Annotated in this window: 106 protein-coding genes, 1 rRNA gene, 4 pseudogenes and 1 riboswitch (2 of these 112 only partly in view); of the genes and pseudogenes, 80 read left to right on the top strand and 31 right to left on the bottom strand. The window is 43.5% G+C overall.

Translation table 11 applies throughout. The annotated features are described in order from the left end of the window. The 3 genes from IGI76_RS15970 to citG all read left to right on the top strand — a co-directional run. Positions 1-795, top strand: the 3' portion of a protein-coding gene (locus IGI76_RS15970) for a CitMHS family transporter (RefSeq protein ID WP_010748906.1). 552 nt of this gene lie to the left of the window's left edge; 795 of the gene's 1,347 nt are visible here — the last part of the coding sequence; its start codon lies beyond the left edge, outside the window; the stop codon is at positions 793-795. A 116-nt stretch (positions 796-911) separates the two neighbouring features. Next, positions 912-1,607: a GntR family transcriptional regulator gene (locus tag IGI76_RS15965; protein WP_005230494.1), complete on the top strand. Its 696-nt coding sequence runs from the start codon at positions 912-914 to the stop codon at positions 1,605-1,607. Continuing rightward, on the top strand, positions 1,600-2,463 hold the full coding sequence (citG, locus tag IGI76_RS15960; RefSeq protein ID WP_010748907.1) for a triphosphoribosyl-dephospho-CoA synthase CitG: 864 nt from the start codon (positions 1,600-1,602) through the stop codon (positions 2,461-2,463). Before IGI76_RS15965 ends, citG begins: the two co-directional genes overlap by 8 nt. On the opposite strand, the gene IGI76_RS15955 is transcribed toward citG, so the two are convergent. Further along, positions 2,440-3,156, bottom strand: a complete 717-nt coding sequence (locus tag IGI76_RS15955; RefSeq protein WP_005230498.1) for a response regulator transcription factor — start codon at positions 3,154-3,156, stop codon at positions 2,440-2,442. The genes citG and IGI76_RS15955 overlap by 24 nt on opposite strands. 53 nt (positions 3,157-3,209) lie before the next feature. Here IGI76_RS15955 and IGI76_RS15950 point away from each other — a divergent pair, with 53 nt between their 5' ends. Beyond that, positions 3,210-5,015, top strand: coding sequence for an ATP-binding protein (locus IGI76_RS15950; protein ID WP_438781713.1), 1,806 nt, complete (start codon positions 3,210-3,212; stop codon positions 5,013-5,015). Positions 5,016-5,030: 15 nt separating this feature from the next. On the opposite strand, the gene IGI76_RS15945 is transcribed toward IGI76_RS15950, so the two are convergent. Further along, positions 5,031-5,450: a phosphate-starvation-inducible PsiE family protein gene (locus IGI76_RS15945; RefSeq protein WP_074934197.1), complete on the bottom strand. Its 420-nt coding sequence runs from the start codon at positions 5,448-5,450 to the stop codon at positions 5,031-5,033. 478 nt (positions 5,451-5,928) lie between these two features. Between IGI76_RS15945 and IGI76_RS15940 the strand changes: the two genes are divergently transcribed. Beyond that, positions 5,929-7,452 carry a flavocytochrome c gene (locus tag IGI76_RS15940; protein WP_081117099.1) on the top strand — a complete coding sequence of 508 codons (1,524 nt, stop codon included), beginning with the start codon at positions 5,929-5,931 and terminating at the stop codon, positions 7,450-7,452. A 277-nt stretch (positions 7,453-7,729) separates the two neighbouring features. Further along, complete coding sequence (locus tag IGI76_RS15935; protein WP_333718830.1) at positions 7,730-9,112, top strand: lytic polysaccharide monooxygenase; 1,383 nt, start codon at positions 7,730-7,732, stop codon at positions 9,110-9,112. Between the two features lie 180 nt (positions 9,113-9,292). Here IGI76_RS15935 and IGI76_RS15930 read toward each other — a convergent pair whose 3' ends face one another. Then, complete coding sequence (locus IGI76_RS15930) at positions 9,293-10,573, bottom strand: 2-hydroxycarboxylate transporter family protein (protein WP_005230514.1); 1,281 nt, start codon at positions 10,571-10,573, stop codon at positions 9,293-9,295. Positions 10,574-10,586: 13 nt separating this feature from the next. After that, entirely contained in the window at positions 10,587-12,248 is a 1,662-nt protein-coding gene (locus IGI76_RS15925; RefSeq protein ID WP_280115278.1) for a malolactic enzyme, read from the bottom strand. Positions 12,249-12,364: 116 nt separating this feature from the next. On the opposite strand from IGI76_RS15925, the gene IGI76_RS15920 reads away from it, so the two are divergent. The 11 genes and pseudogenes from IGI76_RS15920 to IGI76_RS15870 all read left to right on the top strand — a co-directional run bounded on the left by IGI76_RS15920 (position 12,365) and on the right by IGI76_RS15870 (position 21,104). Beyond that, positions 12,365-13,261 carry a LysR family transcriptional regulator gene (locus tag IGI76_RS15920; protein WP_081117096.1) on the top strand — a complete coding sequence of 299 codons (897 nt, stop codon included), beginning with the start codon at positions 12,365-12,367 and terminating at the stop codon, positions 13,259-13,261. Positions 13,262-13,541: 280 nt separating this feature from the next. Beyond that, complete coding sequence (locus tag IGI76_RS15915) at positions 13,542-13,745, top strand: hypothetical protein (protein WP_081117095.1); 204 nt, start codon at positions 13,542-13,544, stop codon at positions 13,743-13,745. Positions 13,746-14,514: 769 nt separating this feature from the next. Continuing rightward, complete coding sequence (locus tag IGI76_RS15910) at positions 14,515-15,033, top strand: hypothetical protein (RefSeq protein ID WP_081117094.1); 519 nt, start codon at positions 14,515-14,517, stop codon at positions 15,031-15,033. Between the two features lie 82 nt (positions 15,034-15,115). Continuing rightward, positions 15,116-15,742 (top strand): helix-turn-helix domain-containing protein, encoded by a 627-nt coding sequence (locus IGI76_RS15905; protein ID WP_081117093.1) that lies wholly within the window; start codon positions 15,116-15,118, stop codon positions 15,740-15,742. 194 nt (positions 15,743-15,936) lie between these two features. Further along, positions 15,937-17,099 (top strand): annotated as a pseudogene (locus IGI76_RS15900) (IS3 family transposase). Between the two features lie 102 nt (positions 17,100-17,201). Continuing rightward, the gene (locus IGI76_RS15895; protein ID WP_270781411.1) at positions 17,202-17,327 is read left to right on the top strand and encodes a hypothetical protein; all 126 of its coding nucleotides are present in this window, start codon (positions 17,202-17,204) and stop codon (positions 17,325-17,327) included. A gap of 537 nt (positions 17,328-17,864) precedes the next feature. Further along, positions 17,865-18,113: a hypothetical protein gene (locus IGI76_RS15890; protein WP_015510558.1), complete on the top strand. Its 249-nt coding sequence runs from the start codon at positions 17,865-17,867 to the stop codon at positions 18,111-18,113. Between the two features lie 604 nt (positions 18,114-18,717). Beyond that, a complete protein-coding gene (locus tag IGI76_RS15885; protein WP_438781710.1) occupies positions 18,718-19,020 on the top strand; it encodes a hypothetical protein in 303 nt (100 codons plus the stop codon). Positions 19,021-19,051: 31 nt separating this feature from the next. Next, positions 19,052-19,309, top strand: a complete 258-nt coding sequence (locus tag IGI76_RS15880) for a hypothetical protein (RefSeq protein ID WP_081117146.1) — start codon at positions 19,052-19,054, stop codon at positions 19,307-19,309. A 354-nt stretch (positions 19,310-19,663) separates the two neighbouring features. After that, positions 19,664-20,014 (top strand): winged helix-turn-helix transcriptional regulator, encoded by a 351-nt coding sequence (locus tag IGI76_RS15875; protein WP_333718828.1) that lies wholly within the window; start codon positions 19,664-19,666, stop codon positions 20,012-20,014. 145 nt (positions 20,015-20,159) lie between these two features. Beyond that, the gene (locus IGI76_RS15870; protein WP_081117145.1) at positions 20,160-21,104 is read left to right on the top strand and encodes an NADP-dependent oxidoreductase; all 945 of its coding nucleotides are present in this window, start codon (positions 20,160-20,162) and stop codon (positions 21,102-21,104) included. Between the two features lie 266 nt (positions 21,105-21,370). On the opposite strand, the gene IGI76_RS15865 is transcribed toward IGI76_RS15870, so the two are convergent. Both IGI76_RS15865 and IGI76_RS15860 read right to left on the bottom strand, forming a co-directional pair. Beyond that, the gene (locus IGI76_RS15865) at positions 21,371-22,237 is read right to left on the bottom strand and encodes an aldo/keto reductase (protein ID WP_081117144.1); all 867 of its coding nucleotides are present in this window, start codon (positions 22,235-22,237) and stop codon (positions 21,371-21,373) included. A gap of 75 nt (positions 22,238-22,312) precedes the next feature. After that, entirely contained in the window at positions 22,313-22,732 is a 420-nt protein-coding gene (locus IGI76_RS15860; RefSeq protein WP_015510553.1) for a MerR family transcriptional regulator, read from the bottom strand. Positions 22,733-23,122: 390 nt separating this feature from the next. On the opposite strand from IGI76_RS15860, the gene IGI76_RS15855 reads away from it, so the two are divergent. Continuing rightward, on the top strand, positions 23,123-23,575 hold the full coding sequence (locus IGI76_RS15855; RefSeq protein WP_081117143.1) for a GNAT family N-acetyltransferase: 453 nt from the start codon (positions 23,123-23,125) through the stop codon (positions 23,573-23,575). Between the two features lie 611 nt (positions 23,576-24,186). Here the strand turns inward: IGI76_RS15855 and IGI76_RS15850 are convergent. After that, positions 24,187-24,615 (bottom strand): hypothetical protein, encoded by a 429-nt coding sequence (locus IGI76_RS15850; protein WP_179135480.1) that lies wholly within the window; start codon positions 24,613-24,615, stop codon positions 24,187-24,189. Positions 24,616-24,767: 152 nt separating this feature from the next. Here IGI76_RS15850 and IGI76_RS15845 point away from each other — a divergent pair, with 152 nt between their 5' ends. The 5 genes from IGI76_RS15845 to IGI76_RS15825 all read left to right on the top strand — a co-directional run bounded on the left by IGI76_RS15845 (position 24,768) and on the right by IGI76_RS15825 (position 31,543). Beyond that, positions 24,768-25,409, top strand: a complete 642-nt coding sequence (locus tag IGI76_RS15845) for a hypothetical protein (protein WP_015510550.1) — start codon at positions 24,768-24,770, stop codon at positions 25,407-25,409. Positions 25,410-25,435: 26 nt separating this feature from the next. After that, complete coding sequence (locus IGI76_RS15840) at positions 25,436-26,845, top strand: amino acid permease (protein ID WP_010748933.1); 1,410 nt, start codon at positions 25,436-25,438, stop codon at positions 26,843-26,845. A 29-nt stretch (positions 26,846-26,874) separates the two neighbouring features. After that, positions 26,875-28,269, top strand: coding sequence for a glutamate decarboxylase (locus IGI76_RS15835; protein WP_208773353.1), 1,395 nt, complete (start codon positions 26,875-26,877; stop codon positions 28,267-28,269). A gap of 537 nt (positions 28,270-28,806) precedes the next feature. After that, a complete protein-coding gene (locus IGI76_RS15830; RefSeq protein WP_081117141.1) occupies positions 28,807-30,255 on the top strand; it encodes a helix-turn-helix domain-containing protein in 1,449 nt (482 codons plus the stop codon). A gap of 658 nt (positions 30,256-30,913) precedes the next feature. Next, entirely contained in the window at positions 30,914-31,543 is a 630-nt protein-coding gene (locus tag IGI76_RS15825) for a helix-turn-helix domain-containing protein (protein ID WP_081117140.1), read from the top strand. A 345-nt stretch (positions 31,544-31,888) separates the two neighbouring features. Here IGI76_RS15825 and IGI76_RS15820 read toward each other — a convergent pair whose 3' ends face one another. The 4 genes and pseudogenes from IGI76_RS15820 to IGI76_RS15805 all read right to left on the bottom strand — a co-directional run bounded on the left by IGI76_RS15820 (position 31,889) and on the right by IGI76_RS15805 (position 35,564). Continuing rightward, entirely contained in the window at positions 31,889-32,287 is a 399-nt protein-coding gene (locus IGI76_RS15820; RefSeq protein ID WP_010748936.1) for a YxeA family protein, read from the bottom strand. A gap of 411 nt (positions 32,288-32,698) precedes the next feature. Next, on the bottom strand, positions 32,699-34,120 hold the full coding sequence (locus IGI76_RS15815; RefSeq protein WP_081117139.1) for a cryptochrome/photolyase family protein: 1,422 nt from the start codon (positions 34,118-34,120) through the stop codon (positions 32,699-32,701). Between the two features lie 241 nt (positions 34,121-34,361). Next, a pseudogene (locus IGI76_RS15810) lies at positions 34,362-34,727 on the bottom strand (DUF2512 family protein). 363 nt (positions 34,728-35,090) lie between these two features. After that, positions 35,091-35,564 (bottom strand): DUF3955 domain-containing protein, encoded by a 474-nt coding sequence (locus IGI76_RS15805; RefSeq protein WP_081117137.1) that lies wholly within the window; start codon positions 35,562-35,564, stop codon positions 35,091-35,093. A gap of 425 nt (positions 35,565-35,989) precedes the next feature. Between IGI76_RS15805 and IGI76_RS15800 the strand changes: the two genes are divergently transcribed. The 5 genes from IGI76_RS15800 (at position 35,990) to IGI76_RS15780 (ending at position 40,162) form a co-directional block, all read left to right on the top strand. Beyond that, the gene (locus tag IGI76_RS15800; protein ID WP_081117136.1) at positions 35,990-36,304 is read left to right on the top strand and encodes a rhodanese-like domain-containing protein; all 315 of its coding nucleotides are present in this window, start codon (positions 35,990-35,992) and stop codon (positions 36,302-36,304) included. A 2-nt stretch (positions 36,305-36,306) separates the two neighbouring features. Then, complete coding sequence (locus IGI76_RS15795) at positions 36,307-37,965, top strand: FAD-dependent oxidoreductase (protein ID WP_081117151.1); 1,659 nt, start codon at positions 36,307-36,309, stop codon at positions 37,963-37,965. Beyond that, complete coding sequence (locus tag IGI76_RS15790; protein ID WP_010748942.1) at positions 37,958-38,257, top strand: rhodanese-like domain-containing protein; 300 nt, start codon at positions 37,958-37,960, stop codon at positions 38,255-38,257. Before IGI76_RS15795 ends, IGI76_RS15790 begins: the two co-directional genes overlap by 8 nt. Beyond that, entirely contained in the window at positions 38,254-38,514 is a 261-nt protein-coding gene (locus IGI76_RS15785) for a metal-sensitive transcriptional regulator (RefSeq protein ID WP_005230585.1), read from the top strand. Before IGI76_RS15790 ends, IGI76_RS15785 begins: the two co-directional genes overlap by 4 nt. Positions 38,515-38,845: 331 nt before the next feature. Continuing rightward, positions 38,846-40,162 carry an MATE family efflux transporter gene (locus IGI76_RS15780; RefSeq protein ID WP_081117135.1) on the top strand — a complete coding sequence of 439 codons (1,317 nt, stop codon included), beginning with the start codon at positions 38,846-38,848 and terminating at the stop codon, positions 40,160-40,162. Positions 40,163-40,227: 65 nt separating this feature from the next. On the opposite strand, the gene IGI76_RS15775 is transcribed toward IGI76_RS15780, so the two are convergent. Then, entirely contained in the window at positions 40,228-40,434 is a 207-nt protein-coding gene (locus tag IGI76_RS15775) for a hypothetical protein (RefSeq protein ID WP_005230591.1), read from the bottom strand. Positions 40,435-40,801: 367 nt separating this feature from the next. Then, positions 40,802-41,542, bottom strand: coding sequence for an SDR family oxidoreductase (locus tag IGI76_RS15770; RefSeq protein ID WP_081117133.1), 741 nt, complete (start codon positions 41,540-41,542; stop codon positions 40,802-40,804). 165 nt (positions 41,543-41,707) lie between these two features. On the opposite strand from IGI76_RS15770, the gene IGI76_RS15765 reads away from it, so the two are divergent. Further along, on the top strand, positions 41,708-42,145 hold the full coding sequence (locus IGI76_RS15765) for a MerR family transcriptional regulator (protein ID WP_005230594.1): 438 nt from the start codon (positions 41,708-41,710) through the stop codon (positions 42,143-42,145). Positions 42,146-42,287: 142 nt separating this feature from the next. Here IGI76_RS15765 and IGI76_RS15760 read toward each other — a convergent pair whose 3' ends face one another. The 5 genes from IGI76_RS15760 to IGI76_RS15740 all read right to left on the bottom strand — a co-directional run bounded on the left by IGI76_RS15760 (position 42,288) and on the right by IGI76_RS15740 (position 47,482). Further along, positions 42,288-43,037: a SagB/ThcOx family dehydrogenase gene (locus IGI76_RS15760; RefSeq protein ID WP_010748947.1), complete on the bottom strand. Its 750-nt coding sequence runs from the start codon at positions 43,035-43,037 to the stop codon at positions 42,288-42,290. A 351-nt stretch (positions 43,038-43,388) separates the two neighbouring features. Beyond that, the gene (locus IGI76_RS15755; protein ID WP_438792266.1) at positions 43,389-43,856 is read right to left on the bottom strand and encodes a hypothetical protein; all 468 of its coding nucleotides are present in this window, start codon (positions 43,854-43,856) and stop codon (positions 43,389-43,391) included. Then, the gene (locus IGI76_RS15750; RefSeq protein WP_249850406.1) at positions 43,802-45,274 is read right to left on the bottom strand and encodes a glycosyltransferase family 2 protein; all 1,473 of its coding nucleotides are present in this window, start codon (positions 45,272-45,274) and stop codon (positions 43,802-43,804) included. Before IGI76_RS15750 ends, IGI76_RS15755 begins: the two co-directional genes overlap by 55 nt. Before the next feature lie 170 nt (positions 45,275-45,444). Beyond that, the gene (locus tag IGI76_RS15745; RefSeq protein WP_081117131.1) at positions 45,445-46,545 is read right to left on the bottom strand and encodes an iron-containing alcohol dehydrogenase family protein; all 1,101 of its coding nucleotides are present in this window, start codon (positions 46,543-46,545) and stop codon (positions 45,445-45,447) included. Beyond that, positions 46,481-47,482, bottom strand: coding sequence for a bile acid:sodium symporter family protein (locus IGI76_RS15740; RefSeq protein WP_333718825.1), 1,002 nt, complete (start codon positions 47,480-47,482; stop codon positions 46,481-46,483). Before IGI76_RS15740 ends, IGI76_RS15745 begins: the two co-directional genes overlap by 65 nt. Before the next feature lie 598 nt (positions 47,483-48,080). On the opposite strand from IGI76_RS15740, the gene IGI76_RS15735 reads away from it, so the two are divergent. The 9 genes from IGI76_RS15735 to IGI76_RS15695 all read left to right on the top strand — a co-directional run bounded on the left by IGI76_RS15735 (position 48,081) and on the right by IGI76_RS15695 (position 58,824). Continuing rightward, entirely contained in the window at positions 48,081-48,716 is a 636-nt protein-coding gene (locus tag IGI76_RS15735) for an NAD(P)H-binding protein (protein ID WP_333718824.1), read from the top strand. Positions 48,717-49,056: 340 nt separating this feature from the next. Then, positions 49,057-51,705: an HAD-IC family P-type ATPase gene (locus IGI76_RS15730; RefSeq protein ID WP_333718823.1), complete on the top strand. Its 2,649-nt coding sequence runs from the start codon at positions 49,057-49,059 to the stop codon at positions 51,703-51,705. A gap of 194 nt (positions 51,706-51,899) precedes the next feature. Next, positions 51,900-52,038: riboswitch (FMN riboswitch) on the top strand. A gap of 112 nt (positions 52,039-52,150) precedes the next feature. Then, on the top strand, positions 52,151-53,227 hold the full coding sequence (ribD, locus tag IGI76_RS15725) for a bifunctional diaminohydroxyphosphoribosylaminopyrimidine deaminase/5-amino-6-(5-phosphoribosylamino)uracil reductase RibD (RefSeq protein ID WP_438781705.1): 1,077 nt from the start codon (positions 52,151-52,153) through the stop codon (positions 53,225-53,227). Beyond that, positions 53,212-53,799, top strand: a complete 588-nt coding sequence (locus IGI76_RS15720; RefSeq protein WP_005230617.1) for a riboflavin synthase — start codon at positions 53,212-53,214, stop codon at positions 53,797-53,799. Before ribD ends, IGI76_RS15720 begins: the two co-directional genes overlap by 16 nt. Beyond that, positions 53,777-54,988 carry a 3,4-dihydroxy-2-butanone-4-phosphate synthase gene (ribB, locus tag IGI76_RS15715; protein ID WP_416337214.1) on the top strand — a complete coding sequence of 404 codons (1,212 nt, stop codon included), beginning with the start codon at positions 53,777-53,779 and terminating at the stop codon, positions 54,986-54,988. The genes IGI76_RS15720 and ribB overlap by 23 nt, the downstream gene beginning before the upstream one ends. Before the next feature lie 21 nt (positions 54,989-55,009). Next, positions 55,010-55,483, top strand: coding sequence for a 6,7-dimethyl-8-ribityllumazine synthase (gene ribH, locus IGI76_RS15710; RefSeq protein ID WP_016608482.1), 474 nt, complete (start codon positions 55,010-55,012; stop codon positions 55,481-55,483). 474 nt (positions 55,484-55,957) lie between these two features. Further along, a complete protein-coding gene (locus IGI76_RS15705; protein WP_325816822.1) occupies positions 55,958-57,031 on the top strand; it encodes a FecCD family ABC transporter permease in 1,074 nt (357 codons plus the stop codon). Between the two features lie 4 nt (positions 57,032-57,035). Continuing rightward, positions 57,036-57,818: an ABC transporter ATP-binding protein gene (locus tag IGI76_RS15700; protein ID WP_333718820.1), complete on the top strand. Its 783-nt coding sequence runs from the start codon at positions 57,036-57,038 to the stop codon at positions 57,816-57,818. Continuing rightward, a complete protein-coding gene (locus IGI76_RS15695) occupies positions 57,811-58,824 on the top strand; it encodes an ABC transporter substrate-binding protein (RefSeq protein WP_005233274.1) in 1,014 nt (337 codons plus the stop codon). The genes IGI76_RS15700 and IGI76_RS15695 overlap by 8 nt, the downstream gene beginning before the upstream one ends. A gap of 149 nt (positions 58,825-58,973) precedes the next feature. On the opposite strand, the gene IGI76_RS15690 is transcribed toward IGI76_RS15695, so the two are convergent. Then, the gene (locus tag IGI76_RS15690) at positions 58,974-59,315 is read right to left on the bottom strand and encodes a MazG nucleotide pyrophosphohydrolase domain-containing protein (RefSeq protein ID WP_167823290.1); all 342 of its coding nucleotides are present in this window, start codon (positions 59,313-59,315) and stop codon (positions 58,974-58,976) included. A gap of 86 nt (positions 59,316-59,401) precedes the next feature. On the opposite strand from IGI76_RS15690, the gene IGI76_RS15685 reads away from it, so the two are divergent. The 7 genes and pseudogenes from IGI76_RS15685 to IGI76_RS15655 all read left to right on the top strand — a co-directional run bounded on the left by IGI76_RS15685 (position 59,402) and on the right by IGI76_RS15655 (position 67,313). Continuing rightward, on the top strand, positions 59,402-59,962 hold the full coding sequence (locus IGI76_RS15685; protein WP_176257011.1) for a TIGR00730 family Rossman fold protein: 561 nt from the start codon (positions 59,402-59,404) through the stop codon (positions 59,960-59,962). Between the two features lie 146 nt (positions 59,963-60,108). Next, positions 60,109-61,095, top strand: coding sequence for a tRNA dihydrouridine synthase (locus IGI76_RS15680; protein WP_005230648.1), 987 nt, complete (start codon positions 60,109-60,111; stop codon positions 61,093-61,095). A 150-nt stretch (positions 61,096-61,245) separates the two neighbouring features. Then, positions 61,246-61,686: a MarR family winged helix-turn-helix transcriptional regulator gene (locus IGI76_RS15675; protein ID WP_005230651.1), complete on the top strand. Its 441-nt coding sequence runs from the start codon at positions 61,246-61,248 to the stop codon at positions 61,684-61,686. After that, positions 61,683-63,119, top strand: a complete 1,437-nt coding sequence (locus IGI76_RS15670) for an MDR family MFS transporter (protein ID WP_333718819.1) — start codon at positions 61,683-61,685, stop codon at positions 63,117-63,119. The genes IGI76_RS15675 and IGI76_RS15670 overlap by 4 nt, the downstream gene beginning before the upstream one ends. Positions 63,120-63,275: 156 nt before the next feature. Beyond that, positions 63,276-64,182, top strand: a pseudogene (gene rarD / locus IGI76_RS15665) (EamA family transporter RarD). A gap of 278 nt (positions 64,183-64,460) precedes the next feature. After that, entirely contained in the window at positions 64,461-65,303 is an 843-nt protein-coding gene (licT, locus tag IGI76_RS15660; protein WP_123833966.1) for a BglG family transcription antiterminator LicT, read from the top strand. Between the two features lie 138 nt (positions 65,304-65,441). Further along, the gene (locus IGI76_RS15655; RefSeq protein WP_015510524.1) at positions 65,442-67,313 is read left to right on the top strand and encodes a beta-glucoside-specific PTS transporter subunit IIABC; all 1,872 of its coding nucleotides are present in this window, start codon (positions 65,442-65,444) and stop codon (positions 67,311-67,313) included. A 187-nt stretch (positions 67,314-67,500) separates the two neighbouring features. Here IGI76_RS15655 and IGI76_RS15650 read toward each other — a convergent pair whose 3' ends face one another. Continuing rightward, positions 67,501-68,172, bottom strand: a complete 672-nt coding sequence (locus IGI76_RS15650; RefSeq protein WP_005230657.1) for a cyclic nucleotide-binding domain-containing protein — start codon at positions 68,170-68,172, stop codon at positions 67,501-67,503. Positions 68,173-68,368: 196 nt separating this feature from the next. Between IGI76_RS15650 and IGI76_RS15645 the strand changes: the two genes are divergently transcribed. The 5 genes from IGI76_RS15645 to IGI76_RS15625 all read left to right on the top strand — a co-directional run bounded on the left by IGI76_RS15645 (position 68,369) and on the right by IGI76_RS15625 (position 72,600). Further along, entirely contained in the window at positions 68,369-69,301 is a 933-nt protein-coding gene (locus IGI76_RS15645; protein ID WP_005230658.1) for a phosphate/phosphite/phosphonate ABC transporter substrate-binding protein, read from the top strand. 160 nt (positions 69,302-69,461) lie between these two features. Continuing rightward, positions 69,462-70,253: a phosphonate ABC transporter ATP-binding protein gene (phnC, locus tag IGI76_RS15640; RefSeq protein ID WP_010748970.1), complete on the top strand. Its 792-nt coding sequence runs from the start codon at positions 69,462-69,464 to the stop codon at positions 70,251-70,253. Further along, on the top strand, positions 70,225-71,004 hold the full coding sequence (gene phnE, locus IGI76_RS15635) for a phosphonate ABC transporter, permease protein PhnE (protein WP_333718818.1): 780 nt from the start codon (positions 70,225-70,227) through the stop codon (positions 71,002-71,004). Before phnC ends, phnE (IGI76_RS15635) begins: the two co-directional genes overlap by 29 nt. After that, entirely contained in the window at positions 71,001-71,783 is a 783-nt protein-coding gene (phnE, locus tag IGI76_RS15630) for a phosphonate ABC transporter, permease protein PhnE (RefSeq protein WP_005230666.1), read from the top strand. The genes phnE (IGI76_RS15635) and phnE (IGI76_RS15630) overlap by 4 nt, the downstream gene beginning before the upstream one ends. Before the next feature lie 4 nt (positions 71,784-71,787). Further along, a complete protein-coding gene (locus tag IGI76_RS15625; protein WP_010748973.1) occupies positions 71,788-72,600 on the top strand; it encodes a metallophosphoesterase family protein in 813 nt (270 codons plus the stop codon). A gap of 68 nt (positions 72,601-72,668) precedes the next feature. Here IGI76_RS15625 and IGI76_RS15620 read toward each other — a convergent pair whose 3' ends face one another. Continuing rightward, entirely contained in the window at positions 72,669-73,145 is a 477-nt protein-coding gene (locus IGI76_RS15620) for an ImmA/IrrE family metallo-endopeptidase (RefSeq protein ID WP_074536478.1), read from the bottom strand. A 5-nt stretch (positions 73,146-73,150) separates the two neighbouring features. Continuing rightward, positions 73,151-73,483, bottom strand: coding sequence for a helix-turn-helix domain-containing protein (locus IGI76_RS15615; RefSeq protein ID WP_005230670.1), 333 nt, complete (start codon positions 73,481-73,483; stop codon positions 73,151-73,153). 163 nt (positions 73,484-73,646) lie between these two features. On the opposite strand from IGI76_RS15615, the gene IGI76_RS15610 reads away from it, so the two are divergent. Beyond that, the gene (locus IGI76_RS15610; RefSeq protein WP_074536479.1) at positions 73,647-74,012 is read left to right on the top strand and encodes a hypothetical protein; all 366 of its coding nucleotides are present in this window, start codon (positions 73,647-73,649) and stop codon (positions 74,010-74,012) included. 42 nt (positions 74,013-74,054) lie between these two features. Here IGI76_RS15610 and IGI76_RS15605 read toward each other — a convergent pair whose 3' ends face one another. Continuing rightward, a complete protein-coding gene (locus tag IGI76_RS15605; protein ID WP_142965276.1) occupies positions 74,055-75,806 on the bottom strand; it encodes an ABC transporter ATP-binding protein in 1,752 nt (583 codons plus the stop codon). Between the two features lie 59 nt (positions 75,807-75,865). Next, a complete protein-coding gene (locus IGI76_RS15600; RefSeq protein WP_333718817.1) occupies positions 75,866-76,702 on the bottom strand; it encodes a MarR family transcriptional regulator in 837 nt (278 codons plus the stop codon). Between the two features lie 201 nt (positions 76,703-76,903). Here IGI76_RS15600 and IGI76_RS15595 point away from each other — a divergent pair. The 6 genes and pseudogenes from IGI76_RS15595 to IGI76_RS15570 all read left to right on the top strand — a co-directional run bounded on the left by IGI76_RS15595 (position 76,904) and on the right by IGI76_RS15570 (position 81,229). Continuing rightward, a pseudogene (locus tag IGI76_RS15595) lies at positions 76,904-77,509 on the top strand (NADPH-dependent FMN reductase). 36 nt (positions 77,510-77,545) lie between these two features. Beyond that, a complete protein-coding gene (locus IGI76_RS15590; RefSeq protein WP_201690511.1) occupies positions 77,546-78,067 on the top strand; it encodes an NADPH-dependent FMN reductase in 522 nt (173 codons plus the stop codon). Between the two features lie 55 nt (positions 78,068-78,122). Continuing rightward, on the top strand, positions 78,123-78,281 hold the full coding sequence (locus IGI76_RS15585; protein ID WP_438792265.1) for a hypothetical protein: 159 nt from the start codon (positions 78,123-78,125) through the stop codon (positions 78,279-78,281). An 8-nt stretch (positions 78,282-78,289) separates the two neighbouring features. Then, complete coding sequence (locus IGI76_RS15580) at positions 78,290-79,147, top strand: glycosyltransferase family 8 protein (protein ID WP_333718816.1); 858 nt, start codon at positions 78,290-78,292, stop codon at positions 79,145-79,147. Positions 79,148-79,431: 284 nt separating this feature from the next. Continuing rightward, positions 79,432-80,517, top strand: a complete 1,086-nt coding sequence (locus tag IGI76_RS15575; RefSeq protein WP_333718815.1) for a hypothetical protein — start codon at positions 79,432-79,434, stop codon at positions 80,515-80,517. 244 nt (positions 80,518-80,761) lie between these two features. Further along, on the top strand, positions 80,762-81,229 hold the full coding sequence (locus tag IGI76_RS15570; RefSeq protein ID WP_010748985.1) for a TspO/MBR family protein: 468 nt from the start codon (positions 80,762-80,764) through the stop codon (positions 81,227-81,229). A 47-nt stretch (positions 81,230-81,276) separates the two neighbouring features. On the opposite strand, the gene IGI76_RS15565 is transcribed toward IGI76_RS15570, so the two are convergent. Beyond that, positions 81,277-83,082: a M3 family oligoendopeptidase gene (locus IGI76_RS15565; RefSeq protein ID WP_010748984.1), complete on the bottom strand. Its 1,806-nt coding sequence runs from the start codon at positions 83,080-83,082 to the stop codon at positions 81,277-81,279. Between the two features lie 400 nt (positions 83,083-83,482). Between IGI76_RS15565 and arcA the strand changes: the two genes are divergently transcribed. The 8 genes from arcA to IGI76_RS15525 all read left to right on the top strand — a co-directional run bounded on the left by arcA (position 83,483) and on the right by IGI76_RS15525 (position 91,014). Continuing rightward, the gene (arcA, locus tag IGI76_RS15560) at positions 83,483-84,706 is read left to right on the top strand and encodes an arginine deiminase (RefSeq protein ID WP_010748983.1); all 1,224 of its coding nucleotides are present in this window, start codon (positions 83,483-83,485) and stop codon (positions 84,704-84,706) included. 19 nt (positions 84,707-84,725) lie between these two features. After that, positions 84,726-85,745, top strand: a complete 1,020-nt coding sequence (argF, locus tag IGI76_RS15555) for an ornithine carbamoyltransferase (protein ID WP_333718814.1) — start codon at positions 84,726-84,728, stop codon at positions 85,743-85,745. A gap of 17 nt (positions 85,746-85,762) precedes the next feature. Next, positions 85,763-86,698, top strand: a complete 936-nt coding sequence (gene arcC / locus IGI76_RS15550; protein WP_005230702.1) for a carbamate kinase — start codon at positions 85,763-85,765, stop codon at positions 86,696-86,698. 41 nt (positions 86,699-86,739) lie between these two features. Next, entirely contained in the window at positions 86,740-87,429 is a 690-nt protein-coding gene (locus tag IGI76_RS15545) for a Crp/Fnr family transcriptional regulator (protein WP_016608457.1), read from the top strand. 63 nt (positions 87,430-87,492) lie between these two features. Beyond that, positions 87,493-88,944 (top strand): YfcC family protein, encoded by a 1,452-nt coding sequence (locus tag IGI76_RS15540; RefSeq protein ID WP_333718813.1) that lies wholly within the window; start codon positions 87,493-87,495, stop codon positions 88,942-88,944. Between the two features lie 77 nt (positions 88,945-89,021). Continuing rightward, positions 89,022-89,528 carry an arginine repressor gene (locus IGI76_RS15535; protein ID WP_005230706.1) on the top strand — a complete coding sequence of 169 codons (507 nt, stop codon included), beginning with the start codon at positions 89,022-89,024 and terminating at the stop codon, positions 89,526-89,528. 214 nt (positions 89,529-89,742) lie between these two features. After that, positions 89,743-90,255 (top strand): VanZ family protein, encoded by a 513-nt coding sequence (locus tag IGI76_RS15530; protein WP_333718812.1) that lies wholly within the window; start codon positions 89,743-89,745, stop codon positions 90,253-90,255. A 63-nt stretch (positions 90,256-90,318) separates the two neighbouring features. Beyond that, a complete protein-coding gene (locus IGI76_RS15525) occupies positions 90,319-91,014 on the top strand; it encodes a YoaK family protein (protein WP_333718811.1) in 696 nt (231 codons plus the stop codon). A 33-nt stretch (positions 91,015-91,047) separates the two neighbouring features. On the opposite strand, the gene IGI76_RS15520 is transcribed toward IGI76_RS15525, so the two are convergent. From IGI76_RS15520 to IGI76_RS15510, 3 genes are all read right to left on the bottom strand, one after another. After that, on the bottom strand, positions 91,048-91,377 hold the full coding sequence (locus tag IGI76_RS15520) for an SdpI family protein (RefSeq protein ID WP_333718810.1): 330 nt from the start codon (positions 91,375-91,377) through the stop codon (positions 91,048-91,050). 160 nt (positions 91,378-91,537) lie between these two features. Beyond that, positions 91,538-91,993, bottom strand: a complete 456-nt coding sequence (locus tag IGI76_RS15515; protein ID WP_311903638.1) for a VOC family protein — start codon at positions 91,991-91,993, stop codon at positions 91,538-91,540. 66 nt (positions 91,994-92,059) lie between these two features. After that, entirely contained in the window at positions 92,060-92,938 is an 879-nt protein-coding gene (locus IGI76_RS15510; protein ID WP_375826770.1) for an aldo/keto reductase, read from the bottom strand. Between the two features lie 97 nt (positions 92,939-93,035). On the opposite strand from IGI76_RS15510, the gene IGI76_RS15505 reads away from it, so the two are divergent. Next, complete coding sequence (locus IGI76_RS15505) at positions 93,036-93,404, top strand: winged helix-turn-helix transcriptional regulator (RefSeq protein ID WP_016608452.1); 369 nt, start codon at positions 93,036-93,038, stop codon at positions 93,402-93,404. 63 nt (positions 93,405-93,467) lie between these two features. On the opposite strand, the gene IGI76_RS15500 is transcribed toward IGI76_RS15505, so the two are convergent. Further along, on the bottom strand, positions 93,468-93,767 hold the full coding sequence (locus tag IGI76_RS15500) for a hypothetical protein (protein WP_118214633.1): 300 nt from the start codon (positions 93,765-93,767) through the stop codon (positions 93,468-93,470). A gap of 292 nt (positions 93,768-94,059) precedes the next feature. Here IGI76_RS15500 and IGI76_RS15495 point away from each other — a divergent pair, with 292 nt between their 5' ends. Further along, positions 94,060-95,361 carry an ISL3 family transposase gene (locus tag IGI76_RS15495; RefSeq protein ID WP_201705159.1) on the top strand — a complete coding sequence of 434 codons (1,302 nt, stop codon included), beginning with the start codon at positions 94,060-94,062 and terminating at the stop codon, positions 95,359-95,361. Positions 95,362-95,433: 72 nt separating this feature from the next. On the opposite strand, the gene IGI76_RS15490 is transcribed toward IGI76_RS15495, so the two are convergent. Then, positions 95,434-96,831: a L,D-transpeptidase family protein gene (locus IGI76_RS15490; RefSeq protein ID WP_333718809.1), complete on the bottom strand. Its 1,398-nt coding sequence runs from the start codon at positions 96,829-96,831 to the stop codon at positions 95,434-95,436. A gap of 284 nt (positions 96,832-97,115) precedes the next feature. Further along, the gene (locus tag IGI76_RS15485; protein WP_005230720.1) at positions 97,116-98,099 is read right to left on the bottom strand and encodes an L-lactate dehydrogenase; all 984 of its coding nucleotides are present in this window, start codon (positions 98,097-98,099) and stop codon (positions 97,116-97,118) included. A gap of 355 nt (positions 98,100-98,454) precedes the next feature. Here IGI76_RS15485 and pth point away from each other — a divergent pair, with 355 nt between their 5' ends. From pth to IGI76_RS15420, 13 genes are all read left to right on the top strand, one after another. Then, a complete protein-coding gene (pth, locus tag IGI76_RS15480; RefSeq protein ID WP_005230721.1) occupies positions 98,455-99,015 on the top strand; it encodes an aminoacyl-tRNA hydrolase in 561 nt (186 codons plus the stop codon). A gap of 11 nt (positions 99,016-99,026) precedes the next feature. After that, positions 99,027-102,545, top strand: coding sequence for a transcription-repair coupling factor (gene mfd, locus IGI76_RS15475; RefSeq protein WP_333718808.1), 3,519 nt, complete (start codon positions 99,027-99,029; stop codon positions 102,543-102,545). A gap of 15 nt (positions 102,546-102,560) precedes the next feature. Continuing rightward, entirely contained in the window at positions 102,561-104,192 is a 1,632-nt protein-coding gene (locus IGI76_RS15470; RefSeq protein ID WP_333718807.1) for a polysaccharide biosynthesis protein, read from the top strand. Next, positions 104,179-104,445 (top strand): RNA-binding S4 domain-containing protein, encoded by a 267-nt coding sequence (locus IGI76_RS15465; RefSeq protein ID WP_333718806.1) that lies wholly within the window; start codon positions 104,179-104,181, stop codon positions 104,443-104,445. The genes IGI76_RS15470 and IGI76_RS15465 overlap by 14 nt, the downstream gene beginning before the upstream one ends. A gap of 83 nt (positions 104,446-104,528) precedes the next feature. Beyond that, positions 104,529-104,975, top strand: coding sequence for an FtsB family cell division protein (locus IGI76_RS15460; protein WP_005230746.1), 447 nt, complete (start codon positions 104,529-104,531; stop codon positions 104,973-104,975). Positions 104,976-105,049: 74 nt separating this feature from the next. Further along, entirely contained in the window at positions 105,050-105,493 is a 444-nt protein-coding gene (locus tag IGI76_RS15455) for a S1 domain-containing RNA-binding protein (RefSeq protein WP_010748998.1), read from the top strand. Between the two features lie 100 nt (positions 105,494-105,593). Next, positions 105,594-106,994: a tRNA lysidine(34) synthetase TilS gene (gene tilS / locus IGI76_RS15450; RefSeq protein WP_333718805.1), complete on the top strand. Its 1,401-nt coding sequence runs from the start codon at positions 105,594-105,596 to the stop codon at positions 106,992-106,994. A gap of 19 nt (positions 106,995-107,013) precedes the next feature. Further along, complete coding sequence (hpt, locus tag IGI76_RS15445; RefSeq protein ID WP_005230750.1) at positions 107,014-107,559, top strand: hypoxanthine phosphoribosyltransferase; 546 nt, start codon at positions 107,014-107,016, stop codon at positions 107,557-107,559. Positions 107,560-107,632: 73 nt separating this feature from the next. Next, complete coding sequence (gene ftsH / locus IGI76_RS15440; protein ID WP_010749000.1) at positions 107,633-109,741, top strand: ATP-dependent zinc metalloprotease FtsH; 2,109 nt, start codon at positions 107,633-107,635, stop codon at positions 109,739-109,741. Positions 109,742-109,883: 142 nt separating this feature from the next. Next, positions 109,884-110,765, top strand: a complete 882-nt coding sequence (gene hslO, locus IGI76_RS15435) for an Hsp33 family molecular chaperone HslO (protein WP_060791888.1) — start codon at positions 109,884-109,886, stop codon at positions 110,763-110,765. Further along, on the top strand, positions 110,766-111,779 hold the full coding sequence (dusB, locus tag IGI76_RS15430; protein WP_060791889.1) for a tRNA dihydrouridine synthase DusB: 1,014 nt from the start codon (positions 110,766-110,768) through the stop codon (positions 111,777-111,779). Positions 111,780-111,875: 96 nt separating this feature from the next. Next, positions 111,876-113,369 (top strand): lysine--tRNA ligase, encoded by a 1,494-nt coding sequence (gene lysS / locus IGI76_RS15425; protein WP_005230758.1) that lies wholly within the window; start codon positions 111,876-111,878, stop codon positions 113,367-113,369. 660 nt (positions 113,370-114,029) lie between these two features. Beyond that, positions 114,030-115,343 (top strand): 16S ribosomal RNA (locus tag IGI76_RS15420); it runs 246 nt beyond the window's last position.

Raw genomic sequence — 115,343 nt, 5'->3', positions numbered from 1 at the left:
GGAATGATCTTGTCTTTGCTCTATGTGGTTTTCTTTGTGGCTCGCAGAATGGGGATCCAAGAACGGAAACGTTTAGGGGTTACCGAGCTGACGAATGATGAGATTTTAGAAATGACAACTGTGACTGATCCTGATACATTAGCGATCCGCCGTCCGAAAAACTTTGTCTTCAACGGTATCTTAACAATCGTCTTGATTGGCTGGTTAGTAGCAAGCTCCTTTATCTCTAGTATCGCTTTACCGCCAATCTTGTTATTCCTTGTAGGTACGTGTATTGCATTGATGGTCAACTACCCAATCTTGAAAGACCAGTCGTCACGGATCGGTGCCAACGGCGGCGACGCTGTGCAAGTCGTAATTTTAGTTTTTGCAGCAGGCGTCTTCATGGGCTTGTTCCAAGGCTCAGGGATGGCAACGGCTTTGGCGAATAGCTTCACGCAAATCATCCCTAAACAATTGGCTGGTTTCTGGGGATTAGTCATTGCCCTGATTTCTGCACCTGGGACCTTCTTTATTTCCAATGACGGATTTTACTTTGGGGTCCTGCCAGTCTTAGCAGAAGCAGGTCGTTCGTATGGTTTTACCAATATGCAGATGGCCTTGGCGTCCTTAATGGGCCAAGCGTTCCACTTGTTAAGTCCATTGGTTGCCTTCATCTACTTGCTGTTGCGCTTGACGGGCTTAGATATGGGGCAATGGCAAAAAGAAGCGGCGAAATACGCACTGGGGATTTTCGTGATCTTCGTCGTTACGATCGTGCTATTAGGTCACATGCCGTTTTATATTCCACAGTAATTTCATACAGAAACTATCGAGCAGGCTGCCATTTTGCTCGGTAGTTTTCCTTGTTTATCGATAAACTTATTTTTTCCCAAAAATCTCATTTGTTTTTAGTATGATAGGAGTAAATCATGAATCCAATTATTGATGCAGTAAATAAAAATCTGGATCTGACCAAAAATAAACCATTAAAAGATTTGATCTATGAAGCATTCAAAAAAACCATCATTTTAGGAGATATTCCCGCAGGCTCTCGCATCAATGAGAAAGAATTTTCCGATACGCTAAATATCAGCCGAACCCCGATTCGTTACGCCATGACTCAGCTCGTGGCTGAAAAACTGGTGGAGCATGTGCCAAAAATCGGCATCGTCGTAAAAGGGATCAGTATCAAAGATGCTTATGAGATTTACGATATCCGCAAATCATTGGATACGTTAGCGACCATCAAAGCGATGGACTTGATGACTGAGGAAGATTTCCAGGAGATGCGCTGCTTGTTAGAACATGGCGAACAGCTGAATCGTGAGGATGATGTGGATGGGGTCTTGAAAAACTTTTCGGACTTCAATGCGTTTATTTACGAAAAAAGTCAAATGCTGCGGTTAAAAAGTATCGTGCTAGATCTGCAAGCGTACCTCGTGTATTTTCGTGACATTGCGATTCGCTCTTCTAGAAGAAGGGATGCGGCATTGGCGGAACATTGGCTGATTTATCGCGGCATGAGAACCAATGACACGGAACAGATCACGTTGTTGACCCATGAACATTTGGATCACTCCCTGCAATTTATTCTTGCTGAAATGGAGCGAAGAAAAATTGACTGATTCCCGTCTTTTTATCGCCAGCAGCTATGCAGTCAATGCGCTGCATTATGAGGTAGCGTTAGCACCCAAGCCTGGTTTAGTAGATCCTTGCTCCTCTGGTGCGCATCAGGACATGAATGTGTTTACCTTTATCAACAGTATCACTTGTTTGGCGCCTTTTTTTCAGCGCTATAGCCAAGCGGGCTTTGCCCATACAGGCTCGCTGATCCAGCTGTTTGACCAGTTACGTGGGATCGGTCAAGAAGCAGAAACAGCGATGCTTCGGGCAACCAAAGGCATCAATACCCACAAAGGGGCGAACTTTTCCTTTGCAGTTTTGTTGGGGGCGACAGGAGTCTATTATCAACAAAATGGCAAGGCGGAGCTGATGGCTGAAGATACCAATCAGATCCTGCAGCTTGCCGCTGATATCTGCCAGCATTTGGTCAAGCAAGACCTGCAGCAAATCACCCACAAAGACCAATTGTCTTATGGGGAAAAAAATTATTTGACCTACGGCACGATGGGGATTCGTGGAGAAGCTGCAGCTGGGTATCCAACGGTCAAAAAACTGCTGGAGTACTTGCGGCAGCAACCGCAAAAAACCTCCGTTTCCTTGTTGCGCGGGTTAGTCTATCTAATGAGTGAAACCGAAGACAGCAACCTCGTCCATCGAGGAGGTTACGAGGCGATGAAGACGGTACAGCAGGAGATGCAAAAAATTCACCAAGCCAATCTGTCAGATACAGACTTGCTTCGTGAATTAACGATCTATGATCAAGTATTGATTGCACGCCATTTGAGTCCCGGCGGCTCGGCGGATCTTTTAGCCTTGGCGCTTTATTTCTTGCAGCTAGAAGGCGTCTCCTTCTGGTAAAAAGGTATAGCCGATCCCCCAAACGGTTTTTAAAAAGCGGGCGTGCTTCGGCTCATCTTCAATTTTGTTTCGCAGATGATTGATAAAAACCATCACGGTATTGGCATCGAATTGGCCATCTTGCCAGACATTGCTGTAAATCTGTTCTTTCGAGAACACTTGATCTGGATTTTCCATGAAAAAGCGCATCAGCATGATTTCTTTTGAAGACAACTTGATGGGCTGATCATTTTTGAAAAACTGATAGCGTTTTTGGTCAAAACGAAACATGCCGCTGCACAGATCGCCTTCCGGTTTGGCGATCCCTTTTTCTCGCAGCACGTTGCGGCGATCAAGAATCGAAACGATTTGTGCTTTTAAGAGTGCCGGTGAAAAAGGCTTCGTAATGTAGTGATCGGCGCCAATCTCATAGCCGTTGATCATGTCTTTTTCGTCACTTTTTCCGCTCAAAAAAACGATCGGCACCGTGGGGTTTTCTTCCCGAATCAGTTGTGCCAAATGATAGCCGTCATTTTCATGCTCTAAACTGATATCCAGTAAAAAAAGATCAAAGCTGACACGAGAGTTGATCGCAATCGTTTTTTCAACGGAATCGGTCTGGTAGATCAAAATACCCGTCGACTGTAAAGATTTCCAAATCAGCCGCCGAATGGCAGGGTCATCATCAACGATTAAAATTTTTTCATCTCGCAAAATATCCGCCTCCTGTATCAATAGTATTATAGTAAATATGAAAGGGGTTTACAATGAAACCGCCATCAAAGTTTTGGCTGTATTTAAGTGTGGTCGCTACCTTATTCATTACACTGATTGGACTTATTTTTACCTTTACAAGTTATAAAAGCGCACAAAGACAAGCTGAAACCGTCGGGTTGCGGCAGTTGGAAACGGTCAATCAAGCGGCGATCAAGCTGATCAGCCGCAGTATCGAATCGTACCACGTGTCTCTTACCAATTATGCCGATGACCACCTCGAAGGCGCCGCCTTGGCTGATTTGCAGCGCCCCTTAACGTTACCAGTGATCAATTCTGCGAACAATGCCATGGTCGGATTGTTTTTGATCGACCAACAAGGTCAGGTCATCGCCCAAAATACCGCAACGGCGGTCAATAAACCAGAAGACCCGCCGGTGCAAGAATTGTTATTCAAAGACCCATCCTTAGACAAAGTATTGGCAGGACGGCAGGTACAAAATGGGCAAGTCTATTTTGATGGCAAGCAGGCCTATCTAAATGTGTATCAGTCCTTAACCCTTGACGACAAAGAAGCGATTCTTGTGATGCCTTTGAATCTACAGCGCATGTACCATCATGAATTTACCACCGATCGCAATGTCTCCGGCTATACGATGGTCAAAAACGCCGAGATGCGGATCGTTATGCACCCATCGGACGAACAAATTGGTTTTTCCATCGTTGAAAGCCGCAAAAAAGAATTTCCAGAGCTGGATTTCACCGATCTTGAGCGCTTGGAGCAAGAACAAATCGACAATGAAGCAGGCACCTCCGTCTATTATTCTTATTGGTGGAACGAAGAAACACTGCAAAAAGTGCTGAAATTGGCTGCTTATCAATGGATCACCATCGGCGACAGTCGGCTGATCGTCGCTAGCAATGCCGATTTTTTGGAGCAAAGCGGTCTCTTTTTACAAGACAACTTAATTTTGATCGGCCTACTAGGTTTGTTGTTTGTCATTATGATTTTATTGACGATCCTGATCAAAAACTACATGAAACGCAATCAAGCCTATGTCGAAAACCAAGCATTGAAAGAACGACAACGGCTGTTAAAAGAAAAGCACGAGATCGAAAAAAACATTTTGCAAGAATCAAAACTGGAAACCATTGGCTTATTAACGACCTCGATCGTCCATGACCTAAACAACTTTTTGACGCCCATGATTGGTCATCTACAATTACTGATCGAGGAAAACCAACACGATGAAGTCTTGGTGGAGGACTTGCAAGAAGTCTGCAAAGCAGCAGAAAAAGGCAAAGAGTTATCTAGCAATGTGCTGCGTTTTTCGAAACTCGAAAGTGCCGATAAAACTGTGCAGTCGATCGCTACTACCTTGACAGAAGCCATCGATACTATGCGTGCGCTGCTGCCAAAAGCCTTTTCCCTTACGTATGATATCCAAGAAGTAGGATATGCCGTCTACGAGAAGATCGATCTGCAAGTCATCATTTACAATTTGTTGATGAATGTGTACCAAGCAAATGCCGATTGCAGCATTCGCTTGAGCCGCACTTCGACAGAAAGCGCCACCTTTCTGTTTCGTAAGCAAGCTTTCTCCGCGCAACAGGAGTTTGCTTTGATCGAAATCGCCGACAACGGTCCCGGCATACCAGAAGCGATCCAAGAAAAAATCTTTACCCGCTTTTTCACGACCAAGAGTGCCACTGGCGGTACTGGTCTAGGACTCTTCACTGTCTCTTCGATCGTGGAAAAAAACGATTGGCTGATTGATGTTACAAGTACGCCTAAAGGAACCACCTTTTATATTGGTATCCCTCTAACTGATCCCGAAAAAGCCGCTGAAACCAACTGATCCAATGGGATGGTTTCAGTGGTCTTTTTCCTGGGTATGTTGGAAGGCATTGATTTTTTGCAGGACTAGCAAGACGAGTACCAAAACAAAGATCGCTAAAGCAAAAAATAGGGCATCGTTCGCCATACCTTGCGTCAACAATAACTCGCGCAAAATCGCAGTAATGCTGATCAGAATCAAGTAACGGACGGGAATGTGATGTCCATCCTTCATATACCGCAGCAACATCAAAATGATTTCTAATAAAATGAATAACGTGGCAATTTCTTCAATCAAAAAGGACAGGTGAGGCGCTTCACTTAAGGGAAAGAGCGTCGTGCTGATCATAAAAATCGCTTTTCCCATAAAAATCAAGACGACAACGACTAAGATCGCCAACATGCTATCAATGCAAATACTGATCACTCGCTCGAACATTCGGGTCAATTTTTCCATTCGCCACTCCATTTCTGCTTTTTCTTTTATTATACAAAAGAAGGCGTAGAACAAAGGGAAAAGAACAGAGAAAGAACAATCGCGGCCATATCTTTTTGACCGCAAGCTTAACGGTCCTTCTATGGGCATGTCTTTTGTGATAGCTTTCAATAGCAGAAAGTAGCGAGAAAAATATATTATCTTTTTTCGGAAAAATTAGAAAACAATGAGAATAAATAGTTAAAATATACACAAATTATTACGGGACACTTAGTTTCTTTTTTTGTTACAATGGTTAAATAAAATAGAACGCTGTTGAAATGTTGCTTAAACAATGTTTTTATCGCTATCGAATAGAAAAATAGTCCGATCGCAAGATGTTTATCGTTGTTAATAAAGTAACAAGTTGGGCGGAGTTCGCAAGAAAAATGCTGCTTTTCTTATCGTATATGACGGGGATCAGTGAGGAGAAAAGAGCAAGAAAAACGGAGGGAAACAAATGAAAAAAAGTGGATGGTCAAAATGGGTGATTGGGGCAGCCTCATTATTGTTGCTTAGTGCATGTGGCGCCGATGGCGGAACAAAAGCCAGCAGCAGTGCGGCAAGCTCTTCTTCAGAAAGTGAAGTCACTTCAGGTGCTTCCCAACAAGAGTATACCGATCCAGCAGAGTTAAAAGATCAATATGATATCGTCATCGTTGGTGCTGGCGGTGCAGGGATGGCAGCAGCCTTGTCGGCTAAAGATGCTGGAATGAATCCAGTCATTTTAGAAAAAATGCCGATCGCAGGCGGAAATACCTTGAAATCTTCTGGCGGAATGAACGCATCAGAAACCAAATTCCAAGAAGCCCAAGGCATTGAAGATTCCAATGAACTATTTTTTGAAGATACCCTAAAAGGCGGTAAAGGAACCAACGATCAAGAATTGCTGCATTATTTAGTGGATAACTCTGCTTCAGCGATTGATTGGTTGGATTCAATGGGGATCACTTTAGACAATATCAGCTATAGCGGCGGTGCCAGTGTGAAACGGATCCATCGTCCTCACGACGGTTCAGCAGTCGGTAGGTATTTGGTGGATGGCCTATTGAGAAACATTCATGAGCAAGAAATTCCTTTGTTTGTAAATGCTGATGTGACAAAAATCAATGAAACAGACGGCAAAGTCACTGGCGTCAACGTGAAAATCAATGGCGAAGAAAAAGAAATCGCTGGTGATGCGGTCGTTGTTACTACTGGTGGTTTTGGCTCAAACAAAGAACTGATCGAAAAATACCGTCCAGATCTGAAAGGCTATGTCAGCACGACTTCTGAAGGTAGTACAGGCGATGGTATCAAGATGATCGAAGAATTAGGCGGCGCAACGGTTGATATGGATCAAATCCAAGTCCATCCAACAGTAGTTCAAGATACAGGCATGTTGATCAGTGAAACCGTTCGTGGAGAAGGCGCCATCTTGGTGAACCAACAAGGGGAACGTTTCTACAATGAATTAGAAACCCGCGACAATGTTTCAGCTGCTATCACGGATCTGCCAGAAAGCTATGCCTACTTGATTTTTGACAATGCGTTAGCAGGTAGAGCCAAACAAGTCGATTACTACAAAGAACAAGGTGTAGTGGTAGAAGCCGACACCATCGAAGCCTTAGCTGAAAAAATCGATGTCGATCCAGCAACCTTGAAGAAAACCTTAGATACATGGAACCAAGCAGTGGCAGACAAAGCCGACAAAGATTTCGGTCGTGAAACGGCGATGGACTATGATCTGACGGAAGGGCCATTCTATGCGATTCAAATCGCACCTGGGATCCACCATACAATGGGCGGCGTCAAAATCAATACGAAGACCCAAGTATTGAAAGAAGATGGCACACCAATCACTGGCTTGTATGCAGCAGGTGAAGTGACCGGCGGTATCCACGGACAAAATCGAATCGGCGGCAATGCTGTAGCCGACATTATGGTCTTTGGTCGCCAAGCAGGCGCACAATCCTCTGACTATTTGAAAGAAAACGGGAAATAAGCGGCTGCTTTTTCCTAAAAAAGACCGTATATAAAGAAAGAAACTTGGAACGAATCCTCTTAAGCGATTAGGAGGAGATTCGTTTCAAGTTTTTTTGTATTTCTCACTGAAAGGACGGGAAACTAGTCATTATAATATTATAATGATTTGATAATTTATAATTCACATATAAACAGAATGTTTATGTCAGTAGGGTTTGCTTTTCAATGAATCGGAATCAAGGAATAAACGGATAGGATTGGTTTATTCGATGATAAAAAATTTTAGGAGGCAGAGTATGAAAAACGCATTGGTAAAATGGTCGGTCGGGGTGGCAATCTTACTTGGAGGGACCTTGTTCTTCACGGGGAAACAAGTATTTGCTCATGGTTATGTGGAATCACCGGTCAGTCGGGGCTATCAAGGGTCTTTGGATCGCAATACGTTAGGGTGGAGCGCTGCGTTTGAAAAATATGGCAATGTCATTTCAAACCCACAATCATTGGAAACCAAAAAAGGCTTTCCAGAAGCAGGACCAGTAGATGGTCGTATCGCTTCAGCAGATGGTGGACTCGGACAAATCGGGGACTTTGTTCTTGATGAACAAGGAACCAATCGTTGGACCAAACAAGACATCAATCAAGGACCATTGCGGGTCAATTGGCATTATACAGCGCCGCACAAGACCACAAAATGGCATTACTATATCACGAAACCAGGATGGGATCAAAACGCGCCACTTTCAAGAGATAGCTTGGAATTGATCGCTACTGTAAATCACGATGGTTCGGCTGCCAGCAATAGTCCAAGCCATACCAGTACCATTCCAGAAAATCGTCTCGGTTACCATGTCATTTTAGCGGTCTGGGATGTTGCCGATACGCCAAATGCCTTTTATAACGTAATCGATGTTAACGTTTCTGGTTCAACGGTCATTCCTGAAAAACCAGTAGTACCAGCAAATGTCCGCTCAGAAAGAGTGACTAGCAGCACGGTGGCTTTAGCATGGAACGGTCAAACCGATGCGAAAGAATACAACGTGTATCGTGATGGTGCCTTAGTGGCAACGACTACTGAGCCAACCTTTACCGACACGCAATTAAAAGCCAACACAACCTATAACTATCAAGTAGAGGCAGTCGGCTTTACGGCGTTAGTTTCAGAAAAAAGTGCTGCAGTGAAAGTGACTACCGCAGCAGACAATCAAGTCGAAACCCCTTCGACACCAGGCAACCTACACCAAATGAGCGTGACAGACAGCAGCGTGTCCTTAATGTGGCAAGCATCGACTCATACAAATGGGATCGCTGGATATGACGTTTACCGCAATGGCGTCAAAATCGCTACAGCCACAGGAACAACCTATGAAGACACGAATCTAGCAGCGGACACGACCTACAATTACCAAATCAAAGCAATCAGGAAAACGGGCGAACAATCTGCTTTTAGTAACCAGCTGAGCGTGAAAACCAATGCCAAAGAAGAAACGGAAACACCTGGAGGCGGGGAGTCAGAATACCGTGTGTGGAAACTAGGTACTTTCTCTGCACCAGAAGTGTATACAAGCGGTGAAATCGTGAGCCATAAAGGCAGCAACTATGTCGTGATCAACACCCACTCAAATTACGGGGACACCACTTGGTCTCCTGATCAAGCACCAACCTTGTTTCAGAAGCTGTAACCCCTGAATGAATCAGTAACGCAAGAGCAGTGCGGTGGCACTGCTCTTTTTGACTCTTTTATGAGGAAATGATTGAACCTTTGTTTGATTCGTGCAACCAATTGGACGAATTCGTTTGAGGAATGCAAAAACAGGTGCTGCTATGCATCATGCGTAGCAGCACCTGTTTTTTGCTTTAGATCAAGAATAGAAGAAACGGATCAAGATCCCACCTAAAATCAGCACGATTGCACCGCATAAACGGTTGGCCATTTGGGCAAAAGCAATCATTTCCATTCTATCAGAGGCAGACAATACAGCGATATTGCCTGTTCCCCCCATGGAGTTGTTGATCATACCGGCGCCAATTGCGGTTTCAACGGGATACATCCCCAATACCATCCCGAAGAACCAGCTGGCAGCCCCCATAGATACGACACTGGTTAGGCAAAGCACGACAAATTGCCAAGTAAAGGCAGAAGCCAATGTTGACAGATCGATCAATGCCAAACCAATCCCCGCCAAGACCGCGTGGGTCAAATTCGTCATCACAACATTGTTGAACATCACCACAGAATCTTCGAGTTTCTTAGGGACAATGTTCAAGGCTTTTAGAATAAAGACAATCACGATCATAAAGGCATACTCGTGAATTTTAGGGAAAAAGTCGCTTAAAATCGCACCAACGACCAACAGTGAGAAGGAAAAGAGCATCCCGACCCCGATTTGTTGGGCATCAAGTGTTATTTTTGGTTTTTCTAATTCTTCTTTCGTGGCATTGATCAGTGTACCATGGCCATTGTATTTGGTTTTAGCAAAGGCCTTTGCGATAAATAAAGCACCAATAATGGCAAGAATATTCCCGAAAGTAACAGCTGGCGCTAATTGAGAAAAGATGGCGGCTTGATTGCCGTTTGCCAAGCCATCGGCATAAATTTGTGAAAGTGGGGTGATTCCCGCTCCCATCCCGCCAGACATCATTGGTAGAGACACATACATCACCGAATCAGCGAATCCATTGCCTAGCAGCATACCGACAAGGCCGACGGAGAAAAAGCCTACTACCATAGTGATCAAAGCAACGGGAATGAATTTCGTAGAAGCTTTCACCAACAAATTACGGTTCATACCTAAAATCGAGCCGCAAATCAAAGCGGCAATATAGAAATCAAGAAAGCCAAAACCGCCCCCCATGAAGTCACTGACCGCGTCAATGACTTTCGTGGGTACGAGATGGAAGGAGGCTAAAAGGGTGGCACCAAGCAGGGTAAAAACTGACCCACCGCCAAGATAAGAATTCATGATCGGGAGTTTTTCCCCAATGAAATACAGCAGGTGTCCTAAGGCAACCAGTAAAATGGTGATCCCAACCATATTTAATGGCAATTTGTCTAAGGCAATCGCACTGAATATGACAACCATGAAAAAGAGATACAAGGGAAGACTAATTCCCGAAATCGTCATCGTTTTTAATTTATTCATTTTTCAGACCTTCCTAGTATGTTGGATACCATTTAAGATTTTGGACAGCTTTTGCCATATCGGTTTCTTGCGCTTGGGCTAACCCTTGTTCTTTGGCTTTGTTGGCAACTGCTTCAGCCACTTTGATAGAAACGTCCGCAACGTATTCAAATGGTGGAAGAACAGGTGCACCGGGTTGGCTCAAATCAACCAAACCACTTAATGAGTGAGCAGCGGCACCAATCATTTCATCGGTCAAGAGAGAGGCTTCTGAAGCCAACATACCTAACCCTAGACCAGGATAGATCAAGGCGTTGTTTGCTTGGCCGATTTGGTAGTCGACCCCTTTGTATTGGATCGTTCCTGAAGGGACACCGGTTGCCACAAAGGCTTTTCCATCAGACCATTCGATCACTTGTTCAGCTGTTGCTTCTAATTTTTTGGTTGGATTCGAGATAGGGAAAATCACTGGACGAGCAGTGTTTTCACACATCGCTTCCACAACTTCTTTGGTAAAGGCACCGGCATTGGTGGAGGTACCGACCAAAATCGTTGGTTTTGCGACTTTAATGACATTGATCAATTGCGTCATATCGCCAGCATTGGCAAAGTCAGCCCGTTTTTTGGCAAATGGTTTTTGTGCAGGAGTCAAATCGGACATATCATCAAACAAAAGCCCTTGTTTGTCAACCATAAAGAAATGATTGTAGGCTTCTTCTTCTGAAAGACCTTCGCTGACCATTTCCGCATGGACTCGACTGGCAATCCCAGCACCAGCGGAACCACCGCCATAACATAAGTAGATTTGATCCGTTAATTTTTCACCTGTAATATCCAGTGCACCGAAGATACCACCCAGCACAACGATTCCCGTTCCTTGGATGTCATCGTTAAAAGTTGGAATCGATTGTTTGTATTTGTCCAAAATCGTTGCAGCATTTGAACGGCCAAAGTCTTCCCAATGCAAGTAAAGTTTAGGGAACAATGATTCTGCCGTTTGAACAAATTGGTCGATGAATTGGTAGTAGGCGTCACCGTAAACACGTTCTTGCCGATTGCCTAGATACAAATGATCCTCTAACAATTCTTTACGGTTCGTGCCAGCATCGATCACGATTGGTAAAACAGAAGCAGGGTCGATCCCAGCAGCTGCGGTATAAATCATCAATTTACCGACAGAAATATCGACACCTTGGACACCCCAGTCACCAATCCCAAGAATCCCTTCAGCGTCAGTGGCTACGATCAAGCGAATGTCCCGATCGCCAGCGGCATTTTTCAACGTTTCTTCGATGTTTTCTGGATGATTGATATCTAAGTATGCTGCATATTGAGGATCAACGAATAGGCGGCTGTAATTTTCAATGGTATCAGCAATCGTTGGATCGTAGACGATCGGATTGAATTCAACGATATGTTGGTTGAACAAATAGTAGAACAATGTCCGATTGGTATTAAAGATTTCCATTAAAAAGTGACGTTTTTCTATGTCTGATTCTTTGGTGACATATTGCAAATAGGCTTGTTCTGCTTGTTCTTCGATCGTTTGCACGTGAGGGGGCAATAAACCGATCAACCCTAGTTCTTTTCGTTCTTCTTGTGTAAACGCGGTTCCTTTGTTTAAAAATGGGTTATTTAAAATGTCATGTGCTTTCATTATGTTCCTCCAATGGATATATTTTGAGTACTCGTTCATTTCCATTAGCTACTTTAATCCTTGCATGGAATTATAGTCAACTATCGGTGGTATAATAAAAATTATTTATAACAAAACCGATGCGAGCTTGAATCGGCTAAGGGAGAAATCAGACGATGAATATACGAGATTTAGAATACTTTAAAGCTTTGGCAGAGATGCTTTCTTTTACGCAAGTGGCGCATAAATTTGCTGTCAGTCAACCAACCGTCAGCTACGCTGTCAAACGCTTGGAAGAGCATTATGGCTGTGATTTGATCGCTCGAGAAGCCTCTCATCGCTCCATTTCATTGACCACGGAAGGAGAAATTTTGAAGGCTCATGCACAGTATATCTTAGATGAATTTTTGACCTTGGACCGAGCCATCGACCATGCCAAAAACAACCGGACCCACATCGGTTTGCCGCCGATCATTCGTTCCAAAGTCTTTTCAAAACTCTTAGACGAAAAAGAGATCATCCGCTTTATTTCGAATTTCCACTTAGTATCTGGGGGATCCAATGAATTGCTTTCGAAACTATTATCAGGAAAAATCGATTTTAGCTTGCTGGGCAGTGTCAATCCCCTCGTCCACCCGAATCTGCAGGTGAAGTTGCTGCACCAACAAGAGTTTTTTATCTTTGTGTCAAAAGAAAACCCATTGGCAGAAAAAAAGGAAATCTCATTCGAAGAAGCTGCCGAATATCCCTTTATCCTATTGGAAAAAGGCTATACCCATATGCGCGCCTTTCAGAATTTAAGTGAGAAATCAAAGAAGAAGCCAGAAGTTCCCTTTTATTTTTCAGACGTTCAGACAATTGGTCAGTTGGTCAGTTCCAATATCGGCATTACCTTGATGACGGAATTTCCCGTGTTTCAAGAAAAGGAAGGCTTAGTGAAAATACCATTGGTCCCTGAAGATAAGGAAATCTTTTATATTCAATATGCCTATTTAAAGAGTGCGATGTTGAATCAAGAAGTCCAGAAGTTGATTAGGATCTTGGATGAGCTGCCTTGGGAGGATGAAGGGTGAGGAATGGGGATCTCTTGAGGTAAGGTCAGAGAAAAATGGTGTCGGTATGTGTTCTTGAGCTGCTGAAATAAAAGGGATCTTTCAACGTGGAAAAAACAAATGGATGGTTCCTTTAAACGATGAAACGAGAAAAAAATCTCTTTACTTAGACCGTTCTTACCGCATGAAAAAAATGCTAAAAACCTTGATAAATCTCGGTTTTTAGCGTGGGTTTTTGGTATAATAAGGATACAGTAAAGTTTGTGACGGTGGCTATCTTTTGAAAGTGAGGTGGTGCATTATGAATGTACTATCGAAATCTGAAGAAAGGAGTAGCTTTTTGCAAGATGTGGATATAATCGGCATTTTGTTAGCAATAGCGCCTGTTTTGTTAGCCTTCATTGGTTTAATCGAAGCATGTGTGAAACTAGCAGATACGATTATAAACACTCGTTCTTCTAAGCATAGAAGCAAGAAGAAACGAAAAAAGAATGCAAAAAAATAACCGTCCTCTTTAGCCAGGCGACGATTATTTTTTAAAAAGTAATTAAATCTGGCCACCGTCTTAAACGGTGCTGTAGGGGAGTTGTTTGCGCAACTCCTCTTTACACAATAATTATAGCAAGATTTCGGTGAGATATCAATCATTGACGCTACAGACGTGCTATTGCACGTCTATTTTTTTGTCCTCCTAAGTGGTGGGTAGCAACGATTGGTCGCTTTGGTGTATCACTTGTTTACCAATCAAGATTTCTATGGGTTCGAAGATGGTAAGAGGTACAATATTTCTCCATTTGAAGTATTTTCTGGTGTTGATGAAGTTGGTTACCAGTTGATCAAGAAAGTGATCCATCGTAGACTACAGGTTTATTCATTCGTCTTAATTATTGTGTTCAGAAACACGTAACAAAATCTATGTTCAGTTATTCTGTCGGTATTAAGTTGTGGTAAAATTTACGATGAAATCGATCAGCCTATAAATCAAGAGGATTACCAGAATACTGACCTTTTATTTTCAAGGGATTACTAAAATAGTTAACCTTATCGTGCAAAAGCAAAAAAAGATAGATCGAAGATGTTGGTGTAAAAGTTGAATCTTTAGAAGAGTGGATCCCCCCATGAAAAGAAGAGGGGCAAAAAAATAGAAAGGTGAATACGGTAGAATAGCATGTTTTCAGGGATGTAACATGATAATTGCGTGCCTATTTTGTCGCACACAATGTATAATCCTACTTGACTGATATAGTAATCAGAAAAAATAGGAGATGATTATTGTGAGAAAAATTGTTTTAGGGATTGCAGCTGTTCTATCTTTGTTTATTGGGGGGATAGGAGCTTCAGCTGAAGAATCAGAGATTTGGGCTTCTGAAGGAATTGAAATTATTAGTGATGTTGAAACGGATGCCAATTTAAGCGATCAACCAATTGAAAATGTTGGTATAACTATCCCTGGGTTGACTAGAGGAGCTAATGTGCCAAGTAGCAATTGGAATATAGCCTCCAAAGGTAAATATTCCCTTAGTGGAAGTAGTGATCGAGGGGGATATGTGTATTCTTCTTATACATTCAAAGGAAAGACTTCTTATACTGTATCGATTAGTAATACAGGAAAAAATGTTATAGATATAAAGTGTAAAAATAGTAGTACAACGTATATTTCTTTTTCTGTTAAAGCAGGGAAAAGCCGAACAGTAACTTGGAATGGAATTAAATCTAGTACAACTTGGTATGCTCAATTTTACAATGGTAACTTGATAAACAATTCTTACTCGTTTACAGGTACAATAAAATAATTAGAGCAATTTATGTTTTACAAAATCAATTGTTAAATGGCAATTGCTAAACAAATGAACCCTTGGAGGATAAACTTTATTTATGGAAATCGGAAAAATGTTACGCCAAAAGAGAACTGATTTAAATTTAACACAAGAAGACATTGCGAAGCAGTTTAATGTTACACGTCAAACTGTTTCTCGTTGGGAAAATGAATTATCTTATCCCAATATAGATACTCTTGTAGAACTTAGCATTTTTTTTGAATTTTCCTTAGATGAAATTTTACGAGGTGATTCAGTAATGGTAAAGGATTTTGCACAAAAGGTTAATATGTCAAAAAAATACAAAGGATGGAAAATAGCGACACTTTGTTTAATCGTATTAATTTCTATATTTGTATTAAACTATTTTTCTCCCTCAATGGATATTGGTAACGGCGATGTAGATTCTGTTACTGTTACTAAATCAAAGGATCACACAAATGTTGAGGTTCAATTGAGTCTCAATGTATTTGAACAACCTGAAGTCTGGGAATATTATCCGGATCTAGAGGATGGAAAGGGGATTATTGAAGTTTCGAAAAGGATTCAGCTACAAGCTATTTTTAATCCAAAGAAGAGAGTGAATTTAGAAATTCCTAATGATTTTCTATCTGATAAGCAAACCATCAAAATTAAAAACACGAATTATATCATCGATTTAGAAACAGGAACTGTAACTAACTAATTCTCTCGTTGAGTATTACTTAACGAACATATAGTGCACGTGAGAGTATCCAGGTAATGTCAACCTAAGAAAATCTTCCCCTTATTTAATAGAGTGTATTGTAAACCCGAAGTTTGTTTTGGATAGGCTACAATTAACTAGACAGAAAAATTAAGGTGTGTAGACTAGAAGAAAACATACCAGGAGGAATTTTTATGTCTAAGAGAACACGAAGAACTTTTTCACAAGAATTCAAGCAACAAATCGTCAATCTTTACTTAGCTGGAAAGCCACGTGTAGAAATCATTCGAGAATATGAACTAACGGCTTCAGCATTTGACAAATGGGTAAAGCAATCTAAAACGAGTGGTTCATTCAAAGGAAAAGATAATCTTACGCCTGAACAAAAAGAATTGTTAGAACTACGTAAAAGAAACCAGCAATTAGAAATGGAAAATGGTATTTTAAAGCAAGCAGCGCTGATATTCGGACGAAGAGACAAGTAATCGATGCGAATAAGCATCTTTACCCTATATCAGCGATGTGCAGAATATTAGGTCTATCACGTCAGTCCTATTATTATCAATCAAAACCAAAGAAAGACGAATCAGAACTTGAAGAAGTAGTCGCTGAAGAATTTATCCGCAGCCGAAAGGCCTACGGCTCAAGAAAAATAAAAAAAGCCTTATCAAAACGAGGCATTCGGATCAGCCGACGATAAATTAGTAGAATCATGAAAAATAGAGGATTAAAATCGAGCTATACTGTTGCTTATTTTAAAGTACATCATTCTACTTGCAATGAAGCCAAAACGACAAACGTATTGAATCGTAAATTCTTAAGAGACAACCCATTAGAAGCGATCGTAACAGACTTGACTTATGTACGAGTCGGGAAAAAATGGAATTATATCTGTTTCATTTTGGATCTGTTCAATCGAGAAATTCTCGGCTATTCTTGTGGAGAACATAAAGATGCCGTTCTAGTAAAAAAAGCATTTAGCCGTATCAAACAACCTCTGACAGAGGTTGAGATTTTTCATACTGATCGTGGAAAAGAGTTTGATAACCAAGCTATTGATGAATTATTAACAACTTTTGACATCAATCGATCATTGAGTCATAAAGGCTGTCCTTTTGATAATGCCGTAGCTGAATCAACTTATAAGTCGTTGAAAGTAGAATTTGTCTATCAATACACATTTGAAACCTTACAACAATTGGATTTGGAGTTATTTGACTATGTCAATTGGTGGAACCACCTTCGGTTGCACGGTACACTTGGCTACGAGACACCGGTTGGTTACCGTAACCAGAGATTGGCGCAGCGAATCCTTGATAATGAGCTCGGATGTGCTAACGCTAGCGAGGCAGTCTAACTTTAACTGTTAGCTCCTGCCGAAGATCGTCACATCCGAGGAGGCTCATTGTCAAGGACAATCGGAATAGCATACGGAAGGAAGTTCTGCACCTTATAAAATTTGTCAAAAAAACTGTTGCCATTCCATCAACTCTACCAGCACATCAGCGGTTTCCTGTGGGTGGCTGATTGGAAAATGATGACCCAATGGCAGATCGACTATTTTAGTCGTTTCTCTTGGCGGTAAATAGCTTTTATCCTCAGTTCCCCATATGATCGGAATTGAAGGGTCATTTCTTTTAACAACCGATTTAGTTGAAGTGTTGTGTTGACTATCCGTGAAGAACGAACACTCTTCTTCACTCTTTTTAAATATTCACTAGAAGAGGCTGCTTCGTCTATCAGCAGTTTTTTTTTGTGAAATAGGCGAGTAATTGTCGTTCAGATGCATGTCTTAAAGCTAATTTACTGAGCCATGTTGCAGGGACCGAATCGGTTTTGTGAATAGGTGGTTGTAAAAGAATCAGTTGATCGTTCTCTGAAAAGAAGCGCTGTTCAGCGGCTGTTTCGATCACTTTGTTTTTATTTGAACGTTTATAATTTGCCATAATAGAACTACATAGTACTAATTGAGTCTTGTCAATTTTTTGTTGACCGATTGATTCATTTTCTTTTTATTGTTGTAAAATTAATGTTAAAAAATAATTTAAGGTTCTTTTTTTAATGGTCGGCATATATAATAAGAACATACAGTAAGAAAATGTATGCTAAAAAGAGGACTCTTATGAAAAAATTTGCAATTGGCTGTTTTGGGATCAGCCTTTTTATGACGATCGTTGGCCTTTTTTTACAGACGATTTTGATCCCTATTCAAGATTTTGACACAATCAGCAAAGAAGAACTTAAGAATATCCAACTTGATCTTGCTATTAATTATCCATTAGGAACTGGTATGCTCTATGTCGGGCTTCCTTTGTTAGTATGCTCGAGTGGTTATTTGGTTTTTTGTTATTTTAGAGATAGGAAGAACTGAAGCTTATCTTGAAAAAATGCTTAAGAGGAACGCAATATAATATGATGTACGTTTGTATTTAAATGAAAAGGTAACTATTGTTTGTTTGGATCTGTAATGTTTGAGGAAATACTAACTAATTAAGGAAGTGCTTTATGAAAATAAATGATGTTTTGCATAGACGCCAGTATACGATTAATTTATCTTCTAATACTCCACTGCTTGCTTTAGCTTCTTTAAGTAATATGGGGGTCTGGAGTAATCCAAAATAGAAACATTATATATTGACTTTGACACACAATGACGATCCCATTAACGATTCTTCTATGTTTGAGAAAATTTTTAAGGAGCGTACTGGATTACAGTCAAAAGATTTTATATATGAAGCAAAACATGGACCGATGACCCTACAACGTGCTGTTGATTCGACTTGGTTTTGAAAATATAGAGTTTTTTGAATAGATGCAATAGCACAATGCATGAAATCATGGTATTGAGATTATTTTGAAGGAATTGAAAATAATGAATTTTTTTAAGGAAGCAGGTCTGAATAGCTATGAACAATCACGAAAAGAATCGAAAACAACATTCAATTAGCAATCTATCTAGTAATTCCTTTAACGTAATGAATACAAAATCTGATCCTTCACTAACTGGATCACCAATACCTTTTCAAAATGGCGACTTTTCATCAGTTGATCGAAACGTTCATTCTTCAAAAACAGTCGCTGAACTGCTTTGTTTCTATTTAGCAGGTAGTATTATTGCGGCAATTGGATGTTATTTGTATATTAAGCTGCCCTTATTTGCTAATTTACTGGAGAATACGATTTTATCTTTTGCTATTACTTTTGGGATTATCATCCTAAGCTTTGTTTTGTCTCATTTTATAACGAAAGTACTTACTGCTCATAACAGAAATAAATGACCAATATGAAATGAATTGTGAGGATAAATAGATGTATTCAAATTACCAGAAGCTGCCGCACTATTTAAAAAAGTGGTATGCATTATTTTATATTTTACCATTGATGCTTCTCTTATTTGTTAATGCCCTGACAGCTTGGTTAACTTTTCCCATAAACATAGGAATTCTATTGATTCTTTATGGAGTAAGTTGTTTGATTGCTACCAAGGCGTCTCAAGGTAAAAAAGAATGGTTTGTTCTAGATGGCATCACTTTTGGGATTGCCTTGATCACTCTTTCTATCATTTAATTGAAATAAAGGGGTAGCCTTTGATGCAGAGATAATAGTGGAGAACCGATTATTGCGCATGTCGTCTCTTCTTTCGTTGTGATGGCAGCAGCCATCTTGATCTAAAAATTACTGTGCAGTGGCTGTTTATAAGCGTAAAGGAATTGAGGATAGCTTGGCTGTACGCTTAGAAGCTCTAAAATTAGGTTGATTGAAGCCGATTTGAGAGTTCAGATAAGCGTTACGGGCTTGCTATTTTTTGCAGTCGTTATATACTGATGTCTATACTTCATGGTTTCGTATGTCGTCATCATTTCGGTAGTATTGCTGATATGAAAGACCGCAGCAAAAGTGAGCGAATAGGAGGAAGTAGTGATGCAGCAAACAGAAGAAACTGAATTATTTATAGAATGCCCAGTGGCTAGCGTCCAGAAGGTCGTACGCGGCAAGTGGTCCATGGTCATCTTGTCCTTTTTACGGCACAAAACGCTTCGTTTCGGTGCGCTTAGTCGTAAAATGCCCATGGTGACCCAAGCAAATTTGACAAAGGAATTGCGCATGCTTGAAAGCTATGGCCTCATTCATCGTGAAGTCTATCCGCAAGTGCCGCCAAAAGTTGAATACTCACTGACCGAAATGGGGCATAAATTCATGCCAGTTTTGGATGCCTTAGAAACATTTGCTTCTACCTATGAGTCAGAAAACGAAAAAGTAGTCAATCCTTGAAGCGTTCAAGGATTTTTTTTGTACCTGAAATCCGTATGATTACACAAATCTATTGAAAACGATAGTTCCTATCAAAAAATATGGTACTTTTTATTATTGAGGTAACAGGTCATAATGAAATCATCTTAAGAAAGAAGGTTTTTTTATGAAAAAAATGATACTGAATCAATATGGCTCTGTAGATGTTATGCAAATGGTTGAAACTGCTATCCCTGAGCCAGCTGCTAAACAAATTGTGATCAAAACCGCAGCGATCGGCGTGAATGATCCTGATATTGTTATTCGTGCGAATGGACCATTTCCAACGATGCCAAAAGAATTGAAACCTGTGCTTCCACACTCTTTGGGACAAGACTTTTCTGGTATCGTAACAGCTGTCGGAGATGATGTGACCCGCTTTTCAGTAGGTGATCATGTGGTTGGGATGGCGTTTATGAGTACATATTCTGAATACATTTTGTTAGACGAGTCAGCAGTTGTTGCTGCTGTACCGAAGGAGCTGGACTTGGTGCCGTTAGGTGGATTTTTCCTTGGTGTGGCCACAGCCTACGGTGCAACCATTCGTGATGGTCAAGCAAAAGATGGACAAAAAGTACTGATTCATGGCGGTGCTGGCGGTGTCGGGTCTAAAGCTGTTCAGCTGGCAAAACATGCCGGAGCGTATGTCATAGCAACAGGCAGCGCTGAACAAGCTGACTATATGAAGGAGTTAGGGGCAGATGAAACGATCGATTATCAAACAGAAGATTTCACAAAATTGGTTTCTAATGCCGATTTAGTGGTTAATTTAACTGGTCCTAAAATATTGGAGAACAGTTATCAAGTAATCAAAAAAGGTGGACGCGTCATTTCTGTTAATGCGCCAATCGATCCTGTTGAAACGGAGCGTAGAGGAATTACTGGTATGTATTCTATGGGATTCATGACTGTTGAAGAGCTGAAAAAAGTCATTGATCTTTATGCGCAAGGAAAACTTGATGTCCTTGTAGACAAGACATATCCCTTTGAATTAGAAGCAATCAAGCAAGCTCACCTTGATTTCCAAGCAGGCGGAAATACTGGCAAAAAGATCATTGTCTTTGATAAATAGGGAGTAGTAAATAGAAATCGTACAATAGAGATTTTAAGAGCGAGCGTAACAGAACGCTATCCGTTGTTTAGCTACAAGCACAGTGCTCCAGAGAAATGAGTTTAATCGATGGATTCTTCAGTTACTTGATCAAGGCAGAATTTCCAAAAAATTTGTAAGAATTACCATGAAAAGAGACAAGATACAACTCAGTTAGAACCAATACAAGTCCGCTTCCTTTCGAAACGGAAGCGGACTTGTATTGGTTTCCTTCAATAAAAAACCTATTAGTTTTCAGTATCTAACATCCGGTTCATAAACCATTCCACTTGTTGCGGTGCATCGTGGTCAAAGAATGCGGACTCTTTTTTATCTAAAGCGGCTATTTTTTCAATGTCTTCCTGGGAAAGCTCAAAGTCAAAAATAGCAATGTTTTCAGCCATCCGTTCTGGACGAACTGTTTTTGCTAAAGCGACGATCCCTCTTTGCATCAACCAGCGAAGCACAACTTGGCCAACCGTTTTGCCATATTGCTTGCCAATTTCTGCTAATGTCGGATTGGTAAATAGGTCATGACGTCCTTCTGCAAAAGGTGCCCAAGCTTCAACTTGGACGTCATATTTTTCATGCCATTCCTGATCTTCCACTCGTTGATTCCAAGGGTTCACTTCGATTTGATTGATTTGAGGTTTCGCCTCATTCAAGCCGACAAACTCGATCATCTTAGCTGATTTGAAATTTGAAACGCCAATTGCACGTAATTTCCCTGTTTTTTGAGCAGCAACCATTGAGCGCCAAGCACCATAAACATCTCCATATGGTTGGTGAATAAGGTAGAGATCAAGGTAAGTTAATCCCATTGTTTCAAGCGAATGTTCAATCGTTTCCTTAGCTTTATCTTCGGAAGCTTGTAGAATAAATAATTTAGAGGTAACAAAAAGTTCTTCTCGAGTGACTAGACCATCACTGATGGCACGCTTGATTCCCTCGCCGGTTTCTTTTTCATTTCCATAAATAGAAGCAGTGTCGATCAAGCGATACCCAGCTTTGATTGCTTGGTAAACAGCTTCGGCTGTTTCTTCCAAAGGAATTTGATAAACGCCAAATCCTAGTTGCGGCATGGTGACACCATTATTGAGTGTGATTGTTTGCATAGTGTTTCCTCCTCTAATTTACATTACATGTTCTATCCTAAACCTTGGAGTTAGGTCTATAGCAAGTAAAAGATGTTACTTTTTTCGTTCCCATAATTTTTCCACTTTATCAGGGGTCATATTTCCTGCTTTGAATTTTGCGATATGCTCATCATACGTTTCTATCTTATAAATAAGCAGGTCTCGTACTTCCTGCATTTCTGCTAACTTTTTCTCTAATTCTTCGAGTTGATCGGATAAAATCTGTTTTTGAGCTTTTTCGACATTTTGACTTTCACGTACTTGTGCCAATTGGGCAAATTCAATTAGTGATTCGATGGACAATCCTGCATTTCGTAAATGTTTTGCTAAATAGATCCAGTTTAGATCATTCGTTGTGTACACCCGATAGCCACTCTCATTGCGTTGAACAGGTGGAATCACACCGACTCGTTCATAATAGCGCAATGTGTCTACGCTCAAATCAAACATTTCCGCTGCTTTTTTTATATTCATCGTTGGTTCTCCTTATCTTTTTCTATAAGTAATCATAAACCCTAAAGTGGACTCTAGGGCAAGTGGTTTAAAATTATTTATTTAAAAGAATATATTTTGTTCGTCAGGACGACTATATAGGAAGAAAAAGCTTCCAACACTTTTATTTCAACAGAATGATTTGAGAAATCATCAGTATTGAAAGCTCCTTTCTTAGTGTTTTTCAAAGCAAGTCATACTCTCTTAGAAATTATTGTTTCGTTATCTATATGAGAGAGGCATTTTTTTCTATAGATTTTAAATAAATCCATCTCATGTTATGATGATGATGAAAATTCTTAACTTGGATTAAGGAAACAATCGGTTCTTGTTATGAAAAACGAAAAAAAGCTGATGAGAGTGTGACTATCCATGAATATAAAAGAAGTAAATAATATGAATCAAAAGTTAGAGCAACAATTAATTGAAGTTTGGGAGAGTTCTGTTAAGGCGACGCACACCTTTTTGTCAGAGGCCGAAATCCAAGCCATTAAGCAATACATTCCAGAGGCATTGCATCATGTGCCACATTTGATTGTCGTAGAAAGTGAGCAAGGAGAGCCAGCTGGCTTCATGGGGATCTCGGATCGAAATCTTGAAATGCTGTTTATAGCAAATGAACAAAGAGGCAAGGGCCTAGGAAAGAAACTCTTGGCATATGGAATGGAAAACTATGCTGTAAATGAACTGGGAGTAAATGAACAGAATCCTCTAGCGAAAGGATTTTATGAACATATGGGATTTGAGGTATACAAAAGAAGCGAGTTGGACGAACAAGGAAACCTTTATCCAATTCTTTATATGAAGAAAGTTGATAAAAAGTAGCTGTTTTTTTCATTCTTTATTTTTGAGGATTGCTTGGCTGTATGCCTAGAAGCTCTAAAATTAGGTTGATTGAAGACGATTTTAGAAACAAGATAAGTGTCACAAGCTTTTTATTTTCAGCAGTCGTTATATACGACTGTCTATCATTCATCATTTTATAGGTCGTCATCATTTAGATTACGCTGGCAATGTGAAAGGCTGCTACTTAATCAAGTCAGCTTCATTTGCAATGCCTCCAAAAAACTTTCCAATTTGAATAAAAAGCTCACCCCAAGCAACCCCCGAAAAATAGTTTCGGGGGTTGCTTGGGATTTGGGGGGCTTAGCTTGCTAAGCAATGATCGATCACTAAAAAATGATCAAAACAGAATAGGCAATTTTTTGTTTTTAATCAAAAAATGTTGATCGTTTTATCAAGCAGAGGATGGCACAAGTAAGTGGAAAGTAGGTAGTGGCTATTTTTTGTGTTCAGGATGGGGAAGTAGATTTGTCTAGGATACACGTGAGGATAAACGTTTGAGGATCATTTGTTTTTGACTTACCTATGTGCCATCACTGCGAAAACCCTGTGGATGAAGGCGTCGTGTACGACACCAGATACTCGGATGAGAACTAAGGACGGTTGATTGCCCGTGCCTGACACGCTTTTTCTAACCGCAAAGTCGTAAGGGCTGAAGAGCTGCAACGCTGAGTAAGTTGGCTGCCCCGTGCGGTTTTTGGTGTTTTTTGAACCCTACAAGCTGCTATTGCTCCTCGCCTATTCGTCGCAAGCTTGGAAGGCTTTCTCAGAAAATGCCCGTCAGCTGTCAGCACGTTGTCTTTTGCATCAGGAAGCATCAGCGTTCCAACAAACCTTGGTGACCCAGAAGGAAACCACTCATTTTTGGCAACTTTTATCCCAGAAATCGTTGCGCTAGAAGTATGTCCGTCCGTACTTTCCAGAAAAAAGGCAGCTGAAAGTGGGCAGATACCCAACAAAAAGGCGGTTATGACGACCACAAGCGCTCTCAAAAAACTCAGTCCTTTCTTTTCAATGGTCATTGTTCTTATCTGCACTTCATGATAGCACCGAAACGCGAAGTATTTTTCGCGTTTTTTTGTTTTTAAAATAAAAAATTAGATATTCGCTTTTTTTAGATAAATGGTATACCTGAGATGGAATAAAAATAATAAAAGAAAGGACAGGATTTACAATGAAAAAAACATCATTAGTTGCAGGTTTCGTTTTAGGTGTAGGCGTTTTGTTCACTCTAGGTGCGTGCTCAACAGTGGAAGAGTCAGGGGAAGTGGTCTCTGGGTCAGGAACCGAAACGTTGATCAGTGATTCTTCAGATGAGGTGATCGTGGGAAGTGAAAAATTGAGTGATGACGGGTATTTTGAAGAAATCGTAACCAAGGGAATCGATCCGAAAGTCAAAGATGTTGTTTGGTATGAAACGAATTATGAAAATGCTGGTTGGGATCACATTCGCTTTTTAGTGAACCATGTAAAAATTGTGAATGTAGAAGCGTTCAAACACAAAGACAAAGAATACAAAACATTGCTTTCACTGAAATATCAATTGTTTAATGAAGATTCGAAAGACAAAAAAATCAAACCTGACAAAGCCTATTTGGTGTTGAATGATGGCAAGAAAATTGAAGCGGAAGTATTTGTGGACTATTTAGATGATGAAATTTTGACCCATGACAAACACAAAGATGGCTTTATTCACTTTAAAGTAGCACAAGAACAAAGTTTGCCAGCGATCAAAGCAATCGAAATCGAATTTAAAGCAGATGGCGATCTGACACATACGTACCATATTGATCTTTCTTCCGCTGCTGAAAAATAGTATCTAACGATAGGAGGTTGAAAAAAATGGATACTAGCAAGAAAAAACTATCATTGTTGAGTTTTTTTGCGATAACTGCTTCAATGGTGATGACGGTATATGAGTATCCAACCTTTGCGACATCGAAGATGAATCTAGTTTTTTATTTACTCGTCGGCGGTTTCCTCTGGTTTATCCCTGTAGCCCTTTGCTCTGCGGAGATGGCTACTGTAAAAGGATGGGAAAAAGGGGGACTCTATACCTGGGTCTCAAAAACATTAGGGAGAAAATGGGGCTTTGCTGCCATTTTCTTCCAATGGTTCCAAATCACGGTAGGCTTTATTACGATGATTTACTTTATTGTCGGGGCGCTTTCCTATGCCCTAAATTGGCCGGCTCTTAATACCAATGTTTGGCTGAAGCTGATTGCCACTTTAGTGATCTTTTGGTTGATTACGATCTCGCAATTTGGCGGAACAAAAAATACCGCGAAGATTGCCAAAGTAGGGTTCTTTGTGGGGATCGTCGCAACTGGGATCATACTTTTTATCCTAGGAATTGTCTACATTGCTCAAGGAAATCCCATCAAAGTTTCCTTTGGCTCAGGCGCATGGATTCCTGATTTTACAAAAATCAATACGCTGGTCGTTTTTGTTTCCTTTATTTTGGCCTATGCAGGGGTTGAATCTTCTGCCAGTCACGTAAAAGACATGGACAATCCTGGAAAGAATTACCCGAAAGCCATTTTGATTTTAGTCGTAGCGACTATTCTTTTGGATACGTTAGGTGGGGCAACGGTGGCTGCCACGATTCCCCAAAATCAATTGTCTCTTGATACTGGTGTGATCCAAGCTTATTCTTATTTGATCCATCATTTTGGCGGCGGGGAATGGCTGGTTCGTTTGATTGCCGTGGTCATCTGTTTAGGTGTCATTGCAGAAATTGCCGCTTGGGTAGTCGGCCCATCAACGGCGATGCTTGAAGCAGCTGAAAATGGCTTGCTGCCAAAACAAATGGCCAAAGTCAATCAACACAATGTTCCAATCAATATCGTTTTGGTGCAAGGCATCATTGTTTCTATTTGGGCGGTTGTCTTGACATTAGGCGGCGGGGGCGCCAATCTATCCTTCTTCGTTGCGATGGCTTTGACGGTCTGCATCTATCTGGTTGCTTATGTCCTCTTGTTTCTTTCGTATATTAAGTTAGTCAAAGAAAAAGACGACTTAACAAGAACGTATCATATTCCTGGGGGGAAAAATGTGAAAATTGGTGTTGCGATGGTTGGTTTGCTTGTTTCTATTTTTTCTTTCTTTATTTCCTTCTTTCCACCGAGCGATATCGGATCGGGAAAAGGCGGAACCTATTTAGCCATCTTGATCATCAGCTGGCTGATAATTGTCGTGATACCGTTTGTCATCTATAAATACGTAGGTGAAAAAGCAAGCGATAAAAAATAAAAAGCACAACCTATGAGGAGGAGAGCTGCATGTTATTTAGTAAAAAAAATCGAAAAGAAGCCCAATATTTGGAACCTATCTATGGGAATGAGGCAATGGATCGGGCGATCCCTATGTACAAATTGCCAAAAGAGCCCTTGGTACCGCGGGATGCCTATGAATTAGTCAAAGATCAATTGATCGATGAAGGGGTCTCAAGACAAAATTTGGCGACGTTTTGTCAAACCTACATGGAACCAGAAGCAGTCAAAATCATGAGTGAAACCCTTGATAAAAACGCCATCGATAAAACCGAGTACCCACGGACAGCAGAAATTGAAAACCGCTGTGTCAACATGATCGCTGATTTATGGCATGCACCAGAAGCGTCCGATTTTATCGGTACATCAACGGTAGGATCAAGTGAAGCGTGTATGCTAGGTGGATTGGCCTTAAAATTTGCTTGGCGCAATCGGGCAAAAAAACTTGGCTTAGATATCAATAAACAAAAACCAAACTTAGTGATTTCTTCTGCCTATCAAGTCGTTTGGGAAAAATTCTGTGTTTACTGGGACATTGAAATGCGGACGATCCCTATCGATGAAGAACATGGCAGCATCAATGTTGAAAAGGTCACAGACTATTTAGATGAATATACGATCGGGGTCGTCGGTATCTTAGGGATCACTTACACTGGACGATACGATGACATCAAAGCACTAGACAAGAAATTAGAGGAATACAACAAACACACCGACTACAAAGTCTACATCCACGTGGATGCGGCTAGTGGTGGATTGTACACGCCATTTATGGAACCAGAACTTGAATGGGATTTCCGTTTGAAAAATGTTCGTTCCATCAGTACGTCTGGACATAAATATGGGTTAGTCTATCCTGGTATCGGTTGGGTGCTTTGGAAAGAAAAAGATTTCCTTCCAGAAGAATTGGTCTTCAAAGTAAGTTATCTTGGCGGTGAAATGCCAACGATGGCCATCAACTTTTCAAGAAGTGCCAGCCAAATCATCGGACAATATTACACCTTTATCCGCAATGGGTTTGAAGGCTACCGCTTGATCCACAAAAAGACCAGTGATGTTGCCCAATATTTAGCAAAAGAGATCGAAAACATGGGCTACTTCGATATTTATAATGATGGGTCACGGTTGCCGATCGTCTGCTACAAATTAAAAGAAAATGCCGATATTTCTTGGAATTTGTATGATTTGACGGATGAATTTGCCATGAAAGGCTGGCAAGTCCCTACCTATCCATTACCTGATAATCTATCACATATCAATATCCAACGCTTTGTCTGCCGAGCAGATTTAAGTATGCAAATGGCAATGGATCTGGTGCAAGACATGAAAGAAGGAATCGAGCGCTTGAACAAGCGACCAAGCCGTCATGTTTCATCCGACCAAACCTATGGCTTTTCACATTAAGAAACGGTATCGTTAGAAACCCGTTCATTGCTTTTTTCAATGAATAAAAAGACCCTTTATGAAACGTTTTTTGCAAGACTGAATGAACAATGGTTTATAGAAAAATCAAAGGCGGTTGCATCGACTGCCTTTGATTTTTTTGTTTATAAGAACGGGTAAGCACTTGATAGTATTATTTTTTAAGAGAAAGTAAAAAAATGGCGCTTGATAATTTCATTTATTGACATTTCTAGCTTGTGATAGTATTAATTATTATGGTCTAAATATATTTTTTTAGAGAAGAACGTTTTACATAAACAAAAAGAAAATCCGAGAACATTGTCGCGAGGAAACTCTGAGGAAAGTTCGTCTGGCAGGGCGCATTTTTGTTCGTTCGTTTTGGTTTATTTGGGGAGTAAGTGAAGGAAAAGTATGTGTAGAAAGGGCCTGTTTTTACTACATTTGTTTGTTTCATAGGAAATGTACTGCTATCTTTTTCTGTAAATTGGTTGTAACTATTCGAAAAGAATAAGGATTTACACAGGAGGAAAAACAGTCATGTATAAAGAAGACTTACTGGATAAAGACTTGAAATTGGAGTATATCTTGCTCAAATTCTTGTATTTATCGACGGGTCATATCAAAAAAAGTGATGCGTGTCGGGAATTAGAGATTACGATGCCAACCTTGACGAAACTATCAGAAAATCTTCAGCAACAACTAAAAAATGAGAAGGTCTCTTTTGCAATCAACCGTTATACCCTTGATCTGCAAGTAAACGACAGCGTCTCATTGGATGATTTGACCGACACGTTATTGAAAAAATCTGTAAAATATCAAATCATCCATTATTTGTTTCAACATGCAGGCTATGATGCTTTCGTATTAGCCGATGAATTAAAAATAAGCGTGGGGACACTGAATCGTGTGATTGCAGAGTGCAATCAGCTGCTGCAGCATTTTGAATTAAAGATAAAGAACAAAAAGCTAGCGGGAACGATGACGCAACGCATTTATTTTTACTATAATTTTTTAAAAATGGGGGAAACAGCGATCGACTCTGTTTTGATCGATGAGCTGGTGGCGGAGCTAGCGAAAAAAATAACCCTCTCGATTGCGCAACAAAAGCAGTTGAAGATCTGGCTATTTGTGATCATGAAAAAAGTCACGCCTCACACAACCGTGGGAAGCTTAAGTCCAGAGGAACAAATCAAAATCAATCGCTGCCAAGAAATGCCGATTTGTCGCTTTATTCGACAGGCCTATGTGTCGAAAAAAAGCATCTGTTCAGTAGACGAAGCCAAGATCGTCCCCTTCTTTATCTGTCTTTTTCTCGTTACGGTAGGAGGAATTCCTTACGAGGAGCTTCGCTTAGGGTTGTATACCAATAAAAATCCTGTCTTTGAGATCACCGATGAAGTCATGGCAGCGATCCAGTCCATTTATTGTCTTGAAGCCTCCCATACGACGATCGATATTAAAGCCAGTGTCTTCTCCTTGATCGCACAAGTCTATTACTTTCATGGGGTAAATTACTCCATTGACCGAGTCACCTTGAATTATTACCACAAGCTATTTCACAATTCCTTGCGAGATCAAGTGATTACAGACATCCTGCAACACATTATTGCACCAACTAACTTGTTTACGCCCACGAAACTCAACTACCTCAAGAAACGTCTGGTCTTTTTAATCTATCTGTTATCACCGAAAGAGGAATATCGAGTACGGATCGGGGTCTTAAATATGGGCTCCAGTCTTTTGGCAGATGCTTCCATTTACTTGTTAAAAAATGAACTAAAAGGGAAACAAAATGTGACTATTTCTCCTTATAACAATGAGGAAGAATACGATTTGCTGATTTCAAACGCCCGTGTCCCTCAACTTGGCAACAATTATGGTCAATTTTATCAAGTGACTGCCATCGGTGCCGATTTAGATGTCAATCAGGTTTCTGCGATCGTCGATCAAATTGCTTACTCTAAGTACCATTCTTTTGTGGTGTGAGCCATTACTTGTTAGTTAAAAAGCAGTGAGTCAACAGATAGGTGATTCGCTGCTTTTTCAATTATCTGCAAAGGATGAGAAGGAAAAGGAGCTTGAATTGCTCTTATCATTGATGACGAAATAAGAATAGGGATCAGTCAAGCAGCTTTCTGCTAGATAAATGTGCCCAGTATCCTTGTATAACGTATCGCAACAGAGCAGAAGACATCAAGCGTGAAAATAATAGAAGGGATTCAAAATGCTGATTTTGGAAGGAGGTAAAAAAAGATCCCCATAGAGATGTGGGTCTGGCATCGTTAATTGGCTCTATCAATATCGACAAACCGACTAGCTATATTTTTCCAAAAACAGAAGTATGATAAAATAGAATTCAACTAATAGTTTAGTTCTGATTTCCTCTATTCCGCACTCCGTTCATTGAAAAGTTAATCTCAAGGAAGTTGTCTTAATGGTAGAGAGAAGAAAAAGTCAAAGAATTAAGGCAATCTAAAAAGATGACTCAAAAAAGCTTAACAGAAATTCTGAACGATAATTTTTTTAGTAACTAATGAAAGCGTTTAAACAAGCCCTGAGATAGAACTCAACCAATAGTTTAGTCCCCATTCCCTCTATTCAACGATCCGTTCATTGAAAAATTAATCTGAAGGGAGTTATATTAATGTTAGATTTAGGAAAAAATATCAAAGAATTAAGACAATCTAAAAAGATGACCCAAAAAAGCCTAGCAAAAATGTTGAACGTTACGCCACAAGCTGTATCTAAGTGGGAAAGAAACGAGAGTAATCCAGACATTCAGACGCTTATATCTTTGAGTAACTACTTCAATGTTTCTGTTGACGAGATTTTAGGAAGGAAAAGACCTACTTTTTTTGAGACTCTTTTTTCTAAAAAGAAAGGATATCAGCAAATGGAAAAAACAGGAGATTTAATTAAACCAAAAGATTCAGTAGAAGAAATGAAGTTGAAAAAAGTTATCATTTTTGATATCGTTTTTAGCTTCATTGCAGACCAAGGACTTTTACAAACGCAAGCTTTAAGTAGGAAACTGGAGATGCTTATGCAGAAAAGAGGACAGAAAGTTCTCATTGAGATTTATAATTCGAATCAGGTAAATCAATATGGCGGTGAAGCCGATCTTATTTTGCTGACTCCAACTTTCGGATATGCGAAAAACGAAATTGAACAGAATTTTCCTACAACACCAGTCATAGCTATTTCAAAAAAAGATTACGGGATGCTTAATGTTGAAAAATTGTACAAAGAGATAGAAAATGCATTCGATCAATAGCGGTTCTCAAAAGATTTGCTATTTTTGTTTTACGTTTCCCTTTGGGACTTTGGTTGGTTCAGCAACCTTATCCGCTATTTCGTTTGATTGAGTTTCTGATCGTAGACTCAAAGTTGTGCGGCACCACTTCCTGTTCCTTCTCCTTACTATATTCGGCTTGTGGTTCGCTGCACTTGCCAGTAACTATCTGCGAGTGGATTTGCACCAGCTAGAGAAGTGCCATCCATGTCCAGTAGACTCAAAAAAGATGAAAATCACTAACAAAAAATCTGAGCCAGAATGTGGTTTATTCTGACCCAGATTTGATATTGTAAAACTCATTAGTCCTTATTAACAAAGATTTCATTAGTTTTGATTTTCTAATTTCTCTAGAACCTTTTTGGGAATTGCGTCTTTTTCAACGCCATTCGGGCCTTTTATTGTACGCTTTTCACTGATCACCGCTTTTACATAAGAATTTGGTGTTAAGGGTTTTGCGTTATCTTCTGATAGTGAAACCTCAAGGGTTTGGGTGCTGCCATCTTCTTTTACAAAGTTTAATGTGTAATCGTAAGAATACCAAGGAGACTGGTCACCGATGCCGCTCTTACTTTCGTGTTGGACTTTAGGCGGAATCTCAGAGGGGACATACGCGTAAGCTGTTTGTCCTGAGTAGGTGGATTGATAATATTCATATCCTTTGTATCCAACGAATCCTAAAAGTACGACTAAGATGAATCCGATTATTTTTTTCATATAAACCATCCTTATCCTCAAATATGGAGCTATTATAACAGAATGGTTCTATAGATGACCTTTCATCAGACGAACAGTTTTGCAAGGAGAAACGTTGCTATCCAGTAGTGAAAAAGCAGGGAACGCCGCTAGTAAAGAGTTCGATCTATAAATCCTCAGGGGATTGGTGCTTAGAGCGACTAGAAATAAGAGGGGAAGTAGACGACAAGATCTTAATTAAAAAACACAGCATGGAAAATGCTTCTTTTATGTATGCCCAGCAGCAGACAGCTTGATGAGACGTGCCGTTTGTTTTTTCACTATAGAAAGGCGAAAGAGGGCGCACCAGTTTCATAAAAAACCAGCAAAGGCGCTCCGTAAGAGACCGTCTTTGCTGGTTTTTTCTACCGAAAATGCTTGTGAGCAGTCCATGGCAGCTTTTTATGGTTCGATTTTACTATACAAATCGAGGGCTCTTTTTCTGGCTTCGTTGTGGTCGACTATAGGCAACGGATAGTCGGTGCCTAAAACTACCTTTAGGTCGGCTTGTTCTTCGTCAGTCATCAAGTAAGGTTCATGGATGAATTTTAGCGGCAACTGGGCGAGTTCGGGGACAAATTGTTTGATAAACGTCCCATCCTTGTCGAATTTTTTCCCTTGTGTAATGGGGTTGAAAATTCGAAAGTAAGGAACCGCATCGGTGCCAGTCGAAGCTGCCCACTGCCAGCCGCCGATATTGCTGGCAGCGTCGTAGTCGATCAATTGTCGAGCAAAATAGGCTTCTCCTTGCCGCCAATCGATCAGTAAATCTTTGGTTAGAAAGGAAGCGACGATCATCCGTAGACGGTTATGCATCCAACCGGTCTGATTCAGCTGCCGCATCGCGGCATCAATGATCGGATAGCCGGTTTGCCCTGCTTGCCATTTGGTTAGCACCTCTTCATCCTTTCGCCAATCCATGTTTCGATATTTCTCAATGAGTTCATAGTTTTTTTGTTCAGGATGGCTGAAGTAGATCATATGATAAAAATCTCGCCAAGCCAGTTCTTTTAAAAAGGTCGCTTTGCCAGTGCTTGATGGCATTCCTTGGCAAGCGGCCCAAACCTTCCGAATGGAGATTTGTCCAAAAGACAAGAAAGGGGACAGGCGGCTGGTTCCTTTGATCGAAGGGATATCACGGTCTTTTTCATAGGTGGCCAAACGCTTTTGCACAAATGCTTGCAATTGCTTATGCGCATAGTCTTCCCCAACGATCGTTGAAAAATCGGTCTTTCTATTTTCTAGCAGCTTAGCAAGCAGCGCTGTCCCTGCTTTGAAGTGAGGGGCATCATCAAAATGAACGGCTTTTTCAAAATCGAGGGCCTGCTTTTGATACACCGGTTTGGGCAATTGAATCCATTTCTTATAGTAGGGGGTAAATTTTTTGTAGTACGTCCCATCCTCTTTGGTGACTTCTGTTGGTTGATGCAGATGATGGTCTTCAAAAGAATGGACAGTGATGCCTTTTTTCTCGACCAATTCTTTTATGTAGAGATCACGTTTACGACCAAATCCACGGTTATCAAAGTTGAAGTAAAGCTGGCTCCATTCTGGATAGCAAGCGAACAACTGATCAAAGGCTTCTGTCAAAGTCCCTGTCAATAGGTGGATCGTCAGATTTTGTTTTTTGGCAGCCTCGATAAAGTGAGCAACTGCGCTAAAAAAGTAATCATGACTTGGCGCCTCGGGGAGAAACTGCTTGTCATTGAGATGAAATACACACAACAAATGGTCGTTTTCTTGAAGAGACGCAAGCGCCTCAGTCAGTGCCGTGTTGTCCTCTAAGCGTAGATCCTTTCTAAACCACATCACATGAATTGCCATACAAACCTCCTTGATAATATAACCGTGCAAAAAACGATCGGATTTCGTTTATAGTAATGGAAAGATGGGATTTATTCAAATTTGGCGATTGCTTTAGCTAACCAGAAATCTTGGCAAGCGTCCGTGATTATAGAAAGCATATGGAACAAGAAGATGCGTCGCTTTTCAATAGCCGATCTTGTAAACAAAAAAAATCGAACACAGAACAAGAGTCTGCGTTCGATTCTAGCAATCAACAAAATTATTTCATTTTTCGTTCATCTGGCACGATATCTGCTTTTAACAACCAGATGTGGAAGAACCATTCTGCCACACCGATCAATACTGCTGGGATCAATACTAGCATTCAAATATCATTTGTATAGTCCATATAAGTCAGATACAGCCATAGGATAAGGGCTGCTGCGCCGGCATCTGCGATCGTTGCCGCAATGTTACCGATCTTCCGCAAAATGACCAAGTCGCCTAGCACATAGATCATCACCACAATGATCACACCGACGGTCGTCGAGTCCATAAAACTGACATCGTAAATCCCTGACAACACAATCCACAAAATCGCCCAAATCATTAGTGCTTTGACAACCAACGCTTTTAGATGTTTCATTTCATACACTCCTTTTTATTATTTATTCCAAAAGCAAGAAGGTCATCGTTAGTGATAACCTTCTATTTCACGGCTATCATCTGACATTTTTTGTGTCAAAAAAAAGGATTGGTTTGGTTTTTTATACTATTTTAAGCATAATTGCTTGACGAATGGTCGTGAATAGTTTAAACATTTTAAGGAATAAGTAGTGGGATTGATTTGTGAAATGAAAGAAGAATAGAGGGGATTTTGTAAGGAGATAAAGTATCGGTACAGTATTTACTGGAATCAAACAATTTAGCATGGCAATTTAAATGGAGCGACCCGCCAAAGTCAGATTTTGATCTGCTTTTCGAGGGTCGCTTTATGCCGTCTTCTTATTTATTTTCTCCTAACAGCTCGAAAATAATTGAGCCCGGTTCCTGCAAATACTACGAAACTAGCCAATAGGAACAAAAATCCTACAGGAATCAGGTAGAAATTTTCATGTAAAATGCCGGATTGATCGATGTATTCTACGGCGCTTGCTTTGATGAAGAAGCAGGCAAAGCCGAATAGTAGTAAAAATGTTCCGATCAAGGTCGTGATCAAATTGAGTTTGGCGCGTCGGGTCTCGCTGCCGTCTTTGATTAGTTTTTCAGTGATCTTGTTCACTTGAGTTCCTCCTAAAATCAATTCATCAAGCGAGAGTTCAAAAATCGTGGCGATGGCAATCAGCATTTCTAAATCTGGTAGATTACGATTGTTTTCCCAGTTCGAAACGGCTTGTCTTGTCACGTGTAGTTGAGTGGCAAATTGTTCTTGGGTCAAGTTATTTCTCGTACGTACTTCTTTGATTTTTTCGCCAAATTCCATCTTTTCTTCCTTTCGCTGATGTGACTTAAGCATAGTTTAAACGCACGTTGATTCCAAGAAAGCAGGGCTTGCTGCTTGATAAATCAAGGGAAAGTGGTGCTTGCGTCGCTTTTTTGTCCGCTCTTGGTTAGGGCGGGAGCCAATCATCTTTAATAATCAAAGCGATCAGCTGCTAAGTAAACGATTTGATACTTGTTATTTTTACAATGTATCTTTTCTTTTATTATAGCATTGTGATCGAGGGGAGGGAAATGTGTGATACGGGTCTTTCGCTACTTGATTGGTAGATGTCTAACAGCTGTCGAGAGTATCGAGCGGGGAGCAGCGCAACAGCAAGTTTCTTTTCTTAAAGAAAATCACTTAGTTGACAAATCGCAAAACATCTTGTTTAATATACCCCAATGGGTATACGAAAGGAGCAAGAAATGTTTTCACTATTTAAGCGCATACCAAGTATGTCAACAGCAGATTTACAAAAAGAAGGAGCCAAAGAATGGACGGTTCTGGATGTACGCACACCGGCGGAGTACCGCAACGGGCACATTGCCTATGCGAAAAATGTACCGTTAAATAAGGTTGCTGGATTTACTCAAAAAGGCGACAAGAAACTGGCAGTCATTTGCCAATCGGGGATGCGAAGCAAACAAGCAGCCAAAATCCTAAGTAAAAAAGGTTTTGATGTGGTCAACGTTCGTGGCGGCATGAATCAATGGCGCGGAACAACCAAAGGAGGAAAGTAATGATGGAAAAAATAGTTATTGTCGGTGGGGTAGCAGGGGGAATGTCGGCAGCCACGCGCTTACGTCGGCTTAAAGAAGCAGCGGAGATCATTGTTTTTGAAAAAGGTCCTTTTGTCTCTTTTGCGAATTGTGGGCTGCCGTATGCCATTTCTGGTGAGATCAAAGAGCGGGACGCCCTATTGGTCCAAACACCTGAAGCACTAAAAAAACGGTTCAACTTAGATGTGCGACCTTTTCATGAAGTACTGGCGATACAGCCAGAGGAGAAAACGGTGACGGTCAAACATGGCGAACACGTCTTCACGGAATCTTATGATGCGTTGATTTTATCGCCGGGGGCAAAACCGCTAGTACCAGCGATCAAAGGGCTAGAAGAAGCAACCAACGCCTTTTCTTTGCGCAATGTTCCTGACTTAGACCAAATCATGGCGCATCTTGAAGACAAAAAGCCTCAAAAAGCGACGATCATTGGCGCTGGGTTTATTGGGTTAGAAGTCGCTGAAAATTTACATAGAAAAGGCCTCGAAGTAACGATCGTAGAAAAAGCACCCCACGTATTGCCACCTTTGGACGAAGAAATGGCTGCGTATATCAAAAATGAATTGATCAAGCAAGGGGTCAAAGTTTTGACCTCGCAGTCAGCGACCGCTTTTGAAAAAGCAGGGCAAGAAATCGTTCTGGAAGATGGCACGGTCCTGGCCTCAGATGTCACGATTCTTTCGGTAGGTGTCCAACCAGAAACGGATTTGGCGAAACGTGCTGGTATTGAACTGGGACACCGGGGGGGTATCCTAGTAGATGAGCAATACCAAACCAGCAAGAAAGATATTTACGCGGTGGGTGATGCCATCGTTGTGAAACAACAAATCACCAACGAAGACACGTTGATCTCCCTGGCGTCACCAGCCAACCGCCAAGGTCGGCAAGTAGCTGATGTGTTGGGAGGACTGGCTCGTAAAAACAAAGGCAGTATTGGGACTGCGATCGTGCGCGTATTTGATCTTGCCGCAGCGTCCACCGGGTTGAGTGAGCGCAGCGCCAAACTGGCAGGGCTAAATCCCCAGGTGGTTCATCTTTCAGGCAAAGACCATGCAGGGTATTATCCTGATGCGACGGATGTTTATTTGAAACTGATTTTTGATGCGAATAATGGAAAAATCTACGGTGCGCAAGGCATCGGTGCCAAAGGGGTCGATAAACGAATCGATATATTGGCAACAGCGATCAAAGGCGGCTTAACGATCTTTGACTTGCCTGAACTGGAATTCACCTATGCACCGCCTTTTGGCTCAGCCAAAGATCCAGTGAATATGCTTGGCTATGCAGCGATCAATCTGGCGGAAGGAATCAGTGAGAATATTCAGTGGCACGAATTGACGGATGCCTTAGAAAACGGTAAGCAGTTGTTGGATGTTCGTTCAGAGATGGAATTAGCCAATAATGGGCGTTTTCAACAGGCGCTCCACATTCCGTTAGATGAATTGAGGGATCGGTTGTCTGAATTGGATCCAAGCGTCTCGTATGTCGTTACGTGTCATAGCGGATTGAGAAGCTACATTGCCGAACGCATCTTAAAACAAGCGGGCATCAATTGTCAAAACCTCGATGGTGCCTTTTCGTTGTATAATACTATTAAGCCGGAGATGATTATTCATGATTAAAGCAATATCTATGGAGGAATTTGCCCAAAAAGAAAAACGTGAACCACTTGAGATCCTTGATGTCAGAGAAGTCGATGAGTTTGCACAAGGACACATCAAAACAGCACAAAACCTACCGTTGAGCGAACTGACAGAACAAATCAGCGACTTAGAGAAGGATAAAAACTACTATGTCATCTGTCATTCAGGGGCTCGTTCGCAAATGGCATCTGAATTTTTGAGCCAGCAAGGGTTTCAAGTGACCAATGTCCTCGGCGGCATGTCAGCATGGAGAGGAGAAATCAAACGATGACCGCATGCAACAAAGATATCTTGAATCGGTTAAAACGAACCGAAGGGCAGTTGCGGGGGATTCAAAAAATGATCGAAGACGAGAAAGAATGCGTCGATGTCATCACGCAATTGTCCGCCGTCAGTTCCAGTGTTAACCGTATTATGGGGATCATTGTCGCTGAAAATTTGAAAAATTGTTTGGAAAATCCAGACAGCGACACGGAAACCCAAAAGCAGAAAATCGATCAAGCCGTTCAGCTGATCGTGAAGAAATAACGGGATTTTTGAAAGGTTTGTCGCGTTTTTTATCATCCCATGGAAAAGGTTCAGAAGAGCAGCATGTTCTTCTGAACCTTTTTACTCTTCATCAGCGATTGCTTGTCGACGCCAATAGAGGAAATAAGCGGAGATTGTCGGTATGTTTTGTTTTTTAATTATGAAGGAATATACACCGAGAAGGCTGTATGGTTAAATGGAGGGAGAAACGTCAAAACGCCTGATGGGTCGTTGCGTATTTATAGCGACCAACGATCGCTTTTCTTGTGACTAAAATCACAATAAGCGAGTGGGTGTTGCGCAGTTATGACGAATGAGAGAGGAGAGCTTTTTGAACAAAAAAATACAGTCTTTTACATTGCCTTTGATTGCTTCCAATTTGTTTCAAATCATTATTGCGCAAGTTTCATTAGCGATTATTTCAAGAAGATCCACGGAAGCGCTGGCGGCGATCGCGCTGATCGACGGGTTTCTCTATGCTTTTGCGGGTATTTTAGGTGCGATTGGCCTTGCTTTTAATATTTATGGCGCAAAGGCAGTCGGACAAAGAGAAGAGACGCAGTTAAATGATTATCTGTCGTCGGTTCTTTTTCTAGTAGTCGCGATCGGCGTGAGCTTTTTCCTGATTTTCCTGCTTTTTGGACGCGGCATTTTGCAGGTTATTTACGGATTTAGTGGGGAGCTGCTAAGGACCGCAACATTGTATCTTGCAATCATGTCTCCCTATATTTTACTTACGTTAGTCACGTTTGTTTTTACTAGCCTTTTAAAAATTGAAAAGAAAACGAACTACATCCTCGGTGTTTCCATTATTAGTGCGTTGGTACAGGTGTTGCTTAGCTATCTACTGATCAACGGCAATCTCGGTTTTCCCGCAATGGGGGTCTTAGGCAGTGGCATCGCAAATATGCTTGCGACTTTGTGCTTGCTGGGGATTTATGGGGTTCTTTTAAGAGAAAGTCTAGCCAGGGGGCTGAAACAAAGACCACGAAAACGCACCTTTTTATTGAAAAAAGCGGTCCCCTTAATGATTCAGGAATGCTTTGAAGGTTTAGTCTTTATTATTGCTTTTGAAGCTTTCGTCTCACGATTGGGTGTCAGTACGCTGGCAGCCTATGCGATCGGCAGCCAAGGATTGATGATCGCACGGTTGCCTGCTTTGATGTATGGCAACGCAGTGACCGTCTTTGCGAGTGAGGCGAATGGTCAGAACAATCGTCAGAAGATTTTAGCAGTGGGGAAAAGTGCCTTCGTTTCTTCTTTCGTGGCTTATGTCGGAATTGCCAGTCTGATCTGGGGCTTTCGTCCTGCTTTTTTTCAGTTGTTTACTACAGATGTCGCTGTTTTAGACTTGTTGCCAGCTATTCTACCAATCATGCTGGGGATAATGCTCGTCAGTCCGTTATATGAAATCACAAAATACCTATTACAAAGCTTGGAGTGCAGTCGCACGGTTTGTGTGTTGACAGGATGCGTCAACAGTCTGGTTTTAATGGGAATCATGGGCTTTTGGCGCAGTGGGCAGCTGAACTTTTTCTTCCTCTACTGTCTATACGGCATGAATTTCCTGATTCTCGGTGGTTTCTTTGCAGGGCTGTTTTATTGGACGATCAAGCAGCGTGATCCTCAGGGCAAAGGACGCCTTTGAGGGTTAAAAAAGCGAAGGTGCTGCTGATCCTTCGCTTTTTCGTCGCCTACAATTGGACAGGGGGATTAATTGTGGCTGACTTCTTCGTAAAAAATGGCGTTGCGTTCTGCAATCAGTTGGGTTTCCCTTCGCTCTAATTCAAGAAAGGTTTCGTCTGCCAGCAATTCGGCAGCAGAGTAGCCGGCAGCTAAGAAATTTTCGGCATAGGTCAATTTTTGATTCGTAATGTTTCTTCGTTGCTCGGCAATAATGAGTAGCTGTTTTACATTCATATACACACTCCATTCTTTTATAAAAAGCAAGTACTAAGAAGAGGACAGCTAAGGCAGTACTTGCAAGTCAACGGTGAAGGTAGGGCTGCGCGCTTGCTCGGCTATTCATTGCTCATCAGGAGAACGTTCGGTGGGTTTCCGATCAAACGGGTTTATACGGAAGCTTTGTACTAAGTATAAAAAAATTTCCCCCGAAGCAACAGAACCTAGTCGTTTACATAAAGCAACCATTGGTTTACATTCTTTGGACAAGCGGGTGTTACAAGAAAATCAAGTAATTTTTCCAAGAAAACGGTGGGATTTGACGACAAAAAAACCTGCGACCAGCCTGAAGCGGTCGCAGGTTTCGTAGATAAGTAGAAATAGCTTAAACGGTTTGTTTTGCTGGGCGCAGTAAGACTTCGCTGATAGCCACATGTTTGGGCTGTTGAATGGCATAAACCACTGCATTTGCTACATCTTCTGGCGTTAGGCTGTTGCCTTCTATGCGAGAGGTTTCTTTCAAGGCTGCTTCTAGTTGAGCATTGCCGACGGTTTCAAACAATTCCGTGGAGACCATTCCTGGAGAGACGATGGTGGAGCGAATGCCATGTTCACGTTCTTCTTGGCGCAAGCCTTCCATGATTGCACGAACGGCAAACTTTGTCCCGTTGTACACGGCAGAACCTGGGTAAATGACATGTCCGGCAACTGAGTCAGTGGCGATGATCAAGCCGTCTTGCTGTTTTTGCATGATGGGCAACACAGCGCCGATCCCGTTCAATACCCCCATGATATTGATATCCAGCATTTTTTGCCAGCTGTCATAGTTCAACTCTGCCAAGTTTCCTTGAGGCATGATGCCAGCATTATTGAAAAGGACATCAATCCGACCAAAGGAGGCCATGGCTAAATCAATGACTTGTTGGACTTGTTCGCGATTGGTGACATCAGCTGTTTGATACAAGACATTTTCTGCTAATTTTTCAGCCAGTGCTTTGATGCGCTCTTCACGACGGGCAGCGATCACTACTTTTGCCCCTTGCTCGGCTAGTTTAACGGCAGTTGCTTCCCCAATTCCTGAAGATGCTCCCATAATTACGATAACTTTTTCTTTGATTTCTGTCATTTGTATATCCTCCAGTGAATGATTTTTTCATCGAATCCTGCTACTGACAATGGTGAACCTGTGAGACGATAGGTGATTGACAGTACAGTGCTTGCGGTGTATTTTAATTGTAGAACTTGAAGTTAGGTTTAGGTCAAGCGATAAACAAAATTTTTTTTAGGAGCGATGCAAGTGAGTTACTCGATTGGCGAAGTATCACAAACGACTAATATCCCCATCTCGACTCTGCGTTATTACGATCGAGAAGGGATGTTTCCGAAGCTGGCCCGCAGTAATGGCGGCATTCGGGTGTTTTCAGAAAAAGAAGTAGCGACGATCAAAGTGATCGATTGTTTGAAGAATACTGGCATGCCTATCAAAGACATCAAGAATTTCTTGGATTGGGGCGAGGAAGGCGATGCGTCTTTGCAGAAACGGCAGCAGCTGTTTCATGAACGTCTGGAAGAAGTCACAAAGCAAATGGCAGCCTTGCAAGAAACCATGAATACGATCAAATACAAATGCTGGTACTACGATACCGCGATGGCAGCAGGCACCGAAGCGGTGGTAAAAGAGTTGCCGCTAGAAGAAATACCCGAAGAAGTCCGAGCATACAAACTGTAAGTCCATCGAAAAACCACCTGCTGTTTTTGCAGGTGGTTTTTCGATTCTACTGGTTTTTCTGGGAAAATCAACCTTGCCAGTTGCCGTTTTCTAACGGCAGTTCGTCAGTTCCATGAAAATTGGGTTTCGTTCGTCGGCAGTGTTACTCAATAACGCCTACAGGAATCAAATAGCGGGGTTCATTTTCCGTTGGCAGCTGCAGCAGCTCTGTGAGTTCATGATCCGTGAAGGCGCCGATCGGCACAGCGCCTAAGCCTAACGCTTGGGCTTGTAAAAGGACATTTTGGGCGGAATGACCGACTTCGATATAGGCATAGCGTTCGATTCCTCGGTCCCCATAGCGCTCAATCAGTCGTTCATAAACCACTGTATAAAGCAATGTGGCAGGTGCCCGTTGGATCGCTTGCTGGTCCAACGAACCTTCCGCCAGTGCGGTCCGAAAATCGCCGGCAAGAACTTTTGCTAAGGTATGCTGCTCTGGTTGATACAGATAAAGCCCTGGCTCAAGCCCCGTTACCTGTGTGACCACGACATAGAGGTCTAAGGGATACAAGGCACCAGCCGAAGGCGCTGTCCGGCGACCATCTTCTGTAGTGACACCGGCAGCGGCCCATAAAAGCTGTGCCAGCTGTTCTTGTGTTAGCTCAGTGTCTAGAAAATCCCGTTGCGAGCGCCGCTCGAAGAGAGCTTCCGCCACACTGGTTTCCCCGTCTAAGATTGGTTGCGGCAATGGAAAGGTTTCATAGGAAACTGCTGGTTCAGAAGAAGTGGCGGTGTTAGTAGTCGGTTGTTCTTCAATTGGTGCCGTATCCGCACTGCAGCCAGTGAGGAGTAAGCCCAACACCAAAAGAGCGCCTAAATGAACAAAGCGAAATCGTTTGTAACGGGTCATGAGGGTTCCTCCTTTTTTAAGGACTTCGTGTTATTTATAAGTATAACAAGGATTGCTTTTTCATGCGCTTTTATTCACAAACGGGTGAGCAGTGACAAGCGTATCAGCTCAATCAGGTCATAGGAAAAGCAGACTTTTTAATATTTTCTAAAGGCTTAAAAAGTATTTGCCATCGAGACATCATCAAGATTCTGTTCTGGCTCTTTCCATCAATGATCATTGGAAAAGGATGCAGCAAATGCCAGAGTGTTATCTAAAGGAAGAGAATCATCAGAAGATGGAGAACTGTCCTTTAAGGAGCTTTCTGGAATCAATAAAGCCCCTTTGTCTTTTGCGACAAAGGGGGCGGGGCTAACTATTCATTTCTGCGACTTCTTCCTCCATATCAAATTCCAACTGTTTGGCAGCATTGAGCTGGTCGCTATAGTAGCTGGCAAGCTCTTCAGCAGATTGCGGTGTTAGATTGTTGAAGGCAAAAGTCACATAGGTGCCATGATCCTCCAGACAGATCGAATTGATGGTGAAGCGGTGTTTATCATCGTAAAAGGTATAACTTTCGCCTGGTACGAATAGTTGCTCGGGATGGGTACGGATACGGAAGCCGTTGAAACTCATTTGATACATTTCGAACGTCTTCGCATCATAAGAAAGCTGACGATTGATGGCGATACTCAAGGCTTCACTATCACTTTCGATAAAACGGTTTTTCCCGATCAAAATGGCATAAAACAAGCCATAGAGGTTATAAAGCGACCAAATCAAGGTCACGATATAGCCGAATTCATAGCCTTCTCCTCGGTACAAACGATACCCAGCCACCAGACAGGCAAAGGAAATCCAAGTAAAGAGGATGATGTGGGGCAAGACGGTTCGCCAATCAAAGGCGTTGCTGCCGACGATCTCTTTTTTTGGTCACGTTGAATTTTTTTCTGTGATTTCATAAATTCTTTGATCAATGCCCCAGTGTGGATAGGAGCGACAAAGCAATCATAGATGTGGGAGCTTGTCAGGTTCCTGATTTTAGGGACATACAGCCGAAACGACAGGGAAATCATAATGAAAGGCGGTAAAAAGAACAGCAACAATTGGTGATTGTTGCTTCTGACGATAAAGATATCAAAAACCATAAATAAGGTTGGTGCCAATAAAAAGATGATTTTTTGGAAAGAGGTAAACCAATACAAATAGGAGTTGTAATAACAAAGTTTTTGCATGAACGACAATCCTTTTAAGCGGCGCGGTTTGAAGTGGTCAAAAATTTGTTTCGTTCCTTGCGCCCACCGAGTCCGTTGTGAGGTCAGCTCTTTGGCAGTGTAAGGAGTGATCCCCAAGGCATAGGCTTTATTGATAAAAATCGTTTCATAGCCGGCGTCTTGTAAAAGCATCCCGGTCGCCATATCTTCGGTGATACTGCTGGTAGGAACGCCGCCGATCTCTTCAAGGGCACTGCGACGAATGATGGCATTGGTACCGATATGGATCAAAGCATTCTCACGAGAAAGTGCAGGTTCTAGAAAGCGCATGAATAATTCCTGTTCGTTGTACATGGATTTGCGCAGTAATTGAAAGGGATCTTTGTTATAAAATGTTTGTGGATATTGCACCAATGCGACTTTAGGATTGCGGAAATAGTCGACAGCTTCAAAAATAATGTTCTTTTTGACGATAAAGTCAGCATCCAGAAGCAAAATCAAGTCACTGCTGGTTTGAGACAAGGCATAGTTGATATTCCCAGCTTTAGCATTGGCATTTCCTTCGCGGGTCAAATAGCCGAGGTTCATTCGCTCGGCCATTTCTTTTAGTTCCTCTCGATGGCCATCATCGCAGATATAGATTTTTTTGTTGGGGTATTTCAAGGCTTTGACAGCCAGTGCGGTGGCGATCACCAGTTTGATGTCTTCATTGTAAGTACAAATAAAAGCGGCGACACTTGGTAAGAATTCTTCTGCTTCATCCCCCTCGTAGCGGTATTCTTTTGAGAGCTTATTGGAAAAAAGGTAAACAAAAAAGCCATAGACAAACAAACCAATGACTTCCGCAATATAGAGAATGATCCCAAATACTAGTGAAGCAGAACTATCCATAGGGATCGTGAAAAACAAACGCCAAACCAAGTAAATAAGCAGAAAAGCAATCGTAATCTTCGAAAACAGCTGTTTGATGCGGTTATTTTTCTTTGCCAGAAAATACAACAAGAAAATGACCAAAAACAACCCAGATAAATAAACCAATTCCAAACCAATCTCCTCCTTTGTTATACTAAAATAGTAATAAGTTTTTAAAAATAAATCAAAGTAAACGATTGCATGTTTTTTAACATGTAAGAAAGAAGAAGGAGGACAAGTACGAAGAAGCGAAAAAAGGCCATACAAAAACCCTCCAGCAATTCGTTGCTGGAGGGTTTCATTTAATTGGCAGCTGCCAATGCTGCTTGGTTTTGTTTGGCATGATAGGCTTCCACGCCTAGGATTGCCTGTTTAAACATTTCTCGCGTGATCTCATAAGGCACGTGGACGATGTCATTGGTGGTCATTGCTTTGTCTAAGATTGCCTCAAGGTCGCTGGTGTCGTTAAGGCCCATATCCGCTAGGCAAACCGGCAGTTTGTTTTCCTTCATAAAGGCGTAGATGCGCTGGAAGAGGGCATCTTGCTGATCGAGCTGCAACAAGGCCAAAACGCCGTAACTAACGGATGCGCCGTGTAAATAGTCTTCCATTTTTTCCAAAACGGTCGTTCCGTAGTAAAAGGAATGGGCAAGGGCGGAGTTGTAATCATTGATGACTAAGACGGAAACTAAGCCGGTGGTCACGATGATATCCAAGACGACTTGCTCAATGGCATAAGACGGCTGATTGGCGGCACTGTCTTTCAAGGCTTGTGTGCCGTATTGCAATAAGCGTTCCGTACACATTTTGCCGATTTGGATGCCTAACCCATCGGTGTAATCTAGCTGATCGCCCCGCGCTGAAAATGTCGATTCGATCTCTTTGGAGAGGGCATCGCCGATTCCTGCCCATAAGTACTTGTCGGGGGCTTGGGCGATGATCTCACTGTCGATAAAGGCATGGGTCGGCGGTTGCGAAGGGAAAAACAACCCTTGCATCTCGCCGTTTTCTTTATAGATGACACAAACCGCGGTGACTGGTGAGCAGTTGGAGCCGATCGTTGGGAAGGTGAAGACTGGTTTGCCAGCTTTTTCCCCAACCACTTTGACGGTATCGCAGACGCGGCCGCCACCAACGGCGAATAGAACATCGGCGGCTTGGACACTTGGAGTAGCTAACAGCTGATCGACGTTTTCATAGGTCGAGTTGCCGCCGTACCACAAGGTATCCGTCACTTGGACTGCTGACGTTAACGCGGCTTTGATCTTGTCTTCGGCTTTTTCAAGGGCGGTTTTTCCGCCGATGATCACGGCATTGGTGCCGTATGGTTTTACGATGTCATTTACTTTTTCGTAGGCGTCCGCCCCGATTGTGTAGTTTGGCAAAAAGATACTTTGACTCATACTTTTCTCCTTCTTTCTTGGCCACGAGATTGGCTAAAATTGGTCCGGTAATTTGATGGATCACCATGCCGACTGCGGCAGGGGTAACGGCTGCAGCAATGGCGGCAAAGTGGGCATTGGCTAACGAGATCGCTAGGCCAGTATTTTTCATTCCTAATTGAAACATGATGGATTTGGCTTGGGTGGCACTGACGCCCATCACACGGCTCAGACCATAGCCGGCGCCGTAGCCGATCAAGTTATGGAGCAAGACTAAGAAAATTACGATCAAGCCAGATTGGACGATCACGGCACCGTTGCGAGCGACAGTTCCGGCAACGATCAATAAGATACTAACGGAAGAAATCAATACAAATGATTGCAGAAATCGCTCGATGTGCTTGGCAATGAGTTTGTGGACGATCACCCCTAAAATGATCGGCAAAAGCACCATCTGCAAGACAGACAAGAGCATTTCCCAGAAGGAGATCTCGGTGTACTGACCAGCCAAGACATAAACCAAAAAGGGTGTAACGACGGTCGCTAACAAGGTCGATACCGTGGTCATGGAAACGGTGAGGGCGACATCGCCTTTGCCGATGAAGGTCATGACATTGCTGGCGGTTCCACCAGAAACGCAGCCTAGTAAGACAAAACCGATGATCAAACCGGAAGAAAGACCAAACAGCTGCGCTAAGCCGTAAGCCACCAAAGGGCTGATGGTGAACTGGAAAAGCACCCCTAAGATGAATGCTTTGGGCTGTAAGGCGACCATTTTAAACGCAGCAACGTTTAGAGTCATCCCCATACAAAACATGATGATGCTCAAAAGAATCGTTGTACGAGGCGGAATCCATAAGAAGGGTTGCGGGAAAAAATAAGAGACGATCATCAATAAAATCATGATGTAGATCAAATACTTGTTTACAAAAGCAGCGATCGTGTTGACGGTTTTCATAATAAAAAATCATCCTTCCTTTTTTCTGCTTGACCAATCAAGTGTCCAAACAGAAGGGGTCTTTAGAATAAGTGCAGTACATAACCGCGGGGAATCGGCAGCAGTTGGTCAACGAGCGTTTTGGATCTATCTGACATCAACGCGTCAGCTTGCAAAAGGCCGCTTTCTTGAAAATGGGTGTAAAAAAACACTCCATCTCAAGAAGCTGTTCTTCTTTTTGGATGCAATGTGAATAGGGACTCTTTGAATGTATAAAATCAAACAGTCCCGGCTATAATAATAAAATAATTCGTTTGCTACCATTGGTGCGGGTCATATACGCCACCGTCCTTTTATTTATTTGGAATTTTCTAAATATTTAAATTATTTCTACCTAGTCTACAAAAGAGTCAAAGCTTTGTCAATCGTTTGAGAAAATTTTTTTCATTTTTTTGGATGTTTTTTAAAAAACATAGGTTTCTATGGGGAAAAACAGCAAGAATTGGTTTGTGCTGTGCTTTTTTCCTTCGTTTAGAAACAGAATAGTTGTTGGATCTTGGTTTTTGTCCTACGATGATACTAGCAAGAGTTGGAAAAAGAAACGAGAGGAGCAAAGAAAATGAAAATTTTTGTCGTTGGTGCTACTGGACGAGTAGGCCAAAAATTGATCACCTTTCTAGAAAAACAAGGACACATCGTTTATGCTGGTGCGCGCAGCAGTGAGAAAATCACAGAAACGGAGACGATCAAGCCCGTGTTCTTTGATTTACACACGGAACCGGAAGAGATGGCGGCGAAATTCGCAGATGCGGAAGCGGTATACTTCGTGGCGGGTTCCCGAGGCAAAGACTTGCTGCAATCTGATCTGTATGGTGCGGTCAAAGTGATGCAAGCTGCTGAATCAAAAGGAATCAAGCGCTACATACACCTTAGCTCAGCCTATGCCTTAGAACCTGAACAGTGGCAAAGGGAAGGCATGGCGTCATTGATGGATTACACGATCGCCAAATTTTTCTCTGATCGCTGGCTGATCGACAATACCGCACTAGATTATACGATTTTGCAGCCGGGTGCGTTGAAAGAAACTCCAGGATCTAGTTTGATTGAGATCAGTGAAACGACCTCTGGTGCGATCCCGATCGAGGATGTCGCCGTCTTGTTAGGTGAAATGCTGGAGTGTCCAGCAACTTATCAAAAAGTCATCAAAGTCCAAGCAGGAGAAACACCGATCAGCGAGGCACTGGATCAGCTTTAAGGCGTGCCTTTGGGCTTGAAGAGAATGTACTGAAGGAAGCTGCACGGCAATGAATCGTTGTCGTGCGGCTTTTTTTGTGAAGAAGCCAGTCACTTTTCATTTTTGAAAGCGATGACTCTTGACTTTGAAAAAATAGTTTGTTACGCTTATTGCTAACTTTAGAGGGGGTGGTAAACGAATGTCAAGCGACTCGAGTGACGGTGAGCAGAAACACTATTTTGACTTACCTTACTTTTTAATTGAATAGGAGACCAACAACAGCGCGTTATTTAGGAGCAGTTTCTAAATAAGGGGCTTATTTGTGTTATCCATCAATGAAAAAGAAAAGGAAGAAGAATAAATGAATAAAAAAGAGTTTCAATTATCAGTGTCAGAAACAATCGAACAGTATCAGGTGCCCTCTATCGATCAAGGATTGACTGAGGCACAAGTAACCGAGCGGTTAGAAACCTACGGATTGAATCAATTAGCGGTCAAAAAAACCGCCAAGTGGCGGTTGCTGCTGCGGCAATTCCATAACACGATCATCTACATTTTGATTTTCTCCGCCATCTTAACGCTGCTGATGGGGCATTTCTCTGATGCCGTGATCATTGGCATCGTCGTACTGGTCAATGCGTTGATCGGTTATTACCAAGAAGCCAATGCTTCCGATGCGTTAGAACGAATCAAAGAGATGCTATCAGCAGAAGCCACGGTCTATCGGAATGGGATTCGGCAAGATATTCCAGCTGCCGAAGTCGTTCCAGGGGATGTCGTATTCCTAGAAGCTGGTGACAATGTGCCCGCAGATCTGCGGATCATCGAAGCCGACAACTTGCGTATCCAAGAATCCGCCTTGACTGGTGAAGCCGATTCGGTGGAAAAAATAACAGATGCCTTAATGGATGAAGCAACTCCATTAGCGGAACAACGGAATTTGGCGTTTGCTTCGACTTCCGTGACGTCAGGAAGCGGGAAAGGGATCGTGATCGCTACTGGCGTCAAGACTGAAATTGGGAAAATCTCAGCTGAAGTCAATCAAACGGAAGAACGAAAAACGCCATTGATGAAAGAGATCGATGGACTGGGGAAAGGCATCACCTATGTGATCATGGGCGTGGCGGTCTTGCTATTTGTCGTCAGTTTGTTCCAGCAAACCTATGCGATCTCTGTCTTGTCCTTAGCCGTTGTCACCATGATCGTCGGCTCGATCCCAGAAGGATTGCCAGCAACGACCTCGGTGGTTTTGGCGATGGGTGTCAGTGATATGGCAAAAAACAAGCACACTATCATCAAAACGCTGCCAGCGGTTGAAACGCTAGGCTCAGTGGATGTGATCGCGACGGATAAAACCGGTACCCTGACCAAAAATGAAATGACGGTCAAAGACATTGTATTAGCTGAGCAGGAATATGAAGTGACGGGTGACGGCTATGCGCCGGTGGGAGAAATTCGTCCAAAGCAGGAGGACGTCCACGCGCAAGACACCTTGCAGTTGTTTTTGGAAGCTGGTTACGAAGCCAACGATACGGTACTGGTCCCAGAAGGAAATCACTGGACGATCAATGGGGAACCAACAGACGGCTCCTTTTTGACGCTGTATCATAAGCAATTTGCCTATCCGCAAGCACCTGCTTACCAAGAGCTGGATATGCTGCCCTTTGATTCGGACAACCGCTACATGGCGAAACTAGTGGCAAACCCTGCAGGGGAACGCTTGCTATTTGTTAAAGGCTCCCCAGATAAATTGTTTGAAATGGTGCAAAAACAAGCGGCGCCTTTTGATGAAGCCTATTGGACAGACCATGTCCGCCGCTTGTCGGCAGAAGGCAAACGAGTGGTAGCGGTGGGCTATCAGAAAGTTTCGATCGATCACATTGATGAAACGATTTTTGAGCAAGGGCTGCAATTACTAGGGATCGCTGGGATCATCGATCCGCCGCGAGAAGAAGTGATTGCCTCCCTGAAGGAAATGAACCAAGCCGGTGTTCAAGTGAAAATGATCACTGGGGATCACCCTCTGACCGCCAAAGCGATTGGGGAAAAGCTTGGCTTAGCGGATGAGATTCACGTCGTGACTGGTGCCGAGTTGGATCAGATGAGTGAAGCTGAATTTCAAGATGCTGCCTTGACGAATCAAGTCTTTGCACGAACCACGCCGAAAAATAAATTGGACATTATCAGAGCGCTACAAGCCAAAGGCAAAGTCACGGCGATGACAGGGGACGGAGTCAACGATGCCCCTGCGTTGAAGCGGGCGGATATCGGTGTAGCGATGGGGATCAGCGGCACGGATGTAGCCAAAGACTCTGCTGATATGATCTTGACCGATGACAATTTCGGTACCATGTCCTTAGCGATTCGCGAAGGACGCAGGATCTATGACAACATCAAAAAGAGCATTCTGTTTCTGTTGCCGACATCTTTTGCCGAAGGGCTGATCATTGCCTTTACGATCATGATGCAAAAAGAATTGCCGCTGCAGGCGACACAACTGCTGTGGATCAACATGGTTTCTGCTATTACGATCCAGTTTGCGTTTATCTTTGAACCAGCAGAGTCTGGGATCATGAACCGCAAACCGCGAAAGACAGGCAATAAATTGTTGAATCGCCACGATATTTGGCAGATGGCGTATGTATCGATTTTGATGGCAGTCATCAGTTTGATCGCTCATGACTGGCTCTTGCTGCAAGGCGTCAGCGAAGCCGTTGCCAGTACCATGATGGTCAATATCGTGGTCTTGAGTAAGATTTTCTATTTGTTCAACATCCGTACCAGTGCACCAGCGTTTTCTAAAGCTTCCTTCACCAATCCAAAAGCATTCGTGATCATTGGTGTGATGCTAGTTCTGCAACTGTTATTGACCTATGTTCCATTTATGCAAAGCGCCTTTCATACGGAGGACATGTCCTTGATCGGCTGGGTCATCTCAGCAGCTTCTGGGATGGTCGTATTACTCGTGACGGAGTTTGATAAATGGCTTCGTTCGAGAAAAAATATTTAACCTAGGTTTTCTCGTGTTTTTTTACAGGCAAAATCGCCTTGCTGCAGCTTAGGAAAGTGGCGGAACGACAAGGGATTTCTGCTGTCGCTGCTTTGGGGTTGCCAAAAGAAAAAGCCAAGAGGAATTCCTATTGGCTTGTAATCAGGCCTATTGACAAACAAAAATGGTCGGGCTAAAATGCACATGAATTGAATAGTATTCTTCGGGGCAGGGTGTAATTCCCGACCGACGGTGACAAGCGTAATGCTTGAAGTCCGTGACCCGCATAGCTATGCGGTGGAGCCAGTGTGAATCTGGCACCGACAGTGAAAGTCTGGATGGGAGAAGAAAAACCACAAAATTTCAAGGGGCGCAGTGCGTCTAAAATTGATTTTTTGCCGGTCTTGTTTGTCTATGCCTCGTGAGATTCTCACGAGGCATTTTTTTATTGAAAGGAGGAAGGAAGATGCATAACGAATACATGCGTTTGGCGATCGAAGAAGCCAAAAAAGGGCGTTACCAAACCTTTACCAATCCGCTAGTGGGCGCTGTGATCGTCAAAGAGCAACGGGTCATTGCCAAAGGGGCTCACTTAGTCTATGGGCAGCCCCATGCGGAACGAAACGCCATCGAACAATGCCATTCCTCCGAAGACCTAATCAATTCGACTTTATACGTGACGTTAGAACCTTGCAACCATCAAGGAAAACAGCCGCCTTGCACCCAGCTGATCATCGACAGCGGCATCAAAAAGGTAGTCATCGGCCAGTTAGACCCTAACCCGATCGTGGCTGGACAAGGCAAGCGCTTTTTAGAAGAACAGGGCATCGACGTGTTGGTGGGCATCGAAGAAACAGCGGTGCGCCGTTTGAATCCACACTATAATTTTTACCATCAGCATCAGCGACCTTACGTGGCGTTGAAGCAAGCGATCACTTTAGATGGCCGGATCGCTCATGATGCGTTAACCCGCAGTGCGATCACTGGTTCAGCGGTTTGGCAAAACGTCCATCAAGAACGTGGGGACTATCAAGGAATCTTAGTGGGCAGTCAGACGGTGTTGACGGATGATCCCACGTTATTGACCACGGTTGAAACCAGCTTTCCGCCGATTCGCATCGTGTCAGACCGTCGGGGGCGAACGCTGTCGCAACCCCATTTGGCACTGTTTGCCGATGATTCGGCACCTGTGTGGATTTTTACGCAGCAGACAGCTGTCAGTGATTTGCCAGCTCATGTGTCAGTGATCCAGCTGGAAGAGTTGACGATTGTTGCATTGCTGAAGGAGCTTGCCGCACGACAGGTCCAATCGCTTTACGTAGAAGGAGGCGCTGCGATCCATGATGCCTTTTTAGCCAGCGGACTGTGGCAAGAAAGCATTACCTATGTGGCGCCAAAGTTCCTTGGGGGCAATAGTCTCGCTAGTTTTGCCAGTGAGCGTACCCCGAAACAGCTGCAGCAGCTAACAGAGGTGACGGTGACTGCAGTTGGGGAAGATGTTTGCATCCGAGGAAGGAGACCAGAGGAATGTTCACAGGATTGATTCAGGAAAAAGGCCGCATCAAAGAGATCCGCAAGCAAAGCCGCACGATCCAGCTAACTTGCAGTGCGTCCGAAGGATTACTGGCGGATTACCAGATCGGAGACAGTATGGCGATTAACGGGACGTGTTTGACGGCGATCGCCAAACAAGCGACGACGTTTACGGTGGATATCATGCCAGAAACCTTTCAACGAACGACATTTAAACAACTCTCGGTGGGTGCCGAAGTCAATTTGGAGCGAGCGATGGCAGCGACGCAGCGTTTTGAAGGCCACTTTGTCGCAGGCCACATTGATGTAACGACCCGTTTGATCCAGAAAAAGCAGTTGGAAAATGCCTTGATCTTGACGTTTGCTTATCCTGTCAGTGTGCAAGGGGAAATCATTCCGCAAGGGTCGATTGCGATCAATGGCGTCAGTTTGACGGTTACCCAGACGACGGCACAGGCATTTTCCGTTAGCTTGATCCCCCATTCCAAAGACCAGACGACGCTGGGGCAGTTGAAACAAGGGGAGTGGGTCAATATCGAGACGGATATGATCGGGAAATATGTCAAATACCAACGAAAATGAAAGAAGGCAGACGATGCATAAAGTAGAACAAGCAGTGGAATGGTTAAAAAAAGGCGGCTTAGTGATTGTCGCCGATGATGAAAATCGAGAATCAGAAGGAGATTTGATTGGGATCGCTGAATACGCAACGCCAGAATCTGTCAATTTTATGGCGACTTATGGCCGCGGCTTGATCTGTGCATCCATCTCACAAGCGATCGCTGAAAAGCTGGCATTGCCTGAGATGACCGCCAATAATACGGATGCCTTTGGCACCGCGTTTACCATCAGTGTCGATCACGTGACGACGAGTACGGGAATTTCTGCGAAAGACCGGGCAGTGACGATTGAAAAGTTGGCTGATCCTGCGTCACAGGCTGCGGATTTTTATCGCCCTGGCCATATCTTCCCATTGACCGCTCAACCTGGCGGCGTGTTGGAACGCAGAGGACATACAGAAGCGGCTGTGGATTTAGCAAAGCTTGCTGGCAGCGTGGAAGCAGCCTACATTTGTGAGATTTTAAATGAAGACGGCACGATGGCTCGGGTCCCAGAATTGAAAAAATTAGCAGAAAAATGGCAGCTGCCGTTTTTGACCATTGATGAGTTGGCGGAATATCTACGAGGAACCGCGCCTATCACGGTGGATCTGCCAACGGCTTATGGGGCGTTCCAATTGACCTTATTTGAAGATGAGTTCGGCAATGAACACCTTTTACTAGCCAAAGGCGAGATTCAACATACTACTGAGCCGCTGTTACTACGGATCCATTCAGAGTGTTTAACAGGCGATGTCTTTGGCTCTCATCGCTGTGATTGTGGCGAACAGCTGCAAGAAGCGATGCGGCAGATCGAAGCAAAAGGCCGTGGTGCGATTTTGTATCTACGCCAAGAAGGCCGCGGTATTGGTTTGCGGAACAAGCTCCGTGCTTATCAGCTGCAGGAACAAGGCATGGATACTTATGAAGCAAATATTGCATTAGGGTTTGCAGCAGATGCCCGTCATTACACGTTTGCCGCTGATGTTTTACGTTCCTTAGAAGTGCAGGAGATTCAACTGATGACCAACAACCCTGACAAAGTGAAGGAATTAGAAAGCTTAGGGATCAAGGTCGCAGAACGGGTACCGCTAGAGATGCCTGCGCATAAAGAAAACAGCAGCTATTTGAAAACGAAGAAAGAAAAGTTTCACCATTACCTATCTATTTAATCAACCAAAGGAGAATGAGCGATGACAGTATTTGAAGGAACGTTTCAGGGAGAGGCAGTCAAAGTAGGGATCGTAGTCTCACGATTCAACGAGTTTATCACTTCCAAGTTAGTGGAAGGCGCCAAAGACAATTTGTTGCGTCATGGAGTCAAAGCAGAAAACATCGATGTGTATTGGGTTCCAGGTGCTTATGAGATTCCGTATATTACCAAAAAAATCGTTGACCACAAGCAATACGATGGGATCGTGACATTAGGTGCCTTGATTCGCGGAGCAACGACCCACTATGAATTGATCTCAAATGAAGTGTCGAAAGGCGTAGCCCAAATTGGTCTGAATGCCGACATTCCGATCATGTTTGGTGTGTTGACGACTGAAACGATCGAACAAGCCATTGAACGGGCGGGAACCAAAGCTGGCAACAAAGGCAGCGAAGCCGCTCAAGGTCTTTTGGAGATGATTTCGTTGAATCAGCAAATCCTTGGCAACGCATAGGTTTCACGTTCGAACAAAGGGAAGCTAGCAAGAACAAGCCTGCCTGAGCATAGGCATCAGACTGGAGACAGACTTCGTACAAAATGAAGTCTGTCTTTTTTTCATCATAAAAAAAAACACTTGATTATTATGCCAAAGGATTCGCTTCTTCACGGGTACCGTATTTTCGATCGGTCAATGGAGAGGAAAATGCCCAATCAATCACGAACATTAGAATAACTCTTATTTAAGGAAATTTTCAGAAAATTATTTACATTTCACAAAAGGTTCCTTATAATGACTCTATTCATTGAGAGTGATTCTCATTTGCAAATAGATGTCAAAGCAGCACATGGCTTTGGCGCTTTTCATGAGAAGAACTGTTATAAGCGAAAAAACGCACAGATGCTTCTTTTATGATGACGGCGAGGCAACAGTCAAGGTTGTTTTTGCTGTGAAATCAGGAGGGAGTCGTGCTGAATAAAGGAGAATCACATGTCGGTAGGGTTGATTAAATCAAATCGTTGGATGGTTTCGACAATCATTTGCTGTGTTTTAGTTGTCGCCATTCTCTTATCTGCAGGAGTTGCTTTGGCAAACGGTCAAGCCAATATCACCCTTGGCGAAGTTTACCAAATTCTCTTCTATAAAATCAGCCATGGATTGGTTGGTGATCTTTCAGGCATTTCAGACGCAAACATCAATATCGTCTGGTTTGTTCGGGCACCGCGGGTCTTGCTCTCTATTTTTGTAGGCATGGGGTTAGCGATCAGCGGGGCAGTGATGCAAGCGGTGGTCCAAAATCCGCTGGCAGATCCCTATATCTTAGGAATCTCTTCTGGCGCATCCTTAGGGGCGACCTTCGCCATCTTAGTCGGTTTTGGCGGCTCGGCGCTAGTCTTACAACTGGGCTTATCGTTTGGTGCCTTTGCAGGAGCGGGGATTGCCACTATTTTGGTGCTGCTGCTTGCCAGTATCGGTGGGAAAATGACTTCCACAAAACTTGTGCTGTCGGGGACGATCGTCAGTGCCTTATGCAGCTCTGTTTCAAACTTGATCATCTATCTGGCTAGCAATGCAGAAGGGATGAAGACTGTGGCGTTTTGGTCGATGGGCAGCTTAGCCTCGGCTTCTTGGAACAAATTAGGCTTTATCGTGGTTCTGGTTTCTTTGATCACGCTGTTCTTCCTGACGCAATACCGTATTTTGAATACGCTTTTGCTGGGAGATGAAGTTGCTTCCACCTTAGGGGTCAAGCTGACTTTCTATCGTCGTTTTTACATGCTGCTAGCAGCGCTATTAACCAGTATCATCGTGGCGAATTCTGGTATGATCGGCTTTGTCGGCTTGATCATTCCTCATATCGTACGTGGAGTCAGCGGGTCGGATCATCGCCTGTTGATGCCTTTGACCGCTTTGACAGGCGCGTTGTTTTTGATTTGGGCGGATGTGATCGCCCGCTCGACCCTGCAAGGAGTCGAACTGCCAATCGGGATCATTACAGCGCTGATCGGTGCACCGATCTTTATCTATATCATTGTCAAACGGCAATACAACTTTGGGGGGTGACGGAATGAAATTAGCAGTTGAAAAGCTCAATCTAACGATCGGTGATCAGCAGATACTAAAAGACATCTCCGTCCAAACCGCACAAGGGCAATTTGTCGGCTTGATTGGTTCCAACGGCAGCGGCAAATCTACATTGTTAAAAGCTATCTACAAAACGTTGAAACCTGACAGCGGCGACATTTATTTGGGTGAGATGAATATTTTGAAAAGTTCCGAAAAAAAAGTCGCCCAGCAAGTCAGCGTCGTCAGTCAGTTCAATGAGTTGAGCTTTGATTTAACAGTAGAACAGATGGTGCTTTTAGGTCGAACGCCCCACAAGGGTTTATTGGAACAAGACACCAAAGCCGACCATGAGCTGGTCACCGAGGCCTTAGCCAAAACAGGGTTAAGTGCCTACATAAAACGCAGCTACCTCTCATTATCAGGAGGCGAAAAACAGCGGGTCGTCCTTGCTCGTGCCATCACCCAAGAACCGAAATTTATGATTCTCGATGAGCCGACCAATCATTTGGATATCCGATATCAACTGGAAATCTTAGAGACCGTCAAGCATCTGAAGATTGGCTTGTTGGCGGCGCTGCACAATTTGGAACAAGCAGCCAATTATTGCGATATTATCTATGCCTTAAAAGATGGTCGGGTCGTAGGGTATGGCGAACCAGAAACGTTGCTGACAGAGGAACTGATCGAAGAAATCTATGGCGTGAAATGCAGTATTTACCATCATCCGATCACAGGCGGATTAGGGTTTCATTATTATTTTGAAAAGGAGCAAACAGATGAATAAATGGGGAAAAATGATTGGGGTAGGATTGGCAGTCTTTACATTAAGCGCTTGCGGCAATACGAAGGATGAAGGAACTTCGGCTTCTTCCTCACAGGCAGAAAGTACGTATCCCTTAACTATCAGCAACTACACCAAAGCAGAAGGCGGTACGCAATGGACCGCCAAGGACCAAACCTTTAATGAGGCACCAAAAAAAGTCGTAGCCAACACACGACCAGCAGCGGAATTGCTGCTGCATCTCGGCCTCAAGGATCAGATTGCGGGTGTCGGTGCAACCTTTGGTGCCGCCGATGAGGAAGTTGCTGCTGATTATGCAGAACTAAACGACCTGGGCAGCGACTATATCAGTAAAGAAACGGCGCTCAGTGTGGATCCGGATTTGATTTTTGGTCGCGGGGGACTTTTCGATAATCAAGATTGGGGCGTTGGCACCGTTGATTCCTTGAACGAGATGGGCATTCCGACTTACGTCCAAGAAACCTCTGTCACTGGTGCAACATTTGATTCCGTTTATCAAGACATTGAAAACCTTGGTAAGCTCTTCAATGTCCCTGAGGCAGCCGCTGCTTTTGAAAAAGAATTAAAGGATCGCCAGAGTGCCTTGGAAGAAAAAGTAGCAGACAAAGAAGAGCAAACCTTTGCCCATCTCTTTATGTCTGATCCAAGTGTGGTCAGTGTCTATGCCGCTCAAGATGAGTCTTTTTTCAACAGCAACTTTGACATGATCAAACTGAACAATGTGTTTCAAGACTATTCAGGAGAAGTCAGTGTCGAAACCTTGATCGAAACGGATCCCGATGTCTTGATCGTCGGTGACTGGTCAACGATCGAAGGCAGTGTTTCTGGTCAAGAAATCATTGAAGGCTTGTACAAAAATGACAAACTCTCCAGCATGAAAGCCATCAAAAACAAACAAGTCTACAGCATGGACTACAATTATCTCTTTGGCTATGGCTACCAAGCCTTGACTGGATTGGAAGAACTGGTAGAGCAAATGGCACAATAAACACCTCCTGTTGCATAAAAAGGAGAACCAACTTTTTATATAATAGAAGAAAACCAACGTTTCACTGGCCGATCGACCACAGAAACGTTGGTTTTTTGTATTTAAGAAAAGCAACCTTTGCCGCTGCCCGTTCCGCAACGAGTAGCCCGTTAGCTGTTTTTTTCTGTCACGTGGTCCATTTGATAGCGAGACAATAGCTTCTCTTTGTGTTTTTGCATGATTGTTTCCAGAGAAATATCGTATTTATCGGCGAGGATAAACAAGTTATCCAGTACATCGCCCAATTCTTCCGTCAGGTTTGCCAGTTTTTCTTCTGGCAAGCCATCTTGTTCATCGGGACGGTCACGACCGATTTCCAATGTCCGAATGGCACGGCTCACTTCCCCGACTTCCTCTGCTAAAAAATTCGCCCGAATAAACGGATCGTACTGATACCAGTTGCGGGCTTTGTAGAAGTCACTGATAAATCGTTGATATTCCTCAATGTTCATAACTTTTTTTCCATCCTTTCCCAGAACCTTTATCAGAATCATGATATACTATTTCAAAATGATTGAGAAGGATGATGGAGAGTTTTATGAAAATTGCAGTCTATTGTGGTGCCAGTGTCGGTAATGAACCTAGTTTTGCAACAGCCGCCCAAGAATTGGGGCAGTGGATCGCTTCACGAAAAAATACACTGGTTTATGGCGGCGGGAAAGCGGGCTTGATGGGCGTATTGGCAGATGCTGTCTTAGAAAATGGCGGTCAGGTGATCGGGGTGATCCCAACCTTTTTAAAAGATCGGGAACTAGCACATCCTGGATTGACCGAACTCCATGTCGTCGAGACGATGTCAGAAAGAAAACGGAAAATGTTCGAATTGTCGCAGGCCTTTGTCGCACTGCCAGGTGGTCCCGGGACGCTGGAAGAAATCACGGAGATGATCTCGTGGTCAAGAATCGGTCAAAACCCGAATCCTTGTGCTTTTTATGATGTGAACAACTTTTACCACGCAACGAGAGCCTTGTATGACAATATGGTGGAAAATGAGTTCTTGACGCAGGCCGATCGCGAAAAAATCGGCTTTGCGCAAACAACCCAGGAGCTCGAAGCCTTTATTCAAGCCTACGAACCGCCAGTTATTCGGCAGTATTAAGCGTCTGTTGCAAAAGAGCAAGGCGAAGCACCGGCGGGTGTCGTCTTGCTCTTTTGCTTCTTTGACGCATTCTTAGTATAATGGGGTTTGTTTTGCAAGTGGGGTCATAAAATAAGATTCTTGGACAAAGAAATGGAGCGTAAATCATGACAACAAATTTTTGGGCTGAATTGCCGAAGCCTTTTTTTATCCTAGCACCAATGGAAGATGTCACCGATGTCGTTTTTCGGCATGTCGTTCAAGCTGCCGGCGCACCAGATGTTTTCTTTACGGAATTTACCAACTCCGATAGTTATTGCCATCCAGAAGGACGCGACAGTGTGCGGGGACGTTTAGTCTTCACCGAAGATGAGCAACCGATGGTAGCCCACATTTGGGGCGACAAGCCAGAGTATTTCCGTGAGATGAGTATCGGCTTAGCGGAGATGGGCTTTAAAGGGATCGACTTAAATATGGGCTGCCCAGTGCCAAACGTTGCTGGACGAGGCAAAGGCAGCGGCTTGATCTTGCGACCAGAAGTTGCTGCAGAGCTGATCCAAGCAGCCAAAGCTGGCGGTCTGCCGGTCAGTGTCAAGACCCGCCTGGGCTATACCGAACTAGGAGAAATGGAAGCTTGGTTGACCCATGTCCTGCAACAGGATATCGCCAACCTTTCGATCCATTTGCGAACCCGCAAAGAAATGAGCAAGGTCGATGCCCATTGGGAATTGATTCCTGAAGTGGTTGCCTTGCGGGATAGAATCGCCCCACAAACGAAGCTGACGATCAACGGCGATATCCCTGATCGTACCAAAGGTTTGGAGCTAGCAGAAAAATATGGCGTAGACGGAATCATGATCGGCCGGGGTATTTTCAAGAATCCCTATGCCTTTGAAAAAGAACCGAAAGAGCATACCTCAGAAGAGCTATTAGGCTTGTTGCAGCTGCAATTAGATCTGCAGGACCATTACGCCAAAATGGTGCCACGCTCGATCGCAGGATTGCATCGTTTCTTTAAAATCTATGTCAAAGGCTTCCCTGGAGCCAGTGATTTGCGGGCAAAATTGATGAATACCAAATCAACGGATGAAGTCCGGCAACTGCTGGCAGAGTTTGCGGAGAAAAAGAACCACGAGGAAAGTATTGAAGCGTAAGTTTCAATGCTTTTTTCGTTTTTGGTTGCTGTACCCGCTCTCATTGTCAATCCTTCCTTGACAATAGGTAGGTACCTATGTAAAATGGAGAACAGACTTTTAATTAGGTACCTATCTAAATAGTGAAGAGGCGAAAGGAGCTGAAGGTCGATGGTTTCCGAACAAGAAATCGTGGAACGATTGTTTGAAGTGTATAAATTAAATCGGCGGTATGCGGAACAAAAATATGGGCGTTTTATGCCAGGTCGGGGACAGTTCAATTGCCTACTGGTATTGGACGAAAAAGGGACGTTGACCCAAAAAGATCTCGCCGCGTATTTAGCGATTCGCTCGACATCCACTGGCGAACTACTAAAAAAACTGGCTGAAAAAGGGCTGATCCAAAAAGAAGTCGATCCGAAAGATAAACGCAGCCATCTGATTTCGCTGACGGAAGCAGGCAAGGAAGAGGCACAGCGAATGAAAGAAAAACGCAGCAAGGCGCACCAAGAAATGCTGACCTATTTGACGGCAGAAGAAAAACAAGCCTTTGGTCAAGCCTTAGCAAAAATCGAACAGTTTTATCTTGAGAAGGAGGCGGACGTTGATTGAGTGAAACAGTCCAACGAACGGAACGTCAGCGGACGCTGATTTTTATTAATTTAATGATTACATGTATTGCCGTATCCATGTTGGCGACCGCCTTGACGACGGCTTTACCCGCCATCGTCACTGACCTGCAGATTTCCGTCACTACGGGACAATGGCTGACTAGCGGTTATTCCTTGGCGATGGCGATCGTTATGCCATTGACGGCATATCTTATGAATCGTGTGCCAACCAAAAAGCTGTATCTCGCTGCCTTAGGAATTGCGTTGGTGGGCTTGCTGCTTTGTGCTACAGCGCCCAATTTTCTAGTCATGATGCTTGCTCGTATTTTGCAGGCTGTGGGTAACGGGATCTTGACCGCGATGGCACAAGTGATCCTCTTATCGATCTATCCGATCAATCGTATCGGTGTCGTGATGGGCTGGTATGGACTATCGATCACCGCGGCACCCGTGATCGCACCGACTCTTGCTGGGGTGATCGTGGACCGCTTGAACTGGCATGCGATTTTTTATATCGTTGCCGTGATTGTTTTGATTTCACTGATTTGGGCCATAAAGGTTTTTGATGATGTGTTGCCAGTAAGCAACAGCAAATTTGATCAGACCTCTTTTGTTTTGAGTGCCTTCGCTTTTGGTGGGATTACTTTAGGCTTTGGCAATATCGGCAGCTATGGCTTTTTCAGCTTACCCGTTTTAGGAACCTTAGGGCTCGGTTTGGTAGCAGGGATCTTCTTTGTCTTCCGTCAGTTAAGAGCGAAAACCCCATTTTTGGATCTGCGGGTCTTAAAAACAAAAGAATATGCCATCAGTGTCTTTGGCAGTATCATGCTTTACTTGGTCTTGATGGGTTCGGCGATGCTGATGCCACTTTACGTGCAGTCGATTTTAGGCAAATCAGCGACGATCTCAGGGTTAGTCGTTTTGCCAGGTTCCTTGGTCTCGGCTTTTTTAAGTCCGGTGGCTGGACGAATCTATGACAAAGTCGGCATCCGTCTGTTGACGATTTTCGGCGGCGGCTCACTGGTCTTGAGCAACATCGGCATGTATTTCATCCATATGCACACGGGTATTTGGGTAGCAGTGGTTTTGAACATGCTGCGCTGTGCCGCCACAGGCTGTTTGTTGATGCCCTTCGTGACGTGGGGAAATAAAAATATTCCGCCGCAGTTGACGGCGCATGGAACAGCATTATTGACTTCTTTGCGAACGGTGGCAGGCGCCATCGGGACAGCATTATTTGTCGGGATCATGAATAGTGTGGCGCAAAAAAGCACGACCTTAACAGGGACGAGTGCATTGCTTCATGGCATGAATGTTTCTTTCTTATTGATGACGATCGCTTCTGGACTGCTGTTTGCAACGGGGCTATTCTTGATTCGTGATCAGAAACCAGAAGCCGTTTGGCTAGAAGGGGCAGAAGAACCACTGGAATAAAGAGGGGCACCTTTCTTTGAAGGGTGCTTTTCTTGATTTATTTCATGAAACTCTATGAAAAACCAAAAAATTCGATATAATAAGATAACTTATGGTTTAGGAGGAGTATTTTTTTTCATTAAAGGCTTGCTTTAATGGGAAAAAATCAGGGAGAAAATGAAGAATAAAGGCGTTTATTTTGGATTGTCTGCCTATGTCTTGTGGGGCTTGGTCACACTATATTGGAAAATAATCGTTGGGGTTTCGCCATTAGCAACGATGTGCTACCGAATCGTGTGGTCCTTTGTTTTTATGGTGTTGTTTATCGTGCTTTCTGGGAAGAAAACGCAATTTTTACAAGAAGCGCGTCTGCTGTGGAAGAACAAAGCATTTGCTGGACTGATCGTTTTAGCTTCTGTGCTGATCTCCATCAACTGGTTCACCTTTATCTTCGCGGTGAGTGCGGGCCACGTGATGCAAGCCAGCTTAGGCTATTATATCAATCCGCTTGTCAATGTCTTGTTAGCGACCGTTTTTTTTGAAGGAACGTCTTAGTCGTACTGGCATGCTGGCGTGTCTGCTGGCAAGTATCGGGGTGATCTTATTATCGATCCAAACAGGAACGATTCCTTATGCCTCACTGATCATGGCCTTTTCCTTTAGTACGTATGGCTTGATCAAAAAAAGAATCCCCATTAGTTCGGTTACTGGGTTAACAATCGAAACGATGGTGATTTTCCCCTTTGCCCTCGTGTATATTTTAGGATTTTCAACCGTCGGCTTTATGAACTATCCCTTGCAAACCAATCTCTTATTGGTGGGTGCTGGGATCGTGACGGCTATTCCGCTGCTGCTGTTTGCGGAAGCAGCGAAAAATGTTTCTTACATTACGCTTGGGTTTATTCAATACGTCAACCCGACGATCATGCTTTTGTTAGCCATCTTTTTGTTTCACGAAACCTATTCACTGGCCCAATTTTCCGCCTTTGCGTTTATTTGGCTGGGGATCGCGGTCTTCACCTATGGTACGCTAGGGACGGCGATGAAAGAGCGGCGCATGGGACAGCAAAGAAAGCAACTTTGATACATCAGGAATGGCTGCAGCTGGGCCGTTCCTTTTTTTATTAAAAAACAAAGCATTTTAGGTAGTGAAGGATGTTGCAAGGAGAACGCTTCAATGGTATAACAAAGGAAAAACCCGTTGTAGAAATTCTGCTTGAAAAGGGTTGCATCTGCCACAGGGGTGTGTTATTATTCTTTCAGTTACAAGGATTGTTACTGTTCGGCAGGCAAAACCAGAATTGACCGCAGCGCGCTAATGGGGAGATTCTAGGTTTTTTTATTTTGGAGTGAGGGAAAACGATGGTTATTGGGAAAATATTAAATAATAATGTCGTCATCTCGACCAATGATGCCGGTCAGGAAGTGATCTATATGGGTCGTGGCATTGCGTTTAAGAAGAAGGTCGGCGATCCAGTGGATGAAGCCTTTGTCGAAAAAGAATTTGTGTTAAAGGATACGTTTACCGCAAATCAGTTTCAGCAATTGTTTTCAGACATTCCTGTGGAAGAAGTCGAAGCCGTCAAGCAAGTGGTGGATGATGCAGAAGCGTCATTGGGGATCGAACTGTCGCCAAATATTTATTTGACACTGACCGATCATATCCATTATGCGCTGGTTCGGGCACGTGAAGGCATTGAGCTGCCGAATCCATTGTTGTTTGAGACCCGCAAATTTTATCCGAAAGAGTATGCGGTTGCAGCAGATGCCGTTGCTTATTTTGAAAAAGTCTTCGGGATTACATTGCCAGAATCGGAAATTGGCTTTATTGCGTTTCATATCGTCAATAGCGAACAAGCCAATGGCACGATGGAAACCACGATGCAAGCGGTAGAAATCGTACGTGACGTACTGGCGATCATCAGTCGCTTTTATGGACGAGTCTTTAACCCAGATTCCTTGAATTATCAACGGATCACCACGCATTTGCAGTATTTTGCGCAGCGTTATTTAAGCGATGAACTTTCGGGGGAAAAAGATGAATTTTTATTTGCCCTTGTGCAATCGAAGTACCCTAAAGCGTTTCAAACGGTCCAACGGATCAACGAGTACTTGATCAAAACCTACGACAAATCGATCGGTGAATCAGAAATGATCTACTTAACGATCCACATCGAACGTGTCGTCAATGATCAAACCAATTAACATTCAATCATTAACGGATTGTTACTGTCAGGCAGGCAATACCCAGATTGAAAAGACAACAGTCAGCGAGGAAAAAACTCGTTAGACGGTCGTTTTTTCAATCTGGGTTTTTTTATTAAAAAAAGGAGTGTTGAAAAAATGAGTTCAAATAAAGAAATTGCAGTTCGCGTCCTTGATGCGGTGGGCGGCAAAGAAAATGTCAACAGCGTGGTGCATTGTGCGACCCGCTTGCGTTTCAAATTAAAAGATGAGCACAAAGCGGATACGGCACGCTTGAATCAAGACGACGATGTGATCCAAGTCGTTCAAAGCGGCGGACAATACCAAGTGGTGATCGGCAGTCATGTCAGTGACGTTTACCGTGAATTGAATGGAGTAGCGAACTTTGATGGCGAAGCAGACAGCAAAGGCGACAAAGGCAACCTCTTGAATCAACTGGTGGATATTATTTCGTCGATTTTTACGCCATTTTTAGGCGCAATGGCAGGTGCCGGGGTCTTAAAAGGATTCTTGACGCTGGCAGTCACCTTGAATTGGTTAGCAGCTGATTCTGGGGTCTACACCGTATTGTATGCGATTGCTGATGGGTTATTTACCTATTTACCAGTGATGTTGGCTTTTACTGCAGCGAAAAAGTTTCGCACCAATGAATTTCTAGCGGTTTCCTTAGCGATGGCGTTGGTTCATCCAGACATTACCGCTTTGGCTGGACAAACCTTGAGTTTCTTAGGCCTACCGGTCATTATTGGTGCTAGTGCTTATACGTCTTCCGTCATTCCGATTATTTTAGCGGTCTTTTTACAAAGCTATGTGGAGCGTTTCTTTAAAAAAGTCATTCCTAGCTTCTTACAGATCATCTGTGTGCCTTTAGCGGTCTTCTTGATCATGGCGCCATTGACCTTTATTGTCGTCGGTCCACTAGGAACGATTTTAGGAAACTTGTTAGGTAGTGCCTATGACAGCATTTACCACTTCAGCCCACTGATCGCTGGGGCTGTCATGGGTGGTTTATGGCAAGTCTTTGTGATGTTTGGCATGCACTGGGGCTTTGTACCGATCATCATGTTGAATCTCAGCCAAACTGGTGTTGATACCATGGTACCAATGCTATTGCCAGCCGTCCTTTCTCAAGGGGGTGCAGCGCTAGCAGTGTTCTTTATGACAAAAAATGTTAAATTGAAAGGCTTGGCCCTTTCTTCAACGATCACCTCAATTTTTGGGATCACAGAACCGACGGTGTATGGGGTGACTTTGCCATTGAAAAAACCATTTATCGCCGCGTGTATCAGTGGTGCCCTCGGTGGTGCCTTCATTGGCTTCAGCCAAGTCGAAAACTATACCTTTGGGTTAGTCAGCTTACTAAGTCTGCCGTCCTTTATCCCACAAGATACGAAAGATTTAAGTGGTCTGATCGCAGCTTCGATCGGCACGGCTATCGCTTTTGGCGCAGCGTTTGTCTTGACCTTCTTCTTACGTTTTGAAGATCAGCCAGCAACTGATGCCAGTGTAGCACCAGCAAAAGAGCCAGCAGCACCCACAGAGAGTTCGTCTAAAGAACGAGTGATCCTCAGCAGTCCGTTAGAAGGCAAAGTGGTTCCCTTAGCAGAAGTCAAAGACCAAGTCTTTTCTTCTGGTGCATTAGGAAAAGGTATCGCTATCGAACCGACCGTCGGGGCTTTATATGCGCCAGCAGATGGCACCATCACGACGCTCTTTCCTACTGGCCATGCCGTTGGTTTGACCACCACGGATGGAGCCGAAGTCTTGATGCATATTGGTATGGATACTGTGGAACTAGACGGCAAAGGCTTTGAGGTCTTTGTTAAACAAGACGATCAAGTCAAACGCGGCGATTTGTTAGTGAAATTTGATCTAGATACGATCAAAGCAGCCGGCTTATCCACGATTACACCAATCGTTGTGACGAATACCCCGCAATATTTAGATGTGATGGATATGAATCAAACCGATGTCTTGCAAGGAGAAGACTTCTTAGCCATCGTGAAATAAGCAAAAGAAACCCGATCCTCGACTGAATATCAGCAAGGATCGGGTTTTTTGTAAGAAAATAAGGCGCAGTTGCCCTTCTCGCTTGCCTGACACGGTAGCAAACGCTTGTCACAGCGCGAGTTAAGAGTAAGACCAACATCAGGAACGCCTGCTCAGGGAAAACCCGAACATTCTTGGGGACTGCTCCTTACACATGGCTTAAATTTTCGGCAAGCGACTCTAAAGCGGGGAAATCGAGAATCGCATAGCCCTGTTTTTGTTTTTCGATCAGCTTGTCTTCCCGAAAGCTGGTAAAGGTTCGCAGCAGGTGGCGATAGCTGACATTCAAGATCGCGGCACAGGTGGTCAACTGAAAGGAAAAGTGTTGATTTTCTTGATGCGCAAGAATAAATTTGGCCAACCGTGTCTCTACAGGTTCCGTCAATGAATTCGCTAAGTTGATCCCCGAATTCAAGCGGGAACTGAGCAACTGACAGATGGTTTGCAAAAAGCGGACGTCTTGTTGCAAGGTGTTGCGGTAGCGATTCAAAGGGATGCAGACGCAGACGCAAGCAGAAGCGGCTTTGACACTGCTTTTCGGCAAGAGTTCCCACAAAGAGGAAGCTTCCCCTAAAGGTGCAGCCGGCTTGGCGTAATCAATACAAATCGTTTGGGTATCCGAAGAGAAGGAGTAGACCATCACGGTTCCTTCTACGAGAAAATACAAGTATTCAGAAGGCGTGCCCGTTCGAATCAGGTGCTCTTCTTTTTCAAAGGAATGCAAAGTGGCCATCGCTAACAAATCATTGTCCATATAAGATTGCAGATCGTATGTGTCAATGTAATTACTGAGGCGTGCGGTATCATCGATTTTTTTCATGGGAATCAGCCACTCCTGAATGGTTTTCTTTAAGTATAGCTTAGTTCCCCTTTTGACTCAACACGAACGATAAATAAAAACTAATGTAAATTGTATGTAAAAATAAGGTAAAATAGGACATGTGTCACTTCATTTTGAAGGGATACTTGGTATGATTTGAATGTAAGAAAGCTTCAAACCATTAGGAGGAGAAAAAATGCCATTGAAACGAATTGTTAAAGGAATGTTAGGAATTGCGTTAGTTGCCGCATTGACCGGCTGTGGGAATGGGAGCAGCAGCAGCGACAGCAGTGCCGCAGCCGAAAAAGAAAAGCTGGTGGTACAATTCGTACCGACCAATAATGACGGCTCGATGCAAGCCAAAGCAAAACCGTTTGCTGAGTATTTATCAAAAAAATTAGACCGTGAAGTAGAAGTAACGTTAGCAACGGATTATTCGACGATCGTAGAAGCGATGGCTTCTGGACAAGTTGATTTAGGGATCATGCCGCCAGCCGCTTATGTTCAAGCCAAAGACATGGATGCAGCTGAAGCGATTTTGACTTCTCAATTAGGTGCTTATGATCCAGAGACGGGCTTGCCATTAGAAGGGGAAAAAACCAATACCTTCAAAGGGGAGATCTTGGTCCGTGCGGATAGCGACATGACAGAATTGACGGACTTAAAAGGGAAAAAAATCGCTACATTGAGTCCAAACTCTGCTAGCGGCTATATTTACCCAGTTGCCGAGTTGAAAGATGCAGGAGTTGATCCAACGACGGATGCTACATTAACGACCGTGAATGATATTCCAAGTGAGATCACTGCAGTCTTGAATGGTCAGATGGACGCCGCCTTTGTGTTCCAAGGGGCACGAAATGTCTTTGCGTCAAGCTTCCCAGACAACGACTTATTCAAAGACCTAAAAGTCCTTTACTTGACCGAAGGGGATATTCCAAATGACGCCATTGCCGTCCAACCATCAATGGATGCTGAACTAAAAGAGCAGATCAAAGAAGTGTTCTTGAACATGGCAGATGATGAAGAGGGTGCCGAAGCAATGAGCTTGTGGGGACACCAAGGGTATGAAGAAGCAGCAGATTCTGCTTACGATACCATTCGCGATTATACACAACGAGCAGCAGAGTAAAAAATCAGGGATTGCGGTAGAAGGATAACGGGACACGGAGATGTGCAGCGATTTACTAGGGGAATAGGTGGAATACGCAGTACCAGTGCATTTTTTAGTGAAATAGACCGTGACCGATTGGGGAAACTTTGCCGCGGTCCCTACATAATGGAGAAAACAGATGATAACTTTTGAGAATGTATCCAAAGTCTACCCGAATGGGGTCAAAGGATTACAGAACATAGATGTAACGATTGAGCAAGGTGAATTTGTGGCCATCATTGGCTTGAGCGGTGCTGGTAAGAGTACCTTTTTACGCTCAATCAATCGCTTAGTGCCAATCACTGAAGGAGATATCCGGATAGACGGCAAATCAGTCACGAAAGCCAATAAAAAAGAATTGCGCTTGATTCGTCGACAAATCGGATTGATCTCCCAAAGCTTCAATTTGGTCAAACGCAGTACCGTTCAAAAAAATGTTTTGTCTGGGCGTTTGGGGTATTACGGGACCTGGAAAAGTATTTTAGGGTTGTTTACGAAAGAAGACTACGAAAGAACGAAAGAAGCGCTAGCGACGGTCGGCTTGTCAGACAAACTGCAAACGAGAAGCGACCAGTTGAGTGGTGGGCAACAGCAGCGGGTATCCATCGCCCGTGCCTTGGTCCAACAAGCGCCGGTGATTTTAGCAGATGAACCCGTGGCATCACTAGATCCCATCACGACAGAGAAAGTGATGGAGGATCTGAAGAAGATCAATCAAGAAATGGGCAAAACGATTGTCATCAATCTGCATTCGATTCCCTTGGCTCGTCAGTATGCGACAAGGATCATTGCCTTAAAAGCAGGTGCGATCGTTTTTGACGGCAACGCAGCCGCTTTGACAGATCAGCGTTTAGAACAAATCTATGGCAAAGCAATTTTTGAAGAAAAGGCAGGAGAAATCGATGAAACTGAAAGAAACAGTTCATTTTAATTGGTACAAACACCTGCTGCTGGTTCTTTTATTGCTGCTCTTTTTTCAAAGCAGTGCCTGGATTACGGGGGCTGATTTTGCACAAGTGTGGTCGAATCGCAGCCAGATGACGGCTTTCATGGCTCGCTTTTTGCACCCGGATTTTAGTTATCTACCGCAACTGATGATGCCCTTGATCAAGACATTGCAGATGTCCTTTTTAGGCACCGTTTTAGGAGTAATCGCAGCGATACCGGTGAGTCTGTTGGCGACAACAGTCGTGACAGAAAGCCGTTGGGTCTCTGTGCCGATGCGTTTTCTCTTGGGGCTGGTGCGGACGATTCCCAACCTATTGTTGGCGGCATTGTTCGTAGCGATTTTTGGGATCGGTGAAGCCACTGGTGTTTTGACCATCGCGGTCTTTACCTTTGGTATGGTTTCACAGCTGATGTTCCAAGCGATCGAAACCATTGATTTTGCGCCAATCGAAGCAGCGGCGGCGGTAGGGGCAAATAAATTTCAAGTGACTGTTTGGGCGATCATACCTCAAGTCATCAGCCAGTTTGCCAGCTATACTTTTTATGCCTTTGAAGTCAATGTTCGAGCTTCGACGGTGTTAGGGTATGTTGGTGCCGGCGGGATCGGGGTCATCTTGAACGCCTCATTGGCATTGTTGAATTATGAGCGGGTCTCAATCATTATCTTGACGATTTTGCTAACGGTAGCGATCGTTGATTTTCTAAGTGAGCGGGTAAGGAGGTCATTCCTATGATGATCAGAGAAGTGAAGAAAACGACTTGGCTATTATGGGGACTCTTTGCTATCTTACTGGCATTATCTGCAGCGACGCTGGATTATTCCGGATTGAGTACTTTTTCCTTAGCGATGGGAAGAGATGTCCTGCAAGGGTTGAGTCAGCCAGACTGGTCTTTCTTTTACGACGGTAGCGGGGAGGATCTGTGGAGCTTATTGTTACTGACGATCGGGATCGCTTGTCTAGGAACGATGATCGCAACAGTCTGCGCGATACCGGTGACCTTGCTGAGTGCCGCCAACCTATGGTCTTCTGCACCGTGGGTCGCAAAAATCGGCAAAATGATCTGCAATATCTTGCGGGCATTTCCCGAGCTGGTTTATGCGATTATTTTTGTCCGTGTGGTAGGTCCAGGACCTTTTGCTGGAGTTATGGCGATCGGTGTCCACCAGATCGGTATGCTGGGCAAGTTGTTTACCGAAGAAATGGAAGCCATGGATGAGCGCTTGACGGAAGAGATGCAAGCCGTCGGTGCCAACTTTTGGCAGACGATGTTTTTCGTGCGGGTCCCTTACTTAGCGCCTATCTATAGTTCCTTTGCACTGAATCATTTTGAAATTGCGGTCCGCAGTGCGGCAACGTTAGGGTTAGTCGGTGCTGGCGGGATCGGTGCACCATTGATTTTTGCTATTCAAACCAGAACCTGGAGCAAGGTAAGTATTATTTTGTTGGGCGTCGTTGTGACCGTCTTCTTATTAGACCAGTTGACTGGAATCATCAGAAAGAAATTGAGATAAACCTATGAATGTATTGCATATATCAGATATCCATTTTCGAGAAAGTTACCTGCCTTGTGAAGAAGGGTATCAAGGAATGCTGGCAGCCATGCAAAATCCCTTGATTCCTCTTGAAGAGTGTATCCAAGATGCCAAGGCGCGAGCAGCGATCGATTTGGTGGTGATCAGCGGCGATTTGACCGAAGATGGCGCGCCTGCCGATTATGCCTCTTTGAAGCAATATTTAGAAAAAGCCTTTGGCTCAGTGCCCATCGTAGTAACGCTAGGTAATCATGATATCAAACGGCATTTTCGCCAAGGCTGGCAAGGCAAGTCAGTAGAAACCGCCAGTGATACACCTTTTAATCAAGTCTATGAAACGGAGACATTGGCGATCGTGACTTTCGATAATTCCTGCTATGGCTATGCCGACGGTATCGTAGATGAGCGACAGTTTGAATGGCTGCAAGCCACGCTGGCGCAGCTCAAAGAGAAAAAGATCGTTTTTGTGACGCACCATCATTTGTTGCCCGACCAAGCAAGCACGCCGGCATGGGCCGGTGCCAATCGTTTGGTGGCATTATTGCAGCAGTATCAAATCTCTTGTATTCTCAGTGGACATACCCATCATGCGTTTACGGGAACGATCGCAGGGATTCCTTACTATACTGTGGCAAGTATGTCGTTTGTCGGGGAAGATGAAGGTGATGGAATGGTCCGTTTTGAAGAACGCTATGGATACAATTTGTATCGTTTTGAGGAAGGTGCGCTGGTTCATCAATCCTCAGAAAACTATCGACCGAACCGTGTATTGATGCGGGTCAACATGCAAGGATAAAAAACAGACGTTCCGTCAACGCTGCCTTTAGCAGCAGAAAAGGAACGTCTGTTTTTGTGTGAAAAGGCTTAACTTTGATTGCCAAAGGTTTTGACAACTTCAATCGTGCCGTCGATATGGAAAAACAAGGTATAGTTCTCTTCGGTTTTGATACCGTCAAAGCGGCGAGCATAATACGTGACCGCGTCTTTGAAGGTTTGTGGGGGAACCCCTAAATAATCAGCGCATGCCGCCAATGTTTTGCAGCCTTCTTCAAAACAAGCGATGATATCATAGGGCGTGACCACGATCGCAGAACCAATGTCGCGGGCTTTGCGTTCTTGTTTGCGTTTTTCGTTGGTGTCTTGGGCGGTAATGTCGCCAGCACTGGTCAGATAATGACCGATTTCTTCACCGATGGTGCTCAAGAGGTCTTCTTGTGATTGGTCAGGGTTCAAGTAAATATGGTGATCGATGTACAATCCTTGCTGACCATCAGGCATATTTTTATCGAAAATAAAGTGCAAGTCTGGGTAGGCGGCCATCAGTTCTTCTACTTTATCCATTTCCATCATTCCTTTTGGGCGTGCCGCTGTTTTATAAATTCAATATAGCTGAGGATGTCTTCCATCTGCTCATCGGTGACGTCATCATCAATATGGGCCGCAACGGTTTGAACTTTTGCAGAGGGCGGCGTGAAGCCTGCCGGGACTTGTCTGCCTAATAAAAAATCGGTGGATACTTGAAAAATCTCTGCGAGTTTGACGATGGTCTCGCCATCGGGTTCGTTACGATCATTTTCGAAATGCGAATACGCTGCGCGGGTGATCCCTAGTTGATCTGCGATCTGCTGTTGGGTTTGGTTGGTTCGTAGTCTGAGTGTTCTTAGCCGTTCGCCAAGCATGAGTGATCGCCTCCTTTTTTGTAGTATAGCACGTTAGATATAATTTGTATCTATTTTTGTATTATTTGATATAAAAAATATCACATCAGTTGACGATACGAATCGTATCTTTTATACTGGAAATAGATGATATGAATTGTATCAAAAAGAATGGGGGAGGATCATGGATACATCGATCGTAACAGTTGTCTTGCCGTCACTCATTACTGGTGTACTTACTTATTTGGCTACCCGAGTATCCAGCAAAGCGAATTTGGAACAAACGAATATCGAAAATGCCCAAAAGCTTTACCTAAAATATGAACAGATCAATCAAGAATTGACCCATAAAATCGATCAGTTAGAAGAAGAAGTCCAAAAGACCGCCAAAACCTACCAAGAAGAAGTCTTAGTCTATCAAGGAAAGCTTGCTACTGCCCAAAGCGAGCGGGATTTTTTGCGGGCAGAAAATCAGGTGCTGAAAGAATTACAGCGAGTAAATCAAGTGCCTGTAACGCGTGAAGAAAAGCAACATTCAGCCGTTGGCTAATAGAAAAAAACTGCTTATCCGTCAATAAGCAGTTTTTATTCTTTAATTGATCATTTGTTCATTGACATAGGCGGCATAAAGCGGGTGGTTGTTGATTAATTGTGCATGGGTACCTTGACCAGTAATGGTGCCTTTTTCTATAAAGTAGATTTGGTCAGCATCCACGATGGTCGATAAGCGATGAGCGATCACTAATGTCGTGCGCCCTTCCATTAAATGATCCAACGCCCGCTGGACTTTTTCTTCTGACTGAGAATCTAGGCTGGCGGTCGCTTCATCTAGCATCAGCAGCTTGGGGTCTCGTAAGAATGCTCGAGCGATGGCGATCCGTTGTTTTTGCCCGCCAGATAGTTTGACGCCGCGTTCGCCGATTTGTGTTTCTAGTTTTTCGGGGAACTCTTGGACGAACTGATCGGCATAAGCCAATGCCAGTCCTTGCCACAATTCCTCCTCTGACAGTGTCCGGCCCAATCCGTATTGCAAGTTTTCCCGAATCGTACCAGCAAAGACCGCACTGTCTTGGGAAACATAGCCGATCTGTGCCCGCCAGTTTTGCAGATCAATATCAGCTATCGGCTGATCTCCAATCAGCAAGCGCCCGCTGGTGGGTTCATAAAAGCGTTCCAGTAAAGCAAAAATCGTGGATTTTCCGCCGCCGCTTGGTCCCGCAAAAGCAATCACGGTGTTAGGTTTGGCTTCAAAAGAAATGTTTTGCAAAATCGGCCGTTTGGGATCGTAACTGAAATCGATTTGTTCTGCTCGTAAGACTGCGCCATCGATGGCGGCTTTGGGTGCTGCCTGGATTGGCTCCAGCGGCGTATCCAAAATTTCTTGGATCCGTTCCGTAGCACCCATCGCTTTTTGGACTTGTGAAAAGAACATCGCAAACGTCGTCACAGGCGCAATAATATTAAAGAGATACAGTAGAAAAGCGATCAATGCGCCACTCGTCAAGGTGCCGGCTTGCACACGGATCGCGCCATAACCGAGGATTCCTACGAGTAAGCCCAGCATGGCCGTCGTCATGATTGGCTGCAAAATCGCACTGACTTTCGCATCCTTGACCCCGAGGGTAAAAATTGCCCCAATGTTGCGCCGACCGTTTTCTTGTTCACTGGCTTCTCCGTTGCTGGCTTTGATCAAACGGATCTCTGAGAGCTTTTCGCTGGCATCCGCATTGAAATCGGCGGTCGCTGCTTGCAACTGGCGTCCTAGTTTCGACATGATCTTGCCGATCGGCCACATGATCAAGGTGATCAAAGGCACCGCACTAAACATGATCGCCGCCATCTTCCAATCCATCAAAAACAAGATGATCATCGAACCGACCAATTGGATCAAGCCAGTGACAAAGCTGGGAAATTGCGAGGTGACTAGTTCTTTGATCACGGAAGTATCATTGACGAGTCGCGAACTGCTTTCCCCCGACTTGTGGTCATCAAAATAGCTGACTGGCAAATGCAGCAGATGTTTCCAAAGACGTTCCCGCAACGTTTTCACAGCACTTTCTCCCACATAGCGCAAGAGAAAGCCGCCTAAAGTCCCTACACCTAATTGCAGCACAAAGGCTAGGATCAAAACGACCAGCATGGAGGTGCTGAACGTGGGGGTGCCGCTGGCATCGACCAGCGTTTTCGTCAGCTGCGGCACGACCAAACTGGCGGCACTTGTGATCAGGCTAAAGAGCATCCCTAAAAGAAACAAGCCTTTCTTAGGATTGACACTGACGATCAGGTGGATAAAGTCTTTCATTTTAAATTTGTTTTTGTTCACTGTTGGTGTCGTTGTTTCCATTCGTTTTCCTCCGCAGCAAGCAAGATGGCTCACCGCTTTTTCTTTTTAATTAGGTGTTATTAGAAATCCTGCCAATCCTCCTCGGCTGCTTCGTCTTTAGAAGTGGAAGTCGGTCTTGCTTTGCGGCCTTGTCCAAACCCGTAGGCATCAAAAAAATTGCCTTTTACCCATGTGTACCGTGGATCATTCGCCTCGCTATTATCAAATGGTCCAAATGGTCGATTGCCAACCATGCCGCGATGTCCAGGAAACGGCATTTGTCGCATGGCTTCCTTGATCTGTTTTTTCATTTTGCGTCGCTCATCAACGCCCATTTCTTGCCAAGTATCTTTCATTTGTTGCCTCATTTTTCGGCGCTCGTCATTCGTCATTTCCTGCCAATTTCCGCCCCATTGCTTCATCATTTCTTCCCGAATCTCTTGCATGGCTTGCAAACGATCCATTGGGTCAATAAAGCGTTGTGCCTGCTGTTGGAAGTCCGTCTCCCACCCAGCGGCGATGTTTTCAAGCAGACGGGCAAACTCGGTTTGTTCCTCCTCTGAGAGCCCAGCAAAAAACGACTGACTGCTGGTGGCTTCTTTTTGTGCCAGTAATTTTTCTGCTTTTTTTCGGCCAGTTTCTGTCAGATAGATTCGTTTGATCCGTTTGTCAGCAGCATCTTCTTTGCGCTGAATATCGCCACTATTTTCCATTTTCTTCAATAGTTCCGCTAGAGAGCTTGGCCGCAGGTCTAAGACTTCTGCAAGATAACTTTGCACCAAGCCGTCTTCTAAATTTAAAACGGCCAGGACACGTTGCTGTCCCGAAAGGCGCTGGTTGTTTTGACTCATAAAGGCATTGCTGGCTTCGCTGATAAAACGAAGCTGTTTCATTAAGTGGTCGGTCATTGTACTCATGGTGCACACTCCTTTTGGTTTATCGTTCGGTACCTAACGATATCGATGAGTTGATTATAGTTCGGTACCGAACGAATGTCAATAAGAAGCAGCTGAGATTTTTTTCTAACAAAAAGTAAGCAGAATGATTGACTTACTAAAAGTAAGTTTGGTATGCTGAGTCCATCGTTAAATAAACCACAACAAAAGGAGTACAAAAGAATGGTCTTTGGATTTGGGAAAAAAGAACAAATAATTGAAAAAGAAGTAATGAAAGAGGTCTATCGCACCCCGGAAAAGAAAAAAGCGCAAAAAATCGGGATCATCGTTGGCAGTACGAGAGAAGGCCGCGTGAGTCCGCAAGTAGCCAATTACGTGTTACAAACAGCACGCGCACATAGCGACCGCTCGTTTGAAATCATTGATATCAAAGACTATGACTTGCCATTTATGGGTACAGGTGAAGTGAACTAAGCGTGGAACGAAAAAATCGCTGAGTTAGACGGCTACCTCTTCATCGTACAAGAATACAATCATGGCATATCAGCTTCCTTGAAAAATGCGTTGGACAGCGCTCGCGAGGAATGGTTCAACAAAGCAGCAGCGATCGTCAGCTATGGTTCGGCAGGAGGGATTCGAGCCGCTGAGCAAGTTCGTTTGATTTTGGCGGAACAAAAAGTAGCCACGGTGCGTACCAATCCTGCCTTCAACTTATTTACTGATTTTGAAAACTTTACCACCTTTACCCCTGGCGAGCATATGACTGCAGGAATGAACGACATGTTGACGGAATTATTGGACTGGGCAGACACATTTGCCAATCGTTAAGAAAACAAAATAAGACAACCTTAGGAGGAACCTATCATGAAATTTGGTATTATTTTAGGCAGTACAAGAGAAGGACGCGTAAGTCCGCAAGTCGGAGCATATATTCAAGAAATTGCTAATCAACGGTCAGAGCATCAGTTTGAGATCGTTGATGTAAAGGCATTTGATTTACCGTTTATGGGAACGGCTGAGCCAAACCTGGCATGGAACAAAAAAATTTCTGAATTAGATGGCTATATCTTCATCGTGCAAGAATACAACCACGGTTTTGCAGCTTCCTTGAAAAATGCCGTAGATTCTGCTCGGGAAGAATGGTTTGATAAAGCTGCTGGGATCGTCAGCTACGGTTCTGGCGGTGGGATTCGGGCCGCTGAACAATTGCGCAACGTATTGGCTGAACAAAAAGTTGCCACCGTGCGGACTAACCCAGCCTTCAATCTCTTCACTGATTTTGAAAATTTCAGTACCTTCAAACCCGGTGCGCACATGGCTGCAGGTGTCAATGACATGCTAGATGAATTGTTGTTGTGGTCAAAAGCTTTTGCAACGATCCGCTGATCTGTTTTCAAGACACAATCATTTATAAGCGATCCTGTGCTGTTTCATCCCATGGATGGAACAGCTTTTTTGGCGTCTGCCAAGCAAGGGTTCGACTGGCAAGGGTGTTTCACTGAAAGAAAGACCAAAAATCGGGTATACTAGAAGAACAGAGGCTGCGGGCAACTGCGTTCGATTTTTTGCCCAACGAGTGCAGCCAGTAACAGAGGAGTGAACAAGAGCATGAATCTACTTTTTGCGATTGATGATCGATTCAGTGAACAATTAAAAACAACGTTATATTCAATCAAACGTCATACGACAGCAGCATCTTTCGATGTCTATGTCTTACAAGAAAAAGAATTGAAACAAGGTGTAGAGCTGGAGGCCTTTTGTCAAAAATTGGCGATGACCTATCATCCCGTCATCATCGGTTCTGGTTCGATCTTTAAAACCGCGCCAGTTAGTGACCGCTACCCAGAGTCGATCTACTATCGACTGTTGGCGCAAAATTACTTGCCGCAGCAGGTGGAAAAAATCTTGTATCTGGATGCGGATATTTTGTGCATCAATGATTTGCGTCCCTTGTATGAGCTGACGTTAGGGGATTTTCTGTATGCCGCCGCCAGCCATTCTAAGCTGACAGAAGTAACAACAGTCATCAATAAAGTCCGGTTGCGCAATTATGAGTCGGAAGGCTACTATAATTCAGGTGTCTTGCTGATGAATGTGCACCAGCTGCGGCAAGAGGTCAAAGAAGCAGAGATCGCTGCGTTCATTGAGAAAAATCATTTGAACCTCTTTTTGCCAGATCAAGACATTTTGAATGGGTTGTACGGCGATCGGGTGCTGGCGATCCCTGATCAGCTCTACAACTATGACGTACGAAAAAACCGTACCTATGAAACGATCAGTTTAGGGGAATGGAGTTTGGATTGGGTCATCGAGCATACTGTTTTGTTACATTTTTGCGGCAAAGAGAAACCATGGAAAAAAGGCTACCGCAGCCGCTACGGGGCGCTATACAAGTATGTGGAAAATGAACGACGGAAGTTTGAAGAGGGCAGATCAAGTCAAAGTGAAAAACACCAAAGATTATAGATGTAAAAAGTGATGAGCATACTTGTTTCATCACTTTTTTGCGTCTCTTTTTTTCAGCATCGATAGTTTGCAGCGAAGAGTTCATAATTAGTCTGACTTTCGAAAATCGTCTTATTCGATCACCTAGTTTTCATTTGTCTGAGGAAAGCAGAAACTAGAAAAGGCGAAAAGATGTTTTTTTCTTAACTGTTCATAGATACATGTGGTATAATTTTTGAAAAATGGTCATAAAAAGTATTTATAACCATTTTTTATTTATTATTATGAACAATAAGGAGGAAGAAATGAAAAGGTTGGTTTTGGTATTGGTTGTAATGGTTAGCTTTTTAGGACTAGCAGGGTGCGCTCAGAGCAATATTGATATGATAGATTTTATTGATGTTGAATTTCAAGGATTAGATACACGAGGATTTGCTTCTTATTCAATCAACTATGATCGGTTACATACCTATTTATATGAAAATGACCTAGAAATTGAATTTGAGGACGATATGCACGTTTATGATAATGAGGAATTTGAAGATATACTTGAAATATCTTTTGATAATTCCTTGGATCTGTCAAACGGCGACACTGTCAAACTCTTGGTCTCTGTTGATTTGACTAAAGTGAAAAACCTGACAGGCGGAGAAAAAGAAGTGACGGTGGAAGGACTTGATGAACCGAAATGGCTGACAAGTGAGGAGGTTGAAAAACACCTCGTAGTCAACTTTAATGGGGTAAGCGGCCGCGGAGAAGCGCAAATCGACAACACGCTCCCTGATGAACTAGGTGGACTTCCTTTCCAATTAGTTGGAGATGGAGAATTTAAAAATGGCGATACTGCAAAAATCGAAGTATCGGCTGAATTGCAAGATCGGCTGGTTCAACATGGATACCTGTTAGAGGACAGTTTTGATCCAAGGTTTGAAGTAAAAGGACTTGCCGAAGTCGCTGAAAAGGCGGGAGATATTGCTAATTTAGAAGATATAAAGCGAATGATCGATGAAGAAACTACTCGCACGTATAAAGATTGGTGGGTTGATAAAGAAGTTGGAACTCGTTATGAGATCAAGGAAGAAAAATTGCTTTATCGCCAATTCACTAGAGAAGATAATGACAGTCAAAATTTATTTGGTTATCGTTCTACTACAAACAATGGTAATTTGATCAAGATTTTCAGTATAAAAGAGTACTCTGGAGGAACAGAAGGGAAACTTAAAAAAGAATACACTGCAATTATTGGTTTTTCAGATTTATATCTTGATGAAGAGAACCGAGTGAATGTCGCAGATTTGGTAACCATCAAAGACACGAAAGATTCCACCTATTCGTTAGAGTCAGTCATTCAATTATATGAGGGCTACGGCTATACGGAAGTTGAAGATTAGGAAGTCGAACTCGTTGTAGTTACGTAAAGCGGCCTTCTTGATCTACTTCCCATTCGCTCGTTCCTATGATGCAGGACTAGTCAAGCAAGAAGCCCAAGAAGGGGAGCAAGCAGCATAAATTGCAAGGAACAAGAAAGAAACGTCCGCACGGGCGTTTCTTTTTTTAAGCGTTCTATTCTGCTTTTTTTCGATTCGATGGTACGATTAAATGAGAGAGTCATGAAAAAAAGAAGGAGTGGAGAACATGAAATTTTTGATTTGGCTGGTCTGTGTGATCGGCATCGAAGCAACAGGAATCATCTCGAGTTTGTTTGCAGGAGACATCGCTGGAACGTATGCGCAAATGGAAAAACCCTTTTTAGCCCCTCCTGGTGGGATCATTGGGATCGTTTGGACGATTTTGTATGCCTTTATGGGAACAGCGTTGTATCTGTTGATCGTAGCCAAAGTCAATCCAGCGCTTAAAAAGAATGCCTATATCTTCTTTGCAATCCAGCAAGTACTAAACTTCTTGTGGAGTATCGTTTTCTTTGGCTGGAATGCTTACTGGGCAGGAACGGTCATTATTGTCTTGTTAGTCCTATCAGTGATTATTTGTATGATCCTCTTTGCTCGCATCGACAAAAAAGCAATGTACTTGTTTATTCCTTATTTGATTTGGTGTCTGTACGCAGGCTACTTAACGATTGGCTTAACTTTATTGAATGCCTGATAGAAAAAACCTCTTCCAAGCGTCGTGTTGGAAGAGGGTTTTTTCTTTTAGATATAGTCTTCAGTCAATTCCATAAAGCTGGCAACATCTTTTAGGACCATATCGATCCCTGCTTGCCAGAAGTCTGGTTTTGTTAAATCAACACCAAGGTGTTTTTGCGCCAGTTCTTCCGTCGTCATTGAAGCAGTATCTTGCAATAAAGCAATGTATTCTTCTTCAAAGCTAGACCCTTTTTCATTGGCATACGCATAGATCCCCATGCTAAAGAGGTAACCAAAGGTGTAAGGGAAGTTGTAGAATGGCACATCATCAATAAAGAAGTGCAATTTGGCTGCCCAGAAATGTGGATGATAAGTCGCTAACCCATCCGCATAGCTTTCTTTTTGCGCCGCTGTCATCATTTCCGTGATTTGCTCCGCTGAAACTAAGCCGTTTTGACGGGCTTGGTAGAAGCTGTTTTCAAAAATAAAGCGTGCATGGATGTTCATGAACATCGCGATCGCATTTTGCATTTTGGCATCCAATAGATTGATTTTTTCTTCCTTCGTTGTCGCTTCTTTGAGGGTTGCATCAGCAACGATCAATTCAGCAAAGGTACTTGCTGTTTCGGCAACGTTCATGGCATAGTTGCGGTTTAATTCTGGTAGCTCCCAAAGAACGCTGCTATGAAACGCGTGACCTAACTCATGGGCAAGCGTCGCTACTTCGTTGACTGAATTGCTGTAGGTCATGAAAATACGTGACTCTTTGGTTTCTGGCAAGCTGGTGCAATAGCCGCCAGGACGTTTGCCAGGACGATCTTCTGCTTCGATCCAGCTTTTTTCAAAAGCAACTTGGGCAAAGTCAGCCATTTTCGGACTGAACTTACGGAAGTTGGTCAAAATAAAGTCAGCTGCTTCATCAAAGGTGTAGGTTCTTTCTTCCATGTCCCCAAGGATGATCGGCGCATCTTGATCTTGCCATTCCATTTTTTCTTTGCCGAAAAGCTGGGCTTTGCGGGTCAAGAAATCAACGATCGGCTGTTTGTTCTTTTGGATCGTGCCCCACATAGCATCCAATGTCGCTTTTTGCAGACGATTGTATTCTAATGGTTCTTTCAAGTAATCAGTGACCCCGTGAAGCTTGAAGGTAGAAAGGCGGAAGCCGTCTAAATGGTTCAAGGTATCTGCAAAGAGGTCTTCTTTTTCTGCCCAAGTCTTTTCCCAAGTGTCAAATAAACGTGCACGAACTTCTGGATCTGGATCACCCATCATTTTATTGAAGGCTTGACCAGCGGACAAGTTGATCGTCGTGCCGTCTTCTTGAAGGAAAGGAATTTCGATCGAGGCAACGATCGTATCGTAATGTTGGCTCCAAGCATTTAAGCCATCTAAATTTAACGTGTTGATGATGGTTTCTTCTGCTTCAGATAACAATTCTTTGCCGTCGCGACGAATCTCGCTTAGACGAAAGGCGATTGGTGCTAAGTTTTCCGCGGTAAGTAACGCAGTCCAATCATCCTCAGAAATTTCTGTCAATTTTTTCGAGAAAACGGTTTGTGCTGCTTGCAATGCTGGCAGTTTTGCGTAGAGGTCGCCGGTCAGGATTTTGGCTTTGCTGTCGTTGACATTCGCTGAAAGCAAGGCATTGATAAAGCTGCCACATTGTGAAAATCCCTGATTGATTGTGCCAGAAAGTTCGATTAATTCCTCTAATTTTGTCGCATTGTCTGTAGCGTTTGGTGCCCAAGCGTCAACTTTTTCGCGGTAAGTTTTGATTTCTTCTTCCAGCTGGCTCATGCGTTCTTTTAATTGAACAGAATCACTGCCTCCTGGAAAAATTGTTTCTAGATCCCAATTGATTGAATAGGTCATTCCTATCAAACCCCTTTCTTTTCCTACGATCTTATTAAGTATAGCATAGCCACATTTAGTCGCAACCATCGGATTTTTTTAATCGAAAAAGGAAAGCTATTGGTTGAAAAAGTTCTTTTCTTTCGTAAGCTTTGCCTGCATTGGGCCGGGAGGTCAAAATCAAAGAAAAGAACAAAATCGATCATTTTTTGATTCTCATCAAATTCTTATTTAAAAATTGCTGAATAAATATTACATAAAAAAAAATAACAACGAGTAAAAAAACGCTCGCAAGAAGATATTCACTCTTTATTGCATAATGACAAATGCTTTGCATAATGAAGGCGAAATACGTCGCTTGGTAAGCGCATACATTCTTGTACTATGTAGGCGTAATCAAAACAAAGGAGGATGTAAAGAAATGTCAAATGCTATTCATGTTTTTTCAGAAATCGGCCGCTTGAAGCAAGTCATGCTCCATCGCCCTGGTCGAGAATTAGAAAACCTCGTGCCTGATCATTTAAATCGCTTGTTATTTGATGATATTCCCTTTTTGGAACAAGCAAGGGCTGAACATGATCAATTTGCCGATGTATTGCGTAATAATAATGTGGAGGTGTTGTATTTAGAAGATTTAGCAGCAGAAGCGTTAACTAGTCAAGAAATCAAAGAGCAGTTTATCAAGGAATATTTAGAAGAAACAACGTTACAAAGCCCAGAAATCATTGCTGAAATTACCGATTATTTCTTATCTTTTGAAGATAACCGTCAATTCATCGATAAAACGATGGCAGGTCTAGCGAAAAATGAACTGAAATTGCCCCATAGTCAAAGCTTAGCTGGTGCTGTGGATGACCAGTATCCGTTTTTGATCGATCCAATGCCGAATTTGTATTTCACTCGTGATCCGTTTGCGACGATCGGTAACGGGGTTTCCTTGAATCGCATGTATTCAGAAACAAGACGTCGTGAAACGTTGTATGGCAAATACATTTTTGCTCATCATCCAATGTTCCAACAACAGCCACCGCACTTGCTTTATGACCGTGATCAGCCAACACGAATTGAAGGTGGCGATGAATTGGTTCTGTCAAAACGAGTGTTAGCGATCGGGATCTCCCAACGAACAGATGCCACTTCCATTGAACAGTTGGCTCGTAATGTGTTCCAACATGAACCAAGTTTTGAGTACGTCTTAGCTTTTGATATTGGTCAAGAACGCAAATTCATGCATTTAGATACGGTATTTACAATGGTTGATTATGACAAATTTACGATCCATCCAGAAATTGAAGGAGAACTGACCGTTTATTCAATCTCACGTGACGGGGATGGCGTAACCATCAAAGAAGAAAAAGATACGTTAGAAAACATTTTGTGCCGCTACTTAGAATTAGATGCAGTGGAATTGATTCGCTGTGGGGGGAACGATTTGGTCGCTGCAGCTCGGGAACAATGGAATGACGGTTCCAATACCTTGACGATCGCACCTGGTGAAGTCGTGGTCTATGACCGTAACACGATCACCAATCAAAAGTTAACTGAAGCCGGCATCAAATTGCATAAAATCTCCGGCAGTGAATTGGTTCGCGGCCGTGGCGGCCCTCGCTGCATGAGCATGCCATTTATCAGAGAAGATATTTAATCTAGAGGAGGAATTACTAATGAAACAAGTATTTAAAGGAAGAAGCTTCTTAGCAGAAAAAGATTTTACGAAAGCCGAGTTAGAATACCTTATTGATTTTTCCATCTATTTGAAACAGTTGAAAAAGCAAAATATTTCTCATCGCTATTTGGAAGGCAAGAACATCGCCCTCTTATTTGAAAAAACGTCGACTCGGACACGGGCGGCATTTACGACGGCTGCCATCGATCTTGGTGCCCATCCAGAATTTTTAGGTGCGAATGATATCCAGCTAGGCAAAAAAGAATCCGTTGAAGATACCGCCAGAGTTTTAGGCAGTATGTTTGATGGCATTGAGTTCCGCGGGTTCAGCCAACAAGTCGTTGAAGATTTAGCCAAATTCTCTGGCGTTCCTGTTTGGAATGGCTTGACCGATGAATGGCATCCAACCCAAATGATCGCTGACTTCATGACGATCAAAGAAAACTTCGGTACATTAGAAAATATTACGTTAGTCTATGTGGGCGATGGCCGAAACAATATGGCGAATAGTTTGTTAGTGACGGGGGCGATTTTAGGTGTCAATGTTCGCATCTGTGCACCAAAAGAACTTTTCCCAGCTGAAGAAGTGACAGACTATGCCAACAAATTTGCCAAAGAATCTGGCAGTCAGCTGATGGTAACAGACGATATTCAAAGAGGCGTCAAAGATGCCGATGTTCTGTATACCGATGTTTGGGTTTCAATGGGGGAAGAAGACCAGTTTGAAGAACGGGTGAAGCTGTTGAAAGATTACCAAATCAACCGCGAAATGGTAATGGCGACTGGAAAACAAGACGATGGCTTGATCGTGCTTCACTGCTTGCCAGCGTTCCATGATACGAATACGACGTATGGAAAAATGATTGAAGAAAAATTCGGCATTTCTGAAATGGAGATCACAGACGACATTTTCCGCAGTCAATGGGGCCGTCAATTTGAAGAGGCTGAAAACCGAATGCACTCGATCAAAGCAATCATGGCAGTAACCTTAGGCGATCTCTTTATTCCTAGCGTGTAAGAAGGAGCAGTGAGCAGATGAGTGAAAAGAAACCAACGATCGTTGTCGCCCTTGGCGGCAACGCTATCCTAGCAGATGATGCCAGTGCCAAAGGGCAAAAAGAACGGCTTAAACAGACCGTCGAGTATTTAATTCCCCTGATCCAAAAAGACGTTCATTTGATCATTACCCATGGGAATGGGCCACAAGTGGGAAATTTGGTTTTGCAGCAACAAGCCAGTGATTCTAGCAAAAACCCAGCGATGCCTTTAGATACCTGTGTGGCAATGACGCAAGGCAGTATTGGCTATTGGTTACAAAATGAGCTGAGAATCCAGTTGAAAGAAGCTCAAATGGCTAAGCCGGTAGTGACAGTGGTGACGGAAATTACAGTCGATGCCCAAGATCCAGCATTTGCCCATCCGACCAAACCGATCGGTCCTTTCTTAACGGAAACAGCTGCCAAAGAAGCCATGGCGGCAACAGATGCCATCTATCGTGAAGATGCTGGTCGTGGTTGGCGGAAAGTCGTTGCCAGTCCAGCGCCACAAGCGATTCAAGAAGTTGCCAGCATCAAGGCGCTGATTGAACAAAACACGATCGTTATTTGCGCAGGCGGCGGGGGCATTCCCGTGTTAGATAATGGGCTGGGGGTTGAAGCCGTGATCGATAAAGATTTTGCTTCTGAAAAATTGGCTCGTTTAGTCGATGCGGATCAGCTGATCATTTTGACGGGCGTGGAAAAAATCGCTTTGAACTTTGGCAAGGAAAATGAGCAGTGGTTGGATCATGTGACCGCCGCTGAATTGGAAACCTATGTCGATGAAGGACATTTTTCACCGGGAAGCATGTTACCGAAAGTACAAGCAGCTTTGAATTTTGTCAAAATGGGCACAGAGAAACGGGCAGTGATTACTTCCTTAGATAAGCTGGCAGAAATTGAAGACGCTGGTACACAGATCACCTGGAAATAAGCGAAGTAGCAAAGCAAGTCCAAAACATTGGAGTGAGAGAAATGATCGACTACCAAATAAAAGATCCATCAACAAGAGCGAATAGCTTTCAATGGCTGGAAGAAGAAAATCAACAGCGATTGAAGGAGCATATTTACTGCCGTACGTACAAAAAAGGCCAAGTGCTTTTTTATGAAGGCGACGTAAGAGATCGGATATTCCATGTGATCGAAGGTCTCGTACGGATCGAAAAAACCGACGGAACTGATTCCTATTGTTATGTAGATTTTGTTGGGCCGGATCAGTTATTTCCTTTGATTGGCTTGTTTGAAAGAGACAACTATGATGTATCGGCATTCGCTGCAACAGACATTGTCGTGCAGTTTGCAGCGATGTCGCTGTTTGAACCGCTGGTTGTTTCATCTACAAGTCAGTTGCTGTGGCTGAATCAGCAAATGAGCCAGCAGTTGGAGAAGCAAAGACGCCGAGTGGAGTACTGTGTCACCTCTAGCGCGCAGACAAGAGTCGTCAATACGATCGGTCTCTTGATGATCGAGCACGGACAGTCACAAGGAGAGCAGATTCGCATTCCTTTTCCAGTTTTTATCAATGATATCGCTAAATACAGTGGAACGACCCGAGAGACGGTCAGTCAAGCCATCAAGGCGCTCGTGCATAAAAGAAAGATTTATTATCGTTACAAAGAACTCATTATTTATGACAAAGATTATTTTTCCCATGTTGCGAATTGACCACAGACAGACTAGCTGTTGGCAATTTGCTCCTAAGATTGATTCAATAGAGGAGGAACGAAGATGAAAAAAAAGCAAAAAGAAAAAAAGTCGCTGACATCGTTCAGTATCTTATTTCTGATCATTATTGCGTTGACGGTCGCATCTTGGCTACTAGCCGGTCAGCCCTTTGCACCTTCATTACCAGCAGGGCAAGAAGAGATGGTCAGCCAAGTCGTCGGTGCCAAGTTTTCTGATTTCTTTATGGCGCCTTTTAACGGATTTCGTGATGCGATCGAGATCTGTGTGTTTATTCTTTGTTTGGGTGGCTTTTTGAATATTGTCACACGAACAGGCGCTTTAGAAGCTGGTATTCAGCATTTGGTCAAAAAACTCAAAGGCAACGAGTTGATTTTGATCCCGATTTTGATGGTGTTGTTTTCGATTGGTGGCTCAACTTATGGAATGGCGGAAGAAACGATTCCGTTCTATTCCTTATTAGCAATCACAATGGTGGCATCGGGCTTTGATACGATCGTCGCAGCAGGAACCGTCATGTTGGGGGCGGGTGCCGGTGTGATCGGCTCCACCGTTAATCCCTTTGCTACAGGGGTGGCAATGGATGCTTTACGAAGCATCGATATTGCTCCGAATAATGGCACGATCCTAGTAGTTGGCGCATTGCTTTGGCTAGTCACGACCGCGTATTGTATCTTTGTGGTGATGTCTTATGCCAAAAAAGTTAAAGCCGACAAAGGCTCCACGATCTTATCGCTGCAAGAGCAAAAAGAAATGGAAGAACATTTTGTCAAAGATACGAACGAAGACTTAGCGTTTACGCAAAAGCATCGCCTGATTTTGACGATTTTTGGCTTATCCTTTGTGATCATGGTGGTTTCCTTGATTCCTTGGGGCGACTTTGATATCCACGTGTTTGACGGTTGGACCGCCTTTTTGACCGGTAATAGCTTCGGTGAATGGTATTTTGGTGATTTGGCTATGTGGTTCTTCTACATCAGTATCATCATTGCATTGATTCAAGGATTCTCAGAAAAAGAAATCGTGACCAACTTTATCGATGGGGTCAAAGACATTTTATCCGTTGTCTTGATCATCGTTGTGGCACGGGGGGCTTCCTACATTATGCAAACGACGTACTTGGATCTGTTTATTTTGGATCGGGCTTCCCATCTTTTAGAAGGGTTATCACCTGTCCTGTTCGTAATTGGCGCCTATATTTTGTATCTGCTCTTATCGTTCTTGATTCCATCGACTTCAGGACTGGCATATGTATCGATCCCTATCATGAGTGCCTTGGCGCAAAGCATCGGACTCAATCCGAACGTCATGGTCATGATCTTTACTGCTGGTTGCGGATTAGTGAATTTGATCACACCAACTTCTGGCGTCGTGATGGGCGGATTGGAGCTGGCGCGGGTCAACTATTCTACTTGGACTCGCTTTATGCGCAAACCGTTACTGGTTATCGGAATTTCCAATCTTGCCATTTTAATCTTCTCAATGTTGTTCTTGTAAGCTACGTTTCAAGAAGTGAACGAGACGGATCAACTATTTCAGTAAGCGAGGCGACTTGAGAGGAGCGGATCAAGTAAATGAAAAAAAAAGAGCGACAAGCAATTATCAAAAAACTCTTTGTCCTACATCGGATTGAGTCTCAAGAAGAATTGATGAATTTATTAAAAAAAGAAAATGTTTCAGCTACCCAAGCCACGATTTCTAGAGACATGCGGGAAATGAACATCGCTAAAACCTATGCCAAAAACGGCCGGCCGTATTATTCGATCTTTGAATCCAAAGAGCAGGATCTAGAAGACAGAATTGCGTTTTCGATGTATGAGTACCTAAAAAAGATTACGCAGATTGACTTTTTAGTTGTCGTTCATACGGCTGAAAACGGCGCCGACGTGATCGCCAATTATCTTGATGAAATGGAACTGCCAGAAATTGTCGGCACGATTGCAGGGTTTGATATTTTATTGATCATCACGCCGTCACAAGAAGCGGCAGCAGAGGTCGTCGAGCGGTTGAATCATTATGTAGAAGGCTACGAGATGGGTTCGTCATTGTTTACTGGAGAAAAAAACGCAAAACAGCCCTGAGAATCGTTGAAGGAGCTGAACGTCACAAGCCCCAAAATCTCACAACCAAACGGGTGACGGCTTTTCATACCGATGGCTATTTTTAAAAAGAAAGAGTGCTTCTAATCTTCATGGAAGCACTCTTTTTGTGTGTGCAATGTCTCCACGGTTTGCTGGAAAAACAGTTGCATCACCAAATGAAAATGGTAAGATAGGAAAATGAGGAGTGAAAACTATGAAAAAATTACTGAAAGAACCGAACTTTTACTTTTGTATCGCAATTGCGGTAATGGTCATCCTCTTTATCAGCTCTTCACAAACCTATGAGCAGCAATCACAAATCGGGTTGCTTTCACGAATCTTAAAAAATGAACCATTGAAAGATTGGTTGGAGACGATCTCTTTTTCCTATGCTGGGTCGGAGATCAGTATTGCGGAAAAAGGCTATTTCTCATTTGTGGAATTTTTCATTCGCAAAGGTGCGCATTTCTTCACTTATTTTGTCCTAGGGGGCAGTTTGTTCTTAACGCTTAGTTTGCGAAAACAGCCTTTTTGGCTAGCCGCTTTTTTTGCTTGGTTGGCAGCCACCGGCTACGCTGGGATCGATGAATACCATCAAATGCTGACGGGAGGACGGACGCCGCTTTTTCAAGATGTCATGCTGGATTCAGCTGGAGCACTGACCGCCGTTCTTTTGGGGTGGTTGATTTGTCAGCTATCGAAAAAGTCACCTAAACGCCGAAGGTAACGAGTTGTCGACGTTTTTTAAGCAGTAAGCTGTCAGAAAGTATAAAAACAAGAGGCGAAACCAATGGAAAAAAGATTGAGCAGTGTCAAAAGCAAATCGGAGTTTGTCGTGCATGAAAGCTTGCCGGTGGGGATTCTTCTTGCTATGGCGGGCGGTTTTTTAGATGCGTATACCTACTTGTTTCACGGGGAAGTGTTTGCAAGTATGCAGTCGGGGAATGTCATTTTGTTAGGGATCAATCTTTCGACGGGGCAGTTTGAACAAGCCTTTCGATATCTGCCGCCAATCTTCATGTTTTTAGTGGGGATCGTAGTGACGAATTATCTGCAGCATCATTTTCCGACAGGGGGCTGGATCGTTTGGCAAAATGCCGCATTGATCTTTGAAGCGATCGGTATTTTGGTTCTGGGCTTTTTTGCTCGATCATTACCCAATGTCATGATCGATTCGGGGTTATCTTTTTTTGCAGCGATTCAATATGCCGCCTATCGTCGATTGGCAGGGATGCCCTATGCCACCACGATGACCACTGGCAACTTACGTTCACTGGCTGATTATGTGTACATGCGCTGGTTTAAAAAGGACCGATCAGTGACACCCAAGATCATTTCTATTTCCTTGATCATCGGCGGCTTCTTTTTTGGTGCAGTCTTAAGCAGCTTGCTAGGGATTTTCTTATTCCACCGCACTATCTGGGTGGTTTCAGGGATTTTAGCCTTGGTGTTGGGGATCACGATCCATCATCAAAATAAACAATAGAAAAAAGACATTCGCTGGAATGTCTTTTTTGTCTTACTTTTTGGTGCTTGTGCGTGAATCTTTGAGATACAGTGCCGTTTCTACGAGTAGCGCTGCTAGAAGATAGCAGCCAAAAACGGCTACTTGGTAAAAAGCCTCTGCGATCAGCTCGTTGCGCTGCAATAAAACGACCCCGCCTAGAAAGAGCATCGCTAACAGGGAGAACCACTGCTGGGCAAAACGCCAATTGCTGACACTGGCTGTACTGCGCTTGGTGCGAAAGCCGAATACATAATTGGGTTCTTCTCGGTAAAAGCACCAGAAGACGATGAAAAAAATACCCGTAAAAATCAACAACAAAAGTCCAATATCGATCGAGATCACTACCTTTCACGTGCGATTTGTTGGATAAGTAAGTGAAGCCGCTAAAGATGAGTACATACTTATTGTATCCGCTATGAACGCTTCTATGAAGGGGAACAATCGAAAAATACGTGCTTCTAGCAAAAAAAACGGATGGCGATTTGCAGCGCCATCCGTTTTTTTATCCCCGTTGAAAAGGGCCTTTTGGTGCAATCAATTCAAGATTGGTGCCGTCTGGATCTGTAAAGTAGGCGACGCCTGTCCCAAAGCCGCTTTTCAAACCGTCTTGTGCTTCAAAAACGATGGGGGTGCCGTCAGGCTCAACGCCAATGGCTTTTAGACGAGCAACGGCTTCATCAATATTTTCGACTTCAAAACAAAGATGCATCGCGCTGATTTGCTCATTGGAATAGCTAGCTTTGTTGGATTTTGGTTCGACGTATTCTAAAAGATCGATGTTGAGATTGTCTAAATGAAGATTGGCATATTTGATCAGTGTATCTTCTAATCCTTGCGTTTGCGCCATGCGTTTGCCGCCGATCGTATCTTGATTGGCGATTTTCTTTCCCGTTAATGCTTCATAAAATTGGATGGAACGTTCGAGATTGCTGACGGTGATTCCCACATGGTTAACCATTGAAAAGCCTGTGTTTTTGTTTGTCACTATACTTCCTCCTAAGGTTTTGTTTAGTATATCGTTTGGTTAATGAAAATCGAATGTGTCTGGATCTGGACCCACTCGTAAGTCTTCATTTAATGCGTTCAAGCGGGCCATGTCAGCTTCTGATAAATAGAAATCAAAAATCGCTGCATTGGCGATCATTCGCTCGGGGTGTGTCGATTTGACATTGACTAAGATTCCTTGTTGAATAGCCCAGCGCAAAAGCACTTGTGCCGCTGATTTTTGCTGTGCATCGGCGATCGCCAAGACGGTGTCATCTTTCAGCAGTTTGCCTTGCATCAATGGCGACCAAGCTTGGATCGCAATTGCTTTTTCGCCACAAAAAGCCCGCAGGTCTTGTTGCGTCAGTTTGGGGTGCAGCTCGATCTGATTGATAACAGGAACGACCTTAGCAATGGCCAATAATTGCTCCAGATGATGGATCTGGAAGTTGCTGACCCCGATCGCTTTGATTTTTCCTGCCGCATAGAGGTCTTCCAAGGCACGCCAGGACTCTTGAAATGCTTGATTTCCTGGCCAATGGATCAAGTACAAGTCGAGATACTCGAGGTTTAAGCGGGCCAGACTTTCATTGAAGGCGTGGATCGTTTCATCATAAGTTAAATGATCGTTCCAAAGTTTGGAAGTGACAAAGAGTTCTTCACGAGCCAACCCGGTTTCTTGTAAGCCTTGTTTGATTCCTGCCCCTGTTCCTGTTTCATTGCCGTAAATCGCTGCTGTATCAATCAGGCGATAGCCATTGATAATCGCTTGCTTCACGACCTCTGCTGTGTCAGCTTCAGGGATTTGAAAGACACCTAACCCCAACCCGGGGATTTCGCTGCCGTTGTTCAGGGTGACGGTATCTGATAATTTTTCGATCATAAAAACATCTCCTTTATTTTTTTCTGGTATCATCATATAATGAGGTGGTAATACTGTATAGTACGTACTTTTTTGTTTGATACCCACCTTTTGGTAACCTTTGTGTGGTATCAGGCGTAATGAGGTGAAAAAAATGGCAGAAAAAATTTATAATATCGGTGTTGAAGCAACGATGGATGTCATCGGCGGGAAATGGAAACCAATCATTCTTTGTAATTTGCGCCATGGGGCATTACGTCCCAGTGATTTACGGCGGAAGATCCCTGGCATCAGTCAAAAAATGTTGACCCAGCAATTGCGGGAATTAGAAGAATCTGACATCGTTACTCGCAAATCCTATAATCAAGTACCACCTAAAGTTGAGTATTCCTTGAGTGAATATGGAGAAACCTTAGGCGGCTTATTGGATACTCTTTGCCAGTGGGGCACGATGCACGTTGCTGCACTGCAAGACAAAGGAGAGCAAGTTACTTTGTTAGAACAAGAAGAAGCGATTGTCTAGCAAAGGGCAAGTGGCATGAGAAAAGGCCGGCAGAAACCATTGGTTTCCGTCGGCTTTTTTAGGTTATGCTTGTTGGATCAATTCTAGAATGGCTTCAGTATTCATCCCGCTGTAATGATTGACGGGAAACGAAAGGCGCTTGATGCGTGGTGGGATGGCGTGCTCGATCATCGGATCTGTTAAAGAAAGCAAGGGATCGACCAAAACGATTTTTTCTTGCGCAAAACGATAATTCGCCAGACGTTCTGGTGGCAGAACAGTTACACTGATTTGATCCTCGGACAGCAGTTGGATGTTGCGGGCGAAAATTTTAATCAGACTTCCAGCTAAAGTAGAACGATCAATAAAAACGACTTTTTCCAAAATGATTCTCCTTATTAATTAAAACGATTAATTAAGTATATTAATTAAATCGTTCTTTGTAAATAGGAACATTTGGGAGACAACAAAAAAGCCGCAAAAGAATTTTCTTTTGCAGCTTTTGGTTCGTCTATAAAAAGGTTTGATTCTTTTGGTTCTACAATATTTAGTGTTGGTGGAAAATCTACGGATTTTCTACTGACACTTTTTTTGTAAAAAAAGATAGAAAAAGAGATAGCCTAACTGGTAGAATTTAGTCGACTAAAACAAAACCACACCAAGAAAGGATATCTCCATGGATCATTGTACTAGAAACTTGTTAGGTTTAACAGATGAAAATTTATTCTTCGAAGAAGAATGGTTAGAGACTATAGAAGAAGAGGGGTTTCGCACCAATCTTATCCATGCCAAACTTAGCTATATACCAAGCCATTGCCGTAAATGTGGTATCAAAAATGAAGGACGAATCATCAAGAATGGCTCACATAAAACAAAAGTCCAACTTTTGCCTTATCGAGACATCAAAACAGAATTACGCTTGGTACGTACGCGCTTTTACTGTAAAGAATGTCAGTCGACATTCAACGCTCAGACCAATTTGGTGGATGAAAACTGCTATCTTTCAAAGGAATTAAAGGTTCAAATTGCCTTGGAACTGGCGAAGAATACAACAAGAAAAGAAATTGCCGATCGCTATTTTGTCTCTGACGTAACCGTTCTGCGTGTCCTGCACACCTGTTTAAAAACGTATCATCCTCGTTTTGATACATTACCTTCGGTCCTTTGTTTTGACGAGTTCAAATCGATGAAGTCCTGCAGTGGAAAAATGAGTTTTGTCTTTATGAATGGGCAGACCCAGCAATTAATCGGTGTATTGGAGAATCGTCGCCTGGCTTTCTTAAAACCATATTTCCTTAAATTCACTCGAAAAGCACGAGCGAACGTGAAATACGTCGTGATGGATATGAATGCCCCTTATTTTGAACTTGTAAAGGCGGTCTTCCCAAACGCCAAAATCGTGACCGATCGCTTTCACATTGTCCAACAAATCACTCGTGCGTTAAATCAGTTGCGAATTAAAACAATGAATAGCTTTCAAAAAACGGAACCGACAAAGTATCGACGATTGAAGCGATTCTGGAAATTACTCCTTAAACATGCCTATGATCTGGATAGTTCCAATTATCAATATGATCGATCCTTTCGTAGACCAATGACGCAAAAAGCGATCGTCGATGAGCTTTTGAGTTATGACGAGCAATTAACAAGGGCTTACGAGACCTGTCAGCTCCTCCTCTATCACTTTAAACACAAGGACAGCCAAAGCTTTTTCGATACGATCAACAGCTTAGATCAACGCCTCCCACAATGGTTTTGTAAGAAGCTGACGTTTTTAAATAAATACAAATTAGGGATTCAATATGCTTTAAAAACCAGGTATAGTAATGGTGCATTAGAAGGAACAAACAACAAGATAAAAGTGATAAAACGAGTAGCCTACGGCTATCGAAATTTCCATAACTTTCGAGCAAGAATTTATCTCATTCAAGGCTTGATCTTCCAAGTAAAACAAAAACCAGTTAAGCACTCTGCCTAACTGGTTATGACTAAATTTTCAGTTGTATCTTTCTCTACCAACACTAAATGTCGAAGAGCCATTCTTTTTCGCTTAAATTACGATCACGGGTGTCCCGACTTCGGCTTTGCTGTACAATTCTTTCATCACGCCTGGCGGAGTATTGATACAGCCGTGAGAACCACGGGTTTTCCAAAGATCGCCACCGTATTCCGTCTGCCAATCAGAATCATGGATACCGACACCAGTCCAATCGATGGGCATCCAGTAATCAACAGGGGACGCATAATCTTCACCAGTCAAGGTTGCATCTTCTTCTTTGTTCCAGACATAGAAGACGCCAGTTGGTGTTGGTGTGGCTGGTTTTCCGGAAATTATGGCTGTTTCAAGAACAAGCTGTCCGTCTTTGTAATACCACATGTGTTGGTTTTTCAAATCAACTTCGATATAGGTGTTGCCAAACAGCGGGCTGCCTGCATCAGTGCTTCCTTGAGCGATCGGTGTGCGGGTGAAGTCTTCGCCCGCTTTTAACGCCTCGATCAATGCTTCTGTTTCTGCATCGGTTTGGATCGTCCAGCTAAGAGTACCGGCTGGGACGGTCACTTCGCCTTGCTTGGTACTTTTGAAGGTCGAAGAATTGGTGCTAGTATTGTATTGTTGGCCGATCGATGTGACATAGCTTCGTACTTTGTCTTCGTCGATCGTTGTGTTGCCATCTTTATAAGAGAGCCAATCCATGATCGTTTCTCTTGGGATTTGAAACGTATTTCCGTTGATCGTATAATTGCCAGTTACTTTGGCGATTTTATTCAACGAATCCATTTCTTTCGTTAAGTCTGGATCATCGGCGGTCACACTTGGTTTTGTGACATAATCAACGAGATTCAATTCCTTTTCGCCGCTGACGATGGCTTCTTGCAAGTCTGCCACTGCTTTGGCAACATCGATGGCATCGCCGTCAACTTCTGGTTTGATAGAAAAGCCGTCTTCGCCTTTTTCCAACGTGGCATCAGCCGATTTGGTACGATCTTCATTTAAGGTTTCGAGTTCTTTTTGGATCGTGTTGGTCTCGCTAGTCAAGGTGTCTTGGTCTACTGAGAGATTGTCTAGTGTTTTTTCTTCGGCAGCCGAAACGTAAGCCATTCCCCAGCTCCACTGATTTTGTTCATCTTTTAATGATTGCAGCTCATCGGTGAAATCCGTCTGCAAACCAAATTGAGCAAGGTTGACTGTTTTCCATTCGCTATCACCATCTTTGATGGTAATGGCTTCTTGTGAATAGCGATCATGCAGCAGGGCGTTGGCCTCGGCAACGGTTTTGTTGCTGATGTCGATCCCATCGATTTCAGTCTTTGGTAGAAAACGGTTTGCATAATATGTACTTCGGTAGATATAGCCGCCAGCGATCACGACGAGTAAAGCAGCCACAACGATCAGAACAATTTTCTTCGTATTATTCTTGGCGTCAGTATGTTTGTTTGAACGAGTCATTCAACTACTCCTTTTTTCTAATGGCATAATAGATAATAACGCTTAAATCATACCATATTCCCACGGGAAAGCGAATATGGCAAATGAAACTTCCATGAAAAATAGAAAATTCTTAAACTATCTTTAGGCAAGCTGTAGAAACGCATTTCTTACGATAAAAAAACTGAACGAATCGGCAGCAAGCCATCTTGATCAAAGGGTTCTGAAAAAGAGTGAGCTGGAGGATTCGTTCAGTCGCATAATTGACTAACTAAAATTGACTATTTAACACGAGGGAAAAGAAATTATTGATTGTCTTCCGCATCTAATTTTGCAAAAGCTTCATCAAGAATATCTTTTAATTGTTTTGCTGAAGCGGCCATCCGGTCTTTTTCACCATCTGTTAATGGGATCTCAATTACTTTTTGAATCCCTTGAGCATTGATGACTGCAGGCGCACCGATGTACAAGTCGTTTAAGCCGTATTCGCCGTTCATGTACACAGATAATGGGAGAACAGCATTTTCATCGTCTAAGATCGCACGAGTGATCCGTGCTAAGGCTACCGCAATCCCGTAGAAGGTCGCACCTTTTTTCTCGATGATGGTGTAGGCTGCATCACGAACACTGAAGAAAATGTTGACCATTGCTTCTTCATCGATGTCTGGGTTGTTTTTGACCCATTCATAGATTTGTAGGCCAGCTACGTTGGCATGAGACCAAACAGGGAATTCTGAATCGCCGTGTTCCCCTAAGATATAGGCATGGACGTTACGGGCATCGACATCGACCAATTCAGCCAATGCTTGACGGAAACGGGCAGAGTCTAATGAGGTACCTGAACCGATAACGCGTTCTTTCGGGAAGCCTGAGAATTTCCAAGTAGAATAAGTCAAAATATCGACTGGGTTTGCTGCAACTAAGAAAATTCCGTTAAAGCCTGAATCAACGATTTGGGTAACTACTTCACGGTTGATTTTCAAGTTTTTATGAACTAAGTCTAAACGGGTTTCGCCTGGTTTTTGAGGCGCACCAGCAGTAATAACGACTAAATCAGCATCATGTGCATCTTCATAAGAAGCGGCATAGATTTTTTTAGGGGAAGTAAATGCCAAAGCATGGGACAAGTCAATTGCGTCGCCTTCTGTTTTTGCTGTATTTATATCAATGATTCCGACTTCTTGCGCAATGTTTTGGGTCACCAGCGCAAACGCGTAACTAGAACCAACCGCACCGTCTCCAACAAGAATTACCTTTTGGTGATCTTTTTTGTTCGTTTTTGCAGTCATCTGTGTATCATTCCTTCCGCATAATTGTTTTACTCGCTATCATCCTACCATTTTCAAGTATGTTTGTCATGTGATTTGCACAACAATATTACACAAAATATCGCTGTTTCAGTTGTAAATGCTTTCTTTGTTATTACGTCAAAAAGAAGATATATCAAGGTTTTATTAAGATTCGTTAAGAAAGATAAAAACTGAGCAAGAGGGTGCCACCATAACAGTCCATTTCGTGTTATAATTACCTAAGCAAAAGAACTGGGCGCATTTGTGTGCCCAGTATTTTGTGTTTGGATAAGAAAACCGATAAAATAGATGAAGAATCAGCTTGAAACTAGAAATAATGGAGCGTAAATAAAAAATGAAAATGATTGTAGGCTTGGGAAATCCTGGCAAAAAATATGAAAAAACCAAACATAATGTTGGCTTTATGGTAGTGGATGCGTTGGCACAAAAGTACCAAGCAACCTTTAAAAAGTCGGCTTTTGAAGCAGAGGTGGCAGAGTTTTTCTTGAATGGTGAAAAAATCCTTTTGGTCAAACCACAAACTTTCATGAATGAATCCGGTCGTGCGGTAGGCCCGTTGATGACCTATTTTGGCATCTACCAAGAAGAACTAGTGGTGGTCTATGATGACCTCGATTTAGCATTAGGGAAAATTCGTTTGCGCCAAAAAGGCAGTGCAGGTGGCCACAATGGGATCAAGAGTTTGATCGCTCATTTGGATTCAACAGTCTTTGACCGTATCAAAATCGGGATCGATCGTCCACGTCCAGGACAAACCGTGGTCAATCATGTCCTGAGTCCTTTTGCAAAAGACGACCTGCCCATCGTTTTACAAAGTATTGATAAAGCGGTCGAGGCAAGTAGTGATTACTTGACCAACGGCGACTTTCTTGCCACAATGAATCGATTTAACTAAGGAGGGCCGAGATGGATTTAATTGAATTAATAAATAAAGTGCCGACAGTGGCGGCTTGGTATACAGGTTTACGTGAACAGGCCCCCCGGCAATTACTGACAGGTCTAGCTGGATCGGCAAAAACATTAGCGATCACTGGTGTGTATCAGGCATTTCAAAAACAAGTGATCGTCGTGACCCCAAATCTCTATTATACAAATCAACTAGCCGAAGATCTGCGCAATGTGACGGAAGATGTCTATGTTTTTCCAGTGGATGAAGTGTTGTCAGCCGAAATGGCTTTTTCTTCACCAGAAGCCAGAGAAGAACGCGTGGCAGCGCTGAATGCTGTTTCTCAAGGGAAAACGGGGATCTATGTGTTGCCGGTAGCGGCTTTGCGAAAGTATTTGCCTGAAAAGAAAACCTGGTTAGCCAATCAATTTCAATGGCAGATCGGCGATGAGATCGATTTAGAGCGTTTGCCGCAACAATTGATCTTGATGGGTTACGAACGTCAGTCAATGATTGGCAAACCTGGCGAATTCAGTATTCGTGGGAGCATCCTCGATATTTATCCATTAAACGCCGAATATCCCGTACGGATCGAGTTATTCGATGTAGAAATCGACTCGATGCGTTCTTTCAACGTGGAAACGCAACGCTCAGTGGAAACGCTGCAGCAAGTGGCTATTTTACCCACTACCGAATTGGTTTTCTCAGCGGAAGATTTAGCTGCGGGGCAAAAGCAGCTGCAAGAATTATTGAACAAACGGTTGGCAGTCACCAAAGAAGCAACCGATCGCGCCTTTTTAGAAGATTATTTTGGCCAGTTGGCTTCTCAATGGCAAGCAGGGATTCCTGGTGAAAGTGCCCGTTATTACACGGATTTACTGTATCGTCAGCAAACGAGTGTCTTAGATTATTTTTCTGAAGATGCCTTTTTGATGATCGATGATTATGCTCGGATCATGGAGACCAATCGTGAGATCGAACGGGAAGAGGCGGAGTGGCATACCCAAAAATTAGCGGAGCTGCGGGTCTTTTCTGAACAGCAATTCGGGATCGATGTCCATCAGCTGCTGCAAAAAGAAACCTTTGTGACCAGCTTCTTTTCTTTATTCCAAAAAGGAATGGGGAACATTCGCTTCCAAGCGATCCATCAATTCCAATACCGGCCGATGCAGCAGTTTTTCAGCCAAATGGGTCTCTTGAAAGTTGAAATCGATCGCTGGGAGAAGCAGCAGCAGACGGTGATTTTTCTGGTCAGTGACCAAGAGCGGGCCAAGAAGTTAGAGCAAGATCTGCGAGATCATGATATCTATGCCGTGCAGACGCAACAAGACCGCCTGTTTACAGGACGCACCCAAATCGTGGTGGAACGTTTGCAAAGCGGCTTTGAAATGCCGCAAGACAAGCTAGTGGTGGTTACGGAAAAAGAAATTTTCCAAAAGATGAACAAAAAAAGAGCCCGCAGGCAAAATGTCACCAATGCGGAACGGCTCAAAAGCTACAATGAGTTAAAAGCGGGCGACTATGTCGTCCATGCGAATCATGGGATCGGGAAGTACATTGGCATGGAAACCTTAGAAGTCGATGGCGTCCACCAAGATTACATGACGATCTTGTACCAAAACGAAGACAAGCTCTTTATTCCAGTCACCCAACTGAATTTGATTCAAAAATATGTGGCTTCCGAATCGAAAACACCGAAAATCAATAAATTAGGTGGCAGCGAGTGGGCGAAGACCAAGCGCAAAGTGACGGCTAAAATTGAAGACATCGCAGATGATTTGATTTTATTGTATGCCAAACGCGAATCAGAAAAAGGCTATGCCTTTCAACCAGACGATGCCTATCAAAAAGAATTTGAAGATGCCTTTCCGTATTCGGAAACCGATGATCAGCTGCGCAGTACGGCAGAGATCAAGCGGGATATGGAAAAAGAAAAGCCGATGGACCGCTTGTTAGTTGGGGATGTCGGTTTTGGGAAAACAGAAGTGGCGCTGCGGGCTGCTTTTAAAGCGATTAAAGAAAGCAAACAAGTGGCTTTCTTAGTACCGACAACGATCTTGGCGCAGCAGCACTATGAAACGATGGTCGATCGTTTTGAAGGGTTCCCCGTCAATGTTGGGGTACTGAGTCGTTTTCGGACGAAAAAACAGCAGAATGAAACGATCGAGCAAGTACGCAAAGGGCAAGTCGATATTTTGGTGGGGACCCACCGATTATTGTCAAAAGATGTCGAGTTTGCTGATTTGGGCTTGTTGGTGATCGATGAAGAACAACGGTTTGGGGTCAAACACAAAGAGCGCTTGAAACAACTGCGTTCGCAAGTCGATGTGTTGACGTTGACGGCAACGCCGATCCCACGAACATTGCATATGTCGATGCTAGGCGTGCGGGACTTATCTGTGATCGAAACACCACCAGAAAATCGTTACCCGATCCAAACCTATGTGATGGAGATGAATCCAGGAGCAGTGCGAGAAGCGATCCAACGGGAGATGGCACGGGGAGGTCAAGTGTTTTATCTCTATAATCGTGTCGATACGATCGAGCGGAAAGTCGAAGAACTGCAGGCGTTAGTGCCAGACGCACGAATCGCGTATGCCCACGGGCAAATGACCGAGATTCAATTGGAAAATACCCTGTTTGACTTTATTGAAGGGCAATACGATGTGTTGGTGACGACGACGATCATTGAAACCGGTGTGGATATTCCCAATGCCAATACGTTGTTTGTGGAAAATGCCGATTACATGGGGCTTTCGACGTTGTATCAGCTGCGCGGTCGTGTCGGTCGGAGCAATCGGGTCGCCTATGCATATTTCATGTATGAACAGCAAAAAGTGTTGAATGAAGTCAGTGAAAAACGCCTGCAAGCCATTAAGGACTTTACCGAGTTGGGGTCAGGTTTCAAAATCGCGATGCGAGATCTTTCGATTCGTGGAGCGGGAAATCTATTGGGGGCGCAGCAGCACGGCTTTATCGATGCAGTCGGGTTTGACATGTACTCGCAAATGCTGTCTGAAGCAGTCACTCGGAAACAAGGGAAAAATACCCAAACAGAAAAAACGACCGTCGAGATCGATCTGGGGATCGATGCCTACTTACCGACTTCGTATATTGAAGACGAACGACAAAAAATCGAGATCTACAAACGAATTCGTGAGCTGGAATCCCAAGAAGCAGTTGATGAACTTCAAGATGATCTGTTAGACCGTTTCGGTGAATACCCTGTAGAAGTGGCGCATCTCTTAACGGTGGGCGAGATCAAGATGAACGGCGATCGTGCCTTGTTAGAAACTATCCGCAAGCAGCAGCAGACGGTGTCGTTTACTTTGAGTAAAGTCAGCACGAAAAATTATTCGGTGGAGCAGCTGTTTGAAGCATTGAAAGCTACTAAATTAAAAGCCACGATGGGTGTCGATCATGAGCAAATGACCATCAAATTACAGATTCCGCCAGTGATGAAGGAAAGCACCTGGCTATTAGAAATCCAAGATTTTGTCAAAGCGTTACGGGAACAAAAATACGCCAGCCAAGGCTAGAAAGGAACCAGCGGGATGCCGAAATCACAATTGAAGCGTACGATGGAAGGGGCGTTTATTTTAACGATCGCTTCCTTTATCGCAAAAATCTTAAGTGCCGTTTATCGGGTCCCTTTTCAGAACCTGGTAGGGGACGAAGGGTTTTATGTGTATCAACAAGTCTATCCGATTTATGGATTGGCGATGACGTTAGCGTTGTCAGGGTTGCCACAGTTTATCTCCCGCATTGTTGCTGAAGAACCCGATCCTTTGAAAAGCAAGGAACGGCTGCAAGCGTTGACGCCTTTCGTGCTTTGGTCTGCGATCGGTTTATGGGCGGTGACCTTTTTATTTGCTGGTCCGATCGCACAAGTGATGGGGGACCACCAACTGGCGGGCTTGATTCGAGTCGTTTCTTTTACCTTCTTATTTGTCCCACCTTTGACCTTTTATCGAGGAATGTTTCAAGGAAATTTGCAAATGGTGCCGACAGCAGTTTCCCAAGTCGTAGAGCAGCTGCTTAGAGTTGGTGTGATTTTAGGTGCTGCGGCAGCTTTCCAGCAATTGGGCTGGACGATTTATCAAACGGGGACTGTCGCCATGATGGGTGCCTTAGTCGGGGGCCTTGCGGCGTGGTGGATCTTAAGTTATTATAGCCGACAAATCAACGGCAAACGCCTGTCGCTATGGCACAAACCAGTCACCAGTACAGGAGAAAATCCCGCTGGTTTATCCGCCTCGTTGAAGAAACGGTTCTTCTTAGAAGGCGGTCTGTTGACGATTTATAGCGGCTATTTGATCTTGTTCCAGTTAGCGGATTCGTTTTTATTGACCAATGCGCTAGAAGCGGGGGGGATGACGGCACAAGCAGCCCGAATTTCAAAAGGGATCTATGATCGCGGACAACCCCTCGTCCAACTAGGTCTTGTGGTGGCGATGGCGTTAAGCTCGACGTTTTTGCCAACGTTGACCAAGTATTTGACGGTAAAAAATCAGCAGCTGTTTGAAAAGTCGGCAAAAATGTATTTGCGCCTGACGATCGGGATTGCTTCGGCTTCCGCCGTGGGCTTAGCGATTTTGCTGCCTTATATCAACTTTGCCTTATTCAAAGACGGTTCTGGCAATGCGGCGCTGGTATTGTTTGTCTTTTCCATCGCTCTGATGGCGACGATCCAAGCCTATCAAAGCATTCAACAAAGTCGCAATACCTACACCTTCGGCTTGCTCGCTGCGGGGATCGGTCTTTTGATCAAATGTCTATCGATGTGGCCGCTGACTGCTTCTTATGGGACTGCAGGAGCGAGTATAAGTACACTGTTGGGGTTAGGCGCGACCTTATGCTGTTTTGTGGTTTCCGAACAGCGTCAAGCACAAAGCAGCATCAATCACTTTTGGCATGAAGGAAATTATGGAAAAAAACTATTTATTTGTTTAGGGATCATGGCAAGCGTGCTATTCTTATATTATAGCTTCGTTGCGATCTTATTGAACGGTCCTTTGACCCATCGACTACAGGCACTGCTTTTTTGCCTAGGCGGTGTCGGTCTGGGAGGCGCAGCCTTTATCGGGGCAGCGATCAAAATCAAATTGTTAACGATTCGCGAATGGCTGTTAGTTCCATTTGGAAAGAAACTATTAAGAAGAGGTGAAAAACATGAGATTAGATAAATTTCTTAAAATCTCCCGCATCATCAAGCGTCGCTCTGTGGCCAAAGAAGTGGCAGACAAGGGACGCATTCAGATCAACGGCAAATTAGCCAAGTCAAGCAGTGACGTCAAAGTAGGCGATATCATGCGCATTCAATTCGGGAATAAGGTCTTGGAAGTAAAAGTCAATGAATTGCATGAATCGACGAAAAAAGAAGACGCTGCAAAAATGTATGAGATCGTTTCAGAGGAAAGAATCTCAGAAAATGCTTGATTTTTACGGCATTTTCAGTTAGACAAGCTTTGCGGATGTTGGTATAATGTAAAAAACAAAGACAGCGACGGGAGCGAGTTCAGGTGGCAAAAGAATCAAATAAAAAAATAGAACTATTGCAGACCGATTATGCGAAAGAGCAATTTGCCAAGTTTGAAAAAGAGCGGCGGCAAGTCGTGTTTCGCCGACGTCGGCTGGTGGCGTTTTTCGTGGCGGCATTAGCGATATTTGCGATCGTAGGGATTCAAATGTTCAACGATCAAATGCGCCTGCAAAAGCTAAAGGAATATAAGGCGGAAACAGTCGCCGAACAAAAAGAGGCAGAACAAAAGGTGGCTTCACTGGAGCGAGACGTTGCCTTGCTGCAAGACGATGAGTATGTGGCAAAATTGGCCCGCAGCCGATTCTTCTACTCAAAAGATGGCGAAAAAATCTATCCAGTCTTGCCAGACGGGACGGATTCTCAAAACACCAATGAGCGTTCTTCGCAAAGCGGACAAGAATCATCATCCACAGAGTCACAAGATTAAGCAATGTCATACCTACTCAGCGCAGTAGTTTGAATTATTTTAAATGGGTAAAAATTAGGAGGAACATTTTTTATATGTCAATCGAAGTTGGAGCGAAACTAAAGGGCAAAGTGTCTGGTATTACAAATTTTGGTGCGTTCATTGATCTTGGTGAAGGGAAAACTGGTTTGGTGCATATCAGTGAAGTATCAAACGGATTCGTCAAAGACATTCACGACGTGTTGTCTGTTGGGGATGAAGTGACAGTACTTGTTACGGCAATCGGCAACGATGGAAAAATCGGCCTATCGATCCGCAAAGCAGAAGATAAACCGGAAGAAAAACGTGAATACCCGAAAAAAGAATTCAATCGACCAAATCCGAAAAAATCTTTTTCACGCAATCAAAATACGAATGTAAATAAACAAGACTTCGATTCATTGATGAGTTCTTTTCTAAAAGATAGTGATGATCGTCTTTCGTCATTACGTCGAAATACAGAAGGAAAACGCGGTGGCCGCGGCGGACGCCGTAACTAAACATGAATAGCAAGTTGGAAAAAGCTGGAACAAAACTGTTGGTTCGTTTTGTTTCAGCTTTCTTTCTTGTGGGATTACCAAATGAGAAGGAGGGCAAACGATGGTCATTCAAACCGTTCGAGGGCAACTCACTGCCATCGATCCTGAAAAAAAACGCCGCTTTTTGCTGGCGGTATCGACGGGCGTCGATTCGATGGTCTTGTTGCAGATCTTTTGTCAGTTGTTTCCTGAAATGCAAAAAGAGCCATGTTTTGGTGTGGCACATGTGAATCATCAATTGCGTCCAGCATCTGCCAAGGAAGCGGCTTTTTTACGGCAGTACTGCCAAGAACGCGGCATTCCTTTTTACGAGCGGTGCTGGGAAAATCCGCCAGAAAACGGCGTAGAAGCTAGCGCTCGAAACTTTCGCTATACATTTTTTGCCGACGTCATGTCTCAAGAAGGCTATGATGTTTTGCTGACTGCTCACCACAGTGATGACCAAGTAGAAACGATGTTGATGAAGATGATGCGAGAAGGTCGCTTGCGATCGGCTGCCGGTATGAAACAGCAGCAGCCTTTTCACACAGGGATCTTGTTGCGTCCACTGCTTACTGTCAGTAAGGCAGCGATTTACGACTATGCGCAAGCACAGCAGATTCCCTACTTTGAAGACGAAAGCAATCACGAACCGCTGTATTTGCGAAACCGACTACGCCAGCAAGTAGTGCCAGCCTTAAAAGCGGAAAATCCGCAGCTGCTGCCGCATTTTCAACAGCTTTCTGAAGAAGTACAGTTCGCCAATCAGCTGATCCAACAAGAGCAGCAGCAATGGTTGTCTGCGTTCGTTCAACAGCAAGCTGCTCGCTTAGTGATCAATCTGCAGCAGCTGCCGACGTTTTCGCCAGCGCAACGCTATTTTTTCTATGCGGGTTTTTTACAGCAAGCAGAGGCTTTTACGAAACAGCCCCTCAATCAAAAACAGCTGCCGCAGTTATTGCGTCTGCTAGATGAAAAGAAAGGGCAATGGCAATTGGCGTTGCACAAACAGTGGCAGCTGCGGCGCAGTTATGACCAATTGTTATTGGAACCTGTTACTGTTCCCCAAAAGCCTGCAGCGCCGTTGACAGAAGTTAGTCAGCGACTGGTTTTAGGGGAGGGGATCTATCTTTCTGAAAAGGAATGGATTGGGTATTTTCCGATAAATGAACAGCATATTCCCAAAAAAATCACAAATTGGTCAGAGTTTTCCCAAGATTTACCGCTAAACTATTCCTCTGAGCTGGTGGTGCGTAAGCGCCAGCCGGGAGACCGAATCCGCTTGGCGCGTGGTCTGACCAAAAAGATCAGTCGTTTTTTTATCGATTCAAAAATTCCTAATGAAGTGCGAGAAAAAAGTTGGGTCGTCACAAACCTTGAAAAAGAGGTGATTGCCTTACTACCTCATACATTTTCCTATTTGAGTATTGCGCCAGAAACTGATAAAATACACTACATACTTCTTTATAAATACCAGGAGTAAGAGTTGGAAGGAGAACTTTATGCTAGATAAAGATATTGAGAAAATTTTGATTTCCCGTGACGAAATCAAAAATCGTTGTGTGGAACTTGGTCAAGAATTAACGGCGGCTTATGCGGATAAAAATCCTCTAGTCGTAGGTGTGCTGAAAGGTGCCGTTCCTTTCATGGCAGACATCGTTCGTGAGATGGATTGTTACTTGGAGTTAGACTTCATGGATGTCTCAAGTTATGGCAATGCCATGATTTCATCTGGGGAAGTCAAGATCATCAAAGATTTAGATACAAATGTTGAGGGCCGTGATCTCTTGATCGTTGAAGACATCATTGACAGCGGTCGCACATTGGCTTATCTGGTGGATCTATTCAAATACCGTAAAGCGAAATCAGTGAAAATTGTAACGTTATTAGATAAGCCAGAAGGTCGTGTTGTTGAGATCGATGCAGATTATGTCGGCTTCGATGTGCCAAATGAGTTTGTTGTTGGATATGGACTGGACTATGCAGAGCAATATCGAAACTTACCTTACGTTGGCGTCTTAAAACCTAGTGTTTATCAGTCAAATTAGTGACTGTTCTAAATCAATTGTGATACAATTAAATGGTCAGGATTGATAAAACAAAATAGCCAGGGAGGTACGCATGAATAAGAAAAATAACGGTATGGTAAAAAATACCTTATATTATGTACTTGTCTTGTTGGCGATGGTCATGGTCGTTTATTTCATTTTTGGAAATGGCAATCAGCAGACCCCAACGATCGAGTACTCCACGTTTACAGAGCAACTGAAAGACGGGAAGATCAAACAGTTTACTGTTCAACCCGCTAACGGTGTGTATCGAATCGTGGGTGAATACAATGAAGAACAAACCGTCAGCAATGACAACAGCTTGTCTGTTTTAGGCAATACACAGGCGAGTTCGACCCGCTTTTCAACGATCATTTTACCGAATGATTCCACACTAAGCGAAGTCACCAGTTTGGCCTCGGCAGAAGGGGTCAAAACCACGATCGAAGAAGAATCCAACAGCGGCATTTGGTTATCGCTTTTGGTTAGCTTCTTACCACTTGTGATCATCATTTTCTTCTTCTACATGATGATGAGCCAACAAGGTGGCGGCGGTGGCGGTGGCGGCCGTGTGATGAACTTTGGCAAATCAAAAGCCAAAGAAGCGGATAAAAAAGCCAACCGCGTGCGTTTTTCAGACGTAGCCGGTGCAGAAGAAGAAAAACAAGAGCTTGTCGAAGTCGTGGAATTCTTGAAAGATCCTCGACGCTTCGTTGAATTAGGTGCTCGTATCCCAGCAGGTGTCTTACTTGAGGGGCCTCCAGGAACCGGGAAAACATTACTAGCCAAAGCCGTTGCTGGTGAAGCTGGCGTACCGTTTTACTCGATCTCTGGTTCAGATTTCGTTGAAATGTTTGTCGGTGTCGGTGCAAGCCGGGTGCGTGACTTATTTGAAACAGCGAAGAAAAATGCACCAGCCATCATCTTTATCGATGAAATCGATGCAGTCGGTCGCCAACGTGGTGCCGGTATGGGCGGCGGACATGATGAGCGGGAACAAACATTGAACCAGTTATTGGTTGAAATGGATGGTTTTGATGGAAACGAAGGCGTGATCGTCATTGCCGCAACGAACCGTTCGGATGTTCTAGATCCAGCGTTGCTACGTCCAGGTCGTTTTGACCGTCAGATTTTGGTTGGTCGTCCAGACGTGAAAGGTCGTGAAGCGATCCTCCGTGTCCATGCCCGCAACAAACCTTTATCAGATGATGTTGATTTGAAAGTCGTTGCCCAACAAACACCAGGCTTTGCCGGTGCGGATCTGGAAAACGTCTTGAACGAAGCGGCATTAGTTGCTGCTCGTCGTAACAAGAAAAAAATCGATGCTTCAGATATCGATGAAGCAGAAGACCGCGTGATCGCTGGTCCTGCGAAGAAAGATCGGGTCATCAACAAACGCGAACGTGAAATGGTTGCTTACCATGAAGCAGGACATACCATTGTTGGGTTAGTCTTGAGTCGTGCCCGTGTGGTACACAAAGTAACGATCATTCCTCGGGGACGTGCGGGTGGTTACATGATCGCCTTGCCGAAAGAAGATCAATTCTTGATGACCAAAGAAGATATGTTTGAACAAATCGTTGGGTTGCTTGGTGGTCGTACGGCTGAAGAAATCATCTTCGGTGTACAATCAACGGGTGCTTCCAATGACTTTGAACAAGCAACTGCGCTTGCAAGAAGCATGGTGACAGAATATGGAATGAGTGACAAGTTAGGTCCAGTTCAATATGAAGGAAACCATCAAGTCTTTGTTGGTCGTGATTATGGTCAAACAAAAGCTTACTCTGAACAAGTTGCCTTTGAAATCGATCAAGAAGTTCGCAAGATTTTAATGGATGCTCATCAAAAAGCCCATGAAATCATTGAAGAACACCGTGCACAGCACAAATTGATCGCTGAAAAACTGCTTGAACATGAAACATTAGATGCCAAAGCAATCAAATCCTTGTTTGAAGAAGGCAAAATGCCTGAAGGAACCGAAAGCTCTGAGTATCCTAGTGAAAAAGCTCAAACGTTTGAAGAAGCGAAACGTGCGCTGGAAGAAAAAGATGCAGAGAAGCAAGCTGCAGAAAAACACAGCGAAGATGCACCATCAAACGATTTTGATCAACAATTGGAAGACGTTCGCCGCAATAGCGAAAGCCAACCGACTGATCAAGAAAACAAAGATGATAACGCCTAAAACAAGACGTATCAAGGCACCGAGGAAACTCGGTGCCTTTTTGTTTCTATTTAAGAAGACTTTCCTTAAATTCAAACACATTCAGTTGAAAAAAGCGGCGCTTCCTAGTATGATTCATTAATGAATAAAAAGGAGAATCAAGATGAAGGATTATTTAGTAAAAGCACTAGCATATGACGGCTTCGTCCGAGCATATGCAGTATCGGCAACAGAAACGATCGCCGAAGCACAACGACGCCATGAAACATGGAATACGGCATCCGCTGCTTTAGGGCGAGCGATGGTGGGAAGTTTGTTATTAGGCAGTACCTTAAAAGGGGAAGACAAATTGACCGTCAAAATTCAAGGAAATGGTCCTGCTGGGGCAATCGTCGTAGACAGCAATGGCCGTGGGGACGTAAAAGGATACATAAAAAATCCGCAGATCAGTCTGCCGTTGAACCCTCAAGGGAAATTGGACGTTCGGGGCGCAGTGGGTGACCAAGGGATCTTTACCGTGATCAAAGACTTAGGGCTAAAAGAACCCTTCTCTGGACAAACACCGATCGTCTCTGGGGAGCTTGGGGAAGACTTTACTTATTATTTAGCAGTGTCAGAACAGATTCCTTCTGCTGTTGGTCTGAGTGTATTAGTAGAAACCGATGATTCGATTCGGGCAGCCGGTGGGTTTATGCTGCAGATCATGCCTGGTGCCAGTGAAGAGATCATTGATGCCATCGAAAAACGTTTGGGAGAATTGCCTCGAGTATCAACCTTGATCGATGAAGGACAATCACCAGAAGAGATCTTAGAGACATTGTTGCCAGACACGACGATCGAAGTACTAGAAAAAATGCCAGTCCAGTTCCATTGTGATTGCACGAAAGAAAAATTTGCGACGGCGATCATTACCTTGGGGGCTGATGAGATCCAAGCGATGATCGATGAAGACCACGGGGCAGAGGCAGTCTGCTCGTTTTGTGGCAACAAGTATCATTTTGATGAAACGGAATTGGCGGCATTGAAGAAAGAGGCGGAAGCGTAAGTGAAAGATAGACAAACATGGCAGATCGGCTCGGTTGAGATTCCCAACCGCGTCGTCGTTGCGCCAATGGCAGGGATCACCAATTCTGCGTTTCGTGTGACAGTCAAAGAATTTGGCGCGGGTTTAGTCGTCTGTGAGATGATCAGTGATCGAGGGATTCAACTGCGGAACAAGAAGACCCTTGAGATGCTATTTATTGACGAGACCGAGCATCCTCTTAGTATTCAGATTTTTGGTGGGAATAAAGCATCCTTAGTAGAAGCAGCGCAATTTGTCGCAGAAAACACAACTGCCGATATCATTGATATCAACATGGGGTGTCCTGTAAACAAAATCATCAAAGCAGAAGCTGGTGCGAAGTGGCTTTTAGATCCCGACAAGGTTTATGAAATGGTCCATGCTGTTTCCAGTGCGATCGACAAGCCCGTTACCGTAAAAATGCGGATCGGCTGGGATGAGCAGCACATCTTTGCGGTTGAAAATGCCCAAGCCGCAGAAGCAGCGGGTGCCGCAGCGATCGGTATGCATGGCAGAACCCGTGTACAGATGTATGAAGGATCGGCTGATTGGGACGTGTTGAAACAAGTGAAGCAAAGTATCACGATTCCCTTTATGGGCAACGGCGATGTCAAAACCCCTGAAGATGCCAAGCGAATGTTGGAAGAAGTCGGTGCAGATGCAGTGATGATCGGACGGGCAGCGTTAGGCAATCCATGGATGATCCACCGCACCAAGCAATACTTGGAGACAGGCGAGTTATTGCCAGAACCAACACCGCGAGAAAAAATTTCGACAGCGAAACTTCATTTAGAACGTTTGGCTGATCTAAAAGGGGAAAAAATCGCTTCGCGAGAATTTCGTCAACATGCTGCGTACTACTTAAAAGGTATTTCGCGGGCAGCCAAAGTGAAGGCAGCTATCAACCAAGCGGAAGATAAGCAGACGATTTTTGATTTATTAGATGCATTTGTGGAAAAGACCGAAAAACAGCCGCTAGCAACTCTTAAGGAATAAGAAACAAATCAAGTCGATTCGAAAGTTCGGCTTGATTTTTTGCGTCATCATTGGCATTATAAGAAGGAAACCCAAGTTAAGAATGGAGGAAAACTCGTGACAGAGGAACGACAAACACAAGAAGAATTGAATGATCAAATGTTGGTTCGCCGTGAAAAGATGGAAAAACTACGGGAAGAAGGCATTGATCCTTTTGGCAAGCGATTCGAACGCACCCATAATTCTGCCGAGTTACATGAGTTATTTGATCAAAGAACCAAAGAAGAATTAGCCGAAATGAATCTTTCAGCAAGCATTGCAGGAAGAATCGTTACAAAACGTGGAAAAGGTAAGGCTGGTTTTGCACATTTACAAGACCGCGAAGGCCGTATTCAAATATATGTACGTAAAGACCAAGTAGGGGATGAACCTTACGAAGTATTCAAACACGCAGACTTAGGTGATTTCTTCGGCGTATCTGGTGAAATCATGAAGACCGATACCGGTGAAGTGACCATCAAAGCCAAAGAAATCGTGATCTTATCAAAAGCATTGCGTCCATTGCCTGACAAATACCATGGCTTGACGAACGTAGAACAACGCTACCGTCAACGTTACTTGGATTTGATCAGTAATAAAGAAAGCTTTGATCGTTTCATGAAACGAAGCCAAATCATCAGCGAAATTCGTCGTTACCTTGACGGTCATGGGTATATCGAAGTCGAAACGCCAGTATTGCATAATCAAGCAGGTGGTGCAGCGGCTCGTCCCTTCATTACCCACCACAATGCCTTAGACATGGATCTGTATTTACGGATCGCTCTTGAGCTTCACTTAAAACGATTGATCGTGGGCGGCATGGAAAAAGTCTATGAGATCGGTCGCGTTTTCCGAAATGAAGGGATCGATACGACCCATAATCCTGAGTTTACAATGCTAGAAGCGTATACGGCATATACAGATTTCAAAGATGTGATGGATCTGACCGAAGGCATTATCCGTAATGCTGCTGAAAAAGTCTTGCATACAGCAACGATCCAATACGATGGACAAGAAGTCGATCTAGCTAGCGACTTTGCACGAATCCATATGGTCGATGCAATCAAAAATCAAACAGGTGTTGATTTCTGGCAACCAATGTCCGTTGAAGAAGCCCGCAGCTTAGCGAAAGAACATCATGTTGAAATCACTGATGCCATGACTGTTGGCCATATCATCAATGAATTCTTTGAGACATTTGTTGAAGAAACGTTACAGCAGCCAACCTTTGTCTTCGGTCATCCAGTGGAAGTTTCGCCATTAGCGAAAAAGAATCCAGAAGATGAACGCTTTACCGACCGCTTTGAATTATTTATCGTTGGTCGTGAATTTGCGAATGCCTTCACGGAACTAAATGATCCAATCGATCAAAGAGAACGTTTTGAAGGGCAAGAAAAAGAGCGCGAAGCAGGAAATGATGAAGCCCATGGGGTGGATGAAGATTTCTTAGAAGCACTTGAATACGGTATGCCGCCAACTGGTGGATTAGGGATCGGGATCGATCGCTTAGTGATGCTGTTGACAGATGCGCAATCGATTCGCGACGTTTTATTATTCCCAACAATGAGATAAAAAAACTCCGTCCACTCGCAAGAGATGGGCGGCTTTTTTTCTTGTCTGCTGGATCAGGGTGAAAAACAGCGAGGAATTAGAGGGAAAAGCGCCACGAAAGTTGTCGGAAAACGGATTAAATGCGAACGATAAAAGCTGGATCCAATGCGATTAGACGGGTTTGTAAAAATTGAAAAAAGCCATAGAAAATGATTGACCGCAAGGGATTTAGTTGGTATATTATTACATGTGCCAAATGACTAAATGAATTCCTAAAAAGAATTGAAAAAAGTAGTTGACGCACAGCTCGACAGATGATATTATAACGAAGTCGCAATTTTAAAATAGTTAATTGATGTTGATACATCAACAAAATTAATTGAAAAAAGTTGTTGACAAATAACAAATCATTTGTTATTCTAATTAAGTCGCTGAGACAGCCGCTACGAAGTTGAAAAACAACGAGCGAAAAAAATTTTAAAAAAGAGTTGACAATTAAATGTCACTCTGATATGATATAAAAGTTGCTAACACAGCACGGTAGACCTTTGAAAACTGAACGAAGCAAGCAAACGAACCAATGTGTAGGACGTTTCAATTTATTGAAACAAATACATGCAAGCAATAGCTAGCAAAGTTAATTTTTATGAGCTTAATGACCGTATGGTCATTCAAACAAATCATTATGAGAGTTTGATCCTGGCTCAGGACGAACGCTGGCGGCGTGCCTAATACATGCAAGTCGAACGCTTTTTCTTTCATCGGAGCTTGCTCCACCGAAAGAAAAAGAGTGGCGAACGGGTGAGTAACACGTGGGTAACCTGCCCATCAGAAGGGGATAACACTTGGAAACAGGTGCTAATACCGTATAACACTATTTTCCGCATGGAAGAAAGTTGAAAGGCGCTTTTGCGTCACTGATGGATGGACCCGCGGTGCATTAGCTAGTTGGTGAGGTAACGGCTCACCAAGGCAACGATGCATAGCCGACCTGAGAGGGTGATCGGCCACACTGGGACTGAGACACGGCCCAGACTCCTACGGGAGGCAGCAGTAGGGAATCTTCGGCAATGGACGAAAGTCTGACCGAGCAACGCCGCGTGAGTGAAGAAGGTTTTCGGATCGTAAAACTCTGTTGTTAGAGAAGAACAAGGATGAGAGTAAAATGTTCATCCCTTGACGGTATCTAACCAGAAAGCCACGGCTAACTACGTGCCAGCAGCCGCGGTAATACGTAGGTGGCAAGCGTTGTCCGGATTTATTGGGCGTAAAGCGAGCGCAGGCGGTTTCTTAAGTCTGATGTGAAAGCCCCCGGCTCAACCGGGGAGGGTCATTGGAAACTGGGAGACTTGAGTGCAGAAGAGGAGAGTGGAATTCCATGTGTAGCGGTGAAATGCGTAGATATATGGAGGAACACCAGTGGCGAAGGCGGCTCTCTGGTCTGTAACTGACGCTGAGGCTCGAAAGCGTGGGGAGCGAACAGGATTAGATACCCTGGTAGTCCACGCCGTAAACGATGAGTGCTAAGTGTTGGAGGGTTTCCGCCCTTCAGTGCTGCAGCAAACGCATTAAGCACTCCGCCTGGGGAGTACGACCGCAAGGTTGAAACTCAAAGGAATTGACGGGGGCCCGCACAAGCGGTGGAGCATGTGGTTTAATTCGAAGCAACGCGAAGAACCTTACCAGGTCTTGACATCCTTTGACCACTCTAGAGATAGAGCTTCCCCTTCGGGGGCAAAGTGACAGGTGGTGCATGGTTGTCGTCAGCTCGTGTCGTGAGATGTTGGGTTAAGTCCCGCAACGAGCGCAACCCTTATTGTTAGTTGCCATCATTTAGTTGGGCACTCTAGCGAGACTGCCGGTGACAAACCGGAGGAAGGTGGGGATGACGTCAAATCATCATGCCCCTTATGACCTGGGCTACACACGTGCTACAATGGGAAGTACAACGAGTTGCGAAGTCGCGAGGCTAAGCTAATCTCTTAAAGCTTCTCT

Origin of the sequence: Enterococcus sp. DIV2449a (genome assembly GCF_051711225.1) — a bacterium.
GTDB classification, from domain to species: domain Bacteria; phylum Bacillota; class Bacilli; order Lactobacillales; family Enterococcaceae; genus Enterococcus_D; species Enterococcus_D casseliflavus.
Note: the sequence above shows the minus strand (reverse complement) of the source record. Positions and strands in the feature narration are given on the sequence as shown.

Excerpts from the sequence above, each read along its gene's own strand:
- IGI76_RS15570 (WP_010748985.1), top strand. The coding sequence starts at position 80,762 with ATGAAATTTTTGATTTGGCTGGTCTGTGTGATCGGCATCGAAGCAACA.
- IGI76_RS15510 (WP_375826770.1), bottom strand. The coding sequence starts at position 92,938 with ATGATGATACCAGAAAAAAATAAAGGAGATGTTTTTATGATCGAAAAA.
- IGI76_RS15720 (WP_005230617.1), top strand. The coding sequence starts at position 53,212 with ATGTTCACAGGATTGATTCAGGAAAAAGGCCGCATCAAAGAGATCCGC.
- IGI76_RS15850 (WP_179135480.1), bottom strand. The coding sequence starts at position 24,615 with ATGACCATTGAAAAGAAAGGACTGAGTTTTTTGAGAGCGCTTGTGGTC.
- IGI76_RS15655 (WP_015510524.1), top strand. The coding sequence starts at position 65,442 with ATGAGTTCAAATAAAGAAATTGCAGTTCGCGTCCTTGATGCGGTGGGC.
- IGI76_RS15890 (WP_015510558.1), top strand. The coding sequence starts at position 17,865 with ATGAAAAAATTTGCAATTGGCTGTTTTGGGATCAGCCTTTTTATGACG.
- pth (WP_005230721.1), top strand. The coding sequence starts at position 98,455 with ATGAAAATGATTGTAGGCTTGGGAAATCCTGGCAAAAAATATGAAAAA.
- IGI76_RS15775 (WP_005230591.1), bottom strand. The coding sequence starts at position 40,434 with ATGAATGTAAAACAGCTACTCATTATTGCCGAGCAACGAAGAAACATT.
- arcA (WP_010748983.1), top strand. The coding sequence starts at position 83,483 with ATGTCAAATGCTATTCATGTTTTTTCAGAAATCGGCCGCTTGAAGCAA.
- IGI76_RS15965 (WP_005230494.1), top strand. The coding sequence starts at position 912 with ATGAATCCAATTATTGATGCAGTAAATAAAAATCTGGATCTGACCAAA.
- IGI76_RS15690 (WP_167823290.1), bottom strand. The coding sequence starts at position 59,315 with ATGAACATTGAGGAATATCAACGATTTATCAGTGACTTCTACAAAGCC.
- IGI76_RS15465 (WP_333718806.1), top strand. The coding sequence starts at position 104,179 with ATGAGATTAGATAAATTTCTTAAAATCTCCCGCATCATCAAGCGTCGC.
- IGI76_RS15765 (WP_005230594.1), top strand. The coding sequence starts at position 41,708 with ATGCAAGTGAGTTACTCGATTGGCGAAGTATCACAAACGACTAATATC.
- hslO (WP_060791888.1), top strand. The coding sequence starts at position 109,884 with ATGAAGGATTATTTAGTAAAAGCACTAGCATATGACGGCTTCGTCCGA.
- IGI76_RS15705 (WP_325816822.1), top strand. The coding sequence starts at position 55,958 with ATGTCGGTAGGGTTGATTAAATCAAATCGTTGGATGGTTTCGACAATC.
- IGI76_RS15470 (WP_333718807.1), top strand. The coding sequence starts at position 102,561 with ATGCCGAAATCACAATTGAAGCGTACGATGGAAGGGGCGTTTATTTTA.
- IGI76_RS15830 (WP_081117141.1), top strand. The coding sequence starts at position 28,807 with ATGTATAAAGAAGACTTACTGGATAAAGACTTGAAATTGGAGTATATC.
- IGI76_RS15930 (WP_005230514.1), bottom strand. The coding sequence starts at position 10,573 with ATGAATAAATTAAAAACGATGACGATTTCGGGAATTAGTCTTCCCTTG.
- IGI76_RS15695 (WP_005233274.1), top strand. The coding sequence starts at position 57,811 with ATGAATAAATGGGGAAAAATGATTGGGGTAGGATTGGCAGTCTTTACA.
- IGI76_RS15840 (WP_010748933.1), top strand. The coding sequence starts at position 25,436 with ATGGATACTAGCAAGAAAAAACTATCATTGTTGAGTTTTTTTGCGATA.
- IGI76_RS15770 (WP_081117133.1), bottom strand. The coding sequence starts at position 41,542 with ATGACAGAAATCAAAGAAAAAGTTATCGTAATTATGGGAGCATCTTCA.
- IGI76_RS15575 (WP_333718815.1), top strand. The coding sequence starts at position 79,432 with ATGAAAAGGTTGGTTTTGGTATTGGTTGTAATGGTTAGCTTTTTAGGA.
- IGI76_RS15905 (WP_081117093.1), top strand. The coding sequence starts at position 15,116 with ATGGAAATCGGAAAAATGTTACGCCAAAAGAGAACTGATTTAAATTTA.
- IGI76_RS15615 (WP_005230670.1), bottom strand. The coding sequence starts at position 73,483 with ATGCTTGGCGAACGGCTAAGAACACTCAGACTACGAACCAACCAAACC.
- ribD (WP_438781705.1), top strand. The coding sequence starts at position 52,151 with ATGCATAACGAATACATGCGTTTGGCGATCGAAGAAGCCAAAAAAGGG.
- licT (WP_123833966.1), top strand. The coding sequence starts at position 64,461 with ATGGTTATTGGGAAAATATTAAATAATAATGTCGTCATCTCGACCAAT.
- IGI76_RS15935 (WP_333718830.1), top strand. The coding sequence starts at position 7,730 with ATGAAAAACGCATTGGTAAAATGGTCGGTCGGGGTGGCAATCTTACTT.
- IGI76_RS15740 (WP_333718825.1), bottom strand. The coding sequence starts at position 47,482 with ATGAAAACCGTCAACACGATCGCTGCTTTTGTAAACAAGTATTTGATC.
- IGI76_RS15940 (WP_081117099.1), top strand. The coding sequence starts at position 5,929 with ATGAAAAAAAGTGGATGGTCAAAATGGGTGATTGGGGCAGCCTCATTA.
- IGI76_RS15610 (WP_074536479.1), top strand. The coding sequence starts at position 73,647 with ATGGATACATCGATCGTAACAGTTGTCTTGCCGTCACTCATTACTGGT.
- IGI76_RS15805 (WP_081117137.1), bottom strand. The coding sequence starts at position 35,564 with ATGGAATTTGGCGAAAAAATCAAAGAAGTACGTACGAGAAATAACTTG.
- hpt (WP_005230750.1), top strand. The coding sequence starts at position 107,014 with ATGCTAGATAAAGATATTGAGAAAATTTTGATTTCCCGTGACGAAATC.
- IGI76_RS15455 (WP_010748998.1), top strand. The coding sequence starts at position 105,050 with ATGTCAATCGAAGTTGGAGCGAAACTAAAGGGCAAAGTGTCTGGTATT.
- IGI76_RS15505 (WP_016608452.1), top strand. The coding sequence starts at position 93,036 with ATGGCAGAAAAAATTTATAATATCGGTGTTGAAGCAACGATGGATGTC.
- phnE (WP_333718818.1), top strand. The coding sequence starts at position 70,225 with ATGAAACTGAAAGAAACAGTTCATTTTAATTGGTACAAACACCTGCTG.
- IGI76_RS15845 (WP_015510550.1), top strand. The coding sequence starts at position 24,768 with ATGAAAAAAACATCATTAGTTGCAGGTTTCGTTTTAGGTGTAGGCGTT.
- IGI76_RS15945 (WP_074934197.1), bottom strand. The coding sequence starts at position 5,450 with ATGGAAAAATTGACCCGAATGTTCGAGCGAGTGATCAGTATTTGCATT.
- ftsH (WP_010749000.1), top strand. The coding sequence starts at position 107,633 with ATGAATAAGAAAAATAACGGTATGGTAAAAAATACCTTATATTATGTA.
- IGI76_RS15525 (WP_333718811.1), top strand. The coding sequence starts at position 90,319 with ATGGAAAAAAGATTGAGCAGTGTCAAAAGCAAATCGGAGTTTGTCGTG.
- IGI76_RS15920 (WP_081117096.1), top strand. The coding sequence starts at position 12,365 with ATGAATATACGAGATTTAGAATACTTTAAAGCTTTGGCAGAGATGCTT.
- IGI76_RS15950 (WP_438781713.1), top strand. The coding sequence starts at position 3,210 with ATGAAACCGCCATCAAAGTTTTGGCTGTATTTAAGTGTGGTCGCTACC.
- IGI76_RS15875 (WP_333718828.1), top strand. The coding sequence starts at position 19,664 with ATGCAGCAAACAGAAGAAACTGAATTATTTATAGAATGCCCAGTGGCT.
- IGI76_RS15495 (WP_201705159.1), top strand. The coding sequence starts at position 94,060 with ATGGATCATTGTACTAGAAACTTGTTAGGTTTAACAGATGAAAATTTA.
- IGI76_RS15870 (WP_081117145.1), top strand. The coding sequence starts at position 20,160 with ATGAAAAAAATGATACTGAATCAATATGGCTCTGTAGATGTTATGCAA.
- IGI76_RS15800 (WP_081117136.1), top strand. The coding sequence starts at position 35,990 with ATGTTTTCACTATTTAAGCGCATACCAAGTATGTCAACAGCAGATTTA.
- IGI76_RS15580 (WP_333718816.1), top strand. The coding sequence starts at position 78,290 with ATGAATCTACTTTTTGCGATTGATGATCGATTCAGTGAACAATTAAAA.
- IGI76_RS15815 (WP_081117139.1), bottom strand. The coding sequence starts at position 34,120 with ATGGCAATTCATGTGATGTGGTTTAGAAAGGATCTACGCTTAGAGGAC.
- IGI76_RS15700 (WP_333718820.1), top strand. The coding sequence starts at position 57,036 with ATGAAATTAGCAGTTGAAAAGCTCAATCTAACGATCGGTGATCAGCAG.
- ribH (WP_016608482.1), top strand. The coding sequence starts at position 55,010 with ATGACAGTATTTGAAGGAACGTTTCAGGGAGAGGCAGTCAAAGTAGGG.
- IGI76_RS15685 (WP_176257011.1), top strand. The coding sequence starts at position 59,402 with ATGAAAATTGCAGTCTATTGTGGTGCCAGTGTCGGTAATGAACCTAGT.
- IGI76_RS15925 (WP_280115278.1), bottom strand. The coding sequence starts at position 12,248 with ATGAACGAGTACTCAAAATATATCCATTGGAGGAACATAATGAAAGCA.
- IGI76_RS15535 (WP_005230706.1), top strand. The coding sequence starts at position 89,022 with ATGAAAAAAAAAGAGCGACAAGCAATTATCAAAAAACTCTTTGTCCTA.
- IGI76_RS15790 (WP_010748942.1), top strand. The coding sequence starts at position 37,958 with ATGATTAAAGCAATATCTATGGAGGAATTTGCCCAAAAAGAAAAACGT.
- IGI76_RS15825 (WP_081117140.1), top strand. The coding sequence starts at position 30,914 with ATGTTAGATTTAGGAAAAAATATCAAAGAATTAAGACAATCTAAAAAG.
- IGI76_RS15760 (WP_010748947.1), bottom strand. The coding sequence starts at position 43,037 with ATGACCCGTTACAAACGATTTCGCTTTGTTCATTTAGGCGCTCTTTTG.
- IGI76_RS15545 (WP_016608457.1), top strand. The coding sequence starts at position 86,740 with ATGATCGACTACCAAATAAAAGATCCATCAACAAGAGCGAATAGCTTT.
- argF (WP_333718814.1), top strand. The coding sequence starts at position 84,726 with ATGAAACAAGTATTTAAAGGAAGAAGCTTCTTAGCAGAAAAAGATTTT.
- IGI76_RS15745 (WP_081117131.1), bottom strand. The coding sequence starts at position 46,545 with ATGAGTCAAAGTATCTTTTTGCCAAACTACACAATCGGGGCGGACGCC.
- IGI76_RS15855 (WP_081117143.1), top strand. The coding sequence starts at position 23,123 with ATGAATATAAAAGAAGTAAATAATATGAATCAAAAGTTAGAGCAACAA.
- IGI76_RS15590 (WP_201690511.1), top strand. The coding sequence starts at position 77,546 with ATGAAATTTGGTATTATTTTAGGCAGTACAAGAGAAGGACGCGTAAGT.
- IGI76_RS15625 (WP_010748973.1), top strand. The coding sequence starts at position 71,788 with ATGAATGTATTGCATATATCAGATATCCATTTTCGAGAAAGTTACCTG.
- IGI76_RS15915 (WP_081117095.1), top strand. The coding sequence starts at position 13,542 with ATGAATGTACTATCGAAATCTGAAGAAAGGAGTAGCTTTTTGCAAGAT.
- IGI76_RS15645 (WP_005230658.1), top strand. The coding sequence starts at position 68,369 with ATGCCATTGAAACGAATTGTTAAAGGAATGTTAGGAATTGCGTTAGTT.
- IGI76_RS15485 (WP_005230720.1), bottom strand. The coding sequence starts at position 98,099 with ATGACTGCAAAAACGAACAAAAAAGATCACCAAAAGGTAATTCTTGTT.
- tilS (WP_333718805.1), top strand. The coding sequence starts at position 105,594 with ATGGTCATTCAAACCGTTCGAGGGCAACTCACTGCCATCGATCCTGAA.
- IGI76_RS15620 (WP_074536478.1), bottom strand. The coding sequence starts at position 73,145 with ATGGATAAAGTAGAAGAACTGATGGCCGCCTACCCAGACTTGCACTTT.
- IGI76_RS15680 (WP_005230648.1), top strand. The coding sequence starts at position 60,109 with ATGACAACAAATTTTTGGGCTGAATTGCCGAAGCCTTTTTTTATCCTA.
- IGI76_RS15795 (WP_081117151.1), top strand. The coding sequence starts at position 36,307 with ATGGAAAAAATAGTTATTGTCGGTGGGGTAGCAGGGGGAATGTCGGCA.
- IGI76_RS15490 (WP_333718809.1), bottom strand. The coding sequence starts at position 96,831 with ATGACTCGTTCAAACAAACATACTGACGCCAAGAATAATACGAAGAAA.
- phnC (WP_010748970.1), top strand. The coding sequence starts at position 69,462 with ATGATAACTTTTGAGAATGTATCCAAAGTCTACCCGAATGGGGTCAAA.
- IGI76_RS15820 (WP_010748936.1), bottom strand. The coding sequence starts at position 32,287 with ATGGTTTATATGAAAAAAATAATCGGATTCATCTTAGTCGTACTTTTA.
- IGI76_RS15540 (WP_333718813.1), top strand. The coding sequence starts at position 87,493 with ATGAAAAAAAAGCAAAAAGAAAAAAAGTCGCTGACATCGTTCAGTATC.
- IGI76_RS15585 (WP_438792265.1), top strand. The coding sequence starts at position 78,123 with ATGGAACAGCTTTTTTGGCGTCTGCCAAGCAAGGGTTCGACTGGCAAG.
- IGI76_RS15650 (WP_005230657.1), bottom strand. The coding sequence starts at position 68,172 with ATGAAAAAAATCGATGATACCGCACGCCTCAGTAATTACATTGACACA.
- arcC (WP_005230702.1), top strand. The coding sequence starts at position 85,763 with ATGAGTGAAAAGAAACCAACGATCGTTGTCGCCCTTGGCGGCAACGCT.
- IGI76_RS15530 (WP_333718812.1), top strand. The coding sequence starts at position 89,743 with ATGAAAAAATTACTGAAAGAACCGAACTTTTACTTTTGTATCGCAATT.
- IGI76_RS15675 (WP_005230651.1), top strand. The coding sequence starts at position 61,246 with ATGGTTTCCGAACAAGAAATCGTGGAACGATTGTTTGAAGTGTATAAA.
- IGI76_RS15515 (WP_311903638.1), bottom strand. The coding sequence starts at position 91,993 with ATGGTTAACCATGTGGGAATCACCGTCAGCAATCTCGAACGTTCCATC.
- IGI76_RS15885 (WP_438781710.1), top strand. The coding sequence starts at position 18,718 with ATGAATACAAAATCTGATCCTTCACTAACTGGATCACCAATACCTTTT.
- ribB (WP_416337214.1), top strand. The coding sequence starts at position 53,777 with ATGTCAAATACCAACGAAAATGAAAGAAGGCAGACGATGCATAAAGTA.
- mfd (WP_333718808.1), top strand. The coding sequence starts at position 99,027 with ATGGATTTAATTGAATTAATAAATAAAGTGCCGACAGTGGCGGCTTGG.
- IGI76_RS15880 (WP_081117146.1), top strand. The coding sequence starts at position 19,052 with ATGTATTCAAATTACCAGAAGCTGCCGCACTATTTAAAAAAGTGGTAT.
- phnE (WP_005230666.1), top strand. The coding sequence starts at position 71,001 with ATGATGATCAGAGAAGTGAAGAAAACGACTTGGCTATTATGGGGACTC.
- IGI76_RS15785 (WP_005230585.1), top strand. The coding sequence starts at position 38,254 with ATGACCGCATGCAACAAAGATATCTTGAATCGGTTAAAACGAACCGAA.
- IGI76_RS15600 (WP_333718817.1), bottom strand. The coding sequence starts at position 76,702 with ATGAGTACAATGACCGACCACTTAATGAAACAGCTTCGTTTTATCAGC.
- IGI76_RS15835 (WP_208773353.1), top strand. The coding sequence starts at position 26,875 with ATGTTATTTAGTAAAAAAAATCGAAAAGAAGCCCAATATTTGGAACCT.
- IGI76_RS15565 (WP_010748984.1), bottom strand. The coding sequence starts at position 83,082 with ATGACCTATTCAATCAATTGGGATCTAGAAACAATTTTTCCAGGAGGC.
- IGI76_RS15735 (WP_333718824.1), top strand. The coding sequence starts at position 48,081 with ATGAAAATTTTTGTCGTTGGTGCTACTGGACGAGTAGGCCAAAAATTG.
- IGI76_RS15865 (WP_081117144.1), bottom strand. The coding sequence starts at position 22,237 with ATGCAAACAATCACACTCAATAATGGTGTCACCATGCCGCAACTAGGA.
- IGI76_RS15860 (WP_015510553.1), bottom strand. The coding sequence starts at position 22,732 with ATGAATATAAAAAAAGCAGCGGAAATGTTTGATTTGAGCGTAGACACA.
- IGI76_RS15730 (WP_333718823.1), top strand. The coding sequence starts at position 49,057 with ATGAATAAAAAAGAGTTTCAATTATCAGTGTCAGAAACAATCGAACAG.
- IGI76_RS15605 (WP_142965276.1), bottom strand. The coding sequence starts at position 75,806 with ATGGAAACAACGACACCAACAGTGAACAAAAACAAATTTAAAATGAAA.